Source organism: Thiomicrorhabdus immobilis, from assembly GCF_021654855.1.
GTDB lineage: Bacteria > Pseudomonadota > Gammaproteobacteria > Thiomicrospirales > Thiomicrospiraceae > Thiomicrorhabdus > Thiomicrorhabdus immobilis.
Genome location: NZ_AP024202.1, coordinates 1,903,154 through 2,018,496 on the forward strand (window position 1 = coordinate 1,903,154; position 115,343 = coordinate 2,018,496).

General features: G+C 41.8%; 93 protein-coding genes, 4 tRNA genes, 3 rRNA genes, 1 other RNA gene and 1 pseudogene (2 of these 102 running past the window's edge). 30 read left to right on the forward strand and 72 right to left on the reverse strand.

Annotation, left to right across the window (positions count from 1 at the left end):
- The 16 genes from L6421_RS08700 to L6421_RS08775 all read right to left on the reverse strand — a co-directional run.
- Nucleotides 1–602: the 5' portion of a hypothetical protein gene (locus L6421_RS08700; RefSeq protein ID WP_237261418.1), read on the reverse strand. Its footprint begins 34 nt before the window's first position; only the first 602 of its 636 coding nucleotides appear in the window; its start codon is at nt 600–602; its stop codon lies off the left edge, out of view.
- A 22-nt stretch (nt 603–624) separates the two neighbouring features.
- Nucleotides 625–1,281: a hypothetical protein gene (locus L6421_RS08705; protein ID WP_237261419.1), complete on the reverse strand. Its 657-nt coding sequence runs from the start codon at nt 1,279–1,281 to the stop codon at nt 625–627.
- Entirely contained in the window at nt 1,265–2,839 is a 1,575-nt protein-coding gene (locus L6421_RS08710) for a hypothetical protein (protein ID WP_237261420.1), read from the reverse strand. Before L6421_RS08710 ends, L6421_RS08705 begins: the two co-directional genes overlap by 17 nt.
- 2 nt (nt 2,840–2,841) lie before the next feature.
- Nucleotides 2,842–4,044 carry a type II secretion system F family protein gene (locus tag L6421_RS08715; protein ID WP_237261421.1) on the reverse strand — a complete coding sequence of 401 codons (1,203 nt, stop codon included), beginning with the start codon at nt 4,042–4,044 and terminating at the stop codon, nt 2,842–2,844.
- Nucleotides 4,045–4,056: 12 nt separating this feature from the next.
- Entirely contained in the window at nt 4,057–5,742 is a 1,686-nt protein-coding gene (locus L6421_RS08720) for a GspE/PulE family protein (protein WP_237261422.1), read from the reverse strand.
- Nucleotides 5,743–7,674: a hypothetical protein gene (locus tag L6421_RS08725; RefSeq protein WP_237261423.1), complete on the reverse strand. Its 1,932-nt coding sequence runs from the start codon at nt 7,672–7,674 to the stop codon at nt 5,743–5,745.
- A 15-nt stretch (nt 7,675–7,689) separates the two neighbouring features.
- Nucleotides 7,690–9,423: a pilus (MSHA type) biogenesis protein MshL gene (gene mshL, locus L6421_RS08730; RefSeq protein WP_237261424.1), complete on the reverse strand. Its 1,734-nt coding sequence runs from the start codon at nt 9,421–9,423 to the stop codon at nt 7,690–7,692.
- Nucleotides 9,416–10,960, reverse strand: coding sequence for an ExeA family protein (locus L6421_RS08735; protein ID WP_237261425.1), 1,545 nt, complete (start codon nt 10,958–10,960; stop codon nt 9,416–9,418). The genes mshL and L6421_RS08735 overlap by 8 nt, the downstream gene beginning before the upstream one ends.
- Before the next feature lie 118 nt (nt 10,961–11,078).
- Nucleotides 11,079–11,193: ribosomal RNA gene (gene rrf, locus L6421_RS08740) — 5S ribosomal RNA — on the reverse strand.
- A gap of 156 nt (nt 11,194–11,349) precedes the next feature.
- A 23S ribosomal RNA gene (locus L6421_RS08745) occupies nt 11,350–14,217 on the reverse strand.
- A gap of 498 nt (nt 14,218–14,715) precedes the next feature.
- Nucleotides 14,716–14,791 (reverse strand) — tRNA-Ala (locus L6421_RS08750).
- Nucleotides 14,792–14,880: 89 nt separating this feature from the next.
- A tRNA-Ile gene (locus L6421_RS08755) sits at nt 14,881–14,957 on the reverse strand.
- A 79-nt stretch (nt 14,958–15,036) separates the two neighbouring features.
- Nucleotides 15,037–16,582: ribosomal RNA gene (locus tag L6421_RS08760) — 16S ribosomal RNA — on the reverse strand.
- Together the 16S, 23S and 5S rRNA genes with 2 tRNA genes alongside form the textbook arrangement of a ribosomal RNA operon.
- Nucleotides 16,583–17,313: 731 nt before the next feature.
- Nucleotides 17,314–21,141 (reverse strand): YhdP family phospholipid transporter, encoded by a 3,828-nt coding sequence (locus L6421_RS08765; RefSeq protein WP_237261426.1) that lies wholly within the window; start codon nt 21,139–21,141, stop codon nt 17,314–17,316.
- Nucleotides 21,142–21,264: 123 nt separating this feature from the next.
- Nucleotides 21,265–22,734: a ribonuclease G gene (gene rng, locus L6421_RS08770; protein ID WP_237261427.1), complete on the reverse strand. Its 1,470-nt coding sequence runs from the start codon at nt 22,732–22,734 to the stop codon at nt 21,265–21,267.
- 147 nt (nt 22,735–22,881) lie between these two features.
- Nucleotides 22,882–23,517 carry a Maf family protein gene (locus L6421_RS08775; protein ID WP_237261428.1) on the reverse strand — a complete coding sequence of 212 codons (636 nt, stop codon included), beginning with the start codon at nt 23,515–23,517 and terminating at the stop codon, nt 22,882–22,884.
- A 143-nt stretch (nt 23,518–23,660) separates the two neighbouring features.
- Here L6421_RS08775 and L6421_RS08780 point away from each other — a divergent pair, with 143 nt between their 5' ends.
- Nucleotides 23,661–24,071, forward strand: a complete 411-nt coding sequence (locus L6421_RS08780; RefSeq protein WP_237261429.1) for an HIT family protein — start codon at nt 23,661–23,663, stop codon at nt 24,069–24,071.
- A gap of 40 nt (nt 24,072–24,111) precedes the next feature.
- On the opposite strand, the gene L6421_RS08785 is transcribed toward L6421_RS08780, so the two are convergent.
- The 12 genes from L6421_RS08785 to L6421_RS08840 form a co-directional block, all read right to left on the reverse strand.
- Entirely contained in the window at nt 24,112–26,964 is a 2,853-nt protein-coding gene (locus L6421_RS08785; RefSeq protein ID WP_237261430.1) for an FAD-binding and (Fe-S)-binding domain-containing protein, read from the reverse strand.
- 31 nt (nt 26,965–26,995) lie between these two features.
- Nucleotides 26,996–27,655: an HAD family hydrolase gene (locus L6421_RS08790; protein WP_255695479.1), complete on the reverse strand. Its 660-nt coding sequence runs from the start codon at nt 27,653–27,655 to the stop codon at nt 26,996–26,998.
- Nucleotides 27,652–28,398 (reverse strand): 3-deoxy-manno-octulosonate cytidylyltransferase, encoded by a 747-nt coding sequence (locus tag L6421_RS08795; RefSeq protein ID WP_237261431.1) that lies wholly within the window; start codon nt 28,396–28,398, stop codon nt 27,652–27,654. Before L6421_RS08795 ends, L6421_RS08790 begins: the two co-directional genes overlap by 4 nt.
- Before the next feature lie 8 nt (nt 28,399–28,406).
- On the reverse strand, nt 28,407–30,020 hold the full coding sequence (locus L6421_RS08800; protein WP_237261432.1) for an aldolase catalytic domain-containing protein: 1,614 nt from the start codon (nt 30,018–30,020) through the stop codon (nt 28,407–28,409).
- Nucleotides 30,013–31,383: an O-antigen ligase family protein gene (locus tag L6421_RS08805; protein WP_237261433.1), complete on the reverse strand. Its 1,371-nt coding sequence runs from the start codon at nt 31,381–31,383 to the stop codon at nt 30,013–30,015. Before L6421_RS08805 ends, L6421_RS08800 begins: the two co-directional genes overlap by 8 nt.
- Complete coding sequence (locus L6421_RS08810; RefSeq protein ID WP_237261434.1) at nt 31,364–32,383, reverse strand: polysaccharide pyruvyl transferase family protein; 1,020 nt, start codon at nt 32,381–32,383, stop codon at nt 31,364–31,366. Before L6421_RS08810 ends, L6421_RS08805 begins: the two co-directional genes overlap by 20 nt.
- An 85-nt stretch (nt 32,384–32,468) precedes the next feature.
- Nucleotides 32,469–33,062, reverse strand: coding sequence for a glycosyltransferase family 29 protein (locus tag L6421_RS08815; RefSeq protein ID WP_237261435.1), 594 nt, complete (start codon nt 33,060–33,062; stop codon nt 32,469–32,471).
- A 39-nt stretch (nt 33,063–33,101) separates the two neighbouring features.
- On the reverse strand, nt 33,102–34,196 hold the full coding sequence (locus tag L6421_RS08820) for a polysialyltransferase family glycosyltransferase (RefSeq protein ID WP_237261436.1): 1,095 nt from the start codon (nt 34,194–34,196) through the stop codon (nt 33,102–33,104).
- Nucleotides 34,183–35,235: a lipopolysaccharide heptosyltransferase I gene (waaC, locus tag L6421_RS08825; RefSeq protein ID WP_237261437.1), complete on the reverse strand. Its 1,053-nt coding sequence runs from the start codon at nt 35,233–35,235 to the stop codon at nt 34,183–34,185. Before waaC ends, L6421_RS08820 begins: the two co-directional genes overlap by 14 nt.
- Nucleotides 35,236–35,246: 11 nt before the next feature.
- On the reverse strand, nt 35,247–36,215 hold the full coding sequence (rfaD, locus tag L6421_RS08830) for an ADP-glyceromanno-heptose 6-epimerase (protein ID WP_237261438.1): 969 nt from the start codon (nt 36,213–36,215) through the stop codon (nt 35,247–35,249).
- Nucleotides 36,216–36,231: 16 nt separating this feature from the next.
- Nucleotides 36,232–36,603: a diacylglycerol kinase gene (locus L6421_RS08835; protein WP_237261439.1), complete on the reverse strand. Its 372-nt coding sequence runs from the start codon at nt 36,601–36,603 to the stop codon at nt 36,232–36,234.
- Nucleotides 36,600–38,213: a phosphoethanolamine transferase gene (locus L6421_RS08840; protein ID WP_237261440.1), complete on the reverse strand. Its 1,614-nt coding sequence runs from the start codon at nt 38,211–38,213 to the stop codon at nt 36,600–36,602. The genes L6421_RS08835 and L6421_RS08840 overlap by 4 nt, the downstream gene beginning before the upstream one ends.
- Before the next feature lie 117 nt (nt 38,214–38,330).
- On the opposite strand from L6421_RS08840, the gene L6421_RS08845 reads away from it, so the two are divergent.
- Genes L6421_RS08845 through L6421_RS08855 form a run of 3 tightly spaced genes read left to right on the forward strand, consistent with a single transcriptional unit; the run spans nt 38,331 to nt 41,676 of the window.
- The gene (locus L6421_RS08845) at nt 38,331–38,993 is read left to right on the forward strand and encodes a fused DSP-PTPase phosphatase/NAD kinase-like protein (RefSeq protein ID WP_237261441.1); all 663 of its coding nucleotides are present in this window, start codon (nt 38,331–38,333) and stop codon (nt 38,991–38,993) included.
- Between the two features lie 3 nt (nt 38,994–38,996).
- Nucleotides 38,997–40,736, forward strand: a complete 1,740-nt coding sequence (gene msbA, locus L6421_RS08850; protein ID WP_237261442.1) for a lipid A export permease/ATP-binding protein MsbA — start codon at nt 38,997–38,999, stop codon at nt 40,734–40,736.
- Nucleotides 40,729–41,676 carry a lysophospholipid acyltransferase family protein gene (locus tag L6421_RS08855; protein WP_237261443.1) on the forward strand — a complete coding sequence of 316 codons (948 nt, stop codon included), beginning with the start codon at nt 40,729–40,731 and terminating at the stop codon, nt 41,674–41,676. The genes msbA and L6421_RS08855 overlap by 8 nt, the downstream gene beginning before the upstream one ends.
- A 152-nt stretch (nt 41,677–41,828) precedes the next feature.
- Here the strand turns inward: L6421_RS08855 and L6421_RS08860 are convergent, their stop codons facing one another.
- Nucleotides 41,829–42,038 (reverse strand): zinc-finger domain-containing protein, encoded by a 210-nt coding sequence (locus L6421_RS08860; RefSeq protein ID WP_237261444.1) that lies wholly within the window; start codon nt 42,036–42,038, stop codon nt 41,829–41,831.
- An 11-nt stretch (nt 42,039–42,049) separates the two neighbouring features.
- Nucleotides 42,050–42,979, reverse strand: a complete 930-nt coding sequence (locus L6421_RS08865; protein WP_237261445.1) for a branched-chain amino acid transaminase — start codon at nt 42,977–42,979, stop codon at nt 42,050–42,052.
- Nucleotides 42,980–43,372: 393 nt separating this feature from the next.
- Here L6421_RS08865 and L6421_RS08870 point away from each other — a divergent pair, with 393 nt between their 5' ends.
- Nucleotides 43,373–44,545, forward strand: a complete 1,173-nt coding sequence (locus tag L6421_RS08870; RefSeq protein ID WP_237261446.1) for an aspartate aminotransferase family protein — start codon at nt 43,373–43,375, stop codon at nt 44,543–44,545.
- A 16-nt stretch (nt 44,546–44,561) separates the two neighbouring features.
- Entirely contained in the window at nt 44,562–45,470 is a 909-nt protein-coding gene (gene argF, locus L6421_RS08875; RefSeq protein WP_237261447.1) for an ornithine carbamoyltransferase, read from the forward strand.
- Nucleotides 45,471–45,547: 77 nt separating this feature from the next.
- Here the strand turns inward: argF and recR are convergent, their stop codons facing one another.
- From recR to L6421_RS08960, 17 genes and pseudogenes are all read right to left on the reverse strand, one after another.
- On the reverse strand, nt 45,548–46,141 hold the full coding sequence (gene recR / locus L6421_RS08880) for a recombination mediator RecR (protein ID WP_237261448.1): 594 nt from the start codon (nt 46,139–46,141) through the stop codon (nt 45,548–45,550).
- Between the two features lie 20 nt (nt 46,142–46,161).
- Nucleotides 46,162–46,491 (reverse strand): YbaB/EbfC family nucleoid-associated protein, encoded by a 330-nt coding sequence (locus L6421_RS08885; RefSeq protein ID WP_237261449.1) that lies wholly within the window; start codon nt 46,489–46,491, stop codon nt 46,162–46,164.
- Nucleotides 46,492–46,579: 88 nt separating this feature from the next.
- On the reverse strand, nt 46,580–47,353 hold the full coding sequence (locus L6421_RS11560; protein ID WP_446033475.1) for a DNA polymerase III subunit gamma/tau C-terminal domain-containing protein: 774 nt from the start codon (nt 47,351–47,353) through the stop codon (nt 46,580–46,582).
- Between the two features lie 279 nt (nt 47,354–47,632).
- Nucleotides 47,633–49,063: pseudogene (dnaX, locus tag L6421_RS11565) on the reverse strand (DNA polymerase III subunit gamma/tau); the annotation flags it as partial.
- 221 nt (nt 49,064–49,284) lie between these two features.
- Nucleotides 49,285–49,381: signal recognition particle sRNA small type (gene ffs / locus L6421_RS08900), an RNA gene on the reverse strand.
- A gap of 14 nt (nt 49,382–49,395) precedes the next feature.
- Nucleotides 49,396–49,470: transfer RNA gene (locus L6421_RS08905), tRNA-Gly, on the reverse strand.
- A 2-nt stretch (nt 49,471–49,472) separates the two neighbouring features.
- A tRNA-Ser gene (locus L6421_RS08910) sits at nt 49,473–49,562 on the reverse strand.
- A gap of 71 nt (nt 49,563–49,633) precedes the next feature.
- The gene (locus L6421_RS08915; RefSeq protein ID WP_237261450.1) at nt 49,634–51,148 is read right to left on the reverse strand and encodes a hypothetical protein; all 1,515 of its coding nucleotides are present in this window, start codon (nt 51,146–51,148) and stop codon (nt 49,634–49,636) included.
- A 2-nt stretch (nt 51,149–51,150) separates the two neighbouring features.
- The gene (locus L6421_RS08920; protein WP_237261451.1) at nt 51,151–51,789 is read right to left on the reverse strand and encodes a tetratricopeptide repeat protein; all 639 of its coding nucleotides are present in this window, start codon (nt 51,787–51,789) and stop codon (nt 51,151–51,153) included.
- Complete coding sequence (locus L6421_RS08925) at nt 51,789–52,685, reverse strand: type II secretion system F family protein (protein WP_237261452.1); 897 nt, start codon at nt 52,683–52,685, stop codon at nt 51,789–51,791. Before L6421_RS08925 ends, L6421_RS08920 begins: the two co-directional genes overlap by 1 nt.
- Nucleotides 52,686–52,689: 4 nt before the next feature.
- Nucleotides 52,690–53,631: a type II secretion system F family protein gene (locus L6421_RS08930; RefSeq protein WP_237261453.1), complete on the reverse strand. Its 942-nt coding sequence runs from the start codon at nt 53,629–53,631 to the stop codon at nt 52,690–52,692.
- Nucleotides 53,631–55,046, reverse strand: coding sequence for a TadA family conjugal transfer-associated ATPase (locus L6421_RS08935; protein ID WP_237261454.1), 1,416 nt, complete (start codon nt 55,044–55,046; stop codon nt 53,631–53,633). Before L6421_RS08935 ends, L6421_RS08930 begins: the two co-directional genes overlap by 1 nt.
- Nucleotides 55,047–56,330 carry a CpaE/TadZ family protein gene (locus L6421_RS08940; protein WP_237261455.1) on the reverse strand — a complete coding sequence of 428 codons (1,284 nt, stop codon included), beginning with the start codon at nt 56,328–56,330 and terminating at the stop codon, nt 55,047–55,049. It lies immediately after the preceding gene.
- Complete coding sequence (locus L6421_RS08945; RefSeq protein WP_237261456.1) at nt 56,331–57,896, reverse strand: type II and III secretion system protein family protein; 1,566 nt, start codon at nt 57,894–57,896, stop codon at nt 56,331–56,333. It abuts the gene before it with no gap.
- Entirely contained in the window at nt 57,893–58,777 is an 885-nt protein-coding gene (gene cpaB / locus L6421_RS08950; protein WP_237261457.1) for a Flp pilus assembly protein CpaB, read from the reverse strand. Before cpaB ends, L6421_RS08945 begins: the two co-directional genes overlap by 4 nt.
- Before the next feature lie 22 nt (nt 58,778–58,799).
- Complete coding sequence (locus L6421_RS08955) at nt 58,800–59,267, reverse strand: TadE/TadG family type IV pilus assembly protein (protein WP_237261458.1); 468 nt, start codon at nt 59,265–59,267, stop codon at nt 58,800–58,802.
- A 21-nt stretch (nt 59,268–59,288) separates the two neighbouring features.
- The gene (locus L6421_RS08960) at nt 59,289–59,489 is read right to left on the reverse strand and encodes a Flp family type IVb pilin (RefSeq protein ID WP_237261459.1); all 201 of its coding nucleotides are present in this window, start codon (nt 59,487–59,489) and stop codon (nt 59,289–59,291) included.
- Nucleotides 59,490–59,851: 362 nt separating this feature from the next.
- Here L6421_RS08960 and L6421_RS08965 point away from each other — a divergent pair, with 362 nt between their 5' ends.
- Both L6421_RS08965 and L6421_RS08970 read left to right on the forward strand, forming a co-directional pair.
- Nucleotides 59,852–60,364, forward strand: a complete 513-nt coding sequence (locus L6421_RS08965) for a helix-turn-helix domain-containing protein (protein ID WP_237261460.1) — start codon at nt 59,852–59,854, stop codon at nt 60,362–60,364.
- The gene (locus L6421_RS08970) at nt 60,274–61,200 is read left to right on the forward strand and encodes an IS3 family transposase (protein WP_237264473.1); all 927 of its coding nucleotides are present in this window, start codon (nt 60,274–60,276) and stop codon (nt 61,198–61,200) included. Before L6421_RS08965 ends, L6421_RS08970 begins: the two co-directional genes overlap by 91 nt.
- A gap of 74 nt (nt 61,201–61,274) precedes the next feature.
- Here L6421_RS08970 and L6421_RS08975 read toward each other — a convergent pair whose 3' ends face one another.
- On the reverse strand, nt 61,275–61,772 hold the full coding sequence (locus tag L6421_RS08975; protein ID WP_237261461.1) for a GlcG/HbpS family heme-binding protein: 498 nt from the start codon (nt 61,770–61,772) through the stop codon (nt 61,275–61,277).
- A gap of 239 nt (nt 61,773–62,011) precedes the next feature.
- On the opposite strand from L6421_RS08975, the gene L6421_RS08980 reads away from it, so the two are divergent.
- The gene (locus tag L6421_RS08980) at nt 62,012–62,524 is read left to right on the forward strand and encodes a helix-turn-helix domain-containing protein (protein ID WP_237261460.1); all 513 of its coding nucleotides are present in this window, start codon (nt 62,012–62,014) and stop codon (nt 62,522–62,524) included.
- Nucleotides 62,434–63,360 (forward strand): IS3 family transposase, encoded by a 927-nt coding sequence (locus L6421_RS08985; RefSeq protein WP_237264475.1) that lies wholly within the window; start codon nt 62,434–62,436, stop codon nt 63,358–63,360. The genes L6421_RS08980 and L6421_RS08985 overlap by 91 nt, the downstream gene beginning before the upstream one ends.
- Nucleotides 63,361–63,428: 68 nt before the next feature.
- Here L6421_RS08985 and L6421_RS08990 read toward each other — a convergent pair whose 3' ends face one another.
- The 4 genes from L6421_RS08990 to L6421_RS09005 all read right to left on the reverse strand — a co-directional run bounded on the left by L6421_RS08990 (nt 63,429) and on the right by L6421_RS09005 (nt 70,265).
- Nucleotides 63,429–66,767, reverse strand: coding sequence for an efflux RND transporter permease subunit (locus L6421_RS08990; RefSeq protein WP_237261462.1), 3,339 nt, complete (start codon nt 66,765–66,767; stop codon nt 63,429–63,431).
- A 2-nt stretch (nt 66,768–66,769) separates the two neighbouring features.
- The gene (locus tag L6421_RS08995; protein WP_237261463.1) at nt 66,770–67,879 is read right to left on the reverse strand and encodes an efflux RND transporter periplasmic adaptor subunit; all 1,110 of its coding nucleotides are present in this window, start codon (nt 67,877–67,879) and stop codon (nt 66,770–66,772) included.
- A 69-nt stretch (nt 67,880–67,948) separates the two neighbouring features.
- Nucleotides 67,949–69,355: a TolC family protein gene (locus L6421_RS09000; RefSeq protein ID WP_237261464.1), complete on the reverse strand. Its 1,407-nt coding sequence runs from the start codon at nt 69,353–69,355 to the stop codon at nt 67,949–67,951.
- A 277-nt stretch (nt 69,356–69,632) separates the two neighbouring features.
- Nucleotides 69,633–70,265 carry an alpha/beta hydrolase gene (locus L6421_RS09005; RefSeq protein WP_237261465.1) on the reverse strand — a complete coding sequence of 211 codons (633 nt, stop codon included), beginning with the start codon at nt 70,263–70,265 and terminating at the stop codon, nt 69,633–69,635.
- A gap of 224 nt (nt 70,266–70,489) precedes the next feature.
- On the opposite strand from L6421_RS09005, the gene L6421_RS09010 reads away from it, so the two are divergent.
- The 4 genes from L6421_RS09010 (at nt 70,490) to L6421_RS09025 (ending at nt 75,357) form a co-directional block, all read left to right on the forward strand.
- Nucleotides 70,490–71,647, forward strand: a complete 1,158-nt coding sequence (locus L6421_RS09010; RefSeq protein WP_237261466.1) for a 4-phosphoerythronate dehydrogenase — start codon at nt 70,490–70,492, stop codon at nt 71,645–71,647.
- Nucleotides 71,648–71,869: 222 nt separating this feature from the next.
- On the forward strand, nt 71,870–72,367 hold the full coding sequence (locus L6421_RS09015; RefSeq protein ID WP_237261467.1) for a DUF302 domain-containing protein: 498 nt from the start codon (nt 71,870–71,872) through the stop codon (nt 72,365–72,367).
- A gap of 646 nt (nt 72,368–73,013) precedes the next feature.
- On the forward strand, nt 73,014–74,255 hold the full coding sequence (locus tag L6421_RS09020; protein ID WP_237261468.1) for an OmpP1/FadL family transporter: 1,242 nt from the start codon (nt 73,014–73,016) through the stop codon (nt 74,253–74,255).
- Between the two features lie 253 nt (nt 74,256–74,508).
- The gene (locus L6421_RS09025) at nt 74,509–75,357 is read left to right on the forward strand and encodes an SDR family oxidoreductase (RefSeq protein ID WP_237261469.1); all 849 of its coding nucleotides are present in this window, start codon (nt 74,509–74,511) and stop codon (nt 75,355–75,357) included.
- Between the two features lie 78 nt (nt 75,358–75,435).
- On the opposite strand, the gene L6421_RS09030 is transcribed toward L6421_RS09025, so the two are convergent.
- Nucleotides 75,436–75,915 carry an FxsA family protein gene (locus L6421_RS09030; protein ID WP_237261470.1) on the reverse strand — a complete coding sequence of 160 codons (480 nt, stop codon included), beginning with the start codon at nt 75,913–75,915 and terminating at the stop codon, nt 75,436–75,438.
- A gap of 244 nt (nt 75,916–76,159) precedes the next feature.
- Here L6421_RS09030 and L6421_RS09035 point away from each other — a divergent pair, with 244 nt between their 5' ends.
- From L6421_RS09035 to L6421_RS09085, 11 genes are all read left to right on the forward strand, one after another.
- Nucleotides 76,160–78,433, forward strand: coding sequence for a protein-disulfide reductase DsbD (locus tag L6421_RS09035; protein WP_237261471.1), 2,274 nt, complete (start codon nt 76,160–76,162; stop codon nt 78,431–78,433).
- 254 nt (nt 78,434–78,687) lie between these two features.
- Nucleotides 78,688–79,128, forward strand: coding sequence for a type II 3-dehydroquinate dehydratase (gene aroQ, locus L6421_RS09040; protein ID WP_237261472.1), 441 nt, complete (start codon nt 78,688–78,690; stop codon nt 79,126–79,128).
- Between the two features lie 105 nt (nt 79,129–79,233).
- A complete protein-coding gene (gene accB / locus L6421_RS09045; RefSeq protein ID WP_237261473.1) occupies nt 79,234–79,698 on the forward strand; it encodes an acetyl-CoA carboxylase biotin carboxyl carrier protein in 465 nt (154 codons plus the stop codon).
- An 11-nt stretch (nt 79,699–79,709) separates the two neighbouring features.
- Nucleotides 79,710–81,059, forward strand: coding sequence for an acetyl-CoA carboxylase biotin carboxylase subunit (accC, locus tag L6421_RS09050; RefSeq protein ID WP_237261474.1), 1,350 nt, complete (start codon nt 79,710–79,712; stop codon nt 81,057–81,059).
- Between the two features lie 92 nt (nt 81,060–81,151).
- A complete protein-coding gene (prmA, locus tag L6421_RS09055) occupies nt 81,152–82,051 on the forward strand; it encodes a 50S ribosomal protein L11 methyltransferase (RefSeq protein WP_237261475.1) in 900 nt (299 codons plus the stop codon).
- Between the two features lie 44 nt (nt 82,052–82,095).
- Entirely contained in the window at nt 82,096–83,085 is a 990-nt protein-coding gene (dusB, locus tag L6421_RS09060) for a tRNA dihydrouridine synthase DusB (RefSeq protein WP_237261476.1), read from the forward strand.
- Nucleotides 83,086–83,163: 78 nt separating this feature from the next.
- Nucleotides 83,164–83,439: a helix-turn-helix domain-containing protein gene (locus L6421_RS09065; protein WP_237261477.1), complete on the forward strand. Its 276-nt coding sequence runs from the start codon at nt 83,164–83,166 to the stop codon at nt 83,437–83,439.
- Nucleotides 83,440–83,494: 55 nt separating this feature from the next.
- Entirely contained in the window at nt 83,495–85,057 is a 1,563-nt protein-coding gene (gene purH / locus L6421_RS09070) for a bifunctional phosphoribosylaminoimidazolecarboxamide formyltransferase/IMP cyclohydrolase (RefSeq protein WP_237261478.1), read from the forward strand.
- Nucleotides 85,058–85,097: 40 nt separating this feature from the next.
- The gene (locus tag L6421_RS09075) at nt 85,098–85,469 is read left to right on the forward strand and encodes a GxxExxY protein (protein ID WP_237261479.1); all 372 of its coding nucleotides are present in this window, start codon (nt 85,098–85,100) and stop codon (nt 85,467–85,469) included.
- 52 nt (nt 85,470–85,521) lie between these two features.
- A complete protein-coding gene (purD, locus tag L6421_RS09080) occupies nt 85,522–86,808 on the forward strand; it encodes a phosphoribosylamine--glycine ligase (RefSeq protein WP_237261480.1) in 1,287 nt (428 codons plus the stop codon).
- A 157-nt stretch (nt 86,809–86,965) separates the two neighbouring features.
- A complete protein-coding gene (locus L6421_RS09085) occupies nt 86,966–87,247 on the forward strand; it encodes a late competence development ComFB family protein (protein WP_237261481.1) in 282 nt (93 codons plus the stop codon).
- 122 nt (nt 87,248–87,369) lie between these two features.
- On the opposite strand, the gene clpB is transcribed toward L6421_RS09085, so the two are convergent.
- Complete coding sequence (clpB, locus tag L6421_RS09090) at nt 87,370–89,940, reverse strand: ATP-dependent chaperone ClpB (RefSeq protein ID WP_237261482.1); 2,571 nt, start codon at nt 89,938–89,940, stop codon at nt 87,370–87,372.
- 245 nt (nt 89,941–90,185) lie between these two features.
- Here clpB and L6421_RS09095 point away from each other — a divergent pair, with 245 nt between their 5' ends.
- Nucleotides 90,186–90,995 (forward strand): YdcF family protein, encoded by an 810-nt coding sequence (locus L6421_RS09095; RefSeq protein ID WP_311195277.1) that lies wholly within the window; start codon nt 90,186–90,188, stop codon nt 90,993–90,995.
- Nucleotides 90,996–91,115: 120 nt separating this feature from the next.
- Here the strand turns inward: L6421_RS09095 and hemN are convergent, their stop codons facing one another.
- From hemN to rlmKL, 3 genes are all read right to left on the reverse strand, one after another.
- The gene (gene hemN, locus L6421_RS09100) at nt 91,116–92,498 is read right to left on the reverse strand and encodes an oxygen-independent coproporphyrinogen III oxidase (protein ID WP_237261484.1); all 1,383 of its coding nucleotides are present in this window, start codon (nt 92,496–92,498) and stop codon (nt 91,116–91,118) included.
- Nucleotides 92,499–92,568: 70 nt separating this feature from the next.
- Nucleotides 92,569–93,918, reverse strand: a complete 1,350-nt coding sequence (locus L6421_RS09105) for a sensor domain-containing diguanylate cyclase (protein WP_237261485.1) — start codon at nt 93,916–93,918, stop codon at nt 92,569–92,571.
- Nucleotides 93,919–94,014: 96 nt separating this feature from the next.
- The gene (gene rlmKL, locus L6421_RS09110) at nt 94,015–96,216 is read right to left on the reverse strand and encodes a bifunctional 23S rRNA (guanine(2069)-N(7))-methyltransferase RlmK/23S rRNA (guanine(2445)-N(2))-methyltransferase RlmL (RefSeq protein ID WP_237261486.1); all 2,202 of its coding nucleotides are present in this window, start codon (nt 96,214–96,216) and stop codon (nt 94,015–94,017) included.
- A 250-nt stretch (nt 96,217–96,466) separates the two neighbouring features.
- Between rlmKL and L6421_RS09115 the strand changes: the two genes are divergently transcribed.
- Together L6421_RS09115 and L6421_RS09120 are read left to right on the forward strand one after the other, a co-directional pair.
- Nucleotides 96,467–97,663, forward strand: a complete 1,197-nt coding sequence (locus tag L6421_RS09115) for a lytic murein transglycosylase (RefSeq protein WP_237261487.1) — start codon at nt 96,467–96,469, stop codon at nt 97,661–97,663.
- Between the two features lie 47 nt (nt 97,664–97,710).
- Nucleotides 97,711–98,040, forward strand: coding sequence for a hypothetical protein (locus L6421_RS09120; RefSeq protein ID WP_237261488.1), 330 nt, complete (start codon nt 97,711–97,713; stop codon nt 98,038–98,040).
- Between the two features lie 17 nt (nt 98,041–98,057).
- Here L6421_RS09120 and L6421_RS09125 read toward each other — a convergent pair whose 3' ends face one another.
- From L6421_RS09125 to murJ, 6 genes are all read right to left on the reverse strand, one after another.
- Nucleotides 98,058–98,801, reverse strand: coding sequence for a paraquat-inducible protein A (locus L6421_RS09125; RefSeq protein ID WP_237261489.1), 744 nt, complete (start codon nt 98,799–98,801; stop codon nt 98,058–98,060).
- Nucleotides 98,802–98,951: 150 nt separating this feature from the next.
- Nucleotides 98,952–99,404: a PACE efflux transporter gene (locus tag L6421_RS09130; protein ID WP_237261490.1), complete on the reverse strand. Its 453-nt coding sequence runs from the start codon at nt 99,402–99,404 to the stop codon at nt 98,952–98,954.
- A 942-nt stretch (nt 99,405–100,346) separates the two neighbouring features.
- On the reverse strand, nt 100,347–100,856 hold the full coding sequence (gene lspA, locus L6421_RS09135) for a signal peptidase II (RefSeq protein ID WP_237261491.1): 510 nt from the start codon (nt 100,854–100,856) through the stop codon (nt 100,347–100,349).
- A 180-nt stretch (nt 100,857–101,036) separates the two neighbouring features.
- Nucleotides 101,037–103,871, reverse strand: a complete 2,835-nt coding sequence (ileS, locus tag L6421_RS09140; RefSeq protein WP_237261492.1) for an isoleucine--tRNA ligase — start codon at nt 103,869–103,871, stop codon at nt 101,037–101,039.
- A gap of 109 nt (nt 103,872–103,980) precedes the next feature.
- Complete coding sequence (ribF, locus tag L6421_RS09145) at nt 103,981–104,937, reverse strand: bifunctional riboflavin kinase/FAD synthetase (protein ID WP_237261493.1); 957 nt, start codon at nt 104,935–104,937, stop codon at nt 103,981–103,983.
- A 190-nt stretch (nt 104,938–105,127) separates the two neighbouring features.
- A complete protein-coding gene (gene murJ, locus L6421_RS09150; protein WP_255695481.1) occupies nt 105,128–106,663 on the reverse strand; it encodes a murein biosynthesis integral membrane protein MurJ in 1,536 nt (511 codons plus the stop codon).
- A gap of 184 nt (nt 106,664–106,847) precedes the next feature.
- Between murJ and L6421_RS09155 the strand changes: the two genes are divergently transcribed.
- Nucleotides 106,848–108,479 carry an acetolactate synthase large subunit gene (locus tag L6421_RS09155; RefSeq protein ID WP_237261494.1) on the forward strand — a complete coding sequence of 544 codons (1,632 nt, stop codon included), beginning with the start codon at nt 106,848–106,850 and terminating at the stop codon, nt 108,477–108,479.
- 22 nt (nt 108,480–108,501) lie between these two features.
- Nucleotides 108,502–108,927 (forward strand): hypothetical protein, encoded by a 426-nt coding sequence (locus L6421_RS09160; RefSeq protein WP_237261495.1) that lies wholly within the window; start codon nt 108,502–108,504, stop codon nt 108,925–108,927.
- 35 nt (nt 108,928–108,962) lie between these two features.
- Here the strand turns inward: L6421_RS09160 and L6421_RS09165 are convergent, their stop codons facing one another.
- The 9 genes from L6421_RS09165 to leuS all read right to left on the reverse strand — a co-directional run.
- Entirely contained in the window at nt 108,963–109,244 is a 282-nt protein-coding gene (locus L6421_RS09165; RefSeq protein WP_237261496.1) for a DUF3817 domain-containing protein, read from the reverse strand.
- 183 nt (nt 109,245–109,427) lie between these two features.
- Nucleotides 109,428–109,691, reverse strand: coding sequence for a 30S ribosomal protein S20 (gene rpsT, locus L6421_RS09170; RefSeq protein WP_237261497.1), 264 nt, complete (start codon nt 109,689–109,691; stop codon nt 109,428–109,430).
- A 652-nt stretch (nt 109,692–110,343) separates the two neighbouring features.
- Entirely contained in the window at nt 110,344–110,814 is a 471-nt protein-coding gene (rlmH, locus tag L6421_RS09175) for a 23S rRNA (pseudouridine(1915)-N(3))-methyltransferase RlmH (RefSeq protein ID WP_237261498.1), read from the reverse strand.
- A gap of 8 nt (nt 110,815–110,822) precedes the next feature.
- Nucleotides 110,823–111,197 (reverse strand): ribosome silencing factor, encoded by a 375-nt coding sequence (rsfS, locus tag L6421_RS09180; RefSeq protein ID WP_311195278.1) that lies wholly within the window; start codon nt 111,195–111,197, stop codon nt 110,823–110,825.
- Nucleotides 111,198–111,230: 33 nt separating this feature from the next.
- Entirely contained in the window at nt 111,231–111,872 is a 642-nt protein-coding gene (gene nadD / locus L6421_RS09185; protein ID WP_237261499.1) for a nicotinate-nucleotide adenylyltransferase, read from the reverse strand.
- Nucleotides 111,873–111,902: 30 nt separating this feature from the next.
- Nucleotides 111,903–113,156, reverse strand: a complete 1,254-nt coding sequence (locus L6421_RS09190; RefSeq protein WP_237261500.1) for a glutamate-5-semialdehyde dehydrogenase — start codon at nt 113,154–113,156, stop codon at nt 111,903–111,905.
- Between the two features lie 74 nt (nt 113,157–113,230).
- Nucleotides 113,231–114,259, reverse strand: coding sequence for a DNA polymerase III subunit delta (holA, locus tag L6421_RS09195; RefSeq protein ID WP_237261501.1), 1,029 nt, complete (start codon nt 114,257–114,259; stop codon nt 113,231–113,233).
- Nucleotides 114,260–114,262: 3 nt separating this feature from the next.
- The gene (locus L6421_RS09200) at nt 114,263–114,805 is read right to left on the reverse strand and encodes an LPS-assembly lipoprotein LptE (protein WP_237261502.1); all 543 of its coding nucleotides are present in this window, start codon (nt 114,803–114,805) and stop codon (nt 114,263–114,265) included.
- Nucleotides 114,806–114,809: 4 nt separating this feature from the next.
- Nucleotides 114,810–115,343, reverse strand: the 3' end of a protein-coding gene (gene leuS / locus L6421_RS09205; protein ID WP_237261503.1) for a leucine--tRNA ligase. Its footprint extends 1,929 nt past the window's final position; only the last 534 of its 2,463 coding nucleotides appear in the window; its start codon lies off the right edge, out of view — the gene reads right to left on this strand; its stop codon occupies nt 114,810–114,812.

Here is a 115,343-nt window from a genome sequence, read left to right on the forward strand (position 1 = left end):
ACTTGTTCTAATCTTTCTTTAACCGCTTTCTGCTCGGTTTTTGGCATGGCTCTTTGACGTGCTTGAGCGTCCAGCTTATAAGTATCTACCGTTCTGTTTTTATGCGTCAATAACGTAGTACCAACCGGAACAATTTGGGTTTTACCATTTACCGTGATGGGTACCCCGTTAATATTGGCATGTGTGGAATCAAGGTTGATATGTTTTGATGGTGACTGATCATACTTATTATTCACCCTGATAATCGTTGAGCCGTCAGGTTTAACAATAACAGCAGAAATCGCCACGCGTGGAGGAATATAAATACGTTTTTTCTTTGGCTTAGCGATAGCATCAGCTTGTTTGGATTCGAGTTTAACCAACTCTTCCTTTTGTGGTGCGACAGGAGGATTTAAATAAGCTTCACGCTGTTTATCGATTCTGAGGCGGTCTTTGGTACTTAGAAACAACTTTTTAAAATGAGGCGATACCTGGTTGTTTACGACCTTGAGTTTTTCTATATTCGCTTCTTTTTCAGCTATTTCACTGGCGAAGACCCAATTTGCCTGCGCCACTAGCATAATAAAGCTAAGCGACATGGATGTGAGTGCTATATTTTTCATCTTTTAACCCTTAATGCCATCCCTATGGGAGAGATTGCTTAATCAGACTGTCATGTGTATGGAAAACAATTAGCGAACAGTTCGCGGTTATATTGCCACTTGTTAAATCAAAATTAGCATTAATATCATGACCAGAATCTTTCAGTTTAACATCACAGTTTTTAACTAAGTAAAGAGGAGAAATGTTTTGGCTGATGCTTTCAAAAAGCCTTGATAAGTCCTCTTCATGTTGCAAAGACATTTTAATGACCACATCACTGTAAAAAAACATCCCATTCGGTATTTTAATTTTAGCAAACTGACCACTACTTAAAGGTTTCTCTGGAGAAAAAGAGAAACTTAACTCCGGGATAATATACTGATCCTTCAGTTTGATTAGAGAATCTGTCCAAAATACGCGATCTTGTGGCTTAACCAAACCTTTTTTGACCAGCTCTTCATATTTCTCACCATATTCCTGGTAAAGACGCACTTGCTGCTGCAAAAATTTCACTTGGCTACGTAATGAATTCAGCTTTTGGATTTTAGGTTTTTCTTGTGCTGACAGCTCTTTCTGAACTTCACCATACCCATACCAAGCACCTCCTAACAAGATTACCAAGATTAGAAAAATGATCAGTAATTTTCTAAAAAAGTGTCGTGTTAGCGGATCTGTTAAAAAACTACTTAGGCTCGACATCTTTCACCCTCAACGTAACAGTAAATGGCAATGCTTGAACGTCTTTCATTTCAGAATTGATTGCTAAAGACTGGCTTAATTTTCGATTTAATGGTTCTTTTTGCAGTTCCACCATTTCTATGCCAGGGATGGTTTTCAACTCTGCAACAAACTCATCCACCCATTTAACCGGATTATGGTATGTTTCATAAAAAGGAAAAACCCAAGCTTTGATATCAATCTGATTTCGACGACTATCAAATCGATCTAAAGTCTTCCAATCAATTGTAGAAAGCTGGATATTCGAATGATTTGCAAACACCTCACTCAACGCGTTTATATCAAAACTGATTAAACGATTTACTTTCAGCTTCAATATCGATTCTGAGAACTCTACCGAGGCTTTGATTTTCTGGGCATCGTCTTGGAGTTTTACCATCTCTTGGAGACGACTTTTTTCCGCTTGATGTTCAGCAATCTTTTGCTCTAACATCGCTTGTTTTTGCCAGCTTAGCAAGGTATCTATACCTGTAATCAATACATAATATAAACCGATGAGGAACACCAAAATATTAATCGATGTGAATACCCTACTGCCATTGAGTAATAAATTTATTTTCTTAACATAAGGTGTGTGGTAAAAGCCGCTTGGTCGATCAGTGAAAATAAAATCGACCACCGATTGCATCGAATAACAAGGGGAATGGCTTTGGCCACAATTGATGCCGTCCGGCATAATTTGTCTAAAACTGGCAGCTCCGACAAAGTAATCGTTCTCATCCCAGTTTTCGTGAATCAAACCCTCTTCTCTACATTTACCCAAAACCGAGTCGAGAATGGTTTGTTCTGCATCTAAAAAGACATAACCGATAGGATGTTCGTAAGGAATGATTCTCTGGTTATAAACATAAGTTATCGCCATTTTAGTTTCATCTACCAACGCTTGGATGGCAGAATCCATGTCATCAAAATCTTTATCCAGCTCCACCAAACGGCTTAATCTAAGTTCGCCATCATAAAAGAACGTTTGTCTGAAAATATTCTCTGATTGATGGGTAACCAATAAAAAAGCTTTTTTAAGGTCTTGTCGAGTCAGCTTCAGGTAAGGACGAACTTTTTTTGCAAAGAACTGTTCTAAGAGAAACGCCTTAGAGTGGATATTCTTAATCACCACTTGAGCTTCTTCAAGATTGCTTAAGAAGCTCTTTAACTTGAATGAATCTGTGACGGTTGCGGAAAGAATAAGCTCCTCTTTACGGCCATCTTCACTGGTTCTGGTATTATTTGTCCAATGGACTTCAGACAAAGCAACCGTATCCACATTAATTCGTTGCTTACGACGTTCTGCAATCGCACCCTTTTCCCAAGGATGGACTTTAGGTGCCCATTCAAAATATAGATCTTCATCGACTAAATCTAGAACAATTTCTGCTTCAACATTTTCGGGTAGAGCGCTGAGATATTCATCAATAAGTGCAACATCGGTCCACTCAAAATGTTGAGCCGCCCCTTTTGTTATTGAAACGTCATTGTTATATGCTGTAACACCATTATCTGTAATATAAAAAACATATCTCATTTTTACTGTACCTGTGCAATAGTGTCATAAATCGGTCCTAGAACCGCAATCATTACCCAACCCACAACAAAGCCCATTACCACTGTTAATATAGGTTCTATGGTCGGCTCTATCTTTTCAATCATCTCTTTGGCTTCACGGTCATAAAAGTAACTGACATTTTTTAAAGCGGTGTCCATACCACCACTTAATTCACCGACTTTAATCATACGAACAGCCATTGACGGAAAGACTGAAGCTTCATCAAAAGACTCATATATAGGCTTCCCCTCTTCAATCATTCTAACGGCCTGGTTGATATTGCCTTCTAAATATTTATTACCCGCAATGACACTCGACATTCTCAGCGCCTCAGGAAAGCTAACCCCTGCTCCATACATAACCGCTAACGAGTTAGCGATACGTGCCAGCTTTAACTTATACAATACAGGACCGACAATCCAAAGGTGCAATGTCATTTCATCTGTTTTAGTTTTAAATTCATCAGATTGTTTACGCCACCATTTCAATAAGAAGATCAGTATCATTGGAACAACAAAGATTTCTACGATATAGTTTTGGATAAAACCCGAAGTCGCAATCAACGCTATGGTTGCGAAGCCAAGCTCACCACCCATTGAGGTAATAAACCCAAGCAATTCTGGCACAACAAAAAGCATCATCAGAATCACAACAGCAATGACCACCGTGGCCACAATCGCCGGATAGATCATGACCTTTTTAGCCTTAGAAACCAGTTCATCCTCCCATTTAAGCATATTTGCCAAATCCAAAAGAATATCTTCTAGTTGCCCGGTCTTTTCGCCAACAGAGACTAATGAAACATATACTTCACCGAACTCTTTTTCAAACTGTTTTAATGCTTCGGAAAAAGTCGCACCACCTTCCATCGACTCATAAATATTCGCCAACATCTCTTTAACGGCATCACTTTCAAAATGGTCTTTTAAATCATTGATGATTTCTAAAAGCGGTACACCTGCACGTAACAGCTGCTCAAGCTGGATAGTCATGCCTATGATGTCTTTACGGGTTACTTTAGCTTTACCGAGAAGGGAAAATGAACTTGACTGTTTTTTATATGAAAGCAAATCAATATTCGATTTGATGAGCTTTTGCTCAAGTTCCTGTTCATTGGTAGCAGGCAGAACTCCATTAACACGCTTTCCATACTTGTTAATTCCTGTGTAATGATAGTTTTCCATTTATAACCTCACCTATAAAAGCTCTGTTAAGTTTACAACACGGCTTATTTCTTCTAATGTGGTTTCCCCCTGTTTGACCCAACGAATTCCACTCTGAGCCATGGTTGAAAAACCATTTTCAATCGCTTTTTCCAATAAGGCATGTTGTGAGGCACCCTCCAATAACAACTCATCCATATCAGAAGTAAACCTTAATGTTTCAAGAACGGCTAAACGACCTTTATAACCCACACCGTTACATTTATCACAGCCTTTTGCTTTAAAAAGTGTGTAATTATCGCCATCGGAAATCGATAATAATTTTCTTTCGAAATCCTCTGGCTCGTAGTGTTCTTTACAATATTTGCACAATTTACGGGCTAAACGTTGTGCAACGATACCAATCATGTTACCGGCCATAATTGAACGGGAAACGCCAATATCTAACAGCCGCGGTATAGCTCCAATCGCAGAATTTGTGTGTAAAGTGGCAAATACTTGGTGACCAGTCATTGCAGCACGAATTGCCATTTCAGCAGTTTCAGCATCACGAATCTCACCAATCAATATAATATCTGGATCTTGTCGTAACAAAGCGCGGATACCTGCCGCGAAAGTCATCCCGATTTCCTCGTTTACCGGCGTTTGACGAATCAATGACATTGGATATTCGACAGGGTCCTCTAATGTCATGATATTAACACCTACATCATTTAATTCATTTAAAATGGAATAAAGTGTAGTCGTTTTACCTGAACCTGTCGGGCCTGTTACCAACAGAATACCTGTAGGCCTTCCCATCATAATCTTCAAGTCATCGTAAGAATCTTTATCAAGTCCCAAGTCGTCTAATGGAACAATCCCCTTTTCACGATCAAGAATACGTAATACAAAGTTCTCACCATGTGAACCTGGTAAGGATGAAACACGAAAATCAATTCTTCGACCCTGCACAATCAAGGTCATTCGCCCATCCTGAGGTATGCGCTGCTCAGTTAAATCCAATTCAGACATAACTTTCAAACGCACCACCAAACCAGACCAAAACATCTTATGCAAAAGACGAATTTGCTGCAGCACTCCATCGATGCGATAACGGATACGAATATACTCTTCTTCGGGTTCAAAATGGATATCTGATGCATTACGCTTTACCGCATCCGTCAATAAGTTATCGACAAGACGAACCATGGGTTGCGAGTATTCATTACTTGAAGAGATTGAGTTTAAATCCGCTTTTCCGGTTTCTAACTCTCTTAAGATTCCTTCAATTGATAACTCATATCCATAGTAGTTATCGATTCCATTTTGAATCTCACCTTCAACAACTAAAACGGGTTGTACTTGAATTTGTGGATTTTGAAGATGTCTTCTTAATTTATCTAAAACAAGTATGTCCCCTGGATTAGACATAGCCACTTTGAGGACATTATCCGTCAAGCTGATGGGCATCAACTGATAATTATGAGCAAAGGTTTCAGACACTAACGACAAGGCTTTAGGGTCAGGAACCACACCCTTAAGACTCATAGAGCTATAGCCAACATAACTCCCGACGGCTTCGCGAACCACTTCAACATCCACAAATCCCATGGATACTAAAATCTCGCCAAGCTTATGACCTGATCGTTTGTGTTCAGTTAAGGCAATCGTTAACTGATCTGTTGAAATATAGCCTTCTTGTACTAAACGCTCTCCAAGAAGCATTGGAGTCTGCATTTATTTACCCTTAATAATGAATTGACGAATCGAAATCAGTCTATCCTTAACTTGATTCGGGTCGAAACTAACAGGCTTTTGTTCAGAGTAACCGAGTGCCTGTGTATAGTATTGGTCAGCTAATTTATATTGGCCTAAGCGGTCATAACTAACTGCTAGGTTAACCATATAGTCAGGATTGGATGAATCTAAAGCATAGGCATTAAAGTAACTCTTTTGAGCCTCTAACCAATCCGCCTTTTTAGCGAAGAGATTACCTTTCGTATATTGTAATATTGCAGATTTAGGATACTGTTCCGCCATTGCGAAAAGTTCCTGCTCCCACTGATGATTAAGAACAACTTTACCTGACAAATTAGCAATCCCTTCATAGGCATATAAATTGTTTGGCTCGTTATCTAAAACTTTTTGATAAAAGTTGATTGCTGAATAGAATTTATCTTCAGTAATAGCTACTCCCGCTGAACCTAACAATGCATTGATGTTATTAGGTTCTTTTGCAAGAACATCATTGAACAATATTTTAGCCTGACTATAATCCCTATTGTCATACGCCTGGTAAGCTTCAGACATAGTCGAGTTTGTAGTTTGAATGATAACCTTTGGCTTATCCGTAGGTTTTCTATATGGCTTAACCGTTTTAGACGGTGAAGAAACCCTTGAGTTCTTTGGTTCTGTAACTGGCGTAGGCTTCTTACTCGTTGATGGGCTGTTTTTCGAATTGGAAGCATTGAGGTTATTCTTCAATTGCGATTCAGTTTGAGTGACCTCTCTCTGTTCAGTATCGCTAAGATTATTTAGAACTTGCTGATCCTCTTCAGCGGCAATCATTGCTGCTTTTTGTGACGGAGTGTCAGTTGAATCGTTACTCGCCAATAACACATCATCAGCAACATTTGTTGTAGACGCATCTTTGCTAGATGATTCAATGTTACCCTCTTTTGATTCCGCTTTAGAATTAAAAGCATCTGATTTTTTCTGTTCAGCAAACTCCATTTTTACAAGATTGTATTTATTCATACTTGCATCTAACGCTTTGTTTTGCTGTTGATAGTAGAACATTCCATACGCACCTATTCCTACAAAAAGGAATACGACAGTTAAACTAACAATGGTTCTCGCTGATGCCTTAGAGCTTTTTACAATTTTTGGTTTAGTTTCTTCCTTACTCATCAAAACAGGATTGCTGGATAATGCCGTATTGGCTGAATCGTCGGAATTAGAAGTTTCATCTGCAGATGCATAACCAGGCAAATCATCCATACTCCACACAAAGTTTTGCTTGCTATCACTTGAATCAGTAGAAGATGTTGAAGTATTGTTTGAGGTGGATGCTGAGCCAGCAGAGCCATTTTCTGAAGTGTGGCTATCAACGATATTTAAGCCTTGATTGTTAGCTTCGCCCAAACGAACATTCCCTACAGGCATTGTTTCATCAATATCTAAAGAGTTAATTAGGGAATCAAGATCATTATCTGCTTCATTAGACGGCTCAGTTTTTAGAGCTTCGTCAGGAGAAACTTTTAACTTCAGACCACTATCTCGTAGAGTTAAATCTTCAGTTAAATCAAGTTCTTTTAAATTTTCTGAGGGTAGGTTCTCGGAAGGTTCAACATCATCTGCTGACGAGTCGAGAATTGAATCTAGACTTGGATTACTGCTCTCTGAAACCTTTTCTGGATTCTCACTAGACTCTAAAGGTTTGAGGCTAAACAAAGCCTTATCTTCGTTAATAGTGCCTTGAGCGGTTGCAGATTCGATATGTTCACCATTCGAATCAATTGATATAGCCATTTCTTCAGCCTGAGAAGATAAATCAGTCTCATGCTTATTAGAATCCTCACCCTGCAAAATAGAATTATCAACAGCTAAATTTTGTGAATTCTTTTTTTCATCTGCGGCTTTCTTTAAAGCTTCAAGCAATACACTCATAACAACATCACTTTGTTAATATTTATCAGTTTGAAGAAAACGACTAACGGAATTCAAATCACCATTATCGACATCAGGGTTTTTCACGATTACAGGGCGAATAAAAATCACAAGCTCACTTTTCTGAGTCGAATCATCCCTTGTAGAAAACAAATCGCCAACTACAGGAACATCACTTACCCACGGTAATCCTGTGCGGGTATTAGAGTTATTATCTTCAATCAACCCACCAATGATTGCAGTCTGACGGTCTTTTAGCCTTAACACAGAAGACATTTCTTTTTCTTGAATGATTGGAATTGAACTGACAACACCCTGTTTTGCCAAATCAGGGTTAGGATCGTTCACTTCACCAATTTTTCTAGAAATTGTTGGTCTAACATTTAATGTAACATCTCCATTCTCACTAACAAACGGAGTCACACTCATTGTAAAACCAACCGGCACCGTATTAATCTCTGTTTCATAAGTGGTTGTCGACAACGCCCCTGCAGTTGTAGCAGGAGTAACCGTGACATCTACAGAAAAATAAACGAGATTGTTAACGACTTTTAACAGAGCAGTTTGGTTATTAATTGCCATAATTTTTGGGCTAGACAAAACTTTTGAATCTCCAAACTGCTTTAGTAATTTTAAATTAGCTAATATATTCCAGTCACCACTCATCGCACCGTTGATAAGACTTCCTGCATTGTCGACAGTGGCGACGGAGAAACCATCAGTTGGCCCAGAGAAAGGAGAACTTATTCTTAAACCGCCATCATTACCGAAAGCTCTATCACCAAATAATGACCAATCTATACCGGCTTGGTAATCATCATTAAGAAGAACTTCAACGACAGTAGCTTCAATCAAGACCTGCCTTTCAGCACGCTGAGTAACCTCATCGATATATTCTTTAATTGACTTATGTTTTAGTGAAGTCGTGTAAACCGAAATAACACCTGCTTCCGGATTGACGACAGTATTTTGTGAAATACTAGATAATGCTGGCGATGAAGGAGATGGAGTATTCGTCATTTGACCATTATTAGCCGGGTTGGCCAAAATGACTCTACTTGCATTAGGATCCAGCTGCGCAAGTAACTGCACATTTTTTTCCAACTTATCCCAAAAGTTATGAACAGATTCAACAGAGACTTTAGTAGAACTAGCTTTAGCAGAACCAGCTCGACTAGCCGTTGTGGAAGAAGATACACTCATTTTCATATCAATAGAGTCATTACTTTTCTTAACGATATTGACATAATCAACTTTATAATTTCTCCACTCCGGGAAATCTGGCTTAATTGCAATAGTATTGTTGTTTAACTCATAAATAAATCCAACCTGCTCAGCGATTCTTTCTAAAATTCTATCCAGCGGTTGGTTTATAGCATTAATGGTGACATTCCCGGCGATACCTGCATAAATATCCATTTCTTTACCAGAGTCTTTTGCTAGCTTAAACAGCAACTCTGCCACAGGAACATTGACAGCTGATATAGAATAATTTTCTTCTTTAGCCATACCTCTTAAAGGAGGTAAAGAAGGTATTTGGGTAGTGACAACACCAGGGATAGCTGCGCTAGGAGATACAACATCTTCAACTTTAGGCTTGGCTTGTATATGTCCACTCGGAGCCAACTTTTCTGAGACAGGAGGCGCTATAGGATCTCTTTTGACAGAAGATTCCTGACATCCACCTATCGTAAACAATAAAGTAAAGATAATTAAATTCGAACTGAATGTATTGATATTCTTATTCATTGATTATTCCAATTTCTTTTAGTTTTAGATCAGTAGAATGCAAATTCTGTACCAATTGCTTCGTTGTAATAATATAAGGCCCCGACCTTTTGAGTCTTTTGGGTAAGCTCACCAACTCTTGTTGCAGGCTCTTAAAATTGACGGATGATTTATAAAAGACCTTTAACCTATAAACATCTTTATCTTTATTATAATCAATTAAAATGTAAAGCGACTTAGGATCTATTACAGTCTCATCAAAAAACGTCAATATCGTATCAAGACTTCTAATATGCCTTGTTGAAAGCTGGATTACATAACCATCATCAAGGTTCAACAACCAATCCCTTGCCTTTGAATGATAACTCAATATTTTAAGTAATGCTTCTTTATCGTTAAGAATCGCACTAGGATTTTCTATACGATAATTAGTTTGTTTTGTTTCTGATGAGCGATTTCCATTGATTTTATCCCCACCAATTAGTTTAATTTCACCCTTATTAGTATTAGATATATTTAATAATTTCTGAACTACAGCCTGGCTATCCTCTTTAGGGAGTTTACCAACAGTAGCTTGTTCTACTATTTTAGAAGTTTGCTTATAACCATTGGATTGTTCTATTAAAACAGTGTTTGCTGGAACTAAACCAATATCTTTACTAGGAATAAATAAATAAACAACTACTGTAATCAAAACAATAAAAACGACAGACAGTAAAATATAATTTAAGTAATCAGATTCCGCATCTCTAGAGTTGAACTCATACCTGGAAATACTTCTTAAATGTTTATCAGTTACAACTTTATCACCAGAACCAAATAAAATCATTAATAACTTATCTGCCAAAATATTAATATTTCTAGGAAGCCCATCAGTAATTTTTTGTATCTTTTTAGAGATAGGTAAGCCAAATACATCTAAACCTGTATAGCCACACTTACGCATACGGTGATTAAGGTATGCCTGAACATCCTCTGAAGATAAAGGAGGAACGTAAATATTATAAGATATACGGCTCTTTAACTGCCTGATCTTCGGGTTTTCAATAGCAACATCCAGTTCCGGCTGCCCAAACAAAACAATCTGCAATAACTTATGTTTGTCAGTCTCAATATTGCTTAGCAACCTAAGCTCCTCAAGACCATCATAAGTCATCGATTGAGCTTCATCTACCAGCATCACAACCTTGCGCCCCATGGAGTGCAACTCAAGCAATTTATGGTTCAAGGCATTGGTCAAAGTGAATTTATGATCGGAATTCGAAATTGGTATTTTGAGTTCACTACAAATATACAAAACAATATCCATAGCTGATAGATTGGGAGAATTGATATAGACGACTTCAAATTGAGAAGGTAATTTACTAGCCAAAAGTCTCAAAAGCATTGTCTTGCCGCTTCCAACCTCACCAGTAACTTTAATGATACCGTCACCTCTCGTTACGGTGTAAATAAGTGCTTCCAATATTTCTTCACGAGAACCGTTTTTATAGAATAGCTCCAAATCTGGAGTTGTTTTAAACGGAAGAGATTTCAAATCAAAGTAGCTTTGGTACATTCTAAAATCCGTATAGTTACATATCTCTATATTACTAGATTAATACAGACTGATGCTAAATAAAACCTAAAAAAAAACCCGCCAAGTGCTGAGCACAGGGCGGGTTTTTAGAATATAAGCTTGGCAATGACCTACTCTCGCATGGGACCTCCCACACTACCATCGGCGCTAAGACGTTTCACTTCTGAGTTCGGAATGGGATCAGGTGGTTCCATCTTGCTATTGTCACCAAGCAATTTGGTGTTACGGGCTGACGGTAGTCAACCTCGTAAAATTCTTTGGAATAGATCTAACTATCAGTATTCGGTATCTATTTGAGTATACTCAAGGTATATCACAACATCGCTTGTCGTTGATTTTCATCATCTTACAAGTCACTTTTGAGTTGTATAGTTAAGCCTCACGGGTAATTAGTACAAGTTAGCTTCATACATTACTGCACTTCCACACCTTGCCTATCAACGTCATAGTCTCTAACGGCCCTTCAGAAGACTTAAAGTCTAGGGAAAACTTATCTTGAGGCAGGTTTCCCGCTTAGATGCTTTCAGCGGTTATCCTTTCCGAACATAGCTACCGGGCAATGCCATTGGCATGACAACCCGAACACCAGCGGTTCGTCCACTCCGGTCCTCTCGTACTAGGAGCAGCCCCTCTCAATTTTCCAACGCCCACGGCAGATAGGGACCGAACTGTCTCACGACGTTCTAAACCCAGCTCGCGTACCACTTTAAATGGCGAACAGCCATACCCTTGGGACCGACTTCAGCCCCAGGATGTGATGAGCCGACATCGAGGTGCCAAACACCGCCGTCGATATGAACTCTTGGGCGGTATCAGCCTGTTATCCCCGGAGTACCTTTTATCCGTTGAGCGATGGCCCTTCCACACAGAACCACCGGATCACTAGAACCTGCTTTCGCACCTGCTCGACGTGTCAGTCTCGCAGTCAAGCACCCTTTTACTCTTGCGCTCATTGCACGATGTCCGACCGTGCTGAGGGTACCTTCGCGCTCCTCCGTTACTCTTTAGGAGGAGACCGCCCCAGTCAAACTACCCACCATACACTGTCCCTGACCAGGATTCACTGGCCTAGGTTAGAACCTCAATAATATCAGGGTGGTATTTCAAGATTGGCTCCACATCAACTGGCGTTGTTGCTTCAAAGCCTCCCACCTATCCTACACAGATAGTATCAAAGTCCAGTGCAAAGCTGTAGTAAAGGTTCACGGGGTCTTTCCGTCTAGCCGCGGGTACGCAGCATCTTAACTGCGATTTCAATTTCGCTGAGTCTCGGGTGGAGACAGTGTGGCCATCATTACGCCATTCGTGCAGGTCGGAACTTACCCGACAAGGAATTTCGCTACCTTAGGACCGTTATAGTTACGGCCGCCGTTTACCGGGGCTTCGATCAAGAGCTTCGCTTACGCTAACCCCATCAATTAACCTTCCGGCACCGGGCAGGCGTCACACCGTATACGTCATCTTTCGATTTTGCACAGTGCTATGTTTTTAGTAAACAGTTGCAGCCACCATTTTATTGCAACCCCCAGAAGCTTACGGAGCAAGTCCTTCACCTTAGGGGGCGTACCTTCTCCCGAAGTTACGGTACCATTTTGCCTAGTTCCTTCACCCGAGTTCTCTCAAGCGCCTTAGAATTCTCATCCTGACCACCTGTGTTGGTTTGGGGTACGATTTTTTATTACCTGAAGCTTAGAAGCTTTTCTTGGAAGCATGGCATCAATCACTTCGTCCAAAAGAGGACTCGTCATCAGGTCTCAGCATAAAGTATCCCGGATTTGCCTAAGATACATGCCTACATCCTTAAACTTGGACAACCATCGCCAAGCTGATCTAGCCTACTCCGTCCCTCCATCGCAGTAATAAAAAGTGCAGGAATATTAACCTGCTTCCCATCGACTACGCCTCTCGGCCTCGTCTTAGGGGTCGACTAACCCTACGTCGATTAACGTTGCGTAGGAAACCTTGGTCTTTCGGCGAGGGAGCTTTTCACTCCCTTTATCGCTACTCATGTCAGCATTCGCACTTCTGATACCTCCAGGACACTTTACAATGCCCCTTCGCAGGCTTACAGAACGCTCCTCTACCATGCATGTAAACATGCATCCGCATCTTCGGTATATTACTTAGCCCCGTTAAATCTTCGGCGCAGGCCGACTCGATCAGTGAGCTATTACGCTTTCTTTAAAGGGTGGCTGCTTCTAAGCCAACCTCCTGACTGTCTGAGCCTTCCCACATCCTTTCCCACTTAGTAATATTTAGGGACCTTAGATGGCGGTCTGGGTTGTTTCCCTCTTGACTACGGACGTTAGCACCCGCAGTCTGTCTCCCATGATTGTACTTGTTGGTATTCGGAGTTTGCAATGGGCTGCTAATCCTTGACGGACCGCTAGACCATAACAGTGCTCTACCCCCAACAGTAAGACATGAGGCACTACCTAAATAGTTTTCGAGGAGAACCAGCTATCTCCGGGCTTGATTAGCCTTTCACTCCGATCCACAGCTCATCCCCGCATTTTTCAACATACGTGGGTTCGGTCCTCCAGTACCTGTTACGGCACCTTCAACCTGGCCATGGATAGATCGCCCGGTTTCGGGTCTACACCATGCAACTAAACGCCCATTTAAGACTCGGTTTCCCTACGACTCCCCTATTCGGTTAATCTCGCTACATAATGTAAGTCGCTGACCCATTATACAAAAGGTACGCAGTCACAGAACAAGTCTGCTCCTACTGCTTGTACGTACACGGTTTCAGGTTCTATTTCACTCCCCTTCAGGGGTTCTTTTCGCCTTTCCCTCACGGTACTGGTTCACTATCGGTCAGAAGAGAGTATTTAGCCTTGGAGGGTGGTCCCCCCATGTTCAAACAGGATTTCTCGTGTCCCGTCTTACTCGATTTCACACTTAAAAGATTTTCGTATACAGGACTATCACCTTGTATCGTTAGACTTTCCAGACTATTCTACTAATCTTATAAATGCTTAAGGGCTGGTCCCCGTTCGCTCGCCGCTACTTAGGGAATCTCGGTTGATTTCTTTTCCTCCGGGTACTTAGATGTTTCAGTTCCCCGGGTTAGCCTCCTGCAAGCAGGATATCCATATTGGATGGGTTTTCCCATTCGGAAATCCACGGATCAAAGCATGTTTACTGGCTCCCCGTGGCTTATCGCAAGTTACTACGTCCTTCATCGCCTTCTTCTGCCTAGGCATCCACCGTGTACGCTTAGTCACTTAACTATACAACTCAAAAATAACCTTATGCCTTTTGTTAACTCCACTTAATTTGGTAGCTATACCATTTAATAACTAAGCTTCTGTTTATAAGGTCTGATGAGTGTACGCAACTAAAAGTTTTTCGCTGTCATGATATACGCTTGAGTATTCTCAATTATATATTTTACCTATACTTGATAACTCTTCCGATTCCTAAGAACCAGATTCGTTATCCAGTTTGCGTGGTAAGCACCTGGAAGGGATACTTACCACACCTATGTCACAAATGTCGGCTGTGACATAGGCTTCTCATTTGATTGAGTTCTTAGACCAACTACCTCTTAACTAAATAAGAAGCTTGTATCTAAAATCCTCAATCGAGAGATCTATTCCAAATTGTTAAAGAACTTTCAGTTTTGTCCGTTTCAATCAAATCGCTTTGACTAAAACAACCAATAGTACTGTTAATAAACTCTGCATTTAAATCTTTCAACTTAAACCAAAACTCATTAAGAGTAGTATTGGTGGAGCTATGCGGGATCGAACCGCAGACCTCCTGCGTGCAAGGCAGGCGCTCTCCCAGCTGAGCTATAGCCCCAATAGTATTTTGAGATGATTTGGATTTTTTTAGTTGCGAAGTTTGCTATCAGCAAATGAGCAAGTAAAAAGATTCAAAGCAGCCAAAATTGGTGGGTCTGGGTGGATTTGAACCACCGACCTCACCCTTATCAGGGGTGCGCTCTAACCAACTGAGCTACAGACCCGGGTCGTTCACTATACTTTCATGTAATTCAGAGACAATTTATGTGAAAACTCACTTAAGCTCGCAACCTTTTTTATCTTAAAGGAGGTGATCCAGCCCCAGCTTCCGCTAGGGCTACCTTGTTACGACTTCACCCCAGTCATGAACCACAAAGTGGTAAGCGCCCTCCCGAAGGTTAAGCTACCTACTTCTTTTGCAATCCACTCCCATGGTGTGACGGGCGGTGTGTACAAGGCCCGGGAACGTATTCACCGCGGCATTCTGATCCGCGATTACTAGCGATTCCGACTTCATGGAGTCGAGTTGCAGACTCCAATCCGGACTACGAAGGGTTTTTTGAGATTCGCGCACTGTTGCCAGTTGGCTGCTCTTTGTACCCCCCATTGTAGCACGTGTGTAGCCCATCCCATAAGGGCCATGATGACTTGACGTCGTCCCCGCCTTCCTCCGGTTTATCACCGGCAGTCTCTTTAGAGTTCTCAACTAAATGGTAGCAACTAAAGATAAGGGTTGCGCTCGTTGCGGGACTTAACCCAACATCTCACGACACGAGCTGACGACAGCCATGCAGCACCTGTCACTGCGTTCCCGAAGGCACCAATCTATCTCTAGAAAGTTCGCAGGATGTCAAGGGATGGTAAGGTTCTTCGCGTTGCATCGAATTAAACCACATGCTCCACCGCTTGTGCGGGCCCCCGTCAATTCCTTTGAGTTTTAATCTTGCGACCGTACTCCCCAGGCGGTCAACTTATCGCGTTAGCTTCGTTACTAATCTTTTTAATAAGACCAACAACTAGTTGACATCGTTTACGGCGTGGACTACCGGGGTATCTAATCCCGTTCGCTACCCACGCTTTCGCACCTCAGCGTCAGTTTTAAGCCAGGAAGTCGCCTTCGCCACTGATGTTCCTCCAGATATCTACGCATTTCACTGCTACACCTGGAATTCCACTTCCCTCTCTTAAACTCTAGACTACCAGTATCAGATGCAGTTCCCAGGTTGAGCCCAGGGCTTTCACAACTGACTTAATAGTCCGCCTACGCGCGCTTTACGCCCAGTAATTCCGAATAACGCTTGCACCCTCTGTATTACCGCGGCTGCTGGCACAGAGTTAGCCGGTGCTTCTTCTAAAGGTAACGTCAAATTAAGCAGGTATTAACTACTTAACCTTCCTCCCAATTGAAAGTGCTTTACAACCCTCGGGCCTTCTTCACACACGCGGTATGGCTGCATCAAGCTTTCGCTCATTGTGCAATATTCCCCACTGCTGCCTCCCGTAGGAGTCTGGGCCGTGTCTCAGTCCCAGTGTGGCTGATCATCCTCTCAAACCAGCTAGAGATCGTCGCCTTGGTGAGCCATTACCTCACCAACTAGCTAATCTCACGCGGGCTCATCCTATAGCGATACCTTCCAAGGAGAGGGCACCTTTACTCCGTAGAGCATATTCGGTATTAGCGTACGTTTCCATACGTTGTCCCCAACTATAGGGTAGATTCCCACGCGTTACTCACCCGTCCGCCACTCGACGCCTGAAAAAACAAGTTTTTTCATCGTTTCCGTCCGACTTGCATGTGTTAAGCCTACCGCCAGCGTTCATTCTGAGCCAGGATCAAACTCTTCAGTTTAATCTTGCTGATATATTTCAATTCCATCTCTGGAAATAAACACTCGGAATTGACAAAGTGAAACATGATAAATAAATAATAAATTATTCATTACCAATATACATATTTGTCAAAAATCGAGATTTTTTATTTGGTCACTCACTTAAGGAGTTTCCACATAAATTATCTCTGAATTACCTGATTTTTAAAGAACTTAGGTCTCTTCGAGAAGAAGAAGCAACTCAGTGCTTTTCCTTCTCGGTAAGCCGCTTATTATAAGTGGATAATCAATTCATTGTCAACAATTTATTTTAAATTATTTTCAACTTTTTTCTTACCCGCTTCGTTAAACTTCATTCATATGAACCCTAACGCTAAGCGCTGTTCCAACCACTTCTACTCGCCACTTAGTAGCTTGTTTTCCGTGTCTGCGTTGGAACAGGTGCGTATTCTAACCATATCCGCCCACAACGCAACCTCTTTTTTCACCTTTTTGACACTTTTTTTACATTTAACACCATCACACGACTTAACCCCACTTTACTCACCTTTTATCCACAGCTTTATCCACATTTAGCCTTTTTTATATCCTTTTTCACCCTCCCATTTACTCCACCCCTTCTTCTGTTGCTGGCTTTTTTATCATCAGAAACAAAAAAGGCGCTGTCTTACGACAGCGCCTTTTACTATTGAACATGTAACTTTATATTTAATATATAGGTTGTATCTATCTAATGAAAACCCTGCTTAACTCAATTAATATCTAAAATTGAGCTATTACCGCTAGCCTTACTCTCTTTACTTTCGTCCAATTTTTCACCATCTATTATTGGTGAAGCCCATGGACCACTTATTTTGTACTTATAGGTTATCAAGTTTTCATTTACACCTGGTATCACTTTCATCAAGGTATATACAGCCAATGCCGTTAAAGGATTAGCCGCGCCTGCCAATGCTGCGAGTGTAGGTATGGTTGCACCGATTTTCGGTGTAATCTTCGCATTCAAATCGAATGTTTGCTTTTCTATATTAACCATACCGCTTATATCTCCGTTTGCGGATGGAGCCTTTATGGTGAATTCTGTTAAATTCAATAACCCATTCTTCAATATGGCACTACCCTTGATTTCATCGTAAACCATACCTTTATTGGTTACGTCTTTCAAATCAAGCTGCAACCTTCTTACCAAAGACTCGACACTCAGTAAACCAATCAATCTTGCAAAACCTGGCTCAACATCTTCCACAGAACCTTCTTTGATTTTAAAGCGTATATCGCCGCTTGCCGCTTTAGTTGAGAAGCACTCCAGCCCCCCAAACCAATTCAACTGTAAATTCACATCTGCAGATTTACCACTAAACCCTTTATTCAACTTAATGAATTCAGTAACAGCCGAGACATCATTTGAAGTCAACTGCGCCTTAAATAGACTTTGTTGTTTTTTCTTGGAAAATTCATAACTCGCGTTTAACACACCAGCCTTACCGCCAAAATTTCCTTTGATATCTTTAATTGATAATTGTTCAATGCCATCTTCCAATCTAAAAGAGATTGCATCGATCTTACGCTCATCAATACTAATATTCTGCCCCGTTAAAACCACATTCGGTAATACGCTATTATCATCGGCCTTTGGCTGACATTCACCGGCTTGCTCGAACGCAGAAGAATCCGTACCATTTTTTATATCCGTATCATCGGTAAAGAACTTAAAACGGGACAAGTCCACACGAATCAGATTATCGTTTTCAAACAACACTGAACCAGCAATATCTTTGCTTTTTATATCAACTGAAACGGGTTTATCTACAGATGAATTTACATCAATAACTATCTGTTTGTAATTATGAGATAGAAAGCGGGTATTTTCGATTGCAAAACTAACGTCATCAAGAATCAGACTGCGCTCAGTATCAGCTTTTTTTTCAAACAGGTCAGCCTTTTTGAATATAGGAATCCAAGCATCTATATCAAAAAAGTCGAATTCTCCTCGAATAAACGAGGTTGATTTTGAATACCTCTTAAAGATTTTATCGGGGACTCCAATGGCAATTTTATTACTTTGCAATTGATATGCATCCTTAAGCTCCTGCCAATGAAATTGTGAATTCACCAGGCCTGGTAGCTTTGCATCTACCAAAATATTACTTTTTGATATTTTGGTATAAAGCTCAACTTTTTTATTATGCAACGCTTTAGCATCGAAAGGAGCTGGCAACAAACTATCACCCTGTGAGACGTCAGCCAACAAAGCCAGGCTAATATCCGACTTTTTGGCCGATTTGAAGGGTATGGTTAAATTTACATCCCAGGGAATCGGTTTCTGAAACCAGTCATGTTTCTGGGCAAACAGGTTACCCCCCGCTTGAACTTTCACTTGTTTGTTTTTGCTGTCAGTGACAATCTTCGCAACACCCTTTCCATCCAATGCATCAAACGTTAGTTTATCCGCAGAGATTACAGAGTCGGTAAATTGTAAAGTTCCATTTATACGACTAAGACTTAATTCCTTAAATAACTGTAGACTCGCATTCTGAAAGATGACTCGGCCAGACACTTCTTCATTTCGCCCTTCATAACCAGAAATAGGTACCCAGATTTGATCTAATACCACACTGGAATTACCCGAAAACTTGCCACTCTCTTTGAAAAAGGCCTGCATTCCCAACTTACTCGCAATAGGAGACAAACTTAAATAGTTAGCGGCATTATTCAAAGAGGTTACAACATTGCCTTTCACCGTTAAAGCGATATCATGCTGGTGTAAATCAGGAATCGTGACATTGACATTGGTTGCCAGCACATCCGCACCAATATTTACTTTATCGACGTCAATGGCCAACTGAAAAGGCTTAAAAACAAGATTTGCATCAAAATCTTTCAAAACAGGCCATTTAGAATCAAATTTTAACCTGGCATTTTTTACCTGCCCCGTTACCATAAATTCTCCCTGACCCTCTTCAAAAGGAAAGTCCGCAAAGGCTCCTTTGACAACCCCATTCAAAGAAACATCCTCACCACCTTGCAAGCTTTCGGATAACCAACTTTTCAACTTCGGACTCATCAAGCCATAAGGTAAATAATCTTTTAGTTCAGCGATAGAACTCACTTTTAAATCAAACTCACTATCGATAGTGCTTGAAGTCAACTTCTTGAGAGTTATGCTGACTGGAATCTTATCGAGATTTATTTGTGTTTTTGTAAGTTGCCAGGCCTGGTCAACCTCATCAAATTTCAATTCAACGGAGTTGGGAAGTGACAGTTTCATAGGTTTACTATGAATTGTTGGCGACATCACCCAAATAGGTTTAGGGGTAGACACCAAAATATGACTTGGTGTTTTGACGATTTGCAGATGTTGCAAACTCATCCCCGGGTAATCGGTTACCGGTACATCAAGCCGATCAAAATGAACGGCTAGTTCAGGCACATCCAGAGTCTGCCAATCCAGCTTGCCGTTAAGCTTAGAAATACTTAAATAGGCCGCTCTATCAAACAGAGCCGCTACATGCTGAGTGTGGATCAACGATTTAACCAGGACCTTAAATGGCTCTATGTCAAAATAGTCGGCATTGAAATTCAGATACTTTCCTTGTTCAAAATATAGCTCAACGGGAGAAACCGTCTTGATGAACTGATTATCAATTTCAATTTTAGCTAGACTAAACTTCCAGTCCTTAAAATGCTTTTGAATATTCTGTTGCTCAGCATTCCACAACAACTGTAACCCTAAGCTGACCGGCAGGCCTTCTTGTTTTTGTGTCCAATGTAACGCTTGTGTGTGCAAGTTGACTTCGAGACTGGCAATTTGTGATTGTGAAATACTGCCCTTCAAATCCAAAATCAATTCACCTTGCGGCAGAACGGCTTGCCAGTTTTGAGACAAAAGTTTGCTCAACCGTTTGATTCTCAAGGGTCTAAATGACGATAATGAAAACTCCCCGGTGCCTAGGTCTCCCCAAACATCGGGTGAAAAGGAGGATTTAAGGTGAAAGCGTTCATAATTCAGGACATCTTTATAGTTAAGGCTGAATTCACCAACAATCGTTAATCTTGAAGCATTAAGCGATTGAAAGTCATAGAATTGCACCGACAATCCTGGTCGACCGACTTCAGTCAACACCAAGTTCTTCAACGTCACCCGCTTCCAAAATCGGCTGATATTAACATTGATGTTCGCCAAATCTTCTGGCTGAAACTCTTCTTGCGAGGGAATGCCTGCCGGCTGTTGAACCTTGTTTTGAAAAGCACCCTGGGAAATTTCCAGGTAATCACCATACTCTACAGCCGGAATAAAGAGGGCTAAAAGATTAATATCTACGGCTAAAAAGTCAGCCTGGAATTGAAAATCTGGCGAATCAATAGACAGCTTATCAATTTTGGTTTGAAAGCCTAACCAGCTCTGTTCTACTTCAATATGAGCCAGTTTAATTTCGGTTTGAGTAACGGACTGCGCAAGGCCAATAAATTGCTGCGGATAGAACTGAACCCAAGAGATAAACAATCGGGTAATCAGGAGGTAGGCTACAAACAACCAAAAAGCCCACTGCAAAAAATGATGTGTTCTTTTAATCAACATTCAACCAGGCCTGATAATTAAGGATATCGTTAAACTAGATGCTTTCATACTCTTTATTATGCATTGAAATTTAAGCAACACTTTGAATAAAACCTTAACCGCAAATAGTAAATGACTGATGAATCACATCATGACCACATCAAACTGTTCTGCGGCATAAGTGCTTTCCGCCTGAAAACGGATACTCTTATTCAAAAACGACTCCAACTCAGCAACACTGCTAGACTCTTCATCCATAATGCGAGAAACCACCTCTTCGGCCGCGATCACACGGTATTGGTTGGCATCAAATGATCTTGCCATGCGGGTAATCTCACGAAATATCTCATAAGCCACGGTTTCTGCGGTTTTAACCGTACCGCGGCCACTACAAACCGGACATGGCTCACACAAAGTTCTCTCTAGACTTTCACGCGTGCGTTTGCGCGTCATCTCAACCAAACCTAAATTTGAGATATTACTGATCGAGGTTTTCACACGATCCTTGCTTAATTCTTTTTCCAATGCCGCCAACACATGCTGCTGATGCTCGACATCATCCATATCGATAAAGTCCAAAATGATAATACCGCCTAGATTACGCAGACGTAACTGACGGGCAATCGCTTGTGCCGCTTCAAGATTGGTTCGATAAATCGTCTCTTCGAGGTTTTTATGTCCAACAAACGCACCGGTGTTCACATCGATTGTCGTCATCGCTTCGGTCTGATCGATAATAAGATATCCACCCGATTTCAAATTCACTCTTTTATGTAAAGCGGTTTGAATCTCTTCTTCAATATTATATAAATCAAAGATTGGGCGCTCACCTTTGTATAATCCCAAACGGTCATTGAGCTCCATGACATACATATCGACAAACTCTTTCATCTTCTTGAGAGTTTCGGTCGAATCCACACGAATCTTCTCAATTCTTTCTAATGGGATATCGCGCATAATCCGTAGATAGAGCGGTAAATCTTCATAGATGAGCGTCGGTTTTCTGGCTAAACGCGCTTTTTCTTGCACGCCACTCCACAAGCGTTGCAAATAAATCATATCGGCGCGCATTTCATGAAACTCTACGCCATCGGCAACCGTTCTCACAATCACACCACCTTCAGAGGATTTATATTCAGGTATGGTTTTCACCATCTCCCTCAAGCGCTCACGTTCATCAGAACCATCAATCTTTTGAGAGACTCCTAACGCCCTTTCAACGGGCATAAAAACCAGCATTCTTGATGGAATCGTCACTTGCATGGTAATTCGTGCACCTTTAGTACCTAAAGGATCTTTTATCACTTGCACCATGATTTTTTGGCCGCAATGCAGCAATTTTGCGATATCGTCACACTCTTCATCTTCATGGCCTATCGCTTTATGGCAAATATCCGATACATGAAGAAAAGCAGCGCGCTCCAAACCGATGTTTACAAATGCAGCCTGCATACCAGGCAAAACCCGGTCGACTTTACCCATATAGATATTGCCGACCAAACCTCTTTTATTGGCTCGTTCTACCCAGACTTCCTGCAACACACCGTTTTCAACCCAAGCAACACGGGTTTCATTTGGGGTCACATTCACTAAAACTTTTTCTTCATTGTGCATCGGTTAATGCCTTCACTCTTTTTTGGCCGCTTTATTTAGGACCTTTTATTAATTTCTTATTATTAATTTCTTATTATTAATTTCTTATTATTAATTTCTTATTATTAATTTCTTATTATTAATTTCTTATTATTTATTTCTTCTACGTTAATTCGAATAATAACCGGATTGAGTAAGCAACTCATTCAGTTCAAACAGAGGCAGTCCCATCACTCCCGAGTATGAACCCTCTATCCTTGTGATAAATTTAGCCGCCAACCCTTGAATGGCATAACTACCCGCCTTATCTTGCGGCTCTCCAGTTGAAATATAAGCTTTGATTTCATCATCCGTTAAAGCTTTAAAATGAACTTTGGTGGTATTCACCGTGGAAAACACCTCTCCATCAAACACCACGGCTGTCGCAGATAACACTTGATGCGAGCGGCCAGATAACATCGATAACATTCGATAAGAATCCGCCTGATTTTTAGGTTTGCCCAACACCTTAAAACGGCGAGTCTCGGCATCCATTCCAGAATCGATTTCTTGTTCAGCGACTAAAACCGCGGTATCTCCGCCAATCACCCACACGATTTTGCCTGCAACTTTATTAAAACCCGCCAACGCTTTTTCAATGGCAATCCGTCTAACATAAGATTCCGGATTCTCATGGGGTAAAGCCACCTCTTCAACGGGCGCATTCACTACGTCGAAGTCCAAGTTGAGTTGCTCGAGAAGCTCTTTTCTTCTGGGTGACGTCGAGGCTAAATAAAGCGGTTTTTTTATCAGATGTTGTGTCATAATTTAACAATTAAATCATATTTGGTTGATGGCATATAAAGGCATCATTCTAACGCCAAACAGAACTTTTGGGCGTTTTTCAAACATCAATTTCCAGCAAGAGCGAGTCGGACTCGCAAAAAACCTAACTTTAAGAGAACCTTATGGACTTAATTCTGCCAAACCACACTCCTGAGATATTAGAAAAGACCTTTGACAGCATCTATCTGTATGAGCATGAACTTTACTCTTTAATGGCTGAAAAAACCGAGATGAAATGGTTATTGGTCATTCCAAAACAGCCTCTTGATGCCGATGAAAATTTAGACTACATTCAAGAGTTATACGGTTCAATCTACCAGTTAATTGCCTTTATGCAAAACAATCAAATTGGCCAACACTTCAATATAGCAAAGATAGGCAATAAAAACCCTAATCAGCATATCCACTTGATTTTTAGAGAAGAGAATGATGAAGTTTGGCCTGACGCCGTCTGGTGTCATGAGCCTTTAAAAAGTTCATTAGAAACACCAGAAAAACTTAAAGAAGCGTTAAGACCTTTCTACCAGGCTTGATCAAGTTCATTGTCGCCGTTTAAGTAGTTTTGAAATGAGGCTATTGATTTAATGCCATAGCAAACACTTGCGCAATATGCATGGATTTATATTGGCCTAATTCCTCTAACTGATGTCGGCAACTGGTACCCGTTGCCACAATCAAATCATCCGATTGAGCTTGTTCTAGTGTGGGCAATAACACTTGATTGGCAATGCTCTTTGAAACCTCATAATGCTTATAACCAAACTCACCCGACATGCCGCAACACCCTGAAGGAATCATTTTTACCTGTAAACCCGGGATTAACTCTAAAGCGTTTTTTGAATCTATCGGTTTAGCCAAAGCCTTTTGATGACAATGAACATGCAACCAGAGCGTTTTGTCTAAGGCATTTAAAGCAGGCAAGCAACCTAATTTATTCAACTTAAGAATCAGCTCTTCAAAAGACAGGATATTGGCTAGACCTTGAGAAATATTCAGGTCTGCTTGATTTAACCAGGCCTGGTTACCTTCAAACACAATATTGCTCAGCAAATCTTTGGCTTCATCACGCCAAACTAACAATTCAGAAGGTTCAATCCCCACAATTAAGTCTTGTGACTGGTAGTCCTCCATGGCATAAATTGTGGCCAACAAAGCTTTTCTGGCGTGTTTTAAAAGCCCTTTGCTAATTAAGGCTCTGGGCGAATGCTCTAAATAAACAGGCACAACTTCTAAACCAAGCTTATGCAACACCTCTAAAACAGCCTGCCCGACTCTTGGTTCTTGATATTGACTAAACAAATCACACAATACCCAAACCTTGGTTTTAACTTGATTAGACTGTGTTTGTCTTGTTGCTTGGTAAGAAAAATAGTCCCACCATTCGGCAAGGTTTGATGAATGCGCCTTGGGTAAGGTTCTGCGTTTGTCGACTCCCATAAGGGCTTTGATAGTCGACCTAGATTGCACCCAATTAAAGGTAGCCGGCCAATTTTGCGCCTGCTTTAAAATGGAACCGTAATGGGCAAATAACCAATTAGAAAGCGATACCCCTTGTGTTTGATACAGCACCTCGGCTTTAAGCTTAGCCATGTCCACATTAGCGGGGCATTCTGTCTTGCAAGCTTTACAGCCTAAACACATCTCCAAGGCATCCTGTAGCTCGGTTTGCGACAACGCTTTAAGGGGATTCGGCTCGGTCAAAGCAAAACGTAATAAATTGCTACGCCCCCTTGTTGAATAATTCTCTTCACGGGTAGCTTGGTAAGATGGGCACATGACACCACGACCGGCTGATTTTCGGCAAGCTCCAGCCCCGTTACATTTTTCAACCGCATCCATTAACGATAAATCACTCGACCAATCGAACTTGGTCTCGATTAATTGTTGAGGTTGTCTATCAGCACGCAAGTTTTGAGTGATTGGCATATCGCCGATAATCACGCCCGGATTCAATAAGTTATGGGGGTCAAATGCCCGTTTTAGCTCAAGTAGATAAGCATAAACCTGTTCACCGACTTGTTCTTTAATGAATGGTGCTCGAATACGTCCATCACCATGTTCGCCCGAAATCGCCCCACGGTACTTTTTAACTAACTTTGAGTTTCGTTCGGCAATGGTTCTAAAAAGCTGTTTACCCTCTTCGGTTGCCAAATCCAATTCTGGACGGATATGTATCAAACCCACCGAAGCATGACCGTAATACACACAACCTACTTCCAACTCAGCCATCAGTGCTTGCACATCACTAAAATAATCAAATAGATTTTTAACTGGAACAGCCGCATCCTCAATGACTGCAACGGCTTTTTTACGGGTGACCTTACCCATCAACATGCCCAAGCCCGCTTTACGAACCTCCCAAACTTTTGCCGCTTGCTTGGCATCAATAATAGGAGAAGCGTAAGCTCCATGTTCGAGTAACCAGGCCTGGTAGGTTAACATTTGATGATTCAAATGATTCAAGTCCTCAGCAAACCATTCACACACCAAAACCGCTTGAGGGTCATCCTCAATCCAAAAACGATTTTGTTGTTGCTGAATATTAGCTTTAGTGCCATCGAGCGTGGCTTTATCAATTAACTCAATCGCCGCGGGTGCAAATTCCAACAGATGAGAAACCGCTTTCATCGCGGTTTCAATCGAATCGAATTGAGCGCATAAGAGCTGTCTGTGTTTAGGTTGGACAACCAGATTTAACGTGGCGGTTTTCACCACCGCCAAAGTACCCTCGCTCCCGCAAATCAAAGGAGCTAAATTAAAAGGTTTGCCATTTGGATTGAACGGTTGATGATGACGATAAAGTTCATCTAAAGCATAGCCAGTGTTGCGGCGTTTGATAGAAGGATGCGGAAAGTGTTCGAGAATTTGTTTGCCATGGGTTTCCAACAAACGCACCACTGTGCGGTAAATACTACCCTCAAAATCTTGCTGATTCAATTTGTTATGCAGTTGTTGTGCCGTTAAAGGACCAAAATACGCCTCACTACCATCCACCAAAATCACCTCTAAGGCTTTAACATGTTCACGGGTAGTACCGTAATAAACCGAATAAGAACCACAAGAGTTATTACCAATCATCCCCCCAATCATAGCGCGATTGGAGGTTGAAGTATCTGGAGCGAACTTCAAACCATCCGCCTTAACAAAGTCATTCAAATCATCTTGAATGACTCCAGGTTCAACGGTAATCTCATGTAAATCAGGCTGATAGTCAACAATATTCGTTAAATGCTTAGAAACATCAATCACCACTCCAGAACCAATCGCCTGCCCGCCAAGAGAGGTTCCTCCTGCTCGCATGGTGATTGAACGATGCATAATCAAACTATCACTAACAAAACGAACTAACTCTGCTTGAGTTGCAGGCGCTCTTACCTCAACAGGATAAATTTCATATTTGGAAGCATCGTTAAATATAGATTTCATTAAAAAGGCTCGTTAATCAGCAAGATATTGCTTAGTTTTGTAAAAGAGAAGCCACATTATTGGCTACAGGAAAACCATGTTCGTTTTGAAACGTAGACCAGTCTTTAACTTCACTCCAATCAGTTAAAAACACAAAGTCTAAGCCAGCTCGATTAGAGGCCTGGAAATCATATTTACTATCACCTAAAAATAGAGCTGGTGCATGAATGGTTTGTGTTTGTAGTTCGCGTTTTAAAATCACATCCTTATCATCTGGACTACCAAAAATACCACCATCAAACAGATCAAATAACTCTCTAGCAGCGAAAACCTCTCTTAACTCATCCTGATCACCACCAGAAACAATTAACCAGTTTGCTTGTGAAGTTTGCTTGCGCAACTCTACAAGTCCTGGCGCTATTTCACTTTGCATTAATCCAATTTTAACTTCTGTCGCAAACTTACTTAAAAGGCCATCTAATAACGACTGTGTAACATCCTGTTTTAAAATCTCTTGAATAAAGTACTCAAACTTTAAATACCTTGAAATCCCTCCATTTCGAACATGGTAGTCAACTAATGCTTTTGCCTTATCTTGTCCAAAACTCAAAGTCGCATCATAAAAAGCCTGAGTTTTGACTTTATTCGAATTCAACACTACCCCATCACAGTCAAACACCAATGTTTGATACTGACTCAAATCCAAATTCATAACTTACTCTCTTGAGCAACTAAAAGCGCAGCTTCAACTTTAGCAACATCTTCAGGTACATCTACTGCCAAACTGCCAGGCTGTGTTTGAAACATGCGAATACCTTGATTCCATTCTAAAAATCGTAAAATCTCAATATCTTCAGATTGCTCAATGGTACTTTTACGTCCAAAGCTTCCATAATCCAATAATTCTTGTCTACTAAAACCATAAATACAAACCTGTTTGTAATATTCAGCAGGTGCATACTTCTCATCCTTAATACCTGGAATCGCCTGACGAGACATATAGATCATCTGCTGCTGCTCAGTAAAAATGACTTTAGGAATGTTAATGGAATGAGGGTCTTCAAATTCTGATAAGGCACAATATCCGTTAATCACTTGATCAGGATAAGCCTTCTTTTGCTCAATCGCATTCAATATATCTTGTGGTGAAACTAAAGGTTCATCACCTTGAACATTAATATAAATATCCGCATCTACTTTTTCGGCGACTTCCGCTAATCGATCAGTGCCTGTTAAAGCTTGATTACTGGTCATGGCCACATGAAAACCGGCATCTTTAACCACCTCAGCAATTCGGTCGTCATCCGTTGCCACATAAACATTGTTCGCACCTACCGCTTTTGCACTTAACTCTGCCACCCACAAAACCATCGGCTTACCCAATAGTGGAACAAGAGGCTTACCTGGATAACGGGATGATTTATAACGTGCAGGAATGACAACAATGGCTTTCATATATGTCCTTATTTAGTTAATGCGTAAACAGAAATGGAAGGTATTTCATACAGGGTTGGAGTGATGGATTGCAAAGACAGAGCATCCTGGTGTTTTTGATATAGGTTAAAGACTTCATCGGTCTCTTTCTTACGAAGGTCATCCGCACTATACCCATCAAATCCTGCTAAATAAATTGATTTGGCCTGTCCAGATGTTGCGATTGCCAATGCATAAGCCACCACCAATGAGTTAGGTAAAGTGCAGTTTGTTGAGTCAAAAGAAAATTGACAGGCTTGTATCGTCAAACCAAAATCGAGCGTTTTTTTGTTCTTTAACTCCGCCCGTACATCGTCAGGCAACATATGAAAAGGGGTCGCCAAAGGTTGCGACAATTTTACATGTTCAGAACAGTCCGCGAGCAGACGTATAGGGTGACAAGCTGCACGAATATTAATCAATGATTCATCAATATTTTTTTGCGTATTTAAGGCAATCACAAAAGGCTGTTTTGCTTTTATGTAAGATTCAATGGCTCTTCGATGCTGTTTAACACTTGGGCCAGCGCCCAAAATAAGCACTTCACGATTTGATAAGACACTTGCTGGCTGCCAGGTTCCCGTTGGTTCACCAGAAAAGAAATGGCGTGCCGCCTCCAAGGTACTTAAATTAAAACGTTTACCACCTTCCGACTTTAAATGTTCAATTACTGCCAATACATCTTCATCGTTATAGCGACTATCGCTTAACATTTCTTGAATGTAAGACGGATGTATTCCAAATTTGCCTGCCAAATAGTAATAAGGGTTACTACCCCATCCATAGTGTTTTTGTAATGCATCAAAATAATTTCTTATTAGCTCAAACAGTGGCGTTAAATTTCCAGATTTCTGATAACGGTTTTGCAGTTCAATTGCTAAATATTCAGTTTTCCCATTACCTGGTCCACGACCCATACCAGTCACGGTTGCATCCAGCCACTGAACACCCTCCTCAATAGCTTTAAGAGAGTTAGCGAGTGCGTTGCCCATGTTATCGTGAGTATGAATTCCTAACTCACCCTGCCAACCTTGTTTAAACGCACGAACAATTTTGGTTGTCTCTTGAGGCGTTAAACTTCCCATGCTATCGGCGAAGTACAGAACATCAATTGGAAATTGACTTGCCTTTTTCGCTAAGTGAGAAATTTCAAGTTCATCACAGTCAGCCACCTGCATCAAGTTAAAGCCAACTTGATACCCCTTAGCTTTAAGCCAACTAGCGGCAGGTAAACAAGCTTCAAATTGATTCACGTGGCAGGCCACCCGTACCAAAGAGACAGGAGAGTCTTCTGCCTTAACAAAAAGCTCTTCGAGAATGGCATCCATCTCTATACTAACTTCAACCAATTCACTTCCATTAAGCATGACACCAATTTTATTCTGTAATGATTTTGGTATACCCAAATCATTCAAGAAAGCATCGGTACTATAGGCATATCCGCCTTTGAAACCTTCCATTTTTAGTGAACGAAAACCAATCTCAACATAATCAACATTGAGTGCATCCATCGCAGACAAATAATCGGTCACTAAGCTATTTGAGAAATCCCATTCATTATAGTAACCACCATCTCTAAGGGTACAGTCAAGCAACTTAACCATTGGAACTAAAACCTTCGCTTATATTTTGATTTTTTTGTTCAATAAGACTAAAAACAATAAGCAATGAACACAATAAGAAAAAATGGGTACTCATATCTGTATTTTGCAATGGCGTTTCAGGCAAAAATGCTAAAAAGCTAGAAATAGAAAAAATTAGACCCGCAATAGCAATCGGTTTAACTTCTTTAGAAACGATACCCACTCTCTTAACAAAAAATGCAATCAAAAAAACAAAAAATAATAAAACACTGACAAAAACAAAAACACCTTTTGTTAAAAAGCTCATTAAAAACTGGTTATGCAACTGCGAGTATTTAAAGCCACTGATGTCTTGATTAAAATGTTCTTTAGCAAAATGTTTGGATTCAAGTTTTAGAAACTCAGGAAACGCATCCTCACCAATTCCGAACCAAACAACTTCTGGTATTTTTTGAACCGCAATTTCATAACTCAATAATCGGTGTCCTAAGCTAGAGTTCATTGATTCTCGATCAAGGTATACATTAATCTCTTTGGCAGCTAATGAACTTCTATCCGCAATTCTTTTTTTTATAAAATCAACTTGCGACAAACTGAAAAGAACTATTCCTATAAGAATAATAAAACTGACTTTTGGATATTTAATTTTTGGGAATGAGTCTTTAAATAGTACAAAATAATATATAGCCCATCCTACTAAAGCCTCTGGCCAACCAATCCATGCAGTTCGACTTTTAGTTAACACTGCTGTCAGGAATAAAGCCACGATAAGCAATACAATAAAACTCAACATCCATTTATTCTTTTTTAAAGCCCAAGGTAAAGAACCTAAAAGAATGATAAAAAAGCCATTAACAACTACCGCATATTTAACTGGATGTGAATTAATATCACCTAAACGCTGTGATCCTATCCCAGAGTTAAACCAACCATATTCATAGGCATCTAAAACCCCCACAGATAAAGCGATAGAACCGCCTATCAACATTAGATACCAGAAAAAATCTAATCCAGGTTTTAACTTATAAAGAGCTATGGTTAACCCGATAAATACCCAGCTTAAACTAACAACACTTAAAACAAATAAAGCTCTTTTTTCAGGCGACTCATGCGCAAAAGTAGCCACTAAAGTCGTTAACCAATAGAGAACTAATAAACCTACCCATATCCATATTTCTCTAGGAACCTTATCTTTTATTTTGTATAAGGTAAAACTGCTAATCAATAAGATTAAGACAAGAACGAATTCAACATTTACAGATATAACATTACGGTACACATATAAAATAAAAGTGATTGCTATCAAGAAAAACAGCAATCTTATCGTTCCTCTATACTCTCTATTTGGTAAAGCCATTATCCTGTCAGTCATTAATATATCCATTTTCACCAGGTCTATTTTTCTGAATATCACCAATGATTGTCATAATCATCTGCTCTATGTCACTTTCAGCACGAATAATAAAAGCCTGTAAATACTTAAGCTCTTCTTGCGAATAATGCGCGAAAGCTTCCAGGTCTAGTTGGGAAAGTTCTGAAAAACTAATAATCCTTGAACGGTTCTTTAAAGCATCATCTAATAAAAATGAGATCTTAGGGGTATTAGACTCAATGGCAACGAAAGGAATCTTATTTTTTAAACACATGCTCACCGTATGATAACGTCCAGTAATCACCATTTCATGTTCAACTAAATACTGAATAAAAGCACTCGGTTGCGTTGAAATATTTCGATCCCCCTTTAGCCATTTAAAAATATTTTTGACAAACGGGCGTGGGCTTTTAAAAAAATTAGCGTTAGAAGGACGTGCCACAACCATTGAACGGAAATCAAAACCGTGCTCTTGACAATACTGTTTTAATAGTGGAATTTCTGATTTAAGAGCTGTATCAATCACGCAAGCTGGTTTACTTGGTTCATAAACATAATGCCCAGCCTTTGCAAAGGTCAAATCTGGGACATAAAAACCAGTTAAACCAAAGCTATGTAATTCCTCTAAACTGCCTTTGTCACGCACATAAATTAAGCGGTAAGCCTTTAAATATTCATAAGCTTGTGCAGTATTTTTATGTAATGTGGCATTAATTAGATAACAAGGTAGTTGTAGTTCTGTTTTTGCAAAACTAGCAAATTCAGATAATGCCCGAGCATGTTTGCGATTCTCACTATGGTGAATAGTCCCTTCACCATTAACTATGATTGCATCGACTTTTGCTTGTTTTTTAATCTGACGTTTATGCTTACGCCAATCAACACCAACAGGCCAAGTCCAAACAATTTCAACCCCCTGCTGTTCCAATAGTCGGGTCAAATTCTCCATCACAAGCATACAACCGTAATGGTTGGTGGGTCTGGTATCATTAATAATGGCAACGCGGATCATAATATCTCATTTAGCTTTCCCGATTCTTTAAAACAAAATCGGTGATTTTCAACAAAGGATTTAAAATCAACAACAGATAAATCCGTTAAAGCTCTTCAATTTTAAATTGATTTTCTGGCAATGCAGTGCGAATAAACTGCTCTTCTTGATTTCCAGAATGCGGATTTCTTTTTCTTGGAATTTTTAAAAAATCCATTATTTGATGACTGAATCGCTTTTTTTGGTACCAGTTATCACTTTTAAAGAAATCAAACCCATAAAGAGTGACTTGACCCTTGCCAATATAACGTCTAATCACATCATAGGTCATACAGCCTGTTGAAGGGTTTGCCCCAAATTTATCATGTAATTCTTGCCACCAATCCAAAGGATAGAAATACAGTTTTTCAGTGGTTTCTTGAGAGAACTCTTCTCGATGTTTTGGTGTCATCCACATAACAGTTGCATATTGATTCACTAATTGATCAATATTTTCTTGTTCAATAGAAGCCGCTAAAACATCCAGTTTATGTCCAACATGCGCCTTCATCTCCTCTGGCATATTCCATGCCCGATTCATACGAATAACCACATCATGCTTATCCACTGGATATTTTTTACCCAACACCTTTTGAGAATTGCCTACCAGGGCAATATTTTTATCTTTAATTAGTGCTTCAATATCTGTAAATGTCTGCACATTTTTCCCTTTGACGTTAACTTCAGCGAAACTTAAACCCTAAAAGCCTTTAATATCTTTGAAAGCCGCGACCATATTCAGACCTAATGGCTCATATATACGTTTGAATTTTATTTGAAATGCATCTTCTTCTGCTAGAACTGCCGTCACTTTCAAATCTGGCCTTAACCATTTCGCTGTTAATAGTGCTGTTCCAACATCTCCGATTACATGAGACTGTTTCTTTAAAAATGGCAATATAAATTCAAAAGCCAGTCCACTTGGCAGTAATAGCACATTATACTCTTCAACGAGTTTTAGCGGGTCTACTTGCCTTGTGCGAGGGTGATACTTAACGGCAACAGGAATTTCCTGTTGTTTCAAAAACGTTAAAAACTCAAAAATACGTTTTTCATAACCAGTCATTTTTTTTATATTATTAGGATGTGGAATCAGCAAAAAAACGCCAACATTTTGTAAAGTTCGCAATATTGATTCATTTACTTGAAAATCAGACAAAATGGCTTTACTAAGTTGTTTAACCTTATTACTTACAAACCACTCTGGCTTAATGAGCTGACATTGCTTCGCTTGCAACAATGCCACAGCAAAATCAGGTTGAAACAACCAGGCCTGGTCAATCCATTTCGAAGCGCCGACTGTTTTCGGTTCTTGCCACCAACATCCATAACCTATTTTTTTTAAAAGACTATTAATCACATCTTTAAAATATTTATAAGGTCTACCAGCATAGGAATACAGGCCATCATCTAGATACCAACCTTCAATAGCGACATTGCTTGACTGACTCGTATGCATTGCGTATTGAAACTCCACTCTTCGATCACTACCCGTAGCAATCGCGTCTGGATTAAATACTTTAACCAGTTCTGATAATTTAGCAAAACTCTGCTTTCGTTCAGCCATTTTATGCCAGCCTTTGGCTCGACCAAAAGTCAAATCTAGGGTTTCAAAAGGACTCTCTTGCCAGTTGTATAGTGCATTAAAGTAGACATTATCCTCTAAGCTCTTTTGATCAATCAGCACCATTTTTGAAACTTGCTTCTCAGAAAAAGCACTTGCATGAGCAACGGCTACCAAAATATTTAAAGGGGTTGATGGTAGATAAAGGACTTTTTTCTTAAGCAATGTCATCATAAAGGCCTATTTGATTTATCAGTGCTGAAAAAACATCCTCAACACTCAACCCCTCCAAAGACTGTAACGCTTGCTCTTTGCCAGAAAATTGTTTGATATACCCTGGCGCACAAGGTGATTCCAAGCGTGTGACTTTGGCGCCATCCGCTCCTACCAACTTAGGGTCTGTCACTCGGTATAAAACCACCATAGGCACTTCTAATGCCGCCACCACATGCGACAAGCCGGTATCTACCGACACGACCGCTTGAGCGTTTTTAAGGGCTTTGGCCATATCATTCAGGGACAGCATCTCGGTTGGCACCCAAACATTTTCCGGTTCGGTGGTACTTGCGATTCGTAAAGCACGTTGCTGCTCTTCTTGATTTCCCCAAGGCAAAATCACCTTTTTACCCATTGCATTGGCTTTTTGTAAAAGTTCAATCCAGTATTCTTCTGGCCAATATTTGGTTTCCCAAGTGGTGCCGTGTAAAAACACCCAATAATCGTTTTCAGCAAACTGCTCAACAACCAATTTTGGCTTTGACCAGGCCAGGGTATTTAAGCCATAGACTATAGGGGCGTTTTTTGGCAATTCATAATTTAGACTTTGCGCAAGCAACTGACGTAACCGCAAAATCGCATGCTGCTCTTTGGCTACAGGATACTTGAATTGATAGAACAAAGTGGCTAAGGGTTCGCGAGCACTGTGCCAATCATAACCCGCAGTTTTGGCATTAATTTTTCTCGCTACCCAAGCACTTTTCAGCAAACCTTGCGCATCAACAATCAAATCATATTGGGCTTGATTGACCTCTTCAAAAAACGTTTTGATTTCTAGACGTGTTTGCTTTTTCAGAAGCGTTTTACGCCATTTACGCAACTCTATCGGATAAACCTTATCCACGACAGGATGCCATTTTGGGATTTCTGCAAACGACTTTTCCACCACCCAATCAATAACCAGGCCTGGTCGCTTTTGTTGTGCATCCGACAAGGCGGGAAAAGTGTGGAACACATCGCCCATTGAGGACATTTTAATCAGCAGAATTCGCATAGAGTAGACGTTTACTTTGTAAAATTTAAAACAGTCGGGTTTTCAGTTAACCAAGTTAAATACTTTTTAACCCCTTGAGCCACGGTATGAAACGGAGCATCATAACCCGCCGCTCTTAAGGCTGAATTATCCGCTTGAGTAAAGCTTTGATAAGCGCCTTTCAAATGCTCCGGAAATGGGATGTATTCAATTTCACCTTTACCATGAAAATCAATCACCGCTTCGGCAATGTTTTTAAAGGGTTCTGCCGCAGCAGGACCTAAATTGAAAATGCCCGATTTTTCCGGGTGGGCTAAAAACCATAAATTGACCTTAACCACATCTTCAATATAAACAAAATCACGGGTCTGCATACCGGCACCATAACCATCGTACTCACCAAACAGCTTAAGCTTTTCACCTGCTAAAATTTGATTGTGAAGCTTAAAGGCCACACTCGCCATATCGCCCTTGTGCTGTTCTCTTGGTCCATACACATTAAAGTATCTAAAACCCACAACCTGACTTTTGGCTTTTGGCAAAACTTGGCGAACATATTGGTCAAACTGAAACTTGGAGTAGCCGTAAACATTCAAAGGTTTTTCATAAGCTCTGTCTTCAATAAAGTCAGGGCCGTCGCCATAAACAGAAGCGGATGACGCGTAAAAGAATGGAATCCCCCAATTTAAGCAATAATTCAGCACATCTTTTGAATATTCATAATTATTGTCCATCATGAATTTACCGTCCCACTCCGTTGTAGCAGAACAGGCGCCTTCGTGAAACACCGCTTCAATGTCAGGTAGCCCTTGCTCGGCAAAAATACGTTGCTGAAAGTCTTCTTTATCCAAGTAGTCGGCGATATCGCAGTCGGCAATGTTGATAAACTTTTTACCGTTTTTTAAGTTATCCACCACAATAATATCGGTACGGCCCTGTTCATTTAACGCCTTAACAATATTACTGCCAATAAAGCCTGCACCACCTGTTACAACAATCATTTTTAACCTACTATCTTTAACTGAGCAATTTTGAAATTATAAAACCACCCCAAACCACAATGGCGATGGCAAAAGAGATAAATACAGCCGCTGAGCCTTGGTCTTTAGCGCGGCCTGAAAGCTTATGATAATCTGAACCAATTCTGTCAACGACGGATTCTATGGCCGAATTCAATAATTCAACCACCAATACAATCAATAACACCGCAATCAATAGCGCTCGCTCAGTTGCGGTATCCCCCAACCAAAAAACCAATGGGGACATCAAAGAAAACAGGATGACTTCCTGTCTAAATGCCGCTTCATGTTTCCAGGTTGATTTAAAGCCTTTCCATGAATAACCCGCAGCGTAAACTATACGTTTCAGTCCCGAATGAGGAGATTTCATTGCAATCCTTTATCGTAATCTTTGCCATACACCAGACGCGTTTTGGCTTGGTATTCAGGTAAACAGAGTGACTTCTGCTGATTCATTAAATCACTCTCTACGGGAATCATACACTGAGCGATATGAAAAAAGTCATCCAGCATAATAGGCGATTTGATATGTGAGGCTATTAACTTGTCACGCTCTGAAAACTCCGTTTGATAAGCCGCATTTCGCCAAAACATAAATGGCACTTCCAACATACTGGTGGTCACGCCATCTGGCCCATGACCTTTAAAGTCTTTGGTATCAAACACCTCTTCACCATGGTCTGACCAGAAGGTTAATCCTGCGATGCCTCGCGTCGTTTTAAGCTGTTTAATAATTTCACCGAGCACAAAATCGGTGTAATGTACTGAATTATCGTAAGCGTTAATAAAATCTAGTTGGCTTGTCGAAATATCATTCGTGTAGGGTTTGATCCCTTTATTATCAGTAAACACGGCTTGTTCAGGAGGAAAGCGGTTTGCATACTGCAAATGACTACCCATCAAATGCACAAAAATCACTTTATTTTTTGCTTCATCATTAATTGCTTCTTGGATTACTGGCAATAAATAACCATCATAGCGATTAACTTCGACACCATGAAAGTCGTGACTTATAAATTTTGGCACATCTGCTAAAGAAGCAATTGCACTCGTAGGACGTCTAAGTGGTTGTTGGTTTGAAATCCACCATGTTTTAAATCCTGCCTTTTTAAACACTTCTAATACACTTGATGCTTCTGAAATCGATAGTTTATTTTCAATATCTGACTTAGTTAATGTGACATTTAAGGATTGCGCTGTTTGTGCAAAGTTGGAAATAACATCCCTAAACACCAATAAATCTGCACCCAACTGATCCAAGAAAGGAGTTGTATTTCGCTTATAGCCATACAACGACATGTGATTACGATTTAAGGATTCACCAACCACAACAACATAAGTTTGCGGCCCTTCATTACAAGCCTTAGCTCCATAAGAAAGGTTTTTATACAGTTCCTTTCGCTTTTCAATCTCAACACTTATTGCATCTTCATTCTTCACATAATCAATTGCCACCCCGGTAAAACCGGGAATCACATCAAAGGTACGACCGCGGTCGTTAATTTGCTGAATGGCGACCAAAAGCATCAAAACACCCAGGCCTGCAAAGACTTTTTCACGGGTTAATTCGGCTTCTTTAAATAAGATTTTCTTTAAAGAATAAAAAGCGATTGTCCAATAAGCCAATAAGATTAAGACATTCTCTACACTAATATAGGCCTGTAAAAACTCAAGCGCTTCATGGGTATCGGTTAAGGCAATGGCCTCAAACGTGGCGCTGACAAATACCCCACCAAAAGTAACCGCATAAACAATATCCATACTACCGGATATCGCAAATAGAAAAATCACACCTAATAGAATTTTTTGTAAAACCGTATGTCTGAATAAATAAGCTAAACCGCCTAATAGAATCAACCAACCTAAACGGGCATTGAGTTCTGAGCTACGAATAAAATCGGAATAGATGTACATAATCAACAATGGGAAAAACAGTACAAAAAACACTGACCACCAATGTGAACGAACCAATTTAGACACAGTTACTCCGTTTTTAAAAAAGCATACGTTGCAATTTACGACAAAAACGTGATTTTATCATTTAAGCCTAATAAAAGGGTAAAATACCCACAACTTAATCCGCTGAAAAAAGCCAGAATGAATCAATTAAACTCCTTTTGGAAACGCTTAAAGGCCCATTTGCATGCATGGTTTGTTGACCATGAAATACTCCGTAGCCTGTTCAGAAATTTTTATGCGCTTTCTAACAACGCCTACCGTAGCAACCACCCCTCTCCAGCATTTATAAAAAAACTGCATCATAAACATGGGGTTAAAACCATTATCAGCATGCGCCGAGCGGATACGACGGGGGCTTATTTGCTTGAAAAAGAGGCCTGTGAAAAGTACGGAATCACCCTTATCAACCATCCAATTTCTTCTCGCTCTTTACCGGATGTTGACAAGGTATTACAAGCCAAACAGATTTTAGAAACAGCCGAATACCCGATTTTAATTCACTGTAAATCAGGTGCCGACCGTGCCGGCATGATGAGTGTGTTTTATAAACTGTTTATTGAAAAGCAACCTATTGAAGAGGCTTTGAAGCAACTGAGCATGAAATATGGACATTTTCGCTGGGCGGAAACCGGTAAATTAGATTATTTTTTTGACGACTATTTACGTTATCGTGAACAACACCCTGAAACCGAGTTTTTAGATTGGTTAGAAAATCACTACGATAAACCGGCACTAAATCAAAGCTTTCACAGTTCGGGCTGGGCCAACATCGTTGTTAATAAAATCTTAAATCGAGAGTAATTCATGTTTGACCGTCAAACCCTATCACTCTACCGAAGGCTACTTGGCTATATTATGCCGTTTAAAAGCCTGATTGCCGTTACCTTATTGGCTTTATTAACCATTGCCGCCATGGAGCCCGCAATTGCCATGGTTCTTAAAGAGCTGGTAGACGAAAGTTTGATTGCCAAAAATCCAGACTCTTTTGTAATGATGCCTCTGCTTTTGGCAGGGGTCTTTATCATTAAGGGAATTGCCGAATACTTCAGCAAAGTGTTTAGCCAGTGGATTGCCCAAAAAGCCGTGTTGGCTATTCGTGCAGATATGTACCATAAAATGCAACACCTGCCGTTTGGCATTTTTCAAAGCTATGGCACCGGCAAGCTCATGTCCAAAATCACCTACGATGTGCCGCAAGCCAGTAATGCGTTATCCACCGCCTGGGTGATTTTAATTCGCGATAGCTTGACCATTGTGGCTTTGATTGCCTATCTGCTTTATATCTCATGGCAGCTGACCTTGCTGATGCTGATTGTTGGGCCGGTGGTCGCCTATATTATTGATAAGGCCAGCAAACTGATGCGTAACTCCAGTAAGGCTATGCAACGCAATATGGGACAGCTTACCGAACGCTTGGAAGAGAGCTTGACGGCCCACCAAGACATTAAAATCTATGGCGCTGAACAGTATGAACAAACTCGTTTTCAGAACACTGCAACCGAACTATTGAACAACTCCATGCAAGTCACCAAGGTATCGGCCTTAAACGTCCCGCTGGTTCAGGTTTTAGCGGCGATTGCTTTATCAGGAGTGGTGTATGTGGCGATGCAAATGTCAGCACAAAACCTGTTTACGCCAGGTGAACTACTCGCTTACATCACCGCGATGGCGTTAACCTTTGAACCGATTCGCCGTTTGACCAGCATTAACGAAACCGTGCAAAAAGGCATGGCCGCTTCGGAAAGTATTTTTGAACTACTAGACCAACCCAACGAAGCCAATACCGGCACTCATACCTTGGAAAACGCTCGAGGCGAATTGCAATTTAACGCAGTGAATTTCAGCTACCCTAATAGCCAACATGCCGCGCTGGAAAATTTTAATCTTACTATTCCTGCCGGTAAAACCACCGCTTTAGTCGGTCAATCGGGCAGCGGTAAATCGACCTTAGTTAATTTGATTACCCGTTTTTATGACGCCGATTCAGGACAAATTTTATTAGACGGCCAAGACATCCAAACCTTAGAGCGCCATTTTTTAAGAGAACAGATCGCCCTTGTCAGCCAAAAAGTCACGCTGTTTGATGATACCGTAGCCGCCAATATCGCTTATGGTCATAGTGAACATGATCGTGATGCCATTATTACGGCCGCAAAAGCCGCTCATGCCTGGGAATTTATTGAAAAGCTTCCAGCTGGATTAGACACCTCGATAGGTGAAAACGGCAACTTACTCTCCGGTGGGCAACGTCAGCGTATTGCGATTGCCAGAGCATTCTTGAAAAACGCTCCTATCTTGATTTTTGACGAGGCCACTTCCGCTTTAGACAATCAAAGTGAGCAAATGATTCAGCGCGCGATGGACACGCTTAAACAAAACCGTACCGTGATTGTGATCGCCCACCGCTTAAGCACCATTGAAAATGCCGATAACATTGTTGTAATGCAACACGGAAAACTAATGGAACAAGGCAACCATGCGGAGCTTTTAGCCCATCAAGGCATCTATTCTCAACTCTATCAAGGACAGGAGTTCGATGAGTAAGTCATCTAAAAAGCTTTATACCCAACATTTTCAAACGCGATTTTTTGCACCTCAATACTGGGGTATTTGGCTAGGCATAGGGTTATTACGTTTATTGGCTTTAGTCCCTTTTCGCTGGAAGTTTGCAATCGGTAAAATTCTTGGAAAACTACTGTACCGTCTTTCCCCCAGACGCCGCCGCCTTGCTTTAGCCAATTTAAAACTCTGCTTTCCTGAAAAATCGGCCACGGATATCCAGCGCCTATTAACACAGCATTTTGAATCTTTGGGCATATCCCTGATGGAGATGACGATTGTTTGGTGGGGTGACCACAAAACCAATCATCAAAATGCCTTTGAAAGAAAGCTTGTGACCTTTATTGGTGAAGACAATCTGCGCAATGCGCAACAACAAGGCAAAGGGGTTTTAATTTTGGCGCCGCACTTTACTACTCTAGAGTTAACCGGCCTATTTGTTTCATTTTTAACCAATTATCACGCCGTTTATCGCCCGCATGACAACCCTTTAATGGATTACTTAATCGCCAAAGGACGTTCGATTGAATTCAGTAACGGTGAGCAGGTTGAGCCGGTATCCAATGCCAACACCCGCCAGATGCTGAAAGTCTTGCGCGCAGGCCACAGCATGACTTTTTTACCAGACCAGCGTTATCGCGCCAAAGGCCATGTTGAAGTGCCTTTTTTTGGGGTTAAAGCCAAAAGCAATCCAGCTACCTCTAAAATAGCCAAGATGACGGGTTGTGCAGTGGTGCCGACCTTTACCCGGAGATTGGAGAATGGACATTACGAAGTGGAATTTTTACCGGCTTTGACTGACTTCCCATCAGGGGATGATTACCAAGATACCTTAAGACTGCACCACTTGTATGAAGCAGAGATTGTCCGCAATCCCAGCCAGTATTTGTGGGTGCATAATCGCTGGAATTTAAAAGATTATTAATCAATAGCGGTTCTAACCAGGCCTGGTTAAATCGAAAATGCGAATTTTAAAACCAAAAAAGCCGTAATTGCATCAAATCAATTACAGCTTTTTTGGTTTTTTTGCAAAGCTACCAGGCCTGGTAGCTTTGCGTGGATGCTTTTAAATCTAGATTAATGATGACCTGAATGACTCGGGTCAAAATCTTTTAAAGTGTATTCAGCACCACAATATGGACACTTGGCTTTACCAGTTGCTTCTATCGGTAAAAACACGCGCGGATGCGAGTTCCATTTACTCATATCAGGTGTTGGGCAGTGTAACGGTAAATCATCATAAGTCACTTCATAATGAGATTTTGAATTAGTTGAATTTTCACTCATTTAAGCTCTCCTTATTTAGCGACGTTAGTTAACCATTCCATATGTTCTGCAGAACGGCCGTGAACGATGTCAAAGTACAAACTCTGTAGCTTTTCAGTGATTGGACCACGTGAACCGATACCGATAGGACGGTTATCCAATTCACGGATTGGCGTTACTTCTGCCGCAGTACCGGTAAAGAAAGCTTCGTCCGCAATATAGACTTCATCACGGGTGATTTTCTTTTCAATCACTTCAATACCCATATCTTTAGCTAGCTTCATAATGGTTTTACGAGTAATCCCATCTAAACAACAGGTTAATTCAGGCGTATATAACACACCGTCTTTTACCATAAAGAAGTTCTCACCCGAACCTTCAGCTACATAACCATCTACATCCAACAACAAAGCTTCATCACAACCGTGATTCATCGCTTCTTGTAGCGCAAGCATAGAGTTCATATAAGAACCGTTTGATTTCGCTTTAGTCATGGTGACGTTCACATGGTGACGTGTATAAGAAGAGGTGGCGATTTTAATACCACGAGTCAGGTTCTCTTCACCCATGTACGCGCCCCATTCCCAAGCCGCAACCATCACATGCACTTTAAGGTTATCCGCACGTAATCCCATACCTTCAGAACCGTAAAAGGCCATTGGACGAATGTAAGCCGATTTAAGATTGTTCTCACGAACCGCCGCACACTGTGCTTCATTCAAAGTCGCTTTATCAAACGGCATTGGCATATTCATGATTTTTGCTGAGTTAACCAAACGATCGGTATGCGCATCCAAACGGAAAATAGAGGTTCCCTGTTCCGCATCATAAGCTCTCACACCTTCAAACACACCCATACCATAATGTAAGGTATGTGTTAAAACGTGAACCTTAGCGTCGCGCCATGGAACCATTTCGCCATCTAACCAGATTACGCCATCTCTATCTGCCATCGTTTGCATTAACAAATTCTCCACAAAATTTTCAAAAATATTAAGAGCGATATTTTATCCTAAATCCTGACTATCACAATTGAAGTTTTGAATGTTTTTCCAATAAAAACCATGTTTTAGGTGATTTTATGGGTTCTTTTTACTTACTCAACCCTATTAGACTTGAATTATTGCGAGATTTAGATAAAATCATTTTTTTGGAATTGCATGGCAACTTAAAACTTTTTAAGTTATTAAGTGCAATCAAAAAAGCAACCTTGCAGAAAGCATTTATAAACACCTAGTCCAAGCTGGATATTTATAAATACTTCTCTCGGGTTGCTTTTTTTGTTTATCCAACACATGAATTTGCTTTCAGCGTGAATTATGGTTACAAAACCATAACGATTATTAGGATATTTTATGTCAGATCATTTAATGAATACTTATGCAAGATTACCGGTGACCTTCGAAAAAGGTGACGGAGCGACCCTGCATGATACTAATGGAAAATCGTACCTTGATGCCATCAGCGGAATTGCCGTATGTAGTTTAGGCCACGCCCACCCTGCAATAAGTGATGCGATTTGCAAACAAAGCCAAACCTTGATTCACACCAGCAACCTCTATCAAATCGCCAACCAACAAGCGCTTGCCGATAAGTTGATTGAACACTCTGGCATGGATAAAGTGTTTTTCTCCAATTCCGGCGCTGAGGCGAATGAAGCGGCGATTAAAATCGCCCGAAAATATGCCCACAAACACAATATCGACAACCCTTGCATTATCGTCATGGAAAACAGTTTTCACGGCCGTACCTTAGCGACGTTGTCAGCAACGGGAAATCCAAAAGTTCACGAAGGTTTTGCCCCCTTGGTTGAAGGTTTTATACGTGTACCGTTCGATGATATCGATGCCGTTAAGGCACACAGCGATAACAAAAACATTGTTGCCATTCTAGTAGAACCCGTACAAGGTGAAGGCGGTATTCATGTACCTAAAACAGGTTACTTAGCAACACTTCGTGAAATTTGTGATGCGAATAACTGGCTACTGATGGTTGACGAAATTCAAACCGGGATGGGACGCACTGGCGAATGGTTCGCATTCCAGCATGACAATATCAAGCCAGATGTATTAACTCTTGCCAAAGCATTAGGTAACGGTATGCCGATTGGTGCATGTCTTGCACAAGGCGAAGCTGCCAATACCTTTGCTCCAGGTAATCACGGTACCACTTTCGGCGGAAACCCGCTTGCCTGCGCCGCCGGCTTAGCGGTAATCAATACCATGGAAGTTCATAACCATGTCGCTGCGGTTGCTAAGAAAGGTCAATTACTGATTGAACAATTCCAGCAAACCCTTAAAGGACAAAATGGTGTCGTTGAGGTTCGCGGCAAAGGCTACATGATTGGTATTCAACTTGACCGCCCTTGTGGTGACCTGGTTACCATGGCCCTTGAACAGGGTTTGCTCATCAATGTCACCCGCGGCGATACCGTTAGACTGCTACCGACTTTTGTCATGAGCACAGAACAAACCGTATTCTTAGTTAATACACTCAGTGAATTAATTAAAACCTTTTTAAACAAATAAAATAAAGATTAGAAAGATGACTGTAAGACACTTTTTAACCCTACAAGACTTAACACCTGCGGAACTAAGGCAGATTATGCAGCGTGGCACAGAACTTAAAGCCATGCATAAAGCGGGGGAAATATTTGAACCCCTGAAAAATCAAACCTTAGCGATGATTTTTGAAAAATCTTCAACACGTACCCGTATCTCATTTGAAGCGGGCATGACTCAATTGGGAGGTCACGCGTTGTTTCTATCTTCAAACGATACCCAGCTTGGTCGCGGTGAGCCGATTGAAGACAGTGCACGTGTGATTTCCAGCATGGTGGACGGCATCATGATTCGTACTTTTGGCCATGACATTGTGGAAACCTTTGCAAAACATTCATCGGTACCAGTCATCAATGCTTTGACGGATGATTACCACCCTTGTCAGCTATTGGCTGACATGCAAACCTATCAAGAGCACCGTGGAAGCATTGAAGGCAAGACGGTTACTTGGGTCGGTGACGGGAATAACATGTGCCACTCCTATATTAATGCCGCAGCTCAATATGGCTTTAAGTTACGTATCGCTTGTCCGGAAGGCTATGACCCGAATATGGACCTGGTCAATGCCAATAGCGACCGTGTGGAAATTGTACGAAACACTTTAGACGCTGCTGAGAACTCAGACTTAATCGTTACCGATGTCTGGGCAAGCATGGGGCAAGAAGAAGAACAGAAACTGCGTGAACGGGCATTTGCTGACTACCAGGTGAATAAGGAAGTAATGGATAAGGCAGACAAAGAAGCCTTATTCATGCACTGCCTACCCGCACATCGTGGTGAAGAAGTGACTGCCGACGTGATTGACGCCAAAGACAGCGTTGTTTGGGACGAAGCCGAAAACAGACTGCATGCTCAAAAGGCTTTGTTGGAATTTTTGATGGCAAAAAAATAATTCCTTTTTTGCTTACCCCATAAAAAATCCCGCAAAAGCGGGATTTTTTATGTCCAAACGATAAGTCTGAAAACGAATTACATCGATCTTCTAGCTAAAAATGCCTGTGACAGGGTTCCACTATCCAAATATTCCAACTCGCCACCCATCGGAATACCTTGAGCCAACCGAGATACCACTACACCCTGTTTGATTGCCATCTGCTGAATATAATGCGCCGTGGCTTCACCCTCAACCGTAGGATTGGTGGCAATAATCAATTCAGAAACAGAACCGTCTGACAACCGCGATTCCAATAGGTCTAAACCTATCTGTTTCGGACCAATACCATCAATCGGTGACAAATGCCCCATCAAAACAAAATACTGCCCCTGAAAGATACCTGATTGCTCTATCACACCAACATCAGCAGGAGATTCAACAATACACAATTCACCGGTTGCTCTGCGAGCTGACTGGCAAATACTGCAAGTTTCTTCCTCTGTCAGGGTTCTACAAAGTGAACAGTGTCCAACTTCTTCAACCGCTTTAGACAAAGCTTGCGACAAAAGTAAACCACCACTTTTATTGCGCTCCAACAGATGATACGCCATACGTTGCGCCGATTTTGGTCCTACTCCGGGTAGAACACGAAAAGCTTCAATGAGCTCTTGGATTAAAGGACTTTGCAATTCACAATCTCATTTTTTGCTTAGAACGGCATCTTCATGCCGGCTGGCATATTCATTCCCGCGGTTAAACCACCCATTCTTTCTTGGGTAACCTCTTCTACACGGCGAGCGGCACTATTGACCGCCGCAGCAAACAAATCTTCAAGCATCTCTTTGTCATCCATCAAGGAATCATCGATCTCAACCTTAACCAATTCATGTTTACCGGTCATAACCACTTTGACCATGCCACCACCGGCTTCACCATTGACTTCCATTTTGGCAATTTCCTCTTGAGCTGCTTGCATATTTTTCTGCATCTCTTGAGCTTGCTTCATTAAGTTGCCAAGGCCACCTTTTCCACCAAACATAAACTTTCCTTTATTTTCTGTTATACATTTCTTGAATTCTAAATTTAATCTTGAGCTTAAATCACCAATAAAACACTTAAAAAACCTGCTACAAGGGTTTAAGCGTTCCTGGAATCACGTCCATTCCTAGTTGAGCAAGAAATGAATTTACCACTCCATCGTTGGCAATCGATTGCTGTGCAGCCAACTGTTTATCTTCGGCCAGTTTTTGCTCGTATTTAACAGGCGTAAAATGCTCAGACGCCCCTACCACTTCAAAAACCATCTGAGTACCAAAATAGGTTTTTACGGCAGCCTCGATTTGCTCTAAGACCATTTCAGGCTTGGCATATTGCTGTTCAGGATCAATACTCATCCGTAATACCTTATCGGTTAATTCGACAAGCACACTATTACGAGCCATATCCTCAGCCATGCCTTTCAAGTCCAGACATTGGATGATTGATATCCAATCTTGCAAATAGTCGCCTGAAGGAGCGAATTCAGCTTGTTCAACGACCGCCAAGCTTTCAACACCTTGCTTCGCTTGGCTTGACTCAACCTGTGTTAAATCGTCTGAATTTGGCGCAGCTTCAGGCTGATGCTTTGCTGTTATCGAATTGGGGTTAAATTGCTGAACTGAACTATTTTCACTATGACGATCAGCGGCTAAACTCACCCCTTGCTCGGTTTCATCAAGATGCCAAGGCGGTAAATCATCAATCATTGTTGCAGAAGATTGGTATGCAACATCTTCATCAGACCCCATTTGCTGGTTTTGGGCAAACGCCTGATTCTGTAGATGATTAATCTGCTCACTTATTAAGTCATGCACAGGGACTGCAACCGAACTTGAATGTTCATCAACAACCTCTGACGGCATTACAGGCTCAAGGTCAGCATTTTTCTCCGCTTGCGGTGGCTGTTCTATAGCCGTGTTTGAACCAGGCTTAGCGAACGGTTGTTTCAGGCGTTCGCGAATTTGAGCCAGGTGGTCGGTGCCCCCTGCCGGCTCACTTTTTGTATTTGAATAAGATGGATTAGCCTGAGAATCATTAACTGTTTGAACCAAATCATTAGTCGGCAGTTCGCTTGGTAAAGGAACGGCTTGATGTGACGCTATAAGGGTTGGTTGATTGTCAAACGGGCGTTCTTCAAATTGCTGTTGTTCATAATCTTGTTGATTATCTGTCTGCTGTAAATACTGCAGGGAATCGGCTTGCTGCAGATAGGCCTGTTGAGAATCATTCTCTTCGGATGCGGCTTGAGCATAGCCGACTTCTGGAAGCGACTCTTCTACTTTGGAAAAAGCTGATTCATCAGTTGTTAACTCTGTTTCAGCGTTTATTGAAAAGTTTTTTTTTCCGACCAATGAACGTGCGGTTGCAAGTCCGGCTAAGGCATCCATTGGCGAAAGCTCGGCATCAGCAGATTCTGCCATAACTGGCTCAGATTGCGAAACTTGCTTGACGGCTACCTGATTCGACTGATTTTCGGCAATTACCGCGTGAGCGGGTTGAAATGCCAACATTCGCATCAAGGCCATTTCAAAGCCGATTCGAACATCCGGAGCCAACTGCATGTCTTGCTTGGTCAAAAGTGCGATTTGATACAACAACTGCACTCTCTCTGGAGCAAAACTCGCTGCAAAACCTTTGACAATTTCTGCCGGCAACAAAGTGGTGGTTTCATTATCGGAAAATACCTGCACGTAAGAGATGGCGTGCAAGCTTTCAATCAATTGAGCCAATAATGCCTGGTAATCCACCCCCATTGTCGCCAACTGCTGGATCACATTTTTTACCTGTTGAGCATCATCATGAGCCAAGGCTTGTAAGATGGCTACGCCAAACTGTTGGTCAACCAATCCCAACATGGTTTGCACAGGCTCAAACATCACTTCACCGGCACCATAAGCAATCGCCTGATCCAACAAACTCAAACTATCACGAGCCGAACCATCCGCACTCTTGGCAATCAACGCTAAAGCGGAGTCTTCAAAAGGAATCTTTTCCTGCACCAAGATATGCGCCAGATGATTTTGTATCTGAGGCTGGGTTAAACGCATTAAATTAAATTGTAAGCAACGCGATAGAACGGTAATCGGCAACTTGTGTGGATCGGTCGTCGCCAATAAAAATTTAACATGCTCGGGCGGTTCTTCAAGCGTTTTCAATAAAGCATTAAAACTGCTTTTAGAAAGCATGTGAACTTCATCGATTAGGTAAACCTTATAACGACCTTGAGTCGGCGCAAACTGAACATTATCTAGAATCTCGCGGGTATCATCCACTTTGGTTTTGGATGCCGCATCGACTTCGATTAAATCAATAAAACGACCTTCATCAATAGAACGGCAGGTTTCGCAAACCCCACAAGGAGTCGAAGAGATACCCTCTTGGCAATTTAAAGCTTTGGCGAAAATTCTGGCAATGGTCGTTTTACCTACGCCACGAGTACCGGTGAACAAGTAAGCATGATGCAGACGTTGCTGATCCAGTGCATTTGATAATGCCTGCATTACGTGAGACTGACCAACTAACTCAGCAAAGTTTTTTGGACGCCACTTGCGTGCTAAAACGGTATAACTCATAACGAGAACAACAACTCTTTAAGTTCAAAAATTGGCATTTATTTTAACGTGTCTTGACGACAAAATCAGAACTATTTAAAAGGTCTGTCAAACAACGAGGTTGCAACGGAAGTCCTATCAAAAAACAAAATCTAAAGCAGAAATATCCGCAGATATACCAGGCCTGGTAACTTATAAATCGACAACGAAGTAGAATAAAACAGTAAAGAAATGGGTGGCGACCCTACCCACCTTACCTCGGCGCACGCATCAGAAGGTACCGTTGCTTCCTTCCGGACCTGGCGGAGTTCCCAACTTAGCGTCGCGAGGGGATGAATAGAGTCACCATAATATGGAGCGGGTAAGGAGAATCGAACTCCTCTCATCGGCTTGGAAGGCCGAGGTAATAGCCAATATACGATACCCGCTTTGGCGGAGAGCGGGGGATTCGAACCCCCGATAGGTATTAACCTATACCCGCTTTCCAGGCGAGCTCCTTCAGCCGCTCAGACAGCTCTCCTAAGGAATGCAGGATTATACTTGTTCAGTTAAATAATGTCTAGAAACAATTAAGCAAGTCACTGGACTGGCCTATCGCCAAAATAACCATGAAAAAGTAGGATAGGTTTTCATTTTCTTCACACCGCAATCAAGTTGCTGATAACTGGTTTGCCAATCAATGAAAGGCGAAAAAAACAGACTCATCATCCATTGAAAGAAATTCAATCGTGTTGACGGAGTACGGTTAAAGTCTTTACAACTTTGTTGGGCATAACCATCAATGTTTGTTGTTGTTGTTACCGAGGTCGTTGTACAGCAACAGCCAAAGAACATACATGTAGTCACATCAGTGGTTGAACTCGTACTACCTAAGGTTGTTTCATAACTTAAACAACGTTGGACCTCTGCGTCAGTGGAATTTTTTGGCCCATCTGTCATATCGGCTAAAGCGCCCGTAATATTTGGCACATCTGTAGCATCGGTACCATCGACACAGACACCCGTACGACCGACATAAAAATAGCCATCCACATAGACTTCTTTATCTTGTGGCAACAGAAAGCCAAATAAAGCGACCTTATGATACAAGTAGTCACCCGTCGTTTCGAAACCATTATCATAGCTATCGTTTTTTTCTAAGGTAGAGCCATCCCAGTTCTTAACATAATAATCTGCACTACTCGTCCCCCATAACAAACTCCAAAAATTCCAGGTTTTAGTAGGAAAAGGATTCACCCCGCTGACCACTTCCAATGGCTGCTGAGCAGCGACAATATCATAGTTATCCATTTGAGAACTATCGTTTATATCAACAAGCTCCGTACTACCCTCCTCAACCTTACCCAGCCACTGGGACGAGAGTTCAACTGAAGGATATTTTGTTTTGTCAACATTTCCAGGATGGGATTCAACATAGCCATATTCACAATAATTCTGTCTATCGACCGAACCCGGAGCTCCGATATTTCCAGGAAATGTCGCTGGCACAGCACTCATATCAGCCGACAAACACATATCATAACGTTTATCACAAAAACAATCGGCCATATCGGTACTATTGGCATCTTCTTCAGAAATACCGTAAATCGCCTGTCCTTTAGGGTGGAAACCAAGTAGACCTGTCGGTGAACTTTCTACCAATTCCAAGGCAACAGCACTGAATTGAATTGGCTTACCATCGGCATCCTGACCGGAACGAGGATTTGATTCATATTCAGTTAAAGGTTCAAACTCTTCGGTTATCGTATAGGTGAGATTGGTTTTTGGATCTGTATATGAATATGCTGGTACCGTTTTCATATTTCCAAATGTAATATTTAACGACACATCGCCATCAAGTGTATGGCCTAACTTACTTAAAAAATCACCAATAACTTCACGTACCTTATCCCCTTCAGTCGCAATATTATCCTCTGTCAAGGCCAACTCGGTTCTTAAAGCGACAGGCGCTAAGGCTTGGGCGTAATTATTGAAATTACGCTCCATAATCATCTTATTGCCTAACTCCATAACCGTAAAGACACCTGATAAAGCTGTTGCGATGCTAAGAGCGCCTAAAAGAGAGATTGAACCTCTTTGTTTTTGTAGTACTGAATCATTAGACATATCTACTCCACCAAACTTTTCACTAACTTTAAATTATTCAAGGCTTTTGCATTCAAAGGATCATGTTCTAACGCCTGCATAAAAAAGCTTTGAGCACGTTGATATTTTTTTTGTAAAATCGCTGAAAAACCCAAGTTATTTAAAGCACTGACTTTTCTATTAAGCTCATCAGACTTTAACCAGTCGTAATATATCGTTTCAGCTAAACTAAAATCCTCATTGATAAGGGAGAGTCTTGCTAACTCCGATTCATCGTCAATGGTTTTATCGGTAAATTTATTAATTTCTAGCCAAGCGACAAACGCCATATTCGATTTTTGCTGCGCTTCATAAATTTGAGCTAACATTCTATAGACTCGAATATCATCCCGATTGACCTTACGTAATCTATGTAGCAAAGTCTCAGCTTGTGAAAACTTTTTTCTTTCAATTAATAGTTTTGCCAAGTCCAAAGCAAAATCTAATTCTTCAGTCGGACCAAGTTCCGTTGACAAAGGCTCAACTTGTTGCGAAAAAGTTGAATAGTCATTTTTACTTTCGTTTTTTGCTGCGAACTGGGTACACCCGGAAAAAGAAATCAAAGCAAACAAAACCAACACAGCTCTGAAGAAGTCAATATTTGGCAACATGGCATTTTTCATCAAAAAGTTCTTCCTAAGATAACCATTTTCTCACCAAGCAGGAGTATCAAATACGGTAGCATCAAAAACGGCATGATGACTACAGCCATCTTTGCTGAAGTTTTAGCCGCCTTTTCTTCCATCATCTGCTCTCTATTTAAATACATTCTACGAGAGAACTCGTTTAGAGCTTCACCTATCGAGCTACCTAATTTTTCATTCTGTATCAACACTTGTACCAGGCTCTGCACATCTCTTGTAGGGTTACGCTCTGCAAACTGACGCAATGCATCCGTTCTAGACATACCAATTTGAATTTGATCCAATAAATACTCAAACTCATAACAGATTTCAGGATGCACATTCCGAAGTTCACTTGAAACTCTTTTGATTGCGACCAGATAACTTAAACCTGCATTCATGCAGATATTGCACATATCTAAAAAATCAGGAAGATGTGCATCAATCAAACCCAACCTTTTCTGACCTTTATAAATTACAACCCTCTCTGGCAGTAATAAGAAGATCACCGGAACGATAATCATCCAAACGGGAGAGACTAACTGCCAACTCCAAAGAAAAGCCATGAATAAAGCAGATGCGATAATCAACATATACTTGATGAAAAAGTAACCGCCAATGTCACTATCCCGTCTATATCCAGCACTAATTAATTGCTCTTGTAGTTTGGCAATTTCTTTGCCGTTTTTCGGCCCTAGAGACCGTCCTAAAGAACACCACCAACAGCGGTTATAGCTATTTTTCTGTTTTACATACTGGCTTACAAGACCGACACGAGCCTTCATATGTTCCTTTTCTAACTGAACCATATGCGCTACCAAAATGCGTTTGACAATCAACCAAGTCGCGAAAAAAGCAAGTATTGCCACGATGGACAGTAATAAAAGGTATGACACGCTTCTAAAACCTCATTTTTAACATTTGACGAAGGATAATCATTCCAAGCGCAATCAGAATAATCGACACCCATAGCAATTGATTTCCTAAAGGGTCTTCAATAAAAAACGTCATGGATGGATAATCAAAAAAGTATTTATAACCCAAATAGCCAACTGGAGCTCCTCCTATAAACCATGCAGTAAAACGTGATTCTGCAGTCAGTGTTTTCAGTTTTGCTTGAAAATTTTCACGACGTCGCATCAACTTGGATAGCTCACTTAAGATACTCGACAATTGACCACCCGTTTCACGTTGAATAATCAACGTGATAACAAAAAATTGTGCTTCCGGCAAATCCACGCGCCGTTGAAATTCTCGAAGAATGTCACGCATACTTATCCCTAAAACGAGCTGTTTATTGACCTCCTTCATTTCCTGAGCCAAAGGCCCTTCCATATCCTCCCCCACTGCGGAAATGGCACCATCGATTCCATAGCCTGATTGCAAAGAGCGGACAATAGAATCTAACATTTCTGGAAATCTTTGACGTAACTCTGTCTGTCGTTTATTAATTTTTACCATTAAAAATATCGAAGGCAGCGATACTAACAATATAATTGCTAAAATGACTTTGCCACTAAGGTCGTGAAGATTTGCAATCAGTAGAAAGAGACTTAAAAATATTAAAACTGCTTGAGCGATAATAACCTTAATAACTTCTTGTTTTTGAGTAATCCCTGCCTTCTTAAACTTACCGCTTAACCACAGATACCATGTTTTTTCCGCTTGGGAAAGAAGCTGTTCTTGAATGGTTTTTTGTTCAGAATGGTTGATGCCAATACGAATTAACAATTGATTGAGTTGCTGTTTCTGTTTTTGCTGTCGCCCCCAAGACATGCCTATGGTAAACAAGATAAACGATGCAAAAATAGCTAATGCAATAATGAGAAGTTCAGCATCCATCAACTAACTTCCTGGACAAAATTAAACATATCCGCAGGGAAACTATAGCCGACAGCTTCACACTTTTTACCACAAGCAGGTCTTAAACCTGTCGCGCGGAAAGCACCACGCATACTTCCAGAAGTTTTATTGAGCTGGTTTTCGAAAACAAAAATCTCTTGAAGAACGACGTTGTCCTCTTCAACCCCTACCACCTCAGTAATAAATTCAACTCTGCGTTTACCGTCTTTACCACGATTCACATAGATAATTAAGTCTATCGCACTGGCAATCTGCTTACGGATAGATGCCGCAGGAATATCAACCCCACTCAGGTTAATCATAAGCTCTAGACGAGCAATGCTATCGCGCGGACTGTTTGCGTGCAGAGTAGCCAGAGAACCGTCATGCCCGGTATTCATAGCCTGCAACATATCTAAAACTTCACCACCACGAACTTCCCCTAATACTATACGATCGGGACGCATACGTAACGCATTCTTTAACAATTCACGTTGGGTTACTTCACCTACCCCCTCTGCATTAGGTGGTCTGGTTTCTAATCGAACTACATGAGCCTGCTGCATTCTCAATTCGGCACTGTCTTCAATCGTAACGGTTCGTTCATTCTCAGGAATCAATCCCGATAACATATTGAGTGTTGTTGTTTTACCTGAGCCAGTTCCGCCACAGACAAGAATGTTCAACCCAGCTTTTACAGCGTAATCCAGAAAAAGAAACATCTGTTCCGTCATTGAGCCATAGGCTATCAAATCCTTAGCACGAAGATGTTGCTCCGGAAATCTTCGGATAGAGACACTAATACCGTCTACGGCTAAAGGGGGAATAATGATATTGATACGAGAACCGTCGGGAAGCCTAGCATCAACCAACGGAGATGACTCATCAACTCGACGACCTGTTGAATAAAGCATTCGATCCACTTTATTCCTCAGGTGCTCTTCACTTATGAAGCGCACATCACTTAATTCAAGTAACCCTCTGCGCTCAACATAAATTTGATCATAGCCATTAATGAGGATATCTGAAATGGTTGGGTCGGCCAACAATGGCTCGATTGGACCTAAGCCATAAATTTCATCCAACAACTCAACCCCAAGCTGGCGGATTTCAATTTCCGACAACGGATAACCCATTTCAGCTGCCACATTTCGAACCAACATTTCCAGGCGAGGTTTGAGTTCTTGTCGGGTTTCCTTACTGTCGGCTTCATAAAAAGCCTCATCTTCAGCGGCTTTTTTTTGGCAACGCGATTTAATTTCTTGAAATGTAATATTTTGGGTCAGACTGGACTCTTTGATATTTTTTCTAGGAGAAGCGTTATCCTCATCAAATTGCAAACTATCGGCGTTTACCAGGTTTTCAAGCGCCTGGTTCTTTTGTTCGCCTTGTCTTAATCGATCACGAATACTCATTTAAGAAACCGTTTGTGTTTGAGAAGAAGGTTTGGATTGTTGCTTAGTTACTTTGGTCTGTTTTTTCAAAAGTTTATTGATAAATTTCATTGCCCCCCCTTTATGAAAGATGCCTTTCATTCGGTTTTTCTCCAGGACTACATCCTCAACCATTGGCCGTAAGCTACCGTTATGTAGCATATTCGCAATACCCAATAATTGTCTATTTACATTGGATTCAGGCTTAAACTCTTTTAACAACTGTCCATGATTTAAAGATTCATTGAATCCTAAATAATCATTTGCCACATGAACAACAGTATCTACATCAAAAGAATCAATGACCTCACTCATTATCGAGTCATCCTGACTGGTGCTTCGATTGATAATCAGTTTGATGGATTCTCGAACATAACCCAGTTTTTGAGTTAACTGGATAACGGAGTTGACCGCTCTAAAAGAAGATAAAGAAGGCTCAGCTACAAGGACGATATTGTCAGATTCATCCAATGAGCTCAACGTCATATCAGACAAATCACTGGCACAATCAATTACAACGTGGTCATAATAACGTCGCAATAATTGAATAATCGTTTTAATCAACTCTCCATTCAAAGTATCCAGTTCAGTCACTTCTGACGGGAGCGATAAGATATATAAGCCGGACTCATGACGACTCAAAGATTTATAGATTAAATTTTCATCAAATCGGTTCAAGTTATAGACAAAATCAGTTAAAGAATATAGCCGTTTACCTTCCATATTAAGATATAAAGAGGTGTCTCCTAACGGCATATTCAAATCAACTAAAACCGTTCTTCCTTCTGTTAAATCATTAAGATGTGAAGCGATATTGGTCGCTAATGCGGTGCAACCTACTCCACCTTTCAAGCTAAACAAAGATGAAACATTACCATTCTTACCCTGACGGCGACGTTCCTGCATGTGTAGAATGGATAATATATGGAATACCTCATTCGGACATTCGATAAAACCTAATACACCCTGATGGCTGGCTTCTATAATAAAATCTGCATTTTTTTGTTTTAAAAGAATGTAAACCGCCACCCCTTTGGCCAAAGTGAGTATTTGGTTAACGTCTTCTAAAACCGATTTGTCATTACCATCGTATTCCAATAGAACAAGACTGACGTCTTCTGGCCAAATATGAGGAACTTCGTCCAATGATTCCATTAAATACTTTGAAGAAACTGAAACACGCACAGCTTCTTTAAGGTCCTCATCCGTACCTAAATAAAATAATTGCCTCAATGCGATTGAGTTAGTTTGCAGTACCGTACTCATTTAGGGTTTCTCCAATCCAATCTTCACCGAAAGCTCAGGAAGAACACTCTTCCCTTCAGGCAACATCTCGACAATTTTACCCATAAAAAAACCATCCGCTGCACTAGGTCTATCCATGTTTTCTCCAGGCAAAGCGATCTTTGCACCTTCTTCAATGGGCTCGACAAAGGTCGGTGTCACTAAAATAGCCAACTCTGATTGATCTTTCTCATAACTCGTTGAACGGAATAATGCGCCAATAATAGGAATGTCACCCAACAATGGAATCTTAGAGACTGAAGAACGTAAATTATCTTGAATCAAACCACCTATTACAAAACTTTGTCCTGATGCAAGCGTAATGGTTGTATTCGCTCTACGTGAACGGAATCCCGGCACAACAATACTTCCAGTTTGCGCCCCGGCACTTTCATCGATATTACTGACCTCTGGCGCCACAGTCATTTGAATATCACCCGATTCTGTAATAATAGGACTAAAGCGTAAACGTACTCCAAACTCTTTATAAGTAACGGTAATCGTTTCTGCGTTCTGAGCGGTTGGTATCGGCACCTCACCACCTACCAAAAACTCTGCAGTTTCACCCGATTGTACAATCAATTCTGGTTTAGCTAAAACGCGTGCTAAGTGATTCCCTTCAAGAATCGACAGGACGCCAAATAAATTCCCTCCATTCGGCTGAACCCCAATTTGGAACGCATCTTGATGGGCGACCGACAAGGTTGCCTTATCTAAATTTGTATCTAAATCTAGCAAAAACTCCATCGTTGTTCCAAGCACCCCAGATGGAGCAATATTAACTCTATCGCGACGATCCATAATCGAGGCGCCACTTCTAAATGGATTACCTTTAACAACTTCTGCAACCCTTACCGATAATTTGACTTGTTGTGGACCGGTAACCTTTACCAAATTAATAACACTTACACCTAAAGCTGAAATAACTGAATGAATACGTTTTTTCTGAGCTTTATTCGGAACATCTCCTGTCAGCATTACCATGTAATTACCTGCTAAAGGCTGAGCATTCAGACTTCCCTTAGAACTCTCTTCTTGCAGAACATTTTTATCTTTTCGCCTATCCGTCTTTAATATAGGGTCACCATCTATCTTACTGCCGATAATATCAACTTCTCTTCTTACAGATGTCTCGGGATTTATCCAAATGTTTTTTAACTCAAACTTTACAGTACCTTTAGGATTAAGATCTTTTAACAAAGCTGTTATGGTGCTTTCAATTTCTTCTTTACGGGACTGATCAGGAGCAACATTAAGCGTGACTTGATGATCGACAGAAGGAGTATCACGATAGGTTACGATTAATTGGGTCCGACCTGCGCCTTTTCCTGTTACCAGCAACTCGGTTTTACTCAATACCTTAACGGTTGCCAACTCTGGATTTGCAATCATTGCTCGCTTAAGAGCTTTATCAAATTTAATAATTTGACTATCCGTTTCCGTTAAATTGTATGTCTTTGCCAACTCCGCATAGGCATTTAAAGGCCCCATTGCCAGCACCAAGCTTAACGATCCTAACAATGAAGTAAGATTAAAATTATTTTTCACTGTGTAATTACCTCTTGGACATTATCGCCTTGCATAATTTGAATGACATCACGCTCTTGTTTTGGCTTGTATTTTGGCGGTCTCTGTTTGCTACGTTCTATCACCTGAACATTCACACCATCTGTTTTAACAACATCCACATCCTCTGGCGCTCGTAATGCCAAATGAATAGCACCAACATTAATCGCCAATGCCAACTGTTCCGCTTCAAAGGTATTTACATTCAAAGCGACCATTGACGCTTTAACAAAAGCTTCACCATGCTTTCTGTCATTGGCCTGCTCATTTTGCTTTTCTGTTAGAGACCCCATACGATTAACTTGCCCAATAGACAATACCTCAATGTTTTGCAAAATCGTACGACTAATCATTCTCTTACCATCAGCACTTTCAAACACACTAATGACATCTACATGATCACTCGGGTTCAACATGCCTAATAACCCACTTTCCGCAGAAACAGGTATGCGCATCGCACGCATCCCTGGTTCTAGCAATGATTCGATTCTGCCCTGCTTCTCTCCCTGCAAACCGAATTTTTTATCTATAAGCCATTCGCCTGCATAGATAGGCTGCTTGGTAATATGACCTATAACCGCATTTGGATCGACAACAACCCCTTCAGCAACCACCCCTTCCGTTGGCACCATAAGAATCTTCATATCAGCCGCTTCAATGACCTCTCCGCGGTATAAGTCACGACTAGCCACAACAATGGAGCGTAATTCAGGTTTTTCAATTACCGTTACGGTTTTGACTTCCGTTTTACTTTCGACTTCTGCAACACGGTTCTCGACATAGCTATATACCAAGCCAACAGCCAGTATGGCAAATAAAGACGCGACCCCATACAGGACTAAATCACTGCGTTGAATTTTCATAACATCTCAATTAATTAAACGATTAACACCCTAAATCAAAGCTCAAAATCAATTTTGCTTTAACGGGAAAACTTTTAGCGAATGCTTCTGGAAGAAAAATAGTTTGGGATGTAAAACTGACATCCATCACAAATACTTGAGGGACCATTCCTGTACTTGATACAACAGAAATAGTTAAATTCTCAGAATTAAAACCTGGAAAGATGCTTGTAAAAGCATTTGCAACCGTAGTCTTTGCTTCTGCTTCATTCAAACTTACATGCCCATCCGAGCATTCCACATTAGATACCGACAGAGTAGGATCCGATGAAAGAGCGGCTGCTTCTGCCATAATCAGATGATAGGCATCTGCCATCACATCATTGGCATAGAGCCGGTCTGATGCATACACAACCACATCGACAATCAACAACACAACCACCATCATGACTGGCAGCACATAAGCTGCCTCAATCATCACCGCGCCTTTTTGCCTATCAAAAGACTTCAAGATAGTTGCCTGTTAGATTTATTAGGACGCAATGTTAGTTGAAACTGTTGTTAATTTATCATTAATCGCCTTACCGATACCAACCGTTTCATCTTTGAAGAAAAGAGCTGCCACAGCTACTACCGCTGCTACAACTAATGCATACTCAATCATTGATGCACCTTTCTGTTTTTTAACTTGCTTAGTCTTAATCATCTCTATAACTTTTTGTTCATTTACCATTTTCGTATCCTTTTTATTATTTTAAAAGCATCCGACCTATCGGATTGATTGAGTATTAAACTCCAGTAGACGAACGTCTTCAATATTTTTTACGCTTTTCTACATACAAACATTTTGATTACAGTATAAGTATTTTCTTGTACCGTGTCACATTAAATATATTAGCACTTATCTATATGATTTATAAATAAAATATATAACTAAGCCAGGCATAAAACAAAATAATATAATAATATTCTTATATTATTTTTAACTAATATCTTTTGTGTAAAAAAGAATATTTAAACCAAAATACCAGGCATAAAAAAACCAGCATTTTGAAGTGACCCCCAAATGTTGGACACCAACTTTGGGGGTTTTTCATGTCCAAATACAATCGAGAATTTAAACTGGCGATTGCTAAGCAGTGCCTTTCTCATGAATCCAGTCTGTCCATTTCCAAGCGACTCGGTATTCCAGATCGCTATATCCGTTACTGGACACAAGTCTATCGTTTCCATGGTCAAAATGCGTTTATCAAACGTAACACACCATACTCTTTTGAAGACAAATATCGTATCCTAAAACACATGCGTGAAAATCACTGGTCTATTAGTTATACCAGTATTGTCTATAACATGAGTTCTGCGGGTACGATTTCTACTTGGCTCACTCAATTCGAACGGTTCGGCCTTTCAGGCTTACAACCTAAAAAGCAGGGTAGAAAAATGAAAAAAAACCAAAAACAAGAAATGGTTAAGCCAACTGAAAAAATGAGCCTAGAGGAGTTACGAGAAGAACTCGAATACCGTCGAGCGGAGAATGCCTATTTAAAAAAGCTCGATGCCCTGCTACAGGAAAAAGAACGCCAAACCAAGAAAAAGCAGGGCTCATAGATCAGCTTAGAACGTTCTATCCACTTAAACATCTTCTCAAGGCCGCCGGGCTTGCACGAAGTGTGTTTTATTACCATCAGGCGCGCAGTGCGCTGCCTGATCGTTATGCGGACGTTAAAAGAGCGATTCAACAACTCTTTAATGAGCATAAAGGTCGTTATGGGTATCGACGTATGACCTATGCGTTAAGACGCTTAGGTCACTTTTTAAACAAGAAGGCCGTTCAACGTTTAATGCAAGAACTGAACTTGAAGTCATTCGTCAGGCCAAAGCGTTACCGATCCTATAGAGGTCAAGTAGGCCGAATTGCCGAGAATGTGCTTCAAAGAAACTTCCGTGTTGATGCACCGGATAAAAAATGGGTAACCGATGTCACGGAGTTTAAAGTCGGAGAACAGCGAGTTTACTTATCCCCGGTGATTGACCTGTTTAACCAAGAAGTGATTAGTTATCGAGTGGCCAAGAGTGCACGGCTACCGCTGGTGACCGACATGCTAAAAGAAGCAATCAATAAGTTAACAGGCAAAGTCAAACCGATATTCCACAGTGATCAAGGCTGGCAGTATCAGCATAGTGATGTACAGAAGTTACTGAAAGAGAATGGATTAACTCAGAGCATGTCAAGAAAAGGGAACTGTTTAGATAATGCGGTTGCTGAGAACTTTTTTGGAATCCTAAAAACCGAGATGTATCATCGTAAGAAGTTCAATAGTGCTGAGCATCTAATGGAAGAAATTAAAGACTATATTGAGTATTACAATACAAAACGAATCAAGGTGAAACTAAAAGGCCTGACTCCGACAGAATATCGAAATCAGGCCTTAAGTGCCGCTTAACTAAAATGTCCAACTTTTTGGGGTCACTTCATTTAGCTGGTTTTTAATCAAAGTGAGTTAGAAGTTATTGAAAATCATTGCATTTCTAAATCTTCTGCAACAGATTGAAACCCTGCAATCGCACAAGCTTCATCATCCATCCCATCAGGAGCACCACTTACCCCGACAGCGCCATACATCTTTCCACCAGCAGCGATTGGCGTTGAACCCGCCATAAATGCCAATCCTTCACCAATGGTAGGCAAAGGCCCTTTGGCACGACCTTCAAGTTGAGAACCTTTTACATTAAACATTGCCGCAGTATAAGCTTTTTTCTTACTGATATTCAGGGATACAGGAGGTGCAACCGTATCACGCATTTGCACCTGGACAATACCATTTCTATCCACCACCGTGACACTGACAGGAATCCCCTTCTCTCTACATGCTTTGATTGTATTTACAGCGATTGTATTTGCTGTATCGGCTGTAATACGTGCAACATTTGCAGTCATAGCTTCTTCTGCATGCGCAGGCAGAGTTCCTGCAATCGTTAAACTGGCCACTACAAGTGCTTGAGCTAATTTTTTCATTGTTTTATTTCCTACGTTAGTTGTACAAAAACATGAATCCTAAGTATAACCTTTTAATTGTTCTATTCAATAGAAAACAGTGTTCTTTAATCATCATGCAAAGACAATCCATTTAGACTGACCAGGCCTGGTAACTACTCAAACCTCTCAAGAACCAATTTAACCACAAACTACAGGCATAAAAAAACCGGGAAGTGAAGTGACCCCCAAATGTTGGACACCAACTTTGGGGGTTTTTCATGTCCAAATACAATCGAGAATTTAAACTGGCGATTGCTAAGCAATGCCTTTCTCATGAATCCAGTCTGTCCATTTCCAAGCGACTCGGTATTCCAGATCGCTATATCCGTTACTGGACACAAGTCTATCGTTTCCATGGTCAAAATGCGTTTATCAAACGTAACACACCATACTCTTTTGAAGACAAATATCGTATCCTAAAACACATGCGTGAAAATCACTGGTCTATTAGTTATACCAGTATTGTCTATAACATGAGTTCTGCGGGTACGATTTCTACTTGGCTCACTCAATTCGAACGGTTCGGCCTTTCAGGCTTACAACCTAAAAAGCAGGGTAGAAAAATGAAAAAAAACCAAAAACAAGAAATGGTTAAGCCAACTGAAAAAATGAGCCTAGAGGAGTTACGAGAAGAACTCGAATACCGTCGAGCGGAGAATGCCTATTTAAAAAAGCTCGATGCCCTGCTACAGGAAAAAGAACGCCAAACCAAGAAAAAGCAGGGCTCATAGATCAGCTTAGAACGTTCTATCCACTTAAACATCTTCTCAAGGCCGCCGGGCTTGCACGAAGTGTGTTTTATTACCATCAGGCGCGCAGTGCGCTGCCTGATCGTTATGCGGACGTTAAAAGAGCGATTCAACAACTCTTTAATGAGCATAAAGGTCGTTATGGGTATCGACGTATGACCTATGCGTTAAGACGCTTAGGTCACTTTTTAAACAAGAAGGCCGTTCAACGTTTAATGCAAGAACTGAACTTGAAGTCATTCGTCAGGCCAAAGCGTTACCGATCCTATAGAGGTCAAGTAGGCCGAATTGCCGAGAATGTGCTTCAAAGAAACTTCCGTGTTGATGCACCGGATAAAAAATGGGTAACCGATGTCACGGAGTTTAAAGTCGGAGAACAGCGAGTTTACTTATCCCCGGTGATTGACCTGTTTAACCAAGAAGTGATTAGTTATCGAGTGGCCAAGAGTGCACGGCTACCGCTGGTGACCGACATGCTAAAAGAAGCAATCAATAAGTTAACAGGCAAAGTCAAACCGATATTCCACAGTGATCAAGGCTGGCAGTATCAGCATAGTGATGTACAGAAGTTACTGAAAGAGAATGGATTAACTCAGAGCATGTCAAGAAAAGGGAACTGCTTAGATAATGCAGTTGCTGAGAACTTTTTTGGGATTTTAAAAACAGAGATGTACCATCGCAAGAAATTCAATAGTGCTGAGCATCTGATGGAAGAGATTAAAGATTATATTGAGTATTACAATACAAAACGAATCAAGGTGAAACTAAAAGGCCTGACTCCGATAGAATATCGAAATCAGGCCTTAAGTGCCGCTTAACTAAAATGTCCAACTTTTTGGGGTCACTTCAAAGACCCGGCTTTTTATTACTTTAGTTATTGAACAAGTCAAACAATACTCGACTGTTTTGCTAAAGCCTCTTGCTGTTTAACCCCGCCATGCCACTGCCAGATGTAGTACATCAATGGAATAACCAACAGAGTCAATACGGTTGACGACAGAGTACCAAAGATTAACGATACCGCCAATCCACCGAATACAGGATCGGTAATCATAATCATCGAACCGAACATAATCGCAAGTGCCGTTAACAATATTGGACGGAAACGCACCTTACCAGCTTCGATTACCGCATCTTTCAACGTTTTACCTTCAGCTCGATACTCTAAGATAAAGTCAATTAACAATAGCGAATTTCGCACAACGATACCCGCTAAGGCGATAACCCCAATCATCGACGTTGCGGTGAAGGCCTGACCGGTCAACCAATGCCCTGGGAAGACCCCTATCATGGTTAACGGAATCGCTCCCATAACAATAACCGGCATCATAAACGACTTATAATAACCAACCAAAATCAGGTAGATGAACACCAACGCGACAATAAATGCACTCCCCATATCACGGAACACATCTAAGGTCAGACGCATCTCACCACCCCATAAGATAGTGTAATTCATAACATCATCCGGCTGAGCCTGTACAAACCCTAGGTTGGCTGTATGGAAAGTCACACCGGATTCAGGCAATTTAACACCATCCAGCATTTTGTCTAATGACAATACCGAATATACAGGGCTTGATTGCAGTAACTCACCACCAATCATCACCATTTGATGTTGGTCACGCCCTAAAATCGGCTTGGCATAAAGCACCTGTTCAATTTTAGCCACTGCAGATAAAGGCACAGACTCACCTGAACGTGACTGAACCTGTAAAGACATCATTTGTTCAGCAACGGTTCTTTCCGAACGTGGTAAACGCACGATAATATCAACCGGCTCACGGACATTATCCAGGTGCATATAACCAAGTTCAAACCCATTGATATAGTCACGCAACATTTTACCTACTTGAGCAGGCGCCACTCCTAATAGATTAGCTTGCTCACGGTCGATATTGATTTGATAACTCATGTTATCTGCCGTAACCGAGTCATCCACATTGATTAAACCGTAAATTTGATTAAAGGCTTTACCTACTTCAATCGATGCTTCACGTAATTTCTCATAATCCGGACCATAAAGTTCGGCCATAATCTGTGTGGTTACAGGTGGTCCTGGAGGCGTTTCATACAACTTAATATTGGCTGATGGGAACGTCTTACGTAGTTCATTCAAATCCAAATTAAGCTGTTCAACAATTGCGTGTGAAGACAAATCACGGTCATGTTTATTCACAAGATTCACTCGAATCTGCGCAAAATTAGCCCCTTGCTTAATCAAGTCACCACGCACCAATGCCGCAAAGTCGATTGGCGCATGATTACCTAGGTAAACACTGTAATCAGTAACAAACTTAGTTGTAGACAAGCGATCACCAACATGCCGAACCACACGATCCGTTGCTTCTAAAGCAGTACCTTCAGGCATATCAATCTGCACCAAGAAAGTGCTGGTATTGTCATAAGGCAACATTTTCACTTCAACCCCCGCAGGATGAAGTGGATTATTCATACCATCATCACGCATAAACTGTAGCGCAGGCTGAAGCATGGCGCCAATTAAAGTCAACAATACAACAAATAGAAACACATTACGTTTGGTACGGCTTTCAATCATCGGATTAATCGCTTTAACATAAAGCTTTTGCATCCAATCTTCTTTATGCACATGATGCGTTTCTAGACTTTCCCTAGCCTGCATCTCTTTAATGGCATTTTTACCTAATAGTCTATAAGCCGCATAAGGGACTAGAATATAAGCCACCACCAATGAGGCAATCATCGCTACAGGCACGTTAAACGGAATCGGCGCCATAAACGGCCCCATCATACCGGTAACGAACAACATTGGAATAAAGGCCAAGATAACCGCAATGGTTGCTACATTGGTTGGATTACCAATTTCATTGGTGGCCTTAATCAACACTTCATCAAAATTTTCGGGATCGAAGCCTTCATGGATATGCCTGTGAATATTCTCTATAACGACGATGGCCGCATCCACCAATAACCCTAAAGAAAGAATTAACGCAAAAAGGGTAATACGGTTGATTGTTTGATCAGCAATCATACCGATAAACAATACAACGAATAAAATCAACGGCACGGTTAATGTCACAATACCCGCTTCTCTCCAGCCCAGGAATAGAACCAGAATAACCACAACGGAACCTACCGCAATCGCCAAGTGCTCCATAAGCAGATTGACTGCTGCATTAGCCTTTTCGCCATCATTACGTGTGACAACCACATCAACATTAGCCGGAATAACCGATTTTTTAAGAGCATCCAAACGCTCAAGAACGGCATTGGCCACATCCACAGCATTGGTACCTGGTCTTTTCGCTAAAGTGATGGTAACTGACGACTGCTCACCTAAAGACTTAATCGCGGAACTTGGGCCAAAACCAATACGAGTATAGCTTTCAGACTCTTGAGGCCCGTCACTGATGGTGGCAATATCTTTTAAATAGATTGGGCGACCTTTGTTCGCACCAATCACTATCTCACCGACTTCTTTGGCATTACCCAGATAACCGTTAACACGAATCAATTTGTTACGGTTATTGTTAACCACAGAACCCACGGGCAACGAAACATTACTACCTTGCAACATATCGCTGATGGCTTCTAGCGACAGCCCGGTTAAGGCAATTTTCTGCGCGTCTAACCAAACATTAATCGCACGCTGCTTCCCACCGACGACTTCAGAGAAGGACACACCAGGAATATTGCGTAGATTTTCCACTAACTTCAAAGAGATATCACGTAAGTCATACCCCGATAACTCTTGTGAAGTGACCGCCAAGGTCATGACAGGAACATCATCAACGTTGATTGGCTTAACCAATGGCTCTTGGGTATCCGGAGGCATCTTATCCATGTTTTGCATAATTTGGTTATAAACCTTAACCAAACTATCCACCTGGTTTTCACCCACTTCAAATTGCACAGTGACCACACCAAAATCATTTGAAGCATAGCCAAAAGTATGATCGACTCCTGGCAGAGCACTTAAAATGGTTTCCAGTGGCTTGACCACCATATTATTCACTTCTTCAGGTGTCGCACCCGCTTTAGGAACAATAATATTGGCCGCAGGCACAACAATCTGGGGATTGTATTCGCGCGGTGTAATTAGATAAGCCATGATTCCAGCAAGTGTTACCGCAATCACCATCATCATGGTTATTTTTGAGTGGATAAACGCTTTCGCAAGTTTACCGGCTATATTCAACTCCGCCTCAGGTTTGGCGTTTTCTGGCACTTGATTCTCCGCCATCATTACGCTCCTTCAGCTGGTGTCACGGTTTTTTCTGTACTCGCAGAGTCAACAATATCGCCATTTAGCATTTCTTGATTATTGTTGATGACAATCTGCTCACCTAAAGCCAAACCAGATTGTACTTCAACCATTCCATCCATGACCGCACCCGTACGAACCATATGGAAAAAAGCACGCCCGTTTTCAACCACAAACACACCTTCAATACCCGCACGATTCACAATCGCCGATGCTGGCAACATCATAGTTTGACGCTCACCGCGTTTGAAGCTAACACGAGCAAAAGTTCCACTATTGACATCATTCACATTCGGCAAGCTCAACTTGACCGTATGTGTACGCGTTTTAGGATCGGCCGCACTCACTAAGGTATAAATAGTCCCAACAAACGGTTTTTTAATACCATCAATCAATACCTGAGCTGAATCACCATTTCTAAGCACTGCATACAAATCGGCAGAAACTTGAGTTTGCACACTCAAAGACTTAAGGTTTTCCATAACAACGATTGGATTTCCTGGCGCGGCTAATGAACCTGCAACGGCCATCTTTTGAACAATAACACCATCAAAAGGAGCTTTAACATTAGCATAGTTCAACTGTGATTTTGCCTGGTCTAAAGCCGACTTGGCCGATGCCAGATTTTCCTGAGCCACACTATATTGCAACTTGATTTTGTCATATTGCTGTTTAGAGACGGAATCTTCTTTATAAAGTTTAGTGAAACGGTTGTAATCCAAATTGGCATCGGTCAATGCCGCTAAAGCTTGCTGATAAGCAGAATTGGCTTGAGAAATTTGGCTTTTAATATCGCCTGAATCGATTGAGAATAACAAATCACCACGCTTAACTTCTTGACCGACCTGAACATCCAAGTTTTTGATATAGCCCATTAAACGAGAAGCGATCTGTGCTTTTTGATCAGGCACAACCGCTCCAGGAACCACAGAAGTCAAAGGTATGGTACCTAATGTAACGGTCACGACATCCGCCTTAATGGTTTTAGCAGACTTCTGAGCGACTTCTTCACTCTCTTGCCCGCCACACCCTGTTAAGCCAAAGGTAACGGCCAATAACGACATTCCAATCACTTTAGAGATTTGTTTCATTTTGAACCTCAATCCTATCAATTCTTATTAATTTTTTATCTTATTCAAATCAGTTTAAAAACACAGCTATCAAAGACGACTAACATCCATACGACCGGTTGCCAACAACAGTTTGGCCTTATAGACATTTACATCATACTGCGCTGAAACCAAGTCAGCTCTTGCTTTGTCTAACTGCGTGTCGCCGGCCAATACTTCGGTAATGGTAGACACACCGTTCTTATAACGTTTCATAATCAAATTCTGTGCTTCGTTCGCTTGTTGAACGGCTAACACATTTGCTTCAACTTGTTTTTTAGCGATTTGTAACTTACGCCATGTAGTCAAAACCTCTAAACGAACTTTATTCTCTTGCGATCTAGCGGCGGCTTTTTTCTGCGCCGCCGACGCATTGGCCATATCGACTGAACCTTTCGTCACCCCAAAATCAGTAATTTTCCAAGAAACAACACCTGCAATCGTATAAGACCCATTATTTAGTGCCAAAGATTCGTCATTCCAGTCTTGGCGCAACATAACATTGAAACTTGGATAATAGTCCGCTTGCGCTGCCGCAACCGCATACTGAGTCGAAGCTGCTTCTTTACGTTTAGCATCTAATTCTGGGTTTCCACCTAAAGCCATAACCAACAACTCTTCCGCCGAATCAACCGGCAATTCCAGATCCACTCTTTCACCAACTTCAAGGCTTTGGTTAGTATCGGTACTCATCAGCATCTTCAACGTATCCAGAGCAATCTGTTCTTGACCCTGAGCCTTCAACAATGCCATTTGAGCATTAGACTGATTCACCTTGGCACTTAAAAATTCCGAACGCACCACCACACCTTGTTCTACTAAGTTTTGAGTGGTTTTCACATAAGAGTCAGCTGTCTCTTTAGCCTGTTTTGCAACCGTAATGAAAGAGCGGGCGGCATGTACCGCTTCATAGGCTTGGTAAATATTGAATGTCAAAAACTGCTGAACGGCCACATCACCTTTTTTGGCCGCATCAATCATCGCGGCCGCTTGGTCTTCATAACTGCCGATTTTGCCGCCATTCCAAACAGGAATCAGAATCTCGATACGTGTATTAAAGTCAGTATGTGCTTGAGGATTGTTTAAAGATTCAGGAATATAATCCGCATTTGGCGAGCCCGAAGGTAAGAACGCACCAGACTCAGCGATACCGAAATCACCAATTGTCGCCTGGCGTTGCTGGAGTTTCATACCAAACACATTAAGTGCGTTATCAGAATTGCTCCCGGTTACAGATAAGGTAATTTGCGGTAAGCGACTTGATTCTGCCTTTAATAAAGCACCCTCAGCCTGCTGAATTCTTGCAGCGCTCACCGTCATTTCAGGATTCTGATTTAACGCGGTATTAACACACGCTTTAAAATCCATTTTTTCTGCATACGCTGACAGCGGCATCACTGCCGATATCGCTAACATTAAGGTCGTTAATTTGCGCTTAATCAATCTTCCCTGCTCCATTTTCTCTCCAGCCGCTTGAGTCTAATCTTTAATCATGTCGAATTAATAAAAACCAAAAAAGGATGGTAAACCATCCTTTTTAAATTTGTTTTATGCCTGAGAAATAGACCTTACCCATATTCGCTTTACTTAATATTGCTAACCTTAGCGATTATTTGGTCATAACTCAAGCTTATTAACATATAAGCAATTCCTGATATTATAAAGATTTAAAACATATAAGCAAATACTTATACGTATTTTTATATCACTGACACAAAACCATCTTAAAACCTGCTTAAAAACCTAACTCAATGACTTTTTTCAACCACACAAGTTCACCGTGAAAGAAATGACTTGCCCCATCTCGCCAATAGATATCCGGCGTGGTTGCTAAATCCATACTCCAATCCAAAACCTCTTTTGCGCAAATCACTTCATCCTGACCTCCTTGAATCAACACCCAAGGCACGTTAATTTGCTCTATCTTGGAAAAATCATACAACCCAACAGGCGGCGCCACTGTGCATAGCGCATCAGCTTTACTAGCTTTAACCGACTTTAGCGAAACATAACTACCAAAAGAAAACCCTGCCAAAACAACATTGCTAGGTGAAAATTCATCCTTGGCCCAATTAACCACCGCCAATAAATCTTGTTGTTCCCCCTCGCCATTGTCATATTCACCTTCACTACAACCCACACCTCTGAAGTTGTAAGCAATCGTTGTATAACCTCTCGAGGCGAAAGCTCTCTCCAAAGTGGTAACCACCTTATTATTCATCGTTCCACCATACAGCGGATGCGGATGGCTGATCACAACCACTTTTGAGCAATCAACTTGCCCCCCAACCTCTTTTGAAACCTTAAGCCTAAGCTCTATCGCACCAACCGGACCATCAATCAGAAGCGTTTCATGTTGTATCTTCAAAACCATACCCTTTATACATATACTTATTTATCTTTTGCCTACACATTTATATAACTAATTTATATAACTATTAATGCATAACCACTAAAACCAAGATTGAAATCACAATGGCAAATACAAACTTAACTTTTCAGGATTCCATTAATATTAACTTAAATTCATGGCAAAATAACTAGCAAGCACCCAAGCTTTCACCAATCCCATTTTGAGTACACTGATTAATTATGACAAACCCGACCAAAACCATCATCATTGATGACGCCGTACCTTATGCCGAAGCCATTTTTTCACACCTAGGCAAAGTTATCACCCTTCCAGGAAAAGCCATTGATGCTGAAACCGTAAAAAATGCCGATGCCTTGATTGTACGTTCAAGAACTCAAGTGAATGCGGAACTGCTGGCAAACAGTCAGGTTTCATTTGTTGGCAGCACCGTGGTTGGGTTGGATCATATCGATCAGGAATTCTTAAAATCTAACAATATTCATTTTTATTCAGCTCAAGGTTGTAACGCGAATTCGGTTGCCGAATACATTATCACCGCTTTGTATGAACTCGCAGAAACCTTTGACTTTAAGCTTCAAGATAAAACCCTGGGGATTATTGGAGTGGGTAATGTCGGCGAAAAAGTCTATAACAAAGCTAAACAATTGGGCGTGACCTGTTTGTTGAACGACCCACTCAAGATAGACAAACAACCAGACCAGGTTAATTTAGATAACTATGTTGATTTAGACACTTGCTTGACCGCCGATATCATTACCGTACACACCCCGTTAACACGAAGTGGAAAACATCCGTCCTATGATTTAATCTCGGCCGAGAAACTTGCACAAATAAAGCCGCAGCAAATTTTGATCAATGCCGCGCGTGGTGGCGTCATCAATGAACAAGCGTGGATTAACACACCCACCCTAGCCAATATCATTGACTGCTGGGAAAATGAGCCCAATATCAATGAAGCTCTATACCGAACCGCGTTTCTTGCCACACCGCATATTGCTGGACACTCCTTAGACGCAAAGGTAGCCGGAAGCGCGATGGTTTACAATGAACTCTGTCGTTTTTGGAACACTCCAATCCAAGACAAATGGCGAAACCAACTCCCTCCACAGCCAGATTTGATTGAGATTACAGAACAAGCACCCACCCAAACAGCAATGCGACAAACCCTCAATAAAACGCATGACATTAAGACTGATGACCTTGCGATTCGCTCAAAAGACATCTCAAAAGTACATAATAAATACGAAAATTATCGAAGAAATTTTCCTATATATCGTGAATTTAGCCAACATAAAATCCAAATCACAAGCAATCCAGAACTCAATAAGCTATTAGAATCATTAGGGTTTACCCTCATTGCAACTCAATCATATTAGAGTATTAGGAACTCTTAATAAAATAAAGTTATTAAACCAACAAAAATTTTAGGTTTGCTTTTGCTTAATTAATCAGTAATCTATCCAATGAAAAATATAGAGCGGGAATAATCCTCTCAATAAAACATCCAATTGCAACGGAGAACATGAATGAAATTAATTAATCTTTTTAAAGCAGCCATCCTAGCTGTAACAGTTACAACTTTATCTGGTTGTGGAACTATGAACGCAATCGGCAACCTAAATGACGGTGCTGGCGGAACTTTCATGGAAATCTGGGACAAATGGGTTGAAGCTGAAGGTGACATCGCTGACGCAACCATGTGGGAAGTCAAAGTTGACGAAGGTGTTTCTTTAGAAGACGTTATTGATGCTATCAACGCGGTTGGTGTTAACAACAACATTAAAAACGTTGGTGAACTTCCTCTTTCTGAAGAATTAAAAGCTCGTGGTATTGAATCAAAAATCATTCATGTAATGTCTTTCTGTAACCCAGAAACAGCTCGTAAAATGGTTGATTTCTCTCCTGCAATGGGTGGTTTCCTACCTTGTCGTGTAAACATCATTGAAGAAGAAGATGGTCTACACATCTACACAATGAACATGGATATGGCGATCAAAATGGGTAAAAAAATGCCTCCTGAGTTGCTAGAAGCGACAATGGCTGTTCGTAACACTATGTGGGAAATGCTAGAAAAAGGTAAAACTGGCGCATTCTAAGCCAAACCTTTCAAAAGCTACCAGGCCTGGTTGATTTAACTAGGCTTAAAAATTTAAAACCGCGAATTGCACCAGTAATTCGCGGTTTTTTTATATGTACGTTTCTGCAAATTGATAGAAATCAATCTAGAGTACAAATCAACCAGTAAACTCGATTCACTCATATAGTCTTACTATAAATAGCCCAAGCAAAACATCACAGAAAACTTCTCATAACTTAGAGCAAGTCAGACCTATTTCGACTAGTTATAAAAGCCACGATCAACTCGTTTTTAAGTGATCATTCAGTCATTATCAAGCAAGCAACAGACATATAAACAAGCGATAAATACTGTAGTAAAAAAACAACATTTATAAATAGATTTTCCATCAAAATACTGATAGTTCTGAATAAATAGTCCTAATTTACGTATAAGAATTATTTTTACATCGATATATCAATAGGTTAAGCGTTATAAATAATTTTATACAGCCATACAAAACCATACAATTAATTACTTATATGTAAATTGATACACCCTTAAATTTTTTTAATTACCAATCCATTTTCAATTATTGCATAGTAGCTTCCGAAACAGATAAGCAGGCCTGGCAACCACCAGCAACCCGCTTAAATAAAATCAAAAACAAAGAGAATGAAGAAACAATGAAAAAGACTAAATTAGCTTTAGCAATCGCAACAGCGGCATTTGCATCATCTGCAATGGCTACAAACGGAACAAACATGACAGGTGTTGGCGCACAGTCTTCTGCAATGGGTGGAACAGGTGTTGCAGCTTATTACGGTGCAGAAAACGTAATCGTTAACCCTGCAATGATCGGTAAATCAACAGGAACTGAGTTTTCTTTTGGTGGTACTTTATTTAAACCTAGCGTAAGCAATGATGGTATCTCAGATGCCGCTCAAGAAATGCAAGACAGTGCTGCGGATACTTTCGTAATCCCTTCAGTATCGTTAACTAGCCGAATCAGCGATACTTTGACTTTTGGTATTGGCATGTACGGGACTTCAGGTATGGGTGTTGACTACTCCGCTTATGAATTTAATGGCGGAGCAGGCGTATACGATCAATTCGAAGCTCAATCAAATCTTCAGATTATGCGTTTTGTACCAACTTTAGCATACAATGAAGCTAACTTTGGTATTGGTTTCTCGCCAATCATTCAATACGGTGCATTGGATATCCATTATAACGGTGCTGCTCTAGCAGCAGGTAAAGTTGGAAGCGGAATGTCTTCAGACTTAGGATTTGGCTATAGCATTGGTGGTTACTTTGATGCAACGGAAGATTTAACTGTAGCAGCAAGCTATACTTCTGCAATCAGCATGAAATATGATAACCAACTCTCTGTAGCATCAACTCCATTTGCCGGCTTTTTAGGTGCTGCTTTTGAAGATGATCTAGAGCAACCAGCAGAACTTAAAGCAGGAATCGCCTACAAGATGGGGAACATCACACTTACTGGTGACTATAAACAAATTAAGTGGTCTGAGACAAAAGGTTATGGTGATTTCGGCTGGGAAGATCAGAATGTTATCGCAATTGGTGCTAAGTACCAGGGCAACGGTTACTGGCTAGGCGCAGGCTTCAACAAAGCAGACAATCCTATCAAAAAACAAGATGGTGCCACTCCAGATGGAGCTGTAATCAACATGTTTAACAACATCTTCTTTCCAGCAACTACTGAACAACACATCTCAATTGGTGGTGGTTATAACTTAACTAAAAATGTAGCAATTGATGCGGCGATTGTTATTGCACCTGAAGTTAAAACAACAGTTGATACTTCTTTCATAACAAATGCACTTGGCGGAGCTCCAACTTCAACCAATACTACTAAGCACTCTCAAAATGCTTACACTGTATCTGTACGTTACAACTTCTAATTCTTAATTGAATCATTAGTTAAACTTTTAAGCCGCGCTAGAGAACTAGCGCGGCTTTTTTATTGTCTATTTTTCACCTAAGTTACCAGGCCTTTATACCCACTTTCGGAATATGGCAACTATTTAACATCCTTATTCAACCCACACACTCTCGTCATAAATTTTTAATTGAATTATTAAAATCCCATATTGTGTTTTATCTATTTTGTGAATACTATTCACTTAACAGCAATACTCTTATGGAAGTGTTTTTATGGCAAATGTTTTAATTGCAGGATGTGGTGATATCGGCTGTCAACTAGGCTCTTTATTGGCACAGCAGAATCACACAATTTACGGCATTCGCCGCAATATTGAAGAGATTCCTGATTCTATTTCACCGATTCAAGCGGACTTGGCTTTTAGCCTTCCTGAATTGCCTGATAACATAGATTATGTTTTTTACATTGCCGCAGCGGGCAAATATAAAGATTCGGCTTATTATCAAGCCTATGTTTTAGGGGTTAAACACACCTTAGAAGCGATTAAAAACCACAATATCAAACGTGTCTTTTTCATCTCTAGCAGCTCGGTATTTGGTCAAAGCGAGGGTGAAAAAGTGGATGAAGACAGCCCCACGACCGATTCAAACTTTTCGACCCGACGCTTACTGGAAGGTGAGGAATTGATTTTGAATAGCCATTTTCCATCAACCATCATTCGTTTTGGCGGTATTTACGGACCAGGTAGAACACATTTGATTGATTTGGTACAGGCAGGGAAAGTGCATTGTATGGAAGATGTGTGGAGTAATCGTATTCACTCGGATGACTGTGTAGGCATGCTCGCCCATCTTATGAATTACGATATTAAAAACCCAGAGAAATTGGAATCGCTCTATATTGGTGTAGACAACCAACCGACCCCCTCTTGCGAAGTGTATGACTGGTTAGCGGAACAGCTTTGTGTCCCCGATGTTGAGCACATTGAACCTAAAGAGTCTTCACGCCAGATGCGTAGCAATAAACGTTTATCGAATGCTCGCATCAGAGCAACCGGCTATGAAATGATTTACCCGACTTATCAAGACGGTTACCAAGCCATTTTGGATGCCATGGAATAAAAAACCTGAAATAAAAGTTTTTCAGACAAACCAGAGTGGCTTTATATTTTCAAACAATGTAAAGCCAACTCCAACCCACTACTCTTTCTTATCAAGTACTTCACCTTCTAAGACCTCACCTTTCAAAGTTTTATGCGTTTGTGTTGCTTTTTCTGACCACTCACCTTCATATACCGAATCTCTGGTTTGGTAACGATAACGCCCTGATGACTGCATCCCTTTAACACTCTGTTTAATCAAAAAACGGCGTATAAACGGCACTAAAAACAGCAAACCGATTGAATCGGAAATCAAGCCTGGAAAAAACAGAAACACCCCACCCAAAAAGATAAAGACCCCTTCGAGCATACTGGTTTGTGGCGACTTACCCGCCGCCATTTCCATCTGCGCATTCTGCAAAGTCGCAATACCTTGGCTTCGCATCAAAAACACACCTAAAACGGCGGTGAAGATCGTCAATAAAACCGTTGGCAGGGCTCCAATGACATTACCAACCTGAATTAAAAAATACAATTCAATCAGGGGTACAACAAATAAAAGTAAAAATAAAATTCGCATTTGCGGCTCTCTAGGGTCTATTCGGTAAATAAGAAATTCAATGTAACCAAATTATTGTTCAAAAGCATTGAGGTAAACTTAATCTTCATGATTAAACGATTAAGCGCACTTTATTAAACAACATAAAAGATTATAATTGCTGAACTAAAATTAACTCGCTTAACAAAAAACATCCAGTCTTTTTTTAATAGGGTTAAAACGGACTTTTTCAAGCTTCATTTCCAGCATAGGGTACAAGAACATTATGGTCTTAGAAAAAATTAAACCGAACGCAATCATTGGTAACCACTACAAGAACTTAATTAGCTCTATTTTCATGATTCTGCTAACCGCGTTTTCATTCACCAGCTATGCGGCCGATGAACTGCTTGAAGTGGACGATGCTTTTGTTTTGCAACAACCCATGGTGGACAATCAAGCCATCCAAGTCCATTGGAAAATCGCTGACGACTATAAACTCTATAAAGATAAGATCAGTGTTACCGCCAGCAACATCACTTTAGCTGAAGCACAATTTTCCAAAGCGGAAACCGTTGATGATGCCCTATTTGGTAAAAGTGAGGTGTTTCACGGTTCGGCATCGGTCACTATTCCATACACAGGTACGGCTAATACAACAGAATTAACCGTAAAATATCAGGGGTGTGCAGATAAAATCGGAGTTTGTTACCCGCCACAAACTCGTACCTTTACGGTAGCTCTGCCTAGTCAAACCATCTCTGACAATCAAACTGGCAGTCAAAACTTCGGTTCTTTATCCGCTTTAAACAACTTCTTAAAACAGGACAATGAGCAGCCGGAACTATTGGACGCTGAAGACGCCTTTGCATTTAGCCACTCAATTCAAAATGGCCAGCTTGAACTAAACTGGAACATCGCCAAAGATTATCATCTTTATCAAGATAAAATAAAAGCGTCCGTAGTTAAAGGTAATGCCACCTTACAAACCCTGAAGTTACCAAAAGCAGAATTGATTGATGACGAGTTATTTGGTAAAACCATGGTTTATCATGGCCAATTCTCTGCCTCTCTACCTATTGCAGAAATCAAAGATAAAGCCACCATTCAAATTGAATACCAGGGCTGTTCAGCGGCTTCCGGTGTCTGTTATCCGCCAGTCAAAAAACAGATTGAAATTGATGCCAAAAACATCAATACCGACGTTTCAACCGAGATTGCACAACCAGCCATCACCGCGGATAACGCAAGTAACACTGAGCAACTCTCTGAAACCGATCAAATTGCAGACACCTTAAAAAACAGCAGTGTCTGGATTGTGATAGCGACCTTCTTCATCTTTGGCTTGTTACTGGCATTCACTCCTTGTGTCTTCCCAATGATTCCAATCCTTTCGAGCATTATTGTTGGCCAAGGCGACCAGTTGACCACACGCCGCGCTTTTGTGATGTCCTTGGTTTATGTACTGGCTATGTCGGTCACTTATACGGTGGCCGGAGTACTTGCAGGCATATTTGGTGAGAACCTACAGGTGGCTTTCCAAAACCCATGGATTATTGGTAGCTTTGCGGTCATTTTCATTCTGCTTGCCTTCTCGATGTTTGGCTTCTATGAACTCCAATTACCGAGCAGTTTACAATCCAAACTCACCAACATCTCCAATAAACAGCAAGGTGGAACCCTAACCGGGGTTGCCATTATGGGCTTTTTATCGGCATTGATTGTAGGCCCTTGTGTTGCTCCCCCACTTGCTGGAGCATTGATTTATATCGGTCAAACCGGTGATGCGTTACTAGGTGGAACCGCCCTCTTCGCGATGAGTATGGGAATGGGATTACCACTATTATTGCTTGGAACGTCTGCTGGGAAACTTCTGCCAAGAGCGGGAGCCTGGATGGACAATGTCAAAGCCGTGTTTGGAGTGATGTTAATCGGTATTGCCATCTGGATGGCTGAACGCATTGTGCCAGCAGAAGTCGCTATGTTGAGCTGGGCTTTACTGTTCATTATCTCAGCGGTTTATCTAGGTACATTTGAAACCAGCAACGGTAAAACGGGTTGGGCAAAATTGGCTAAAGGCTTTGGAATTGCACTCTTCCTCTATGGCGCCATGATTTTGGTGGGGCTATTAGGTGGTAGCAAACAGATGTTTCAACCTTTGAAAGTCTTTCAAGGTGGGGGGATAGGTGTACAAAGCCAGTCAGAACACTTAAGCTTTAAAACCATTAAGTCACAAGGCGACCTTGAGGCGGAACTGGCTAAAGGCAACCCAGTGATGCTCGACTTCTATGCCGATTGGTGCATCAGTTGCAAAGAGATGGAAGCCCTAACCTTTACCGATGCAGGCGTGCATGCCGCCCTTAAAGGCGTGACATTACTGCAAGCGGATGTGACCGCTAATGATGCCACTGATAAAGCGTTGATGAAACAGTTTGGCATTATTGGCCCACCGGCAATTCTATTCTTCAACACCGCTGGAACAGAACAAAAAGCACAGAGAGTGGTTGGATTTAAGAAAGCTGAAGACTTTACCCAAAACATCAATAAGGCTTTTAAATAGGCGCTCTAAATCACTGTTGATTTCACAATGGTAGTTAAACCTGAAGCACTGCTTTAACTACCATTGTTCACCCACTCTTTCTTACACAATCCTCTTCTCAGTTTTTCTGACGTTTATTGCAACTTCAAAACAGAACGCATCTTTTCATGCAAAATACCTAATGTTTTTATTGTTATTTACATAGAGATATCAAAGCAGTTACGTTATAATTCAGCCATTCAATTTACGTGTATAAACAGCTTAAAAGGCAAGTTATGGCAACGATTCTGGTAATTAATGGACCAAACCTCAATATGTTGGGGCGTAGAGAGCCTGAAATCTATGGTTCAGAAACATTGGATGACATAATTGAAGGTTTGATTGAGCTTGCTGACGAATACAATGTTCGCTTATTCGACTTTCAAAGCAATGCTGAGCATGAGATTGTTGAGCGTATCCACCAAGCAATGGATGACGGCACCAACTATATCATCATCAACCCCGCCGCTTTCACCCATACCAGCGTTGCCATTCGTGATGCGTTAGCCACAATTAATGTGCCTTTTATTGAAGTGCACTTGTCTAACGTCTATAAACGTGAAGCTTTTAGAAAACATTCTTACTTTTCGGATATTGCTGATGGCGTGATTGCAGGCTTGGGAACCAAAGGTTACCAATTGGCCTTTGAAGCGGCGATTGAAAAACTGGAAGCCTAAAACCAAACAAAACCAGCGTAAAACAACCCTATATAAAAAACTTAAGATTTAACCCAGTATCTCGTGCAAATACTTGATACCTAAAATAAGAACAGAGGATACACCATGGATATTCGTTCAATTCGTAAATTAATTGAAATTGTAGAACAGTCAGATATTGCTGAAATTGAAATCAAAGAAGGCGAACACAACATTCGTATCTCTCGCAGCAAAGAACAAGTGATTGTTTCTGCACCGATGGCAGCCGCTCCAGCACCTGTTGCGGCACCTGCTCCAGTCACAGCGGCGCCTTCTGCTACAGCTCCAGTAGCAGAAGCGGCGTCTTCAGAAGCAAACGGTCATAAAGTGACTTCTCCAATGGTCGGTACTTTCTACTCAGCACCATCTCCTGATGCTGGTCCTTTCGTTAAGGTTGGCGACAAGGTTTCTGAAGGTGATACATTATGTATTATCGAAGCGATGAAAATCATGAACCCTATCGAATCGGATAAAATTGGAACAGTAAAACAAATCGTTGCAGTCAACGGTGAGCCAGTTGAATTTGGTCAAACACTATTCGTAATCGAATAAGGAATAGCAATATGATCGAAAAAATCCTAATTGCTAACCGTGGGGAAATTGCCCTTCGCGTTTTAAGAGCCTGTAAAGAGTTAGGCATTAAAACCGTTGCGGTTCACTCAACGGCTGACGCTGATTTAAAGCATGTATTATTGGCTGACGAGTCTGTTTGTATCGGGCCTCCAGCCTCAACCAACAGCTACCTAAATATGGCGGCCATCATTTCCGCTGCCGAAGTAACCGATGCCGAAGCCATCCACCCAGGATATGGTTTCCTTTCCGAAAACGCCGACTTTGCAGAACGTGTTGAAGAAAGCGGTTTCCGTTTTATTGGTCCTAAAGCCGAAACCATCCGCATTATGGGTGACAAGGTATCTGCCATTCGTGCCATGAAAGCGGCTGGCGTTCCAACGGTTCCTGGTTCTGGCGGCCCGCTGGGGGATGACGATGCTGAAAACCACCGCATTGCTAAAGAGATTGGCTATCCAATCATCATCAAAGCATCTGGTGGTGGTGGTGGTCGTGGTATGCGTGTTGTACACACTGAAGCGAACTTACTGAAATCTATCCAATTGACCAAATCCGAAGCGGGTAGTTTCTTTGGTAACCCTGAAGTTTACATGGAAAAATTCTTAGAGAACCCACGCCATGTAGAGATTCAGGTATTAGCCGATGGTCAAGGCAATGCGGTTCACCTTGGTGAACGTGATTGCTCAATGCAGCGTCGTCACCAAAAAGTGGTTGAAGAAGCGCCAGCGCCTGGTGTAACCGAAGAACAGCGTAATAAAATCGGTGCGGCCTGTGTTAAGGCTTGTATTGAAATCAACTACCGTGGTGCGGGGACATTTGAGTTCCTATATGAAAACGGTGAGTTCTACTTTATTGAGATGAACACCCGTTTACAGGTTGAGCATTGTGTTACCGAAATGGTTACCGGCATTGACCTGGTTAAAGCACAGATTGAAGTTGCCGCTGGCTTACCATTAAGCCTTAAACAGGAAGACATCAAACTGACCGGTCACGCTATCGAGTGCCGTGTGAATGCTGAAAACCCGGCTAAAAACTTTATGCCATCGCCTGGTAAAATCGAAAGATTACACCTACCAGGCGGCCTAGGGGTTCGTTGGGATTCTCACATCTATACTGGCTACTCAGTACCACCACACTACGATTCAATGATTGGTAAGCTGATCTGTTTCGGTAGTTGTCGTGATACCGCGATTGCCCGTATGGACAGTGCTTTAAGTGAAATGGTGATTAAAGGTATCGATACCAATATCCATCTACAGCGCGAAATCATGAATGATGGTGGCTTCCAAGACGGTGGTCGCAACATTCACTATTTAGAAGAGCGTTTAGAACACTTAGTTTAAGCAATACTGCTGTCTTAAGTGAATAACCACGAAGATACTTTGTGTCTTCGTGGTTTTTACATTTTAATCATTCCCAAATTCTAGGAACTCTCATGGCTTGGATTCAAATCAATACCATCGTTGAAGAAGCATTAGCTGAACCTCTATCTGACGCACTCATGGAAGCGGAAGCCGCTTCGGTCACTTTTGAAGACGCAAAGGATCAACCTATTTTCGAACCCGAAATCGGCACGACGCCTATTTGGGGAGTGACCAAAGTGGTCGGGTTATTTGATGCCGAGGTAGACAGTAAAGCGGTGATTGAGTTATTAACTCAAATCATTCCACAAGTTCCAGCCGAACAATATAAAGTCGAGCAATTAGAAGATAAAGACTGGATTCGCGCTTGGATGGACCAATTCAAACCGATGCAGTTTGGTGACAACCTTTGGATTGTGCCAAGTTGGTGTGAACCTCCGCAACCCGAAGCGATCAACTTAATGCTTGACCCTGGTATGGCCTTTGGTACAGGAACCCACCCTACGACTTCACTCTGTTTGACTTGGTTGGATCAAAACGCGCCTCAAGGCTTAAACGTGATCGATTATGGTTGTGGTTCTGGGGTTTTGGCTTTAGCGGCCAAAAAGCTAGGCGCTGAAAACGTGAAAGGCACAGACATTGATCCACAAGCGATTACCGCCAGCCAGCAAAATGCGGAACGCAATAATGCACAGATTGAATTCGCTTTGGTCAAAGAGTTTCACTCTGAACCGGCTGACTTAATCGTCGCCAATATCTTAGCCGGGCCACTTAAGGAACTTTCACCTGAATTTGATAGATTGTTGAAACCTGGCGGAACTTTGGTGCTTTCTGGATTACTGTCGAACCAGGCTCAAGACCTTGTTAAACACTATAAAACGGTCGGCATTGAACTGGATAGCATGCAAACACAAGAAGAATGGGGTCTTTTAGCCGGTAAAAAATTGGCTAAAAAAACCTACCAGGCCTGGTAGGTTTGGTTTCCAAGACAACAACAGACTAATATAAAATTTCGACTATGCTGCAAATCGGTCCCTATCAATTTGAACACAATATTGTGCTTGCCCCAATGGCAGGCATCACCGATGCGGTGTTTAGGGAAATTTGCCGACAAAACGGTGCGAGCTATACGCTGGCGGAAATGGTCGCCTCTAAAAAACAGCTTTGGGAATCCAAAAAATCCTCTACCCGACATGTCGATTTAAATGACCCAGAACCTCGTGCGGTGCAATTGATTGGTACAGACCCTCAAGAGTTGGCCGATGCGGCCGCTTGGCAAGTTTCGCAAGGCGCGCAAATCATCGATTTGAATATGGGTTGTCCAGCCAAAAAAGTCTGTAGTGTCGCGGCGGGTTCCGCTCTGATGGCTGATCCCGATAAGGTCAGGAAAATATTCAACGCGGTGGTGAATGCGGTGGATGTTCCGGTAACGGTCAAAACCCGAACAGGAACCGATTTTGACAACAAAAACGCGATGCAAATCGCCCAAATTGCCGAATCCGAGGGCTTGAAAGCCATCACCATCCATGGGCGTACTCGAGAGGATAAATTCCAAGGGCACGCCGAATACGATACGATCAAACAGGTCAAACAACAGGTAAATATTCCGGTGATTGCAAATGGTGATATTTGCACCCCCGAACAAGCCGATTTTGTATTAAAATACACCACTGCTGACGGCATCATGATTGGACGCGCCTCCCAAGGCTACCCTTGGATATTTCGTGAGTTAAATCATTACCTTAATACCGGCCAAAAACTCGCAGCTCCTAGCTTGCTTGAGTTTGAAACCACGATGTTACAGCATACCCAAGGCTTGCATGCCCTCTATGGTGAAATCTTGGGAGTACGAATTGCCCGTAAACATATTGGCTGGTATGCACAAAGCTTGGACAATAAGCTAAACCAGCAAGGCAAAGGTGCGCTATTACGTAAAGAATTTAACTTATTGAATTCGCCTATTGAGCAGATCGATCTGCTTGAACAGTTCTTTAAACAACTGTTATGAACCAAATAAAATTGCTGTAAAACAGAATAACCCTGTCTGGAATGGCTAGCTAAACAACCATCCAGTGAAAAAGACTTAATGAGCATGACCCAAAAAAACATCCATCAAAATAGTCAGGCATTGCCAACCTCATCGCTCAGCCAACAGGTTACATCGATGCTTGAGACTTACTTCAATACCTTAGAAGAACAAAGCGCCAATGATGTATATGAAATGGTTTTGCAACAAGTTGAGAGACCATTGATTGAATTTGTACTACAACAAACAGAAAACAACCAAACACATGCTGCCAATATTCTAGGAATTAACCGTAACACCCTTAAGAAAAAGATGCAGAAATACGACCTGGCCTAATCCGTCTCGTCAAACCTAATTTAAATTTTAGTTTATATTTTTGGAGAACCATCCCATGAAACCAGTACGTCGCGCCCTAATTAGCGTTTCTGATAAGACCGGCATTTTAGAGTTTGCCGAATCTTTAACAGCAATGAATGTTGCAATTCTTTCAACCGGCGGAACTTATAAAGTGCTATCAGAAGCAGGCTTACCTGTAACTGAAGTTTCAGAATACACCGGTTTCCCAGAAATGATGGATGGTCGTGTAAAGACGTTACACCCTAAGATTCATGGTGGCCTTTTAGGTCGACGCGGTACCGATGATGCCATTATGGCCGAACATGGTATTGATGCCATCGATATGGTCGTGGTTAACCTATACCCATTCGAAGCCACGGTAGCCAACCCGAACTGTAAATTGGAAGACGCCATTGAAAACATCGATATCGGCGGCCCTACCATGTTGCGTTCTGCGGCTAAAAACCATAAAGATGTGGCTGTCGTAACCGACCCTGATGACTACGCACACATTCTATTGGAAATGCAAAACAACGATGGTCAGTTGAGCCACGCAACCCGTTTTGATTTAGCGATTAAGACTTTTGAACAAACTGCACGTTACGATGGTGCGATTTCCAACTACTTCGGCACTATGTTTTCTGAAGATGGCGAAGATAAGTTCCCACGTACTTACAACACCCAGTTTGTTAAAAAACAGTCTATGCGTTACGGTGAAAACCCTCATCAAAATGCCGCTTTCTATACAGAACGTAATCCATCAGAAGCGTCTATCTCGACGGCAACCCAAATTCAAGGTAAAGAGCTTTCTTTTAACAATATCGCGGATACCGATGCGGCCTTGGAATTAGTGAAAACTTTCACTGAAACCGCTTGTGTCATCGTTAAACACGCCAACCCATGTGGTGTAGCAATCGGCTCTAGTCAATTAGACGCTTATGACCGAGCTTATAAAACTGACCCAACGTCAGCATTCGGAGGCATTATCGCTTTCAATACCGAACTGGATGCCGATACAGCACAAGCGATTGTCGAACGTCAGTTTGTTGAAGTGATTATTGCACCGACCGTATCTGAAGAAGCTAAAGAGATTGTTGAAGCTAAACAGAACGTCCGTCTACTTGAATGTGGTGAATTAGGTGCACAACAAGCCGCTTACGACTACAAGCGTGTAACCGGTGGCCTACTGGTTCAAGACCGTGATTTAGGTATGGTCGATGAAGCTGACCTAAAAGTGGTCACTAAAAAAGCGCCAACTGCAGAACAGATGAAAGACCTGATGTTTGCTTGGAAAGTCGCTAAATTCGTGAAATCTAACGCCATTGTTTATGTTAAAGACGGCATGACGATTGGTGTGGGTGCAGGTCAGATGAGCCGTGTTTACTCAGCGAAAATCGCCGGCATTAAAGCAGCAGATGAAGGTTTAGAAGTCCCTGGTTCAGTGATGGCATCAGATGCGTTCTTCCCTTTCCGTGATGGAATTGATGCAGCGGCAGAAGCCGGGATTACCGCAGTGATTCATCCGGGCGGTTCTATGCGCGACCAAGAAGTGATTGACGCCGCTGACGAACACGGTATAGCGATGGTGTTTACAGGGATGAGACACTTTAAGCATTAAAATCAGTTGAACCACGAAGACACGAAGGCACGAAGTTTTTATGCAATTTGACAACCTTTCCAATCAAGTCATTGGTTTAGCAATTGAAGTACATAAAAATTTAGGGCCTGGGCTGTTAGAGTCGGTTTATGAGCAATGCCTTAGTTACGAACTAAAAACTAATAATATCCATCATCAATGTCAAATTGAAGTCCCCGTCATCTACAAGGGACATCAACTCAATCAAAACTACCGTATTGATTTACTCATTGATAACCAACTTATTATTGAGTTAAAAGCAGTCGATAAACTCCAAGGCATTCATCAAGCTCAATTACTAACTTACATGAAATTAACCCAAATAAAAACGGGACTATTGATTAACTTCAATGAATCCATTTTAAAAAATGGTATTAAAAGATTCGTTTTATAAAACTTCGTGACTTCGTGTCTTCGTGGTTCAAAATTAGAAAGAGAAAATGACTATGAGAATTTTAATAATTGGTGGCGGCGGCCGTGAACATGCCTTGGCTTGGAAAACAGCTCAAGCGAAAGAGGTAAAAGAAGTCTTTGTAGCTCCAGGCAATGCGGGTACGGCTTTAGAACCTAATTTAACCAATGTAAACATTGCAGTTGAAGATATAACAGGCCTGGTCACTTTTGCTAAAGAAAACAAAATTGATTTAGCCATTGTTGGCCCTGAAGTACCTTTAGTTTTAGGTGTGGTCGATGCTTTTAACGAAGCTGGCTTAAAGTGTTTTGGCCCTACTGCGGCAGCGGCACAGTTAGAAGGTTCAAAAGCATTCTCCAAAGATTTCTTAGCCAAACACAATATCCCTACCGCTGAATATGAAGTGTTCACTGACATCGAACCAGCGCACGCTTATTTAGATAAAGTCGGTGTACCGATTGTCATCAAAGCTGACGGTCTAGCGGCAGGTAAAGGGGTGATACTTGCAGACACCTTGCAAGAAGCCAAAGATGCCGTTTCAGATATGCTTGCGGGTAATAAGTTTGGCGATGCCGGTTCACGTGTCGTCATCGAAGAGTTTTTGGTGGGTGAAGAAGCCAGCTTTATTGTCATGGCGGATGGTAAAAACGTATTGCCAATGGCAACTTCTCAAGACCACAAAGCTCGTAACAATGGTGATACAGGCCCAAATACTGGTGGTATGGGGGCTTATACACCAGCTCCAGTGGTAACGCGTGAAATTCACGATCGTATTATGGATACGGTTATCTACCCAACCATTGAAGGCATGGCTAAAGACGGTCTTCCTTATACAGGTTTCTTGTATGCAGGAGTGATGATTGATCGTAATGGTATTCCAAAAGTACTGGAGTTTAACTGTCGTTTTGGAGACCCTGAAACCCAGCCGATCATGATGCGTCTAAAATCAGATTTAGCGGCGTTATGTTTAGCTGCAATTGATGGCAAACTGGATACCGTTACCGCCCAATGGGATTCTCGTGCGGCATTAGGTGTTGTGATGGCTGCGGGTGGTTACCCTGATGATTACCGTAAAGCCGATGTGATTTCCGGTCTTGATAAAGTCGATGCCGCTGACTTAAAAGTATTTCACGCTGGAACCAGTCTAAATGACAACAATGAAGTCATTACCTCTGGTGGACGTGTGCTTTGTGTAACCGCCTTAGGTGAAAACGTAACCGCTGCGCAAAAACGCGCTTATGAAGGTGTTGCGATGATTAACTGGGATGAAGTGTATTATCGTGATGATATCGGCCATAGAGCGGTAGCCCGTGAAAAATAAGCTTTAAAAAGTTGTCATTTTCCACTGTAAATTAAGCACCTTCGGGTGCTTTTTTTATAATGGAATATAGGGTATAGTTGAAAAACCTAATTTTTTCATGGATAAACAATAGGAAGCGCTCATGTATATCCCAGGAACAATCCGTAAGGAGGCTGTTATGCCAATGGATAGCGTACACAATTACTTTGAACGTCTGGTCTTCAATGAAATAAAAGAAAATTATGCAGATAAATTTGAAGACAGCAACGCATTAGCGGATATGGCTTGCATCGCTTTGAATCGCATCCCTCCCCGTTACATTCGTTACGATATCGACATGTCTTTCTACATGTCGGTGGAAGAACATATTGATGTAGAGAAGAAAGTAAAAAAAGCGGTGAGGAAAGCATACAAAAAAGTTAAGCGTTTTGAAGACAAATTTGAAGACGAAATCGCTTAAATCGATACATCCCTCCTCTCCATTTTAAAAAAGCTTGCCTCTTTTAAAATCATCCTTTATAAAAAAGCCCTTATTTTCTATGCTGAGAATAAGGGCTTAATTCAATCGTGAATTTACCGAGATTAATTGAAAACAATCTCTCCATTCGCTAACGATATATTCACGCTAGAACCTGCAAGGTAATCACCTTGCAAGATTTTTTGCGCTAACGGGTTTTCGATACGCTGCTGAATGACTCGTTTTAGAGGTCTAGCACCAAACACCGGATCAAAACCTGCTTCACCTAGGATATCAAGAGCTTCATCACTAATCTCCAATCCTAAATCCGCATCCGCCAAACGGCTGCGTAAGCTTTGCAATTGAATATTGGCAATCGCACGAATTTGCTCTTTTCCTAAAGGATGGAAGACAACAATGTCATCGATACGGTTGACAAACTCCGGTCTGAAATAACCACCGACCACTTCCATCACATCGGCCTTCATCTCGTCATAAGAGGCAACACCCGCTTTTTCCTGGATGACTTGTGAACCTAAGTTTGAAGTCATGACGATGACCGTGTTTTTAAAGTCGACAGTTCGACCTTGACCATCTGTCAAACGTCCATCATCCAATACTTGCAACAGTATATTGAACACATCAGGATGCGCTTTTTCAACCTCATCCAATAAAATCACCGAATAAGGTTTACGGCGTACCGCTTCGGTTAAATAGCCACCTTGTTCATAGCCGACATACCCTGGAGGCGCCCCGACTAGACGGGATACGGAGTGCTTTTCCATAAACTCGGACATATCAATACGCACGATGGCATCTTGAGTATCGAATAAGAAATCCGCTAAGGCTTTGGTCAATTCGGTTTTACCGACACCCGTTGGCCCTAAGAACAGGAAAGAACCATTTGGACGATTTGGATCTGATAGGCCAGCACGGGAACGACGAATCGCATCGGAAACCGATTTTACCGCTTCTGCCTGACCAATGACGTTTTTACCCAAGGCTTCTTCCATACGTAATAGCTTGTCACGTTCACCTTCCATCATTCTCGAAACAGGAATCCCCGTCCAACGAGCGACGACTTCAGCAATCTCTTCTTCGGTTACTTTATTTCGCAACAGATGCGAACCTTCCCCCTCTTCAGCTTCACTCTCAGCCATTTCAGCGGCTTGGATTTTCGCTTCCAACTCAGGGATTGTACCGTACTGAATTTCAGACATTTTGGCCAGATTACCCGCACGTCTTGCGGTTTCCAACTCTAAACGAGCGGATTCAAGCTGTTCTTTGAATTGTTGAGCACCTTGTAACGCGGCTTTATCCTTTTTCCAGATCTCCTCCAAATCCGAATACTCTTTTTCCAAAGATTGAATCTCATCTTGAAGGATGGTCAAACGTTTTTTGGAAGCTTCGTCTTTCTCTTTTTTAAGCGCAACCTGCTCAATCTTCAACTGAATCAAACGGCGGTCTAACTTATCCATGACTTCAGGCTTAGAGTCAATCTCCATACGGATACGTGAAGCCGCTTCATCGATCAAGTCGATCGCCTTATCCGGTAACTGGCGATCGGTGATATAACGCTGTGAAAGCCTTGCCGCAGCAACAATCGCAGGGTCGGTAATATCCACCCCATGATGCACTTCATAACGCTCTTTCAAACCACGTAAAATCGCAATGGTATCTTCTTCGGTCGGCTCATCGACCAATACTTTTTGGAAACGGCGTTCTAAAGCCGCGTCTTTTTCGATGTTTTCACGGTACTCATCCAAGGTGGTGGCACCAATACAGTGAAGTGCACCACGTGCCAAAGCTGGCTTCAACATATTACCTGCGTCCATCGAACCTTCGGTCTTACCTGCACCGACCATGGTATGGATTTCATCGATAAATAAGATGACCTTGCCTTCTTGCTTTTCCAGGTCTTTCAATAAGGATTTCAGACGCTCTTCAAACTCACCACGATATTTCGCACCCGCCAACAGGCCGGCTAAATCAAGTGAAAGCAGACGTTTGTTTTTCAAACCTTCCGGCACTTCACCGTTGATAATACGCTGAGCCAAACCTTCAACAATGGCGGTTTTACCAACCCCAGGTTCACCAATCAATACCGGGTTGTTTTTGGTACGACGTTGTAAAACCTGAACTGCGCGGCGAATTTCATCATCACGGCCAATAACCGGGTCTAATTTACCAGCTTCTGCTTGCGCGGTTAAATCAACGGTATATTTATCTAAAGCTTGACGGTTCTCTTCTGCATTCTGATCTTGCACGGTTTCGCCTCCTCTTACTTGCTGAATGGCTTTGTTAATCGCTTCGATGGTTGCGCCGGCTTTTTTCAACAGACTGGCTGCAATATCTGAGGTTTCCAATAGCGCGGGATAAAACAATTCGCTGGCAATATAACTATCGCCATTTTTTTGCGCCTGTTTATCCATTAAATTTAATACATTTGCGGACTGCTGAGATAATTGGACATTACCTCCAGCCCCGGAAACCTTGGGTAAACTCGCTATTTTTTCTGCTAAAGACTGTTTTAAAAGCGGCACATTCACATTCGATAATTGCAATAAATCCGCCGACTCGTCAATTAAAGCCGCAAGGACATGAACGGGTTCGATAAACTGGTTGTCTTTGCCGACTGCAAGTGACTGTGCCTGACCCAAGACACTTTGAAACTGGGTAGTAAATTTGTCCATCATTTTTGGCAAACTCCTTAATGAATACTGTATAACTACCTAAAATATAGGGATAATGTTTTTACATTCAAGGGCGAATTGGTTATATTTTATTATCACTCCATTCAATAATTGAAGTATTGATTACAAGTAACTTGCTTGATTTTTCTAATGACAAGCACCCAAAATAGGAATATCACACAGTGGATGAACTATTCTTTTTAGCTTCAAAAATAGGTTGGGCCTTTTTAAGCCCGGGAAATCTTCTGGTGTTTTTTCTATTTTTTGGTGTTGTTTTTTTAGTTTTCAATAAGATTTCCGCTGCTAAGAAGATTTTGATTCCAACAGGCCTGGTGGCTTTTGTTTTAATGGCTTACCCGATTAGTGATTATCTGATGAAGCCACTGGAAGAACGTTTTTCAACCCCTTCTGTAATGCCCGAAAAGATTGATGGAATCATCATATTAGGTGGTGGAGAGGATTTAAAACGCTCTTTGAGTTGGAAGGTGGCTGAACTCGGTCTAGGTGGTGACCGCTATATCGGTACAGCCAGTTTGGCGTTAGCCTACCCCAATGTTCCAGTGATATTCACGGGTGGAAGCGGCTTGGTAAGCCTACAAAACTCGGAGGGTGAAGGCGCTCTGGCTAGACAAATTCTGACCACCATTGGCATTCAAGAATCACGTCTAATCATTGAATCTAAATCCAGAAACACTTATGAAAATTTTAAGTATACAAAAGTGCTGCTACCCAAACCGCAAGGTACCTATCTACTGGTAACATCCAGTTTTCACATGCCTCGGTCGGTCGGTGTTGCCAGAGCTCAAGGCATCAACGTCATACCTTACCCTGTTGACTACCGCACCAATGCCGACGAGTTAAGGATTTTCGATTTTGACCTTTTTGACCACTTAAAAGCATTAGAACCTGCTTGGCGCGAATGGGTGGGGTTAACTGTATATTACTTTACCGACAAAACAGCCAATTGGTTTCCAAAACCGGGTGAGATAGTTGAGAAAAAGAGCCAAAAGGTCATTCCTGGGTTTTATTCCGATAAAGTGAACACCTTCGAACCTTAAGCAAGAACAGAATGACCAGGCCTGGTCGCTTTTCAAAGACTTTGAAAAAAAGACAAAAAAGCCGAGATTGACTCGGCTTTTAATATTCTCGGCTTTTAATATATTGAATAGACCTATATTTCATATTACTTTCGAAAAACGGTTTGCCGTGCCCGCTTTTAGATAAGCATCAAACACCATGCAGATATTGCGGATCAATAAACGCCCTTTAGCGGTTATGTAAATATCCTCCTCCGTCATGGTGAGTAATCCATCTTCTGCCATTGGCGCTAGATTTTTCAGTTCAGAAGCGAAGTACTCCTTAAAACGGATATTCCACTGTGCATCAATTTTGGCAAAGTTCAAATGGAAGTGGCTGATTAAACGGGTAATGACATCACGGCGTAATTCGTCGTCTTCCGTTAACTGTACACCACGATAAACCGCTAAATCACCCGCATCAATCGCTTCATAATACTCGGCTAAACTTTTACGGTTTTGTGCATAGGTATTGTTAAGCAAAGAAATCGAGGTTGCCCCCATCCCCACCAGATCGCACTCGGCATGAGTCGAATACCCCTGAAAATTACGGTACAAGGTTTCATTTCGCTGGGCAATCGCCAGCTCATCATCCGGCTTGGCGAAGTGATCCATCCCAATATACACATAACCCGCTTCCAACAAACGTTCGGTAGTGGAGTGCAAAATCGCCAACTTCTCATCGGCCGAAGGCATATCCGCTTCATTCATTTTCTTTTGAGTGGGGAACATGCTTGGCATATGGGCATAGTTGAAAATAGAGAAACGGTCTGGCTCGGCTTCCAACACTCGGTCTAAGGTATGTAAAAAACCTTTTTCGGTTTGTAGCGGCAAACCGTAAATCAAATCGACATTCACCGACATAAAGCCCGCTTCACGCGCGCCTTCTAAAACCTCAAACGTCTCCGCCTGGGTTTGGATACGATTCACCGCTTTTTGCACCGCCGGATCAAAATCCTGCACCCCTAAACTCATGCGGTTGAAACCAAGCTCGCGAAGCAGTTTAACCGATTCACGGTTTGCTTCACGTGGATCAATCTCTATGGAATATTCACCGGTATCGTCATCATATAAATTAAAGTGCTGACGGGTTTTCTCCATCAACTGACGCATTTCATCATTATTGATAAACGTGGGGGTTCCGCCGCCTAAATGCAACTGCTCTACCTTACGGGAGGAATCAAACAATTCAGATTGCATTTCAATCTCTTTGAAAAGACGCTCTAGATAAGGTGTGGTTTTTGAGCGGTCACGTGTCCAAACTTTATTACAGGCACAAAAGAAACAGACTGTATCGCAAAAAGGGATATGGAAATACAATGACAAACCACGATCCGTCTGATTACTTCTTGCGGCCGCCGCTTTGTAATCATCAATACCAAAGGTTTCATCAAACTGCACTGCGGTTGGATAAGAGGTATAACGAGGTCCTGATTGGTTATAGCGTTTAATCAACGCTTCGTCGAACTGTATTTTCTGTTCCATCAGTAGATTCCTAAGTCTTTTGGCTTTTCTATTAGGCTCGGCATAATAATCGATATGGCTCAGTGAAGAGTTAATCTGCCTCAAGAGTTAATGAATTAACTCGGTTTCGGCCATTTTCTTTGGCGAGATACAATTGCTCATCAACCAATGCAAAGATTTCATTAGGCGTTTTATCCAAACGGGGATGGAAAGCCCCACTTCCCAAACTAATCGTTAAATTAATCTCTGAACCGGTTGTTGAACAAAAAATTTGCTCTGCAACACAAGCCCTAATACGCTCTGCTAAAACTTCAATTCCAGAAGAATCTTTATCAATGGTTAATACAGCAAACTCTTCTCCACCCCAGCGATAAACGTAATCTTCGGTGCGTATCGCCTCAGCCAAAACCTGCGCGACCTCTTTCAGAGCTTGGTCACCATAGGCATGCCCCTTGCTGTCATTCAGGCTTTTAAAATAGTCGATATCGATAATAATTAACCCCAACCAAAAACCGTGTCTTTTGGAGAAGGCGATATTCTGTTTTAACTGAGATTCAAACGCGCAACGATTTGCCAAACCGGTTAAGGTATCCATTGAAGCAGCTTTAATGAACTCCTCTTCAATGCGTTCCAACAAAACATGACACACCGTATCAGACGCATTTTCCATCTCTACTAAAAAGTCGATAATTCTTTCTGGATGCTGCTCTTTGGCTTCTTTTAAGGCCATAAAGCCTAATTTATGGACTTTTTCATGCGCAAGGTTAAAATTTTCTATCTCTTTTTCAGGAATGGCATTGATGCCTCCCGAATTCAACCACTTACCCAGCTGACATTCTGAAGTTGAAAATGAAAACTCACCCTCTTCAATATCGCCTAATGCGGCTGAAAAGGTTCGGATTTTCCAATTTTGATGATCGATAAACGCTTGAACCAATTCTTTTGGTAGCTCTGCTGCAATCAGCTGGAATGATCGCTTCATGCGCACCACTTCGAGCTCAGACTTCTTTTTCATGTTATCGAGCGTTTCGTGCAACTGAAAAACCGAATTAACCACAGATTGCACTAAATCTACGGTATGACATAGACCTTTTGCCAAAACGGGATTGTCTTTTTTCTCGGCGAGCAAAATAAATACCTGTCGACAGTAACTCAAAATCAACATGCTACGGTTATGTGTCAGGCCAGCGTGATACCAATCAAGCGCTTGATGATACATCGACGAATAGAAGTTTTCATCTAACTCAGCTTGGACAAATAGCGCGTAGAAATCATCCCTAAAAACTTGTTCAACCGTCGCTTGTTCAAAGCCATATTTAAGCAACCAACTATTGAATTCACTGTCAAAAAAAGGTTTTTGCGCAATTAAATATTCTCTATTTGATTGTATTTCAAGGTTTTCAATAATAGATAAACCTAACATATCCTTAATACTGTTCATTTAAATTTTCTTACTCGTTTGCGCATGCCGTTGAAATGGCTAATCGGCTCTTATCAATTTTATTGATTCTGTTTTTATTGGTTATGTTTTTATTGATTAAGCTTGTGTAAACAACCAGGCCTGGTGGATTTTACTATTGCGTTGAAAATCTCTCGGCATGGTTTTTTGGGTGATGTTCTCAATATTGACGTTGCTAAACGCTTCATTATCCAATTTAAACTTACGCAAGTTATTAGAGAAAATTAACACACCATTCGGATTCAATAATGCCAACGCCTGGTTGACCAAGGTCACGTGGTCACGTTGAATATCCAAAGTGCCTTCCATACGTTTAGAAGTAGAAAACGATGGCGGATCCAAGAAAATCACATCAAACTTTTCAGTCGGATTTTCACTTTCGGTTTTCAGCCAATCCAAAACATCCGCTTGTTTAAACTTGTGATGACTCGTATCCGCTTTATTATGCATTAGATTATGTTCAGCCCAATACAGATAGGTTTTAGACATATCCACACTCAAACTGCTTTTAGCGCCCATCACCGCTGCTTCTACCGTTGCGGTGGCGGTGTAACAAAATAGATTGAGTAAACTTTTGCCAACGGATTTCTGCGCAACTAAGGCACGTACGTCACGGTGATCCAAAAACAACCCTGTATCTAAATAATCGGTAAAGTTCACACGAATTTTTGCACCGTTTTCAATCACGGTATGAAAATCTCGGCTGTCATCCAATTTCTCATATTGAGACGTGCCCGATTGACGGCTACGCACCTTGAAAACAATCTGCTCTTTGGGCACTGTTGGGAAGACCTCAGGCAAAGCCGCCAAGGCTTCATGCAAACGCTTTTTGGCTTTGGCTTTGTCTACCGTTTTTGGGGCCGCATACTCGTTTACAATCAACCATTCACCGGCATCTTCGGTTTGGTAAAAATCAATTGAGATGGCGTATTCAGGCAGATCTGCATCGTACACTCGATAAGCGGATATTTCGTGACTCTTAGCCCATTTACGCAACTGCTTTAAATTCTTTTTAATGCGGTTGGCCACCATAATGGCGCCTTCAGACGAGGCCAACTCCGGCATCACATTACTGACTTCTTGAACCAGATTCGCACCACCTTTGACCGCAGGTTCACGATGGAATTCCGGTGTGATATCAAAACGGAACAACTTACATTCCATGGCGCCGTTAAAGAAATTGTGACTACGTTTGGCCTTTAACCCTAAGTACATCCCAAGTTCAGGATTACAGGTTAATACCGCACCTTGCCAGCCTTCGAATTCATTTTTTAAGTAGGTTCCCAACGCTTTATAGATGGTTTTGACCTCTTCAATCTCACCTAGACGTTCGCCATAAGGCGGGTTGGTAATCACCAGGCCGGGTTGCCAATCGCCCCAACGACGACCTTGCTCGACCGTCATCTGCTTGATTTCAATCGAATCCAAATAACCGGCGTTATGAATCGCCTCTTCAGCAATATCCAAAGACTTATGGGACGCATCCGAACCGTAAATATCCGGCAAGTTTCTTAAACCTTCCGCTTCACGCGCTTCGGCTTCCTCAATCAAGCTGCTCCACAATTTACTATCATGCTGTTTCCAGGTGTTGAGTAACATGTGATTGGCTTTTTCCAGGCCGGGTGCCAAATCGGATGCCATCATGGCCGCTTCCACCAAAAAGGTTCCCGAACCACACATAGGGTCATACAAGCTTCCCCCCTGTTTGGCGATTTCTGGCCAACCGGCACGCATCAATAAAGCGGCTGCCACGTTCTCTTTCAAAGGCGCTTTAACTTGCTGGCCTTCACGGTAACCACGCTTATGCAAACTATAGCCAACCAGATCAATGCTCAAAGTCAATTGATTACGGTTCAGATGTCCATGCACCCGCAATTCTGGGTTGTCAGTATCTACCTTGGGACGATTGTTGGTAATGCCCCTAAAAAAATCGACAATGCCATCTTTGATTTTCAATGCCCCGTAATGGCTATGGTCAATCCCCATGCCTTTACCTGAGAAAGAGACCGCAAACGTACCGAACTCATCCATATGTTTTTGCCAATCCACCTTTGCGACTTGCTCGGTGAGTTCTTCCTGGCTTTCCAGTTCGGTTTCTAACACAGTAATAAAAATTCGGTTTGCCAAACGCGACCACAAACAGCTTCTATAGCCTACTTCCAAACTGCCTTCAAAGGTAACCCCGCGAGGTTGGGCTTTGACTTCAGTTGCACCAAAAGACATTAACTCTTCTCTTAGTAATTCACTTAAACCGCCTGGCGCTGTGGCAAAAAATTTCATTGTTTTGGTATCCATCAATTTGATTAGCTTTAAAGTCTGTTCGTGAGTGATTGGCTCACCGATAGGCCTCAATAAATATCTGTTAATTTTAAACTGTTTTGCGCCCAACTTTTATTTAGTTTCGGTAGAATAAGTCTTTGCTATACTTTTTAACGGTAGTTTTTACTTACTTTTTACTCGGTCAGAATCGAAATTAACCATGCAAATAAAAAAACACCTTATCACCTATCTTGTAAGTATCTTTCTGCTCATGAGCTTAGGACTAAATGCGCAAGCTCAATCCGATACTTTTACGCCTTCAGAACAAGGTTTTAAGATATGGCTAAATGACTTTAAAAAACAGGCTTTGCAAAAAGGCATTTCACAAAGCACTTTAGACCAAGCATTTAAAGATATTGAGCTTAACGATAGAGTGCTTGAATCGGATAAGAAACAACCTGAGTTCACCCAGACATTTTTTGAATATTTCAATCGTGCCGTCAGCGACAGCCGCATAGAAAAAGGCTTAAAAAAATACGCAGAACAAAAACCGTTACTCGATGAAGTCACAAAAAAATATGGGGTTCCCGGGCGCTTTTTAGTGGCCTTTTGGGGAATGGAAACCAACTATGGCAGTTATACCGGTAATATCCCGATTATTGAATCATTGGCAACACTGGCTTACGACCCACGACGGAGTGAGTTTTTTACCACCCAATTAATCAGTGCCCTGACAATTTTGGATAAAGGCCATGTTTCTCTAAAACAGATGAAAGGTTCTTGGGCAGGAGCCATGGGGCAATGCCAATTCATGCCCTCCAACTATCTGCAATATGCGGTAGATGGTGACGGCGATGGCAAAATCAACCTATGGGACAGTCTGCCTGATGTTTTCTACTCAGCCGCTAACTTCCTACAGCAACTGGGTTGGCAAAAAGAAGAAAACTGGGGACGTGAAGTGGCTTTACCCAAAAACTTTGATTACGCCCTAGCCGACAACAAAACCAGTCGATCATTGAGTGATTGGCAAAAGCTGGGTATCACCCTGGCGGATGGACGTGTTTTACCGGATGAAGACATGCAAGCCCGTTTACTATTAGTCAGCGATTATCAAGGACCGGCTTTTTTAGTTTATGACAACTTCAGGGTCATCAAACGATGGAATAATGCCGACAAATACGCGGTAGCGGTTGGTCATTTGGCAGACCGCATCGTTGAACGTCCTCCACTCACCAAGCAGCAACCTAAAAATGATAAAGGGTTAAGCCTTGCCCAGATAAAAGAGATTCAGACCCTGCTAAACAACTTAGGTTACGATGTGGGCACTCCCGACGGGATTGTCGGCAACAAAACGCGTAAAGCGTTGCGTGAATTTCAAGTCCAACAAAAATTGCCTGCGGATGGTTTTGCCAGCTTGAGAATGCTCGATGTATTAAAAGAGAAAACCAAACAGCTTAGTATGCGTTAACACCTACTAGGGGTTTAAATACCGAGATAATCCATCAAGGTGTCATAATGGAAAATTCAATTCACACAGAACTGGAAACGGTTGCTTGTAAGATAGTGGCTTCGAGTGACCCGAATTCAGCGAACGATTCAAGAAACTCTCCGGTTCAATCCCTTGAAGCATTCCAATCAAGCGACGGATTGCCCATCCAGGCACCTAACCACAATGGCATTTGTGATGAACCCGCTTACCTGTTTTGGAAAATTCAAAGCCGTCTAGCCAAACTCTCTCATCGACTCAGATTGGAAAAACGCATTATTATCGATGCCGACAACCACAGCAATCACGCCCTATTAAACCGAGAAAAACCCATCAAACCGCTCCAGGATAAAGGCTAACTAAACAAAAGCTTACGTTAAGACGCCTGAAAGCTTGCCTGCTGTTCCACAGACTGCATTGATTTCACCGCTAGCAACTGACTGGCGAATATCGACAACAGACAGTAACCAAGAAAGTAGTAAAAACCACTCTGCAGGCCAATCTCGGTTTGTAATAAAGCAGACTCTCCAGAACTTGCCTTGATCGCCAAAAAAGAGATGATCAATGCCATCACAAAGACATCCGCCATAGACCATTTGCTTAACAAGCCGCTCGAGTTTCTTAAAATCTGTGCCAATTTAGAGGTTTTAAAAAGATAAGAACTACCAAGTAAAGCGAGCTTAACAACTGGCACAACCAAACTAAAAAACACAATTAAAAATGCGACCAATAAATTGCCGTCTTGCCATAAGCCTTGCGCAGTTCCCAAAATACTCTTAGCCGTATCTTGAATCACCACAGTACCTGTGACATTGATCTGGTTAAGCACTTCCATGGTCACCGGCATTAGGAAATTAGGAATCGAACCACTCGTCAAAATCGCCTCTTTACCCAAAACCGTCAACTCGCCTTTATCCAACATGGTGGTGATATGCAAAACCGGCTCGGTAATGCCTGGGATTAATAAGGCATAAGCCGAAATCAACGCGATAAAACCGATGATATGAGTAAAAAATACCGTTTTTGAATTCATAATCGCTCTTTTATAAATCAATGGAATCATGGGCATTTTACTGAGATACTCGGCAGATTGTGTGACTAGATAATGGATGGTTTTCATTATTGATAAAACAACCAGGCCTGGTCGTTTTAAATTTTGACTTAAGATTTGCTTGGTCTTTTCTATTGAGAGGTCTTTTCAGATTGTTATACACCTTTAATTAGGCTTCTCAAGCAGAACGCAAAATAAACAAGGTAATGCCCCCATTTCCTAAGACATACCAGGTTCAAACGTTACCTGAACTTGATGATGCAGAGTAAATACTTGATCAAAAAGTAGCGTAAAGATAAAGGTATAAACCAAGAAAAAAAGCAATAAAGCCGCTTCCATAGTCAATGCTGTCCATAGGCCAACATCATACCAAAGCATATACAGCGGCAGGCAAATCAACACCAATCCCCCTTCAAAACCTATCGCATGAATACTACGAATAGCCAAAGTACGCTTTTTAATTTGCTTACGAAGCTCCCAATATTCAAACGTTGCATTATAGATATAATTCCAAACAACAGCCGCTGTCGACATAATAATCGCAACCGGTAATGATTCTTGGGCATCGCCATCACTCAACAGCATAAGAACCAAAGTTGAAAATAAAATAGCGGTAATTTCAAAAAGAATAACGTAAATAAGTCGACGTTTAATAGGACTCAAGGTTATCAACGGAAAACTCCACAGAGCACTTAATAGCTCTTAAATAGAATAAAGAGCCGGTCCGTCCCGGTTGATAAATAGATGTAGAATCAGAATGTTCTACCGCAAAGCTACGGTTTCCGCTTGCATGGATAATATTACACGATGCTTAAAGCAATGCCAACCTAGGTTAGAGGAGCTCTCTTATCTTCACTTTAATTAAATTACCAGGCCTGGTCGTTTTGATTTTAAGGTTTATTTTTGCTTAGCTGTTGAGAAGCCTTTTTAATATTTATACATCATTAATTTTAGCGTTTGAGCTTCCCCTTCCTTTCTTTGCTTGCCCAAAGAAAGGAAGCAAAGAAAATGCACCCCGCTCCATAAATTGGCAAGTTCTAAACTTGTTCACTCAAATCCCAAAACTCGCTTCGCTCAAACGAAGAACTTGGCTGTAGCGAAGCGGAGAGACAAGAAACAGTTGGGATTTTTAACCGTTCACTGCATTAAGACCTTTGCACAATTTATTCCAAGGGGAATCTTGGCGTTTGAGGTTAGATTTACAGATTAAAAAAGTAAATTACCCTATGCTCACACAATGAATGGTCAGCCACAGGGCATACCAGGCCTGGCATGTCTGTGGCGTTCTATACTTTGTAAGCACAGGATAAAAATTACAGCACAATAACATCTCAACAATAGAAATACGGAATTAACGTAGAAAAAGCATCCCTTCTGTAAACAATCGTGATTTCACTTAGCGTAGGATGCGTTTAAACATTTCCATTGTCCGAGCGTAGCGAGTTATGGGAGTGTCAGCAGACAAGCTTAATGAAATAGATTGTGTCAGCAGGGGGCCTTTTTTCTGGTTACTCTTTTTGGGCAAGCAAAAAGAGTAACGGGAAGCCCTTAGATAAAAACAAAGAATTATAAATATTGAAAAGGCTTCTCAAGCATAGGTAAAACAATTTAACTTTATTCAGAACCTTTTGATTTAGAGGCTTTCTGAGCTTTTGGCTTTAACCAAAATTCCGATAACAATAATAAACCCGCACCAATCGTGATTGCGATATCCGCTACATTAAAGGTGGCGTAATGCCATAAGCCGATATAAAAATCGATGAAATCAGTGACACGCCCTGCTAGAAAACGATCAATTACATTTCCGATTGCACCACCTAACACCAAGTTAATGCCCCAGACTTCTGCAGTGATTTTGTTTGGTAGTTTTGATAGCCAAAACATCAAAATGGCACTGACCACCAAAGCCAGGCCAGCAAAGAACCAACGTTGCCAACCGCCCATTTCCGCTAAAAAGCTGAAGGCAGCACCATAGTTATAAGTCAGCATCCAATTTAACTGAGGCATAACCGCAACAGGCTCGGCAAAAGTTAAATTACTCACCGCAATGTATTTGGTTAATTGATCAAATACAATCACTAAAATGGCTAACCAAATGGTTTTTATACCTGTTGTTTTTAACATATTTTGAACCACACACGTAGAACTCGGCGAAGAGCCGAGAAAGCACGAAGGCACGAAGAAACAAAAAGCTGATAAGTAAGTTATTTGTTATTTAGCCAAATCAATATTAAATGATTAGCAAAATTAATTTAACCTAATGATAAACTTCGTATCTTCGTGCCTTCGTGGTTAATTTAAAAATTATGCAAAATGGCGGACTTCGCCTTTACCATTTTCATCAATATTATCCACACAACGCTGACAAAGCTCTGGATGCTCGGCGATTTTGCCGACTTCTTCACGGTGATGCCAACAACGTGCACACTTGGCGTGTTCAGTCGCGCCGGCATCAATCCATAGGCCAGCCATCTCTGATTCAATAGCAGAATCGGTTTTGTCTGCAAGTGGCTTAATGCTGGCTTCAGAAGTAATCAGCACAAAACGTAACTCGTCTGCTAACTTGCTTAACTTAGCAAAAATGGCATCATCACAATACAAAGTAACTTCTGCTGTTAACGAACCTTTAATCACTTTATCTTTACGCAACTCTTCAAGCTGTTTAGCCACGGCTGAACGCACGGCAATCATCTCTTCCCAGTAGGCTGAGTTCATTTCGGTGCTTTCATCCAATGCCGTCAACCCTTCGTACCAAGTCGCCACAAACACGGTTTCGCTCCGTTCGCCAGGCAGGTATTGCCAAATCTCTTCTGCGGTAAAGCTCAAGATTGGCGCCATCCACCGGGTCAAAGCCTCAACGATATGATATAGCGCGGTTTGCGCTGAACGTCTCGCTAAACCATCGGACTTGCAAGTGTATTGACGATCTTTAATCACATCCAGATAGAATGAACCTAACTCAACGGAACAGAAGTGGGTCATCGCTTGATAGATGGTATGGAAATTGTAGCTATCGTAAGCTTCTATAATTTCCGCCTGCAGTTTAGCGGCATGTCCAATCGCCCATTTATCTAACGGCAATAAATCTTCATAGGCCACCATATCGGTTTCTGGGTTAAAACCATTTATATTGGCCATTAAGAAACGTGCGGTGTTACGAATACGACGATATGAATCCGCCGTACGACTGATGATTTCATCCGATACCGTCATCTCATAACGGTAGTCGGCTGCTGAAATCCACAAACGTAAAATATCCGCACCTAACTTATTGGCGATTTGCTGCGGGGCAACCACGTTACCTTTAGATTTAGACATTTTCTTACCGTCTTTATCAACGGTAAAGCCGTGTGTCAGCACTTGTTTGTAAGGCGCTTGACCATCGGTTGCCAATGCCGTCAACAATGAAGACTGGAACCAACCACGGTGCTGGTCAGAACCTTCTAAATATAAATCGGCAGGTGCATGTAGTTCTTCACGTTGACCTAAAACGGTAAAGTGTGAAATACCCGAATCGAACCAGACATCCAAAATATCGGTGACTTGTTCATAATCATCTGCTTCATCACCCAACAAAGACGCCACATCCAAGTCATACCACGCATCAATCGATTTCTCTTCAACTAGCTTAGCCACTTGCTCCATCAATTCAGTTGTGCGAGGATGCATTTCACCGGTGACTTTATGGACAAAGATGGCGATTGGCACACCCCAGAAACGCTGACGAGAAATACACCAATCTGGACGACCATCAATCATGCCTTCAATACGATTTTGACCCCATTCCGGAATCCACTGTACTTTTGGAATCGCGTCCATCGCTTTATCACGAAGACCTGCTTCGGTCATGGAGATAAACCACTGCGGTGTGGCACGGAAAATCAGAGGCGTTTTGGTACGCCAGCAGTGTGGGTAGCTGTGCTCAATCACTTCAATATGCACTAAAGCGTTATGCTCTTTCAGCACTTCAATCACGTGGTCATCCACTTTAAGGACATTCTCACCTTCAAATAACGGGGTGCCGGCAACATAGTTACCGTTACCGTCTACCGGGCAATCGACTTCCAAATCGTATTTTAGACCTACCTGGAAATCTTCCACCCCGTGACCTGGCGCGGTGTGAACACAACCGGTTCCGGCTTCGGTGGTAACGTGGTCACCTAAAATCAGCGGAACGATTCGGTCATAGAATGGGTGCTTTAGACGAATCAAATCAAACTGTTCACCACGACCATAGGCGATCACGTTGTACTTATCAAATCCCCATTTGTCCATGGCATCCTTGATCATCGCTTCGGCTAGGAATAGACGCTCTGGGCCATTTTCTCCATGCACCTGTACCACAGAATATTCCAATTCCGGGTTAATCGATACCGCTTGGTTAGCTGGCAATGTCCAAGGTGTGGTGGTCCAAATCACTACCGATAAAGGGCCTTCACCAGTATGGTTTTCAACATGATGACAACGTTTGAAAAACGCTTCTTCATCCACCACGGCAAAACGTACATCAATGGATTTTGAACGCTTGTTTTCATATTCCACTTCGGCTTCAGCCAAGGCTGAACGTCCACCTACCGACCAATAAACCGGCTTGGTGCCTTTAACCAAGTGACCGTTTTCGATAATTTTGGCAAGGGCGCGAATTTCATTGGCTTCAAATTTAAAGTCTTTGGTTAGGTATGGGTTTTCCCAATCCGCCATAATCCCTAAACGCTGGAAGTCCGCCATTTGGCCTTCAACTTGTTTTTGAGCATAGTTGCGGCACTCTTGGCGGAATTCGGTCGCGCCGATTTTCTGACCGACCTTGCCTTTTTTCTTTTCAACATTCAGCTCGATAGGTAAACCATGACAGTCCCAACCTGGCACAAATGGGGCATCGAAGCCGCTCAAGCCTTTTGATTTAACAATCATGTCTTTCAACACTTTGTTTACCGCGTGGCCGATATGGATATCACCGTTGGCGTAAGGAGGTCCATCATGCAAAATAAACTTAGGACGCCCTTCCATGTGCTTACGCACGGTTTGATACAGTGAATCAGACAACCAAGCTTTTACTTGCTCTGGTTCACGAGTTGGCAGACCGCCTTTCATAGGGAAGTCTGTTTCAGGAAGGTTCAAAGTCGGTTTATAGTCTGTCATTATCTAACTTCACATATTGAGAGGGCCAAGCCCTAAATTAAAATTTTAAAATTCGTTTAAATTTGATTGTCTGTTTTGTTGTTTCTGTTTCGTTTTTTGAATTTTGATTTTATGCAATATCAAAAAAAGCTTTGGCCTTTTCGGCATCCAAAGCAATCTGTTCTTTTAAGGCATCCAGGCCTGAAAACTTCATCTCCGGGCGAATAAATTGCTCTAAATTCACCTGGACATGGCAACCGTAAAGGTCTTTTTCCCAATTGAAAAGATGTACTTCAATCGACGGTCTAATGCCATCCACCGTTGGGCGCAAGCCCAAATTTGCCACGGCTGGCCACGGCTTGTCTGCAATACCTTCAACCGTCACCGCAAAGACACCTTGTACCGGCATCTGGGTTCTTTTAGGATTGATATTCAATGTTCTAAACCCAATGGTACGGCCTAGTTTTTGGCCGTGAATCACTCGACCATAAAAACTGAAGTTGCCACCCAACAACCCTTTTGCTTCCGCCAGGTTTGGTGTGCCTGATTCATTTCCGGTTAAGGCGGTTCTAATACGGGTACTACTGACTCGCTGTTGCTCAACATCATAGGTAGGCATATCACTCACGCTAAACTGATGGACTGCACCAGCCTGTTGTAAAAACGCAAAATCACCTTGGCGTTGTTTACCAAATTTAAAGTCATCACCCACCACTAAATGTTTCACATTTAGACCTTGGAGCAGCACCTGCTCTACAAACTGTGATGCCGTTAAATTGGCAAATTGTGTGTTGAAACGCACACACAAAACGAAATCAATCTCAGTATTTTGGAACGCATACAACTTTTCACGCAGGTTCATCAATCTCACCGGCGCTTTTTCAGGTGCGAAAAACTCGATTGGCAGTGGTTCAAAAATCATCACCACACTTGGTAAACCGAGTTCTTTCGCTTTTGAATTCAGCGCTGTTAAGACTTGTTGATGCCCTAAATGCACGCCATCGAAATTACCGATGGTTAACACACAACCTTGTGCAAGTTCTGTTTGAAAGCCTGGCAAATTGTGTAAGCCGCGAATTAGCTGCATACGTTCCATATTCTGTTTAAAATCAAACCGTAAATTATAGCCTATTGAACACGCTAACTTTTTGTAAATCTTTCAAAAAACACCTAATTTTAGCGATTTAATACCCTATCAAGAAAGTCATCCGTGATTTTGAAACCATTCAAAGCGACCAGGCCTGGTTAGTTCTACTAAGTTTTAGATTAAAGATGGTTTATGACGTTTTATTGATTAACTTTCTCGGGTTCAAACCCAATATTAAAAGCGCCAACCCATAAAGCACAATGGCGCCAATCACCAAACCAAATAACCAACTCATTCTCAACCACACATCAAACTCATGCCAACGCTCTACCGCTGGCGACACCACAAGTAAAAAAGCCACCACCACCACATTGGCCATGCCAATCTGAACACTCAATTTCCCCCACCCCGGCATCGGGGTAAACACTTGCTGTTTTTGTAAATACCAATACAGCAATCCCGCATTGACAAAAGCGGACACGGTGGTGGCTGCGGCTAAACCGACATGGGCAAAAGGACCTATCAAGATTAGATTTAAGACGGTATTGGTCACCAAAGCCACCACGGCGATTTTAACGGGGGTCTTCATATCCTTACGAGAGTAAAAGGCGGGCGCCAAAATCTTCACCAAAATAAAACCTAACAACCCAAAAGAGTAGGCCATTAAACTCATGCTCGACATACTCGCATCATGAGCGGTGAACGCGCCATAGAAAAACAAGGTGGTAATCAAAGGTTCGGACAAAATCAACAAGCCCAAGGTTGCCGGTAAGCCAATAATCAAAACCAAACGTAATGCACTATCAATATCTTCTTGAAAACCCTGCCAGTTTTCATTAGCGGCTTTTTTAGACAAACCGGGTAACACCACCGTCGCTAATGCCACACCAAACACACCAAGTGGAAACTCCATCAAACGGTCTGAATAATACAACCAAGAAACCGAACCGGTGACTAAAAATGAAGCCAAAACCGTATCTACCAGTAGATTGATTTGTGCCACCGACACCCCGAATAAAGCCGGTAACATCAAGCGTTTTACATCATCAACCCCAGGGTCTTTCTGGCGGGTTGGGTGAGGCAACAATCCCAGTTTATACAGAAAAGGCAGATGAAACAGCAATTGCACTACACCAGCAACCAGCACCCCCCAAGCCAACGCCATCACGGGAACATCCATTAACGGCGCAACCCAAATGGCAAAGCTGATAAGCACTAAATTTAAAAACACCGGAGTAAAGGCAGGAACCGCAAACTGGTTATAGGTGTTCATAATGGCGGAAGAAAAGGCCACCAAAGAGATCAACAGCAGATACGGAAAGGTAATCGACAACATATCCGCAGCCAAGGCAAACTTCTCCGGCTGATCCATAAAACCGGGGGCAAACACCATCATCCATAAAGAGGAACCAAACACCCCAAAAGCCGTCAGAAGCAACAGAATGCCACCTAAGCGAAAACTGATTGCATTGACTAAATGCTTAACCGCCTCTTGACCACGCTTCTCTTTTGCCTCAGCCAAAACCGGTACAAAAGCTTGTGAAAACGCGCCTTCCGCAAATAAACGGCGGAAAAAATTGGGGATTTTAAATGCCACAAAAAAGGCATCCGCCCCCATACTGGCACCAAAATAGCGGGCAATAATCACATCTCGCACAAATCCTAAAACGCGCGAAATCATGGTCATCCCACCTACTGTTGCGGTAGCTTTAATTATTCTCTTCAAAAGGGGTTCCGTAATTTACTTAAACAGGGAAATAAGGTGGATAAATTGTACCAAACCCATAGTTTAACCACTATTTAATTAGGGCAGACAAAAAAGCTTTTATTTTCACTGCCTATGTAAATATGAAAAGATATTATGTACAGTTGATTAGACACACGTTAGCCCAAAATATAAAGGCCATAAGATGAAAGCCGCAGAGTTATTTGTGAAATGTTTGGAAAACGAAGAGGTTGAATATATCTTCGGTATTCCAGGAGAAGAAAATCTGGATTTAATGGATGCGCTTTTGGAGAGCAATATACAGTTCATTTTGACTCGCCATGAACAAGGCGCGGCGTTTATGGCCGATGTTTATGGCCGTTTAACCGGACGCGCTGGCGTGTGTTTATCCACCTTGGGGCCTGGTGCGACCAACCTGGTGACGGGTGTGGCTGACGCCAATATGGACCGCGCGCCCGTGGTTGCCATTGCCGGTCAAGCCAGCACCAACCGGCTACATAAAGAGAGTCATCAGGTATTAGACTTGGTCAACCTGTTTAAACCCATCACAAAATACAGCACCCAGATATTGACTCCAGAGGTCATACCAGAAGTAGTACGTAAAGCCTTCAAAGTGGCGCAAGCAGAAAAACCTGGCTGCAGCTTTATCGACTTTCCTGAAAACATGGCCGACAAAACTTTAGATAAAAAACCTTTAAAAAGACAAAGCCCACTGCCCTCCTATGCCAACCCGTTAAAAATCGATCAAGCGGCTGAAATCATTTCGCAGGCCGATTACCCTATTATCATAGCGGGTAACGGTGTGCTACGTTCACACGCCAGCGAAGCATTATTTGAATTTGCCACAAAACTCAATATCCCAGTGGCCACCACCTTTATGGCAAAAGGGGCTTTGCCGTGCAGCAACGAACTCTCACTCGGCACAATCGGCTTACAGGCTCATGACTATATCTCTTGCGGAATAGATCGAGCCGATGTGGTGATTTGCGTCGGTTACGACATCGTCGAATACCACCCTCACCTCTGGAACAGAAATCCGGATACCAAAATCATTCATATTGATACCCAGCCAGCCGAAGTGGATGAGTTCTACATCGTTACCGCCGGTTTAATCGGAGACATTGGACAAGCATTATCGAGTATTGCCGCAATCAGCAAACGTCATACCGGCTCACCCTATCAAGGACTTAAACAGCGTATCGAAGAAACCTTTCATCAGTTCGACAGCAATCAGGACTTTCCGGTCAAACCACAAAGAATCCTCAGCGACTTGCGTAAAGCCCTTGATGCCAAAGACATTATTGTCTCGGATGTTGGTGCGCACAAAATGTGGATTGCACGCATGTATCAAGCACAACACCCTAACAGCTGCATTATCTCTAACGGCTTTGCTTCAATGGGAATCGCGCTCCCTGGTGCGATTGCGGCCAAACTCGCCAAACCAAATCAAATCAGTGTTGCCGTGACCGGTGATGCAGGCTTTTTGATGAATGTTCAAGAAATCGAAACCGCCGTTCGCCTTAATATTCCGATTATCGTGTTAATTTGGAACGATCAACAATATGGCTTAATCAAATGGAAGCAGATGAATCAATTTGGCCGCGAGAGCAATGTATCATTCAACAATCCCGACTTTGTCAAACTGGCAGAAGCCTTCGGTGCTAAAGGCTACCGAATACAACAGACTGATGATTTGCTGCCAACCCTGAAACAAGCCATCGAGGATAATTGCGTGGTGTTAATTGATTGTCCGGTAGATTACTCTGAAAACTTAAAACTGACTCATGAGCTAGGTGCCATGATTTGCCCAACTTAAAAACAAGGAAACAGCAATAAACATGAAAAATTTTTGGATGATTAGCTTAATGGTTTTATGCGTACATTACAGCCCAACCACTCTTGCAGAAGACTACAAGCCCTCGAGCAATATTGTTAGCCTAATGCCGATTGTCATGGACAACTTGGATACCTTACAACTGACAGAGGTACAACTCGATCAAGTTAGAGCCATTTCAAGAAAAAGTTTTGCTGGCGTTGAGCAAATCAATGCGGAATATCATGTGATTAAAACCGAACTTAAAGAAGAGTTACTGGACAGCAACAACCAAGACAGCCAACACAGCAAGCAGTTAGTTGAAGAGTTAGTGGCGTTAGATAAAAAACGCATGATGTTAACTTTGGAGTGCACTTTAGGGTTAAAGAAAGTACTGTCTAAAGCCCAGTTTAAAGAGGTTGTCGCCCAGCTAGAGTTTCAGGGAAAATAAGCACTAAACCACTTGTGACCAATCTACCGGTTTTTTCAAGCAGAATGGGCTTTAAGCACCTTGGCTTTATAGACAAAAGTACCAAATGGTACTAAAGAAGCCAGCAATCCAAGAAACCCCTTAGTCTCAGATAAATGCCCCTTACCGACATGATAAAACAACACGACATTAAACGCGATAAACAAACCACCATGCGCTCGCCCCACCAAACTGACATATTCCGGCATGCCATATTGATATTTAAGCGGCATAGCTACAAACAGCAACAGCAATAAAGACGTACCTTCCAGCAGCGCCATAAACTTCAAGAATCTCATAACTTCACCTTTTGACAGACAATAAAAAACCGGGCTAAACCCGGCTTTTTCAATCAACTTATTTTATAAGTCATTTCGCTTCTAAAGTGCGGTTGTCCAAGGCGAAAATAGTGAGCTTACAAATGTAAGTGATCAATTTTCAACGCACAACAGACGCGCTTTAGAAGTGATAATGGCTATAAATTAAGCCATCGCTTTGATGCGTGCGTTGATACGGCTCTTAGAACGTGCAGCTTTGTTCTTAGCGATAATACCTTTACGCGCCATACCATCTAATTTTGACTGAGCTGAACGGAAAGCAACGTTTGCCGCTTCTTTATCACCCGCAGCGATTGCCGCTAAAACTTTTTTAACTGCAGTACGCATGTCAGAACGTTGTGCAACGTTTTTAATACGATTTCTTTCTGCTTGACGTGCGCGCTTAGCTGCCTGTGCTGAATTTGCCATTTTTATTTCTCCCGAAATATTATTTTTACGTGCTAACGATCCGTAGACCTATCATTAACATTTAACACAACATTGCCCTATGCGTACACAGAAACAATGACTACGATGTATAAGAAGGCGAGATTATCCACATTTATCAACTTTTGGTCAAGTAATTGAGCAAATTTATTTGAAAAATAATAACTTACCAGGCCTGGTTGTTTTAGATTTTGCTTTCAGATTTGATTAGTCTTATCTGTTGCGAAGCCTATGCGGATAATTATAGAGCTCCAACATTGGCTTTTAGGCTTCCCGTTACTATTTTGCTTGTCCAAAATAGTAACCACAAAAAGACACCCCGCTCTCTCAAGAGGCAAGTTCTAAGCTCATTCACTGAAAACGCTGAACTCGCTTCGCAAGCTACGCTCAAACAGCAGCGTTTTTTAATCGTTCATTTCGCTAAGAACTTTGCACTCTTTCGTTCAATGGGGTTTTGGGCGTTAGTGGCCAGCTTTACAGAACACAATACGCAAAACGATAACCCTTTTCTCAGGACTAGAATATCAACCAATAAAAATAAGCGTTTCACTTAAGAAAAGACACGCCATTGAGACCCGAAAAATGGGTACACTAGCGCCAAACTTAATGCAGAGATTAAGTAAATATGCCGCTTTTACTCTCTGTGATATGGATGGTTTTGGATAACCGAATAAGCTCTATAAATCTGCTCTGCAACTAAAATTCTGACCATCGGATGAGGCATGGTGAGTTTTGATAACCCCCACTTCCAACTCGCCTGCTGGATTAAACTTTGCTCCAACCCGTCGGGGCCACCTACCACCAGGGCAACATCTTGACCACTTGCCAACCACTCTTCTAACTTATCCGCCAAGCCTTTAGTCGTCACCTGTTGACCGTGTTCATCCAAGACAATCAACTGTGCGCCTTTTGGAATCGCCGCTAGAATCTTTTTGGCCTCTTCCGCTTTATATTTATCGGCAGAACCTGTTTTGCCTCGAGTTGCCATAGGCAACTCGATTAATTTAATGGCGCAAGATTTCGGCAGGCGTTTTGCGTATTCCGCATAACCGTCTTGCACCCATTTTGGCATCTTTTGTCCAACGGTAATAAAGTGAATGACCATGGTTTAAATCAGTCTGCCACTTGCTCTTGAGTAGCTTGCTCAGCGGCGTTTTGGTTTTTAATATCCCAAAGCTTATCCAATGCGTAATGTGCACGCGCACCTTCTGTCATGACATGCACGATGGCGTTGCCCAAATCAACCAACACCCAATCAGGTTGTGGCCCGGCTTCCACACCTAGAGGTGGTTCGCCAGCATCTTTAAACGCCTGTTCTACGTGAGAACCCAATGCTTTAACGTGAGTGGTAGAAGTACCGGTAGCCACCACCATTAAATCTGCGAAAGAACTAATGCCTTTCACGTCCATCACTTGAATGTCACGTGCTTTTGAATCGTCTAATGTTTTTACAATTAGGTCTTCAATCTGTTTAATATCCATACTCATTGAAAATTTTTGCTCCTTAATCGCCAGCGATTTTTATGCGTTTGTAGACTCAATCGGCTGATAAAGTCCATGTTTGTTAATATATTCCATCACACAAGGTGGCAGCAAATACTCGGCTGACAACCCTGCTTGCAGATACTTCCTGACCAAAGTAGAACTGATATCCAACTGGGTCACATCCATATCTCTAATTTGTCCCTGAGTTTGTGTATATTCAGACACACAATGCTGTTTGTATATTTCGCCCGACTTACCCGTTTGAGGTACGGGTTCACCAGGACGGTGCATCACCAAAATATTGGCTAGCTCCAAAATTTTTGACCAATGATGCCAACTATCAAACTTGGCAAATGCATCGGTTCCCATCATCAACACCAACCCCGTATCAGGGAATTGCTGCTTCAGTATCGACAAGGTGTCCACCATATAAGATGGCCCGCCTTTATCCATTTCAATGGTATCCAAAACAAATTTAGGCTGGTTTTTGATGGCCAGGCGAATCATTTCGCTACGCTGTTGAGCGGACACATTTGGGGCATTTTTATGCACGGGTCGATAACAAGGAATAAAACGCACTTGTTGCAGACCCAAGCTTTGCATGACCTCTAAAGCGGGGCGGAGGTGACCATAATGAACCGGGTCAAAGGTACCGCCATTTATGCCGATCAACTCCACTTCAAAAGGCCTTGCAAACCGCTGATTTCTTTATTCACGAATCGAACCATCACCCAATACAATGTATTTCTGTGAGGTCAAGCCTTCTAAACCAACCGGGCCACGCGCATGGAACTTATCGGTACTGATACCGATTTCCGCACCCAATCCATACTCAAAGCCATCGGCAAAACGGGTTGACGCATTCACCATGACCGAACTGGAATCCACCTCGGCTAAAAATCGACGGGTCGTACTGAGGTTTTCGGTAATAATCGATTCAGTATGTCCTGAGCTGAACTCGGCGATATGATCCATCGCCTCATTCACATCGGCGACCACTTTAATGGAGAGAATCGGTGCAAGGTACTCGGTTGCCCAATCCGTCTCAGTGGCAACATTCGCACTGATAATGGCACGGGTTTTTTCACAACCACGCAACTCAACATCTTTTTCAGCGTACATATCCGCCAAAATCGGTAACACAGCCTGCGCTTGAGATTCAGCGACCAATAACGTCTCCATCGCATTACACACACCATAACGGTGAGTTTTCGCATTAAAGGCCACTTTAATCGCTTTGTCTTGGTCGGCATCATCATCGATATACACATGACAAATACCGTCTAAATGCTTGATCACTGGCACTCTTGCACCTTCACTGATGCGTTCAATCAACCCTTTACCGCCACGGGGAATAATGACATCGACATATTGTGGCATAGCAATTAATTCACCTACCGCTGCACGGTCAGTGGTTTCTACCACTTGTACCGAAGTCGCTGGCAAGCCTGCCGCTTTCAATCCTGTTTGAATGCATGCCGCCAAAGCTTGGTTAGAATATGCCGCCTCAGAACCACCGCGTAAAATCGCTGCATTACCCGACTTTAAACATAGAGCCGCCGCATCAATCGTCACGTTAGGACGAGATTCATAAATAATCCCGACCACACCCAAAGGCACACGCATTTTACCGATTTGAATGCCGGATGGACGGTAGCTCATATCACTGATTTCACCGATTGGGTCTTGTAACGAAGCGATTTGACGCAAGCCTTCTGCCATACTGGCAATACCCGAATCGGTAATCGCTAGACGATCCAACATCGCAGCATCCAAACCATTGGCTTTACCGTTCGCCAAGTCTTTAGCATTTTCGGATTTTAACTGCTCGGCAGAATTTTCAATAGCCGTAGCCATCGCTAGCAAAGCGGCGTTTTTCTCTTGAGTTGTGGCACGCACTAAAGCACGAGAAGCTTTACGAGCTTGCTCACCTAATGTTGTCATATACGCTTTTACATTCATCAACCAATTCTCTTATTCATCAATTTTAATCTTAAATACGGTGTTTTTATCAACTGACCAGGCCTGGCAAGATTTTAACGCGCTATTTTTGCGACTAAATCCGCTAAACCAAACCACACCTCACGTTCATTCAACGTCGGCTTAATGCCTTTTATCATCATATCAATCTGCAAAGCTTGCTTAAGTAATGCTTGCCATTGTTGCAACCCTTGGCGTTGCATTGCACTGCTGTATTCACCCTGACGCGACTGCCAAATGCGGCATTTCTGAAACGCCTGATTCAACGAAATTTGCTGGGTAAGCTGCGAAAGCTCAATCAACTGTCTTAACTCTTTAGACAACAGCCAGAGTATCACGGGTGCTTCAATACCTTCTTGTTGTAAACGCGCCAACATTTGCACACTGTAAGCGGTATTGCCATTCAACATCGCGGTAGCTAAAGCAAACAGTTGATAATGTGCTTGGTCAACCACATGCTCCAAAATATCCTGTGCGGTTATCACTGAACCGGCAGGTAAACTCAAAGAGAGTTTGGTGATTTCTTGGTCAGCGGCCAGTAAATTACCTTCCACTCGGTCAGCCAATAAATTCGCCGCTTCAGGCTCCAAACTCAACCCCTGTTTTTGTGCTTGAGTTTGGCACCACCCCGGCAATGCATTGGTAGGAACCGGTTTGGCTTGAACCACCAGGCCTGCCGACTCGATTGCGGTAACCCACTTGGCCTTAACCTGACGGCTATCCAAACGTTCACACAACACCACCAAGACAATTTCCGGTGGCAAAGCTTGCACATAAGCGCACCAATCTTGAAAAAACTTACCGCCATCTCGCCCAGGAGAGCCTTTGGGCATATTAATCAAAATCATCCGTGATTCGGAAAACAGAGAACCCGCTTGGGTATCCATCTGCAAGCTTTGCCAATCGAAATTGGCATCGACATCGTAGCTTTCACTGGTCATGTAACCTAATGAAAACAGCTGTTTCTTTAAGCCATCCAAACTATCACGTAAAAACAGCGGTTCTTCGCCATACAGTAAATAGATGGGCTTTACCGCCAAGCTACCGCTATTGACCTGGTTTAGGAACGCACTGGCTAAAATCACTGTTTACTCTTTTGCCTTACTTGTCACTTTATCCGCGTTTCGCAAAGCGCGCGCGACTCGATCTAAAATCTGACGCGCCAACTCTTCACTCATCGATTTTTGGATTGTCCGTAATTCGTTATCCGATGCTAAAGCTACCGCGGTATTAATCTGTCTATCACGGTAAACCTCACTTGAACCTGAAATGATTTTTTCACCACTTGTCAGATTGATGACTTGAAAAGATTGTGTCATTTTCAACAACTGCGAAGTTGCATCACCCAGTCTAGTCGATGTCCTGGAGGCTTGATACTGTGTTGGCATCAGCAGAATTTGCACCTCGGCGGTTTGATTATCCAACACCTCAACCTGAACGGAGTTCAACTGACGTTTCAAAGCCAAGACCAGCTCTTCTCGCACATTGGAATCGGCTTGAATCTGTGCCGATTTAAATGGCAAAGCCCCTGTCGAACCCAAACCTCTTAAATGAAATCCGCAGCCTGACAGCTGTAGTAGCATTACCGCTAAAAGAGCATAAATACTGAAACGTTGAACAAATATCAACATCAAGTTAGCCTTTTACCACAAGGTTAACCAAACGCCCCGGTACCACGATTTCTTTGACAATCTCTTTACCGTCAATGAATTTCAACACCGCTTCTTCGGCTTTGGCCGCCGCTAAAATTGAGTCTTTATCAGCATCCACCGCAATCTCGATTTTGCCACGTAATTTACCATTTACCTGCACCATCAACTCGATTTCAGATTTAACCAGTGCCGATTCATCCACCTGCGGCCAAGTCGCATCCACGACCAATCCAGTTTTACCCAATGATTCCCATAAGCTCTGTGCCATATGCGGTGTCATTGGTGAAAGCATCAACACTAAAGTTTCCAACGCTTCTTGCATTACGCCGCGCGCTTGAGCGGAGTTTTCATCAAACTTAGACAGTTCGTTCATCAATTCCATACAAGCGGCAATGGCGGTATTGAAGGTTTGACGACGCCCCATATCGTCACTGACTTTCTGCAAGGTTTCATGCACTTTCAGGCGCACCGCTTTGGCTTCTTTAGTTAAACCTTCAGAACTATTGGCCGCACTAAC

Excerpts from the sequence above, each read along its gene's own strand:
- L6421_RS08805 (WP_237261433.1), bottom strand. The coding sequence starts at position 31,383 with ATGGATATATTAATGACTGACAGGATAATGGCTTTACCAAATAGAGAG.
- accC (WP_237261474.1), top strand. The coding sequence starts at position 79,710 with ATGATCGAAAAAATCCTAATTGCTAACCGTGGGGAAATTGCCCTTCGC.
- prmA (WP_237261475.1), top strand. The coding sequence starts at position 81,152 with ATGGCTTGGATTCAAATCAATACCATCGTTGAAGAAGCATTAGCTGAA.
- ribF (WP_237261493.1), bottom strand. The coding sequence starts at position 104,937 with ATGCAGCTAATTCGCGGCTTACACAATTTGCCAGGCTTTCAAACAGAA.
- L6421_RS09155 (WP_237261494.1), top strand. The coding sequence starts at position 106,848 with ATGAAAGCCGCAGAGTTATTTGTGAAATGTTTGGAAAACGAAGAGGTT.
- L6421_RS09025 (WP_237261469.1), top strand. The coding sequence starts at position 74,509 with ATGGCAAATGTTTTAATTGCAGGATGTGGTGATATCGGCTGTCAACTA.
- L6421_RS09115 (WP_237261487.1), top strand. The coding sequence starts at position 96,467 with ATGAGCTTAGGACTAAATGCGCAAGCTCAATCCGATACTTTTACGCCT.
- L6421_RS09000 (WP_237261464.1), bottom strand. The coding sequence starts at position 69,355 with ATGGAGCAGGGAAGATTGATTAAGCGCAAATTAACGACCTTAATGTTA.
- L6421_RS09085 (WP_237261481.1), top strand. The coding sequence starts at position 86,966 with ATGCCAATGGATAGCGTACACAATTACTTTGAACGTCTGGTCTTCAAT.
- L6421_RS08845 (WP_237261441.1), top strand. The coding sequence starts at position 38,331 with ATGAATCAATTAAACTCCTTTTGGAAACGCTTAAAGGCCCATTTGCAT.
- L6421_RS09075 (WP_237261479.1), top strand. The coding sequence starts at position 85,098 with ATGCAATTTGACAACCTTTCCAATCAAGTCATTGGTTTAGCAATTGAA.
- L6421_RS08800 (WP_237261432.1), bottom strand. The coding sequence starts at position 30,020 with ATGGTTAAGTTGCTTGACTGTACCCTTAGAGATGGTGGTTACTATAAT.
- L6421_RS08940 (WP_237261455.1), bottom strand. The coding sequence starts at position 56,330 with ATGAGTACGGTACTGCAAACTAACTCAATCGCATTGAGGCAATTATTT.
- L6421_RS08780 (WP_237261429.1), top strand. The coding sequence starts at position 23,661 with ATGGACTTAATTCTGCCAAACCACACTCCTGAGATATTAGAAAAGACC.
- rsfS (WP_311195278.1), bottom strand. The coding sequence starts at position 111,197 with ATGAGTATGGATATTAAACAGATTGAAGACCTAATTGTAAAAACATTA.
- L6421_RS08885 (WP_237261449.1), bottom strand. The coding sequence starts at position 46,491 with ATGTTTGGTGGAAAAGGTGGCCTTGGCAACTTAATGAAGCAAGCTCAA.
- L6421_RS08720 (WP_237261422.1), bottom strand. The coding sequence starts at position 5,742 with ATGCAGACTCCAATGCTTCTTGGAGAGCGTTTAGTACAAGAAGGCTAT.
- L6421_RS08920 (WP_237261451.1), bottom strand. The coding sequence starts at position 51,789 with ATGAAAAATGCCATGTTGCCAAATATTGACTTCTTCAGAGCTGTGTTG.
- L6421_RS08715 (WP_237261421.1), bottom strand. The coding sequence starts at position 4,044 with ATGGAAAACTATCATTACACAGGAATTAACAAGTATGGAAAGCGTGTT.
- waaC (WP_237261437.1), bottom strand. The coding sequence starts at position 35,235 with ATGCGAATTCTGCTGATTAAAATGTCCTCAATGGGCGATGTGTTCCAC.
- L6421_RS08795 (WP_237261431.1), bottom strand. The coding sequence starts at position 28,398 with ATGAAAGCCATTGTTGTCATTCCTGCACGTTATAAATCATCCCGTTAT.
- rlmH (WP_237261498.1), bottom strand. The coding sequence starts at position 110,814 with ATGGTCATTCACTTTATTACCGTTGGACAAAAGATGCCAAAATGGGTG.
- purH (WP_237261478.1), top strand. The coding sequence starts at position 83,495 with ATGAAACCAGTACGTCGCGCCCTAATTAGCGTTTCTGATAAGACCGGC.
- purD (WP_237261480.1), top strand. The coding sequence starts at position 85,522 with ATGAGAATTTTAATAATTGGTGGCGGCGGCCGTGAACATGCCTTGGCT.
- L6421_RS08790 (WP_255695479.1), bottom strand. The coding sequence starts at position 27,655 with ATGAATTTGGATTTGAGTCAGTATCAAACATTGGTGTTTGACTGTGAT.
- L6421_RS08810 (WP_237261434.1), bottom strand. The coding sequence starts at position 32,383 with ATGATCCGCGTTGCCATTATTAATGATACCAGACCCACCAACCATTAC.
- L6421_RS09015 (WP_237261467.1), top strand. The coding sequence starts at position 71,870 with ATGAACGCAATCGGCAACCTAAATGACGGTGCTGGCGGAACTTTCATG.
- L6421_RS08735 (WP_237261425.1), bottom strand. The coding sequence starts at position 10,960 with ATGTACCAAAGCTACTTTGATTTGAAATCTCTTCCGTTTAAAACAACT.
- L6421_RS08870 (WP_237261446.1), top strand. The coding sequence starts at position 43,373 with ATGTCAGATCATTTAATGAATACTTATGCAAGATTACCGGTGACCTTC.
- ileS (WP_237261492.1), bottom strand. The coding sequence starts at position 103,871 with ATGACAGACTATAAACCGACTTTGAACCTTCCTGAAACAGACTTCCCT.
- L6421_RS09065 (WP_237261477.1), top strand. The coding sequence starts at position 83,164 with ATGAGCATGACCCAAAAAAACATCCATCAAAATAGTCAGGCATTGCCA.
- argF (WP_237261447.1), top strand. The coding sequence starts at position 44,562 with ATGACTGTAAGACACTTTTTAACCCTACAAGACTTAACACCTGCGGAA.
- L6421_RS08765 (WP_237261426.1), bottom strand. The coding sequence starts at position 21,141 with ATGTTGATTAAAAGAACACATCATTTTTTGCAGTGGGCTTTTTGGTTG.
- L6421_RS09160 (WP_237261495.1), top strand. The coding sequence starts at position 108,502 with ATGAAAAATTTTTGGATGATTAGCTTAATGGTTTTATGCGTACATTAC.
- L6421_RS08705 (WP_237261419.1), bottom strand. The coding sequence starts at position 1,281 with ATGTCGAGCCTAAGTAGTTTTTTAACAGATCCGCTAACACGACACTTT.
- L6421_RS09105 (WP_237261485.1), bottom strand. The coding sequence starts at position 93,918 with ATGAACAGTATTAAGGATATGTTAGGTTTATCTATTATTGAAAACCTT.
- rfaD (WP_237261438.1), bottom strand. The coding sequence starts at position 36,215 with ATGATTGTTGTAACAGGTGGTGCAGGCTTTATTGGCAGTAATATTGTT.
- L6421_RS08820 (WP_237261436.1), bottom strand. The coding sequence starts at position 34,196 with ATGACATTGCTTAAGAAAAAAGTCCTTTATCTACCATCAACCCCTTTA.
- L6421_RS08965 (WP_237261460.1), top strand. The coding sequence starts at position 59,852 with ATGTCCAAATACAATCGAGAATTTAAACTGGCGATTGCTAAGCAGTGC.
- L6421_RS09120 (WP_237261488.1), top strand. The coding sequence starts at position 97,711 with ATGGAAAATTCAATTCACACAGAACTGGAAACGGTTGCTTGTAAGATA.
- L6421_RS08935 (WP_237261454.1), bottom strand. The coding sequence starts at position 55,046 with ATGAGTATTCGTGATCGATTAAGACAAGGCGAACAAAAGAACCAGGCG.
- L6421_RS11560 (WP_446033475.1), bottom strand. The coding sequence starts at position 47,353 with ATGCCGTCAGAGGTTGTTGATGAACATTCAAGTTCGGTTGCAGTCCCT.
- L6421_RS08990 (WP_237261462.1), bottom strand. The coding sequence starts at position 66,767 with ATGGCGGAGAATCAAGTGCCAGAAAACGCCAAACCTGAGGCGGAGTTG.
- L6421_RS08835 (WP_237261439.1), bottom strand. The coding sequence starts at position 36,603 with ATGAAATCTCCTCATTCGGGACTGAAACGTATAGTTTACGCTGCGGGT.
- L6421_RS08725 (WP_237261423.1), bottom strand. The coding sequence starts at position 7,674 with ATGAGTGTATTGCTTGAAGCTTTAAAGAAAGCCGCAGATGAAAAAAAG.
- L6421_RS09165 (WP_237261496.1), bottom strand. The coding sequence starts at position 109,244 with ATGAGATTCTTGAAGTTTATGGCGCTGCTGGAAGGTACGTCTTTATTG.
- aroQ (WP_237261472.1), top strand. The coding sequence starts at position 78,688 with ATGGCAACGATTCTGGTAATTAATGGACCAAACCTCAATATGTTGGGG.
- L6421_RS09125 (WP_237261489.1), bottom strand. The coding sequence starts at position 98,801 with ATGAAAACCATCCATTATCTAGTCACACAATCTGCCGAGTATCTCAGT.
- lspA (WP_237261491.1), bottom strand. The coding sequence starts at position 100,856 with ATGTTAAAAACAACAGGTATAAAAACCATTTGGTTAGCCATTTTAGTG.
- L6421_RS08915 (WP_237261450.1), bottom strand. The coding sequence starts at position 51,148 with ATGTCTAATGATTCAGTACTACAAAAACAAAGAGGTTCAATCTCTCTT.
- L6421_RS08860 (WP_237261444.1), bottom strand. The coding sequence starts at position 42,038 with ATGAGTGAAAATTCAACTAATTCAAAATCTCATTATGAAGTGACTTAT.
- L6421_RS08865 (WP_237261445.1), bottom strand. The coding sequence starts at position 42,979 with ATGCAAACGATGGCAGATAGAGATGGCGTAATCTGGTTAGATGGCGAA.
- L6421_RS08980 (WP_237261460.1), top strand. The coding sequence starts at position 62,012 with ATGTCCAAATACAATCGAGAATTTAAACTGGCGATTGCTAAGCAATGC.
- cpaB (WP_237261457.1), bottom strand. The coding sequence starts at position 58,777 with ATGAAAATTCAACGCAGTGATTTAGTCCTGTATGGGGTCGCGTCTTTA.
- rlmKL (WP_237261486.1), bottom strand. The coding sequence starts at position 96,216 with ATGAAATTTTTTGCCACAGCGCCAGGCGGTTTAAGTGAATTACTAAGA.
- L6421_RS08930 (WP_237261453.1), bottom strand. The coding sequence starts at position 53,631 with ATGGATGCTGAACTTCTCATTATTGCATTAGCTATTTTTGCATCGTTT.
- L6421_RS08785 (WP_237261430.1), bottom strand. The coding sequence starts at position 26,964 with ATGAAATCTATATTTAACGATGCTTCCAAATATGAAATTTATCCTGTT.
- L6421_RS08855 (WP_237261443.1), top strand. The coding sequence starts at position 40,729 with ATGAGTAAGTCATCTAAAAAGCTTTATACCCAACATTTTCAAACGCGA.
- accB (WP_237261473.1), top strand. The coding sequence starts at position 79,234 with ATGGATATTCGTTCAATTCGTAAATTAATTGAAATTGTAGAACAGTCA.
- rpsT (WP_237261497.1), bottom strand. The coding sequence starts at position 109,691 with ATGGCAAATTCAGCACAGGCAGCTAAGCGCGCACGTCAAGCAGAAAGA.
- L6421_RS09035 (WP_237261471.1), top strand. The coding sequence starts at position 76,160 with ATGGTCTTAGAAAAAATTAAACCGAACGCAATCATTGGTAACCACTAC.
- L6421_RS09030 (WP_237261470.1), bottom strand. The coding sequence starts at position 75,915 with ATGCGAATTTTATTTTTACTTTTATTTGTTGTACCCCTGATTGAATTG.
- L6421_RS08710 (WP_237261420.1), bottom strand. The coding sequence starts at position 2,839 with ATGAGATATGTTTTTTATATTACAGATAATGGTGTTACAGCATATAAC.
- L6421_RS09010 (WP_237261466.1), top strand. The coding sequence starts at position 70,490 with ATGACAAACCCGACCAAAACCATCATCATTGATGACGCCGTACCTTAT.
- clpB (WP_237261482.1), bottom strand. The coding sequence starts at position 89,940 with ATGATGGACAAATTTACTACCCAGTTTCAAAGTGTCTTGGGTCAGGCA.
- L6421_RS09190 (WP_237261500.1), bottom strand. The coding sequence starts at position 113,156 with ATGAATGTAAAAGCGTATATGACAACATTAGGTGAGCAAGCTCGTAAA.
- L6421_RS08960 (WP_237261459.1), bottom strand. The coding sequence starts at position 59,489 with ATGGTAAATGAACAAAAAGTTATAGAGATGATTAAGACTAAGCAAGTT.
- dusB (WP_237261476.1), top strand. The coding sequence starts at position 82,096 with ATGCTGCAAATCGGTCCCTATCAATTTGAACACAATATTGTGCTTGCC.
- L6421_RS09200 (WP_237261502.1), bottom strand. The coding sequence starts at position 114,805 with ATGTTGATATTTGTTCAACGTTTCAGTATTTATGCTCTTTTAGCGGTA.
- msbA (WP_237261442.1), top strand. The coding sequence starts at position 38,997 with ATGTTTGACCGTCAAACCCTATCACTCTACCGAAGGCTACTTGGCTAT.
- L6421_RS09020 (WP_237261468.1), top strand. The coding sequence starts at position 73,014 with ATGAAAAAGACTAAATTAGCTTTAGCAATCGCAACAGCGGCATTTGCA.
- mshL (WP_237261424.1), bottom strand. The coding sequence starts at position 9,423 with ATGAATAAGAATATCAATACATTCAGTTCGAATTTAATTATCTTTACT.
- L6421_RS08975 (WP_237261461.1), bottom strand. The coding sequence starts at position 61,772 with ATGAAAAAATTAGCTCAAGCACTTGTAGTGGCCAGTTTAACGATTGCA.
- L6421_RS08775 (WP_237261428.1), bottom strand. The coding sequence starts at position 23,517 with ATGACACAACATCTGATAAAAAAACCGCTTTATTTAGCCTCGACGTCA.
- rng (WP_237261427.1), bottom strand. The coding sequence starts at position 22,734 with ATGCACAATGAAGAAAAAGTTTTAGTGAATGTGACCCCAAATGAAACC.
- hemN (WP_237261484.1), bottom strand. The coding sequence starts at position 92,498 with ATGGAACAGAAAATACAGTTCGACGAAGCGTTGATTAAACGCTATAAC.
- L6421_RS08995 (WP_237261463.1), bottom strand. The coding sequence starts at position 67,879 with ATGAAACAAATCTCTAAAGTGATTGGAATGTCGTTATTGGCCGTTACC.